Origin of the sequence: Burkholderia sp. Ax-1719 (genome assembly GCF_011753055.1) — a bacterium.
Classification (GTDB): Bacteria; Pseudomonadota; Gammaproteobacteria; order Burkholderiales; family Burkholderiaceae; genus Paraburkholderia.
The window spans coordinates 1-106,970 of record NZ_VWWJ01000020.1 but is presented as its reverse complement, the minus strand read 5'-3'; the positions used below and the strand labels follow the sequence as shown (position 1 = coordinate 106,970).

At 62.8% G+C, this 106,970-nt stretch carries 134 protein-coding genes and 3 tRNA genes (1 of these 137 running past the window's edge); 53 read left to right on the top strand and 84 right to left on the bottom strand.

Translation table 11 applies throughout. The features are described 5' to 3' along the window. From F3J17_RS27000 to F3J17_RS26980, 5 genes are all read left to right on the top strand, one after another. On the top strand, window positions 1-230 hold the final stretch of the coding sequence (locus tag F3J17_RS27000) for a peroxiredoxin (RefSeq protein WP_167066483.1). Its footprint begins 232 nt before the window's first position; 230 of the gene's 462 nt are visible here — the last part of the coding sequence; its start codon lies beyond the left edge, outside the window; its stop codon occupies window positions 228-230. 132 nt (window positions 231-362) lie between these two features. Beyond that, window positions 363-515 carry a hypothetical protein gene (locus F3J17_RS26995; protein ID WP_167066362.1) on the top strand — a complete coding sequence of 51 codons (153 nt, stop codon included), beginning with the start codon at window positions 363-365 and terminating at the stop codon, window positions 513-515. Window positions 516-632: 117 nt separating this feature from the next. Next, window positions 633-2,501 carry a PhoH family protein gene (locus F3J17_RS26990; RefSeq protein ID WP_167066359.1) on the top strand — a complete coding sequence of 623 codons (1,869 nt, stop codon included), beginning with the start codon at window positions 633-635 and terminating at the stop codon, window positions 2,499-2,501. A gap of 249 nt (window positions 2,502-2,750) precedes the next feature. Beyond that, on the top strand, window positions 2,751-3,809 hold the full coding sequence (locus F3J17_RS26985; RefSeq protein WP_167066356.1) for a C40 family peptidase: 1,059 nt from the start codon (window positions 2,751-2,753) through the stop codon (window positions 3,807-3,809). Between the two features lie 141 nt (window positions 3,810-3,950). Continuing rightward, on the top strand, window positions 3,951-4,769 hold the full coding sequence (locus F3J17_RS26980) for an SDR family oxidoreductase (RefSeq protein WP_167066353.1): 819 nt from the start codon (window positions 3,951-3,953) through the stop codon (window positions 4,767-4,769). Window positions 4,770-4,842: 73 nt separating this feature from the next. On the opposite strand, the gene F3J17_RS26975 is transcribed toward F3J17_RS26980, so the two are convergent. From F3J17_RS26975 to F3J17_RS26935, 9 genes are all read right to left on the bottom strand, one after another. Continuing rightward, entirely contained in the window at window positions 4,843-5,853 is a 1,011-nt protein-coding gene (locus F3J17_RS26975) for an inorganic phosphate transporter (protein WP_167066351.1), read from the bottom strand. Window positions 5,854-5,864: 11 nt separating this feature from the next. Next, the gene (locus tag F3J17_RS26970) at window positions 5,865-6,491 is read right to left on the bottom strand and encodes a DUF47 domain-containing protein (RefSeq protein ID WP_167066348.1); all 627 of its coding nucleotides are present in this window, start codon (window positions 6,489-6,491) and stop codon (window positions 5,865-5,867) included. Window positions 6,492-6,683: 192 nt separating this feature from the next. After that, a complete protein-coding gene (locus F3J17_RS26965) occupies window positions 6,684-8,066 on the bottom strand; it encodes a replicative DNA helicase (RefSeq protein ID WP_167066345.1) in 1,383 nt (460 codons plus the stop codon). Between the two features lie 152 nt (window positions 8,067-8,218). Next, entirely contained in the window at window positions 8,219-8,671 is a 453-nt protein-coding gene (gene rplI / locus F3J17_RS26960; RefSeq protein WP_167066342.1) for a 50S ribosomal protein L9, read from the bottom strand. A gap of 27 nt (window positions 8,672-8,698) precedes the next feature. Continuing rightward, window positions 8,699-8,974 carry a 30S ribosomal protein S18 gene (rpsR, locus tag F3J17_RS26955; protein WP_027818339.1) on the bottom strand — a complete coding sequence of 92 codons (276 nt, stop codon included), beginning with the start codon at window positions 8,972-8,974 and terminating at the stop codon, window positions 8,699-8,701. Between the two features lie 2 nt (window positions 8,975-8,976). Continuing rightward, complete coding sequence (gene priB / locus F3J17_RS26950; protein WP_027818338.1) at window positions 8,977-9,276, bottom strand: primosomal replication protein N; 300 nt, start codon at window positions 9,274-9,276, stop codon at window positions 8,977-8,979. A gap of 46 nt (window positions 9,277-9,322) precedes the next feature. After that, window positions 9,323-9,694, bottom strand: a complete 372-nt coding sequence (rpsF, locus tag F3J17_RS26945; protein ID WP_027818337.1) for a 30S ribosomal protein S6 — start codon at window positions 9,692-9,694, stop codon at window positions 9,323-9,325. Window positions 9,695-9,885: 191 nt separating this feature from the next. Continuing rightward, a complete protein-coding gene (locus F3J17_RS26940; protein WP_167066339.1) occupies window positions 9,886-10,773 on the bottom strand; it encodes an anti-sigma factor in 888 nt (295 codons plus the stop codon). Next, complete coding sequence (locus F3J17_RS26935) at window positions 10,763-11,572, bottom strand: RNA polymerase sigma factor (RefSeq protein ID WP_345891257.1); 810 nt, start codon at window positions 11,570-11,572, stop codon at window positions 10,763-10,765. Before F3J17_RS26935 ends, F3J17_RS26940 begins: the two co-directional genes overlap by 11 nt. 248 nt (window positions 11,573-11,820) lie before the next feature. Here F3J17_RS26935 and F3J17_RS26930 point away from each other — a divergent pair, with 248 nt between their 5' ends. Continuing rightward, the gene (locus F3J17_RS26930) at window positions 11,821-12,741 is read left to right on the top strand and encodes a metallophosphoesterase (protein ID WP_167066336.1); all 921 of its coding nucleotides are present in this window, start codon (window positions 11,821-11,823) and stop codon (window positions 12,739-12,741) included. A gap of 30 nt (window positions 12,742-12,771) precedes the next feature. Beyond that, entirely contained in the window at window positions 12,772-13,158 is a 387-nt protein-coding gene (locus tag F3J17_RS26925) for a cupredoxin domain-containing protein (protein WP_167066333.1), read from the top strand. 12 nt (window positions 13,159-13,170) lie between these two features. Here the strand turns inward: F3J17_RS26925 and F3J17_RS26920 are convergent, their stop codons facing one another. Further along, window positions 13,171-14,082: a substrate binding domain-containing protein gene (locus F3J17_RS26920; protein ID WP_167066331.1), complete on the bottom strand. Its 912-nt coding sequence runs from the start codon at window positions 14,080-14,082 to the stop codon at window positions 13,171-13,173. Between the two features lie 203 nt (window positions 14,083-14,285). Here F3J17_RS26920 and gcl point away from each other — a divergent pair, with 203 nt between their 5' ends. The 3 genes from gcl (at window position 14,286) to F3J17_RS26905 (ending at window position 17,894) form a co-directional block, all read left to right on the top strand. Then, window positions 14,286-16,061: a glyoxylate carboligase gene (gene gcl / locus F3J17_RS26915; RefSeq protein ID WP_167066328.1), complete on the top strand. Its 1,776-nt coding sequence runs from the start codon at window positions 14,286-14,288 to the stop codon at window positions 16,059-16,061. A gap of 93 nt (window positions 16,062-16,154) precedes the next feature. After that, window positions 16,155-16,952, top strand: coding sequence for a hydroxypyruvate isomerase (gene hyi, locus F3J17_RS26910; protein ID WP_167066325.1), 798 nt, complete (start codon window positions 16,155-16,157; stop codon window positions 16,950-16,952). 33 nt (window positions 16,953-16,985) lie between these two features. Beyond that, complete coding sequence (locus tag F3J17_RS26905) at window positions 16,986-17,894, top strand: 2-hydroxy-3-oxopropionate reductase (RefSeq protein WP_167066322.1); 909 nt, start codon at window positions 16,986-16,988, stop codon at window positions 17,892-17,894. A gap of 378 nt (window positions 17,895-18,272) precedes the next feature. Here the strand turns inward: F3J17_RS26905 and F3J17_RS26900 are convergent, their stop codons facing one another. Then, complete coding sequence (locus F3J17_RS26900; protein WP_240161172.1) at window positions 18,273-19,292, bottom strand: asparaginase; 1,020 nt, start codon at window positions 19,290-19,292, stop codon at window positions 18,273-18,275. On the opposite strand from F3J17_RS26900, the gene F3J17_RS26895 reads away from it, so the two are divergent. Beyond that, window positions 19,249-20,712: a DUF3300 domain-containing protein gene (locus F3J17_RS26895; RefSeq protein WP_167066316.1), complete on the top strand. Its 1,464-nt coding sequence runs from the start codon at window positions 19,249-19,251 to the stop codon at window positions 20,710-20,712. The two genes, F3J17_RS26900 and F3J17_RS26895, sit on opposite strands and share 44 nt — an antisense overlap. Window positions 20,713-20,791: 79 nt before the next feature. Here F3J17_RS26895 and F3J17_RS26890 read toward each other — a convergent pair whose 3' ends face one another. The 5 genes from F3J17_RS26890 to F3J17_RS26870 all read right to left on the bottom strand — a co-directional run bounded on the left by F3J17_RS26890 (window position 20,792) and on the right by F3J17_RS26870 (window position 25,886). Further along, complete coding sequence (locus F3J17_RS26890) at window positions 20,792-21,718, bottom strand: CysB family HTH-type transcriptional regulator (protein WP_167066313.1); 927 nt, start codon at window positions 21,716-21,718, stop codon at window positions 20,792-20,794. A 71-nt stretch (window positions 21,719-21,789) separates the two neighbouring features. Beyond that, window positions 21,790-22,848: a sulfate ABC transporter ATP-binding protein gene (locus F3J17_RS26885; RefSeq protein ID WP_167066310.1), complete on the bottom strand. Its 1,059-nt coding sequence runs from the start codon at window positions 22,846-22,848 to the stop codon at window positions 21,790-21,792. Window positions 22,849-22,850: 2 nt separating this feature from the next. Continuing rightward, on the bottom strand, window positions 22,851-23,810 hold the full coding sequence (gene cysW / locus F3J17_RS26880) for a sulfate ABC transporter permease subunit CysW (protein WP_167066307.1): 960 nt from the start codon (window positions 23,808-23,810) through the stop codon (window positions 22,851-22,853). Beyond that, entirely contained in the window at window positions 23,807-24,706 is a 900-nt protein-coding gene (gene cysT, locus F3J17_RS26875) for a sulfate ABC transporter permease subunit CysT (protein ID WP_167066304.1), read from the bottom strand. The genes cysW and cysT overlap by 4 nt, the downstream gene beginning before the upstream one ends. A 136-nt stretch (window positions 24,707-24,842) precedes the next feature. Continuing rightward, window positions 24,843-25,886 carry a sulfate ABC transporter substrate-binding protein gene (locus F3J17_RS26870; protein WP_167066301.1) on the bottom strand — a complete coding sequence of 348 codons (1,044 nt, stop codon included), beginning with the start codon at window positions 25,884-25,886 and terminating at the stop codon, window positions 24,843-24,845. A 312-nt stretch (window positions 25,887-26,198) separates the two neighbouring features. On the opposite strand from F3J17_RS26870, the gene lexA reads away from it, so the two are divergent. From lexA to F3J17_RS26855, 3 genes are all read left to right on the top strand, one after another. Then, a complete protein-coding gene (lexA, locus tag F3J17_RS26865; RefSeq protein WP_027818325.1) occupies window positions 26,199-26,849 on the top strand; it encodes a transcriptional repressor LexA in 651 nt (216 codons plus the stop codon). Between the two features lie 56 nt (window positions 26,850-26,905). Beyond that, a complete protein-coding gene (locus tag F3J17_RS26860; protein ID WP_167066298.1) occupies window positions 26,906-27,277 on the top strand; it encodes a hypothetical protein in 372 nt (123 codons plus the stop codon). A gap of 104 nt (window positions 27,278-27,381) precedes the next feature. After that, the gene (locus tag F3J17_RS26855; protein WP_167066296.1) at window positions 27,382-28,056 is read left to right on the top strand and encodes a DUF2939 domain-containing protein; all 675 of its coding nucleotides are present in this window, start codon (window positions 27,382-27,384) and stop codon (window positions 28,054-28,056) included. Between the two features lie 53 nt (window positions 28,057-28,109). Here F3J17_RS26855 and F3J17_RS26850 read toward each other — a convergent pair whose 3' ends face one another. After that, a complete protein-coding gene (locus F3J17_RS26850; RefSeq protein ID WP_167066294.1) occupies window positions 28,110-28,595 on the bottom strand; it encodes a universal stress protein in 486 nt (161 codons plus the stop codon). 350 nt (window positions 28,596-28,945) lie between these two features. On the opposite strand from F3J17_RS26850, the gene nodI reads away from it, so the two are divergent. Further along, a complete protein-coding gene (gene nodI, locus F3J17_RS26845) occupies window positions 28,946-29,854 on the top strand; it encodes a nodulation factor ABC transporter ATP-binding protein NodI (RefSeq protein WP_167066292.1) in 909 nt (302 codons plus the stop codon). Window positions 29,855-29,888: 34 nt separating this feature from the next. Beyond that, window positions 29,889-30,725, top strand: coding sequence for an ABC transporter permease (locus F3J17_RS26840; RefSeq protein WP_167066290.1), 837 nt, complete (start codon window positions 29,889-29,891; stop codon window positions 30,723-30,725). 16 nt (window positions 30,726-30,741) lie between these two features. Here the strand turns inward: F3J17_RS26840 and F3J17_RS26835 are convergent, their stop codons facing one another. The 4 genes from F3J17_RS26835 to F3J17_RS26820 all read right to left on the bottom strand — a co-directional run bounded on the left by F3J17_RS26835 (window position 30,742) and on the right by F3J17_RS26820 (window position 34,214). Then, window positions 30,742-31,164, bottom strand: coding sequence for a hypothetical protein (locus F3J17_RS26835; protein ID WP_167066288.1), 423 nt, complete (start codon window positions 31,162-31,164; stop codon window positions 30,742-30,744). Between the two features lie 179 nt (window positions 31,165-31,343). Further along, entirely contained in the window at window positions 31,344-32,450 is a 1,107-nt protein-coding gene (locus F3J17_RS26830; RefSeq protein WP_167066286.1) for a permease, read from the bottom strand. A gap of 234 nt (window positions 32,451-32,684) precedes the next feature. Further along, on the bottom strand, window positions 32,685-33,737 hold the full coding sequence (locus F3J17_RS26825) for an NADP(H)-dependent aldo-keto reductase (RefSeq protein WP_167066284.1): 1,053 nt from the start codon (window positions 33,735-33,737) through the stop codon (window positions 32,685-32,687). A 144-nt stretch (window positions 33,738-33,881) separates the two neighbouring features. After that, window positions 33,882-34,214, bottom strand: a complete 333-nt coding sequence (locus F3J17_RS26820; protein ID WP_167066282.1) for an RcnB family protein — start codon at window positions 34,212-34,214, stop codon at window positions 33,882-33,884. Between the two features lie 216 nt (window positions 34,215-34,430). On the opposite strand from F3J17_RS26820, the gene F3J17_RS26815 reads away from it, so the two are divergent. Continuing rightward, window positions 34,431-34,673, top strand: coding sequence for a hypothetical protein (locus F3J17_RS26815; protein ID WP_167066280.1), 243 nt, complete (start codon window positions 34,431-34,433; stop codon window positions 34,671-34,673). Window positions 34,674-34,817: 144 nt separating this feature from the next. Here the strand turns inward: F3J17_RS26815 and F3J17_RS26810 are convergent, their stop codons facing one another. The 43 genes from F3J17_RS26810 to F3J17_RS26600 form a co-directional block, all read right to left on the bottom strand. Beyond that, on the bottom strand, window positions 34,818-35,090 hold the full coding sequence (locus F3J17_RS26810) for a hypothetical protein (protein WP_167066278.1): 273 nt from the start codon (window positions 35,088-35,090) through the stop codon (window positions 34,818-34,820). A 647-nt stretch (window positions 35,091-35,737) separates the two neighbouring features. Next, the gene (locus F3J17_RS26805) at window positions 35,738-36,109 is read right to left on the bottom strand and encodes a hypothetical protein (protein WP_167066276.1); all 372 of its coding nucleotides are present in this window, start codon (window positions 36,107-36,109) and stop codon (window positions 35,738-35,740) included. A 531-nt stretch (window positions 36,110-36,640) separates the two neighbouring features. Further along, window positions 36,641-36,880 (bottom strand): hypothetical protein, encoded by a 240-nt coding sequence (locus F3J17_RS26800; protein ID WP_167066274.1) that lies wholly within the window; start codon window positions 36,878-36,880, stop codon window positions 36,641-36,643. Beyond that, window positions 36,877-37,086 (bottom strand): hypothetical protein, encoded by a 210-nt coding sequence (locus F3J17_RS26795; protein WP_167066272.1) that lies wholly within the window; start codon window positions 37,084-37,086, stop codon window positions 36,877-36,879. The genes F3J17_RS26800 and F3J17_RS26795 overlap by 4 nt, the downstream gene beginning before the upstream one ends. 2 nt (window positions 37,087-37,088) lie before the next feature. Then, on the bottom strand, window positions 37,089-37,388 hold the full coding sequence (locus F3J17_RS26790; protein ID WP_167066271.1) for a hypothetical protein: 300 nt from the start codon (window positions 37,386-37,388) through the stop codon (window positions 37,089-37,091). Next, complete coding sequence (locus tag F3J17_RS26785) at window positions 37,385-37,903, bottom strand: glucosaminidase domain-containing protein (RefSeq protein WP_345891256.1); 519 nt, start codon at window positions 37,901-37,903, stop codon at window positions 37,385-37,387. Before F3J17_RS26785 ends, F3J17_RS26790 begins: the two co-directional genes overlap by 4 nt. Before the next feature lie 154 nt (window positions 37,904-38,057). Further along, window positions 38,058-38,354 (bottom strand): hypothetical protein, encoded by a 297-nt coding sequence (locus F3J17_RS26780; RefSeq protein WP_240161171.1) that lies wholly within the window; start codon window positions 38,352-38,354, stop codon window positions 38,058-38,060. After that, window positions 38,321-38,533 (bottom strand): hypothetical protein, encoded by a 213-nt coding sequence (locus F3J17_RS26775; RefSeq protein WP_240161170.1) that lies wholly within the window; start codon window positions 38,531-38,533, stop codon window positions 38,321-38,323. The genes F3J17_RS26780 and F3J17_RS26775 overlap by 34 nt, the downstream gene beginning before the upstream one ends. Before the next feature lie 2 nt (window positions 38,534-38,535). After that, window positions 38,536-40,257, bottom strand: coding sequence for a hypothetical protein (locus F3J17_RS26770; protein WP_167066269.1), 1,722 nt, complete (start codon window positions 40,255-40,257; stop codon window positions 38,536-38,538). A 62-nt stretch (window positions 40,258-40,319) separates the two neighbouring features. Next, window positions 40,320-42,908, bottom strand: a complete 2,589-nt coding sequence (locus F3J17_RS26765) for a lytic transglycosylase domain-containing protein (RefSeq protein WP_167066266.1) — start codon at window positions 42,906-42,908, stop codon at window positions 40,320-40,322. After that, window positions 42,908-44,443, bottom strand: coding sequence for a hypothetical protein (locus F3J17_RS26760; protein ID WP_167066263.1), 1,536 nt, complete (start codon window positions 44,441-44,443; stop codon window positions 42,908-42,910). The genes F3J17_RS26765 and F3J17_RS26760 overlap by 1 nt, the downstream gene beginning before the upstream one ends. A 2-nt stretch (window positions 44,444-44,445) precedes the next feature. Beyond that, the gene (locus F3J17_RS26755; RefSeq protein ID WP_167066260.1) at window positions 44,446-45,141 is read right to left on the bottom strand and encodes a DNA transfer protein p32; all 696 of its coding nucleotides are present in this window, start codon (window positions 45,139-45,141) and stop codon (window positions 44,446-44,448) included. Further along, window positions 45,132-45,635: a hypothetical protein gene (locus F3J17_RS26750; RefSeq protein WP_167066257.1), complete on the bottom strand. Its 504-nt coding sequence runs from the start codon at window positions 45,633-45,635 to the stop codon at window positions 45,132-45,134. Before F3J17_RS26750 ends, F3J17_RS26755 begins: the two co-directional genes overlap by 10 nt. Before the next feature lie 29 nt (window positions 45,636-45,664). Beyond that, window positions 45,665-46,912, bottom strand: coding sequence for a hypothetical protein (locus F3J17_RS26745; protein ID WP_167066254.1), 1,248 nt, complete (start codon window positions 46,910-46,912; stop codon window positions 45,665-45,667). Beyond that, the gene (locus tag F3J17_RS26740) at window positions 46,909-48,354 is read right to left on the bottom strand and encodes a hypothetical protein (protein WP_167066251.1); all 1,446 of its coding nucleotides are present in this window, start codon (window positions 48,352-48,354) and stop codon (window positions 46,909-46,911) included. The genes F3J17_RS26745 and F3J17_RS26740 overlap by 4 nt, the downstream gene beginning before the upstream one ends. A gap of 41 nt (window positions 48,355-48,395) precedes the next feature. Next, window positions 48,396-49,346, bottom strand: coding sequence for a hypothetical protein (locus F3J17_RS26735; RefSeq protein ID WP_167066248.1), 951 nt, complete (start codon window positions 49,344-49,346; stop codon window positions 48,396-48,398). After that, window positions 49,346-49,543, bottom strand: coding sequence for a hypothetical protein (locus tag F3J17_RS26730; RefSeq protein ID WP_167066245.1), 198 nt, complete (start codon window positions 49,541-49,543; stop codon window positions 49,346-49,348). The genes F3J17_RS26735 and F3J17_RS26730 overlap by 1 nt, the downstream gene beginning before the upstream one ends. 47 nt (window positions 49,544-49,590) lie before the next feature. Next, window positions 49,591-49,983, bottom strand: a complete 393-nt coding sequence (locus tag F3J17_RS26725) for a hypothetical protein (RefSeq protein WP_167066243.1) — start codon at window positions 49,981-49,983, stop codon at window positions 49,591-49,593. Window positions 49,984-50,033: 50 nt separating this feature from the next. Continuing rightward, window positions 50,034-51,350 (bottom strand): P22 phage major capsid protein family protein, encoded by a 1,317-nt coding sequence (locus tag F3J17_RS26720; RefSeq protein WP_167066240.1) that lies wholly within the window; start codon window positions 51,348-51,350, stop codon window positions 50,034-50,036. Between the two features lie 58 nt (window positions 51,351-51,408). After that, entirely contained in the window at window positions 51,409-52,320 is a 912-nt protein-coding gene (locus F3J17_RS26715; RefSeq protein WP_167066237.1) for a hypothetical protein, read from the bottom strand. 83 nt (window positions 52,321-52,403) lie between these two features. Continuing rightward, window positions 52,404-54,470 (bottom strand): portal protein, encoded by a 2,067-nt coding sequence (locus tag F3J17_RS26710; protein WP_167066234.1) that lies wholly within the window; start codon window positions 54,468-54,470, stop codon window positions 52,404-52,406. Window positions 54,471-54,472: 2 nt separating this feature from the next. Further along, entirely contained in the window at window positions 54,473-55,708 is a 1,236-nt protein-coding gene (locus F3J17_RS26705; protein ID WP_167066231.1) for a PBSX family phage terminase large subunit, read from the bottom strand. Then, window positions 55,705-56,244 carry a helix-turn-helix domain-containing protein gene (locus tag F3J17_RS26700; protein WP_167066228.1) on the bottom strand — a complete coding sequence of 180 codons (540 nt, stop codon included), beginning with the start codon at window positions 56,242-56,244 and terminating at the stop codon, window positions 55,705-55,707. Before F3J17_RS26700 ends, F3J17_RS26705 begins: the two co-directional genes overlap by 4 nt. Then, window positions 56,244-56,702 (bottom strand): GIY-YIG nuclease family protein, encoded by a 459-nt coding sequence (locus F3J17_RS26695; RefSeq protein WP_167066225.1) that lies wholly within the window; start codon window positions 56,700-56,702, stop codon window positions 56,244-56,246. The genes F3J17_RS26700 and F3J17_RS26695 overlap by 1 nt, the downstream gene beginning before the upstream one ends. A gap of 1 nt (window position 56,703) precedes the next feature. Continuing rightward, complete coding sequence (locus F3J17_RS26690; RefSeq protein ID WP_167066223.1) at window positions 56,704-56,865, bottom strand: hypothetical protein; 162 nt, start codon at window positions 56,863-56,865, stop codon at window positions 56,704-56,706. Beyond that, window positions 56,862-57,170, bottom strand: coding sequence for a hypothetical protein (locus F3J17_RS26685; protein WP_167066221.1), 309 nt, complete (start codon window positions 57,168-57,170; stop codon window positions 56,862-56,864). The genes F3J17_RS26690 and F3J17_RS26685 overlap by 4 nt, the downstream gene beginning before the upstream one ends. Next, window positions 57,167-57,310, bottom strand: a complete 144-nt coding sequence (locus F3J17_RS26680) for a hypothetical protein (protein ID WP_165822783.1) — start codon at window positions 57,308-57,310, stop codon at window positions 57,167-57,169. The genes F3J17_RS26685 and F3J17_RS26680 overlap by 4 nt, the downstream gene beginning before the upstream one ends. 192 nt (window positions 57,311-57,502) lie before the next feature. Continuing rightward, on the bottom strand, window positions 57,503-57,919 hold the full coding sequence (locus tag F3J17_RS26675) for a hypothetical protein (RefSeq protein WP_167066218.1): 417 nt from the start codon (window positions 57,917-57,919) through the stop codon (window positions 57,503-57,505). Next, window positions 57,916-58,308: a hypothetical protein gene (locus F3J17_RS26670; RefSeq protein ID WP_167066216.1), complete on the bottom strand. Its 393-nt coding sequence runs from the start codon at window positions 58,306-58,308 to the stop codon at window positions 57,916-57,918. The genes F3J17_RS26675 and F3J17_RS26670 overlap by 4 nt, the downstream gene beginning before the upstream one ends. Beyond that, the gene (locus F3J17_RS26665) at window positions 58,305-58,553 is read right to left on the bottom strand and encodes a hypothetical protein (RefSeq protein ID WP_167066214.1); all 249 of its coding nucleotides are present in this window, start codon (window positions 58,551-58,553) and stop codon (window positions 58,305-58,307) included. The genes F3J17_RS26670 and F3J17_RS26665 overlap by 4 nt, the downstream gene beginning before the upstream one ends. An 11-nt stretch (window positions 58,554-58,564) precedes the next feature. Next, window positions 58,565-59,812, bottom strand: a complete 1,248-nt coding sequence (locus tag F3J17_RS26660; protein ID WP_167066211.1) for a hypothetical protein — start codon at window positions 59,810-59,812, stop codon at window positions 58,565-58,567. A gap of 35 nt (window positions 59,813-59,847) precedes the next feature. Continuing rightward, window positions 59,848-60,417: a hypothetical protein gene (locus F3J17_RS26655; protein WP_167066208.1), complete on the bottom strand. Its 570-nt coding sequence runs from the start codon at window positions 60,415-60,417 to the stop codon at window positions 59,848-59,850. A 31-nt stretch (window positions 60,418-60,448) separates the two neighbouring features. Beyond that, window positions 60,449-60,784, bottom strand: a complete 336-nt coding sequence (locus tag F3J17_RS26650; protein ID WP_167066205.1) for a hypothetical protein — start codon at window positions 60,782-60,784, stop codon at window positions 60,449-60,451. Continuing rightward, window positions 60,781-61,083 (bottom strand): hypothetical protein, encoded by a 303-nt coding sequence (locus F3J17_RS26645; protein WP_167066202.1) that lies wholly within the window; start codon window positions 61,081-61,083, stop codon window positions 60,781-60,783. The genes F3J17_RS26650 and F3J17_RS26645 overlap by 4 nt, the downstream gene beginning before the upstream one ends. A gap of 2 nt (window positions 61,084-61,085) precedes the next feature. Further along, window positions 61,086-61,577, bottom strand: a complete 492-nt coding sequence (locus F3J17_RS26640) for a DUF1064 domain-containing protein (RefSeq protein ID WP_240161169.1) — start codon at window positions 61,575-61,577, stop codon at window positions 61,086-61,088. After that, a complete protein-coding gene (locus F3J17_RS26635; protein WP_167066199.1) occupies window positions 61,574-61,825 on the bottom strand; it encodes a hypothetical protein in 252 nt (83 codons plus the stop codon). The genes F3J17_RS26640 and F3J17_RS26635 overlap by 4 nt, the downstream gene beginning before the upstream one ends. After that, a complete protein-coding gene (locus tag F3J17_RS26630; protein ID WP_167066196.1) occupies window positions 61,822-62,943 on the bottom strand; it encodes a helix-turn-helix domain-containing protein in 1,122 nt (373 codons plus the stop codon). The genes F3J17_RS26635 and F3J17_RS26630 overlap by 4 nt, the downstream gene beginning before the upstream one ends. Before the next feature lie 8 nt (window positions 62,944-62,951). After that, on the bottom strand, window positions 62,952-63,560 hold the full coding sequence (locus tag F3J17_RS26625; protein WP_167066193.1) for a hypothetical protein: 609 nt from the start codon (window positions 63,558-63,560) through the stop codon (window positions 62,952-62,954). Between the two features lie 6 nt (window positions 63,561-63,566). Then, on the bottom strand, window positions 63,567-63,746 hold the full coding sequence (locus tag F3J17_RS26620; RefSeq protein WP_167066190.1) for a hypothetical protein: 180 nt from the start codon (window positions 63,744-63,746) through the stop codon (window positions 63,567-63,569). Next, the gene (locus F3J17_RS26615) at window positions 63,734-64,006 is read right to left on the bottom strand and encodes a helix-turn-helix domain-containing protein (protein ID WP_167066187.1); all 273 of its coding nucleotides are present in this window, start codon (window positions 64,004-64,006) and stop codon (window positions 63,734-63,736) included. The genes F3J17_RS26620 and F3J17_RS26615 overlap by 13 nt, the downstream gene beginning before the upstream one ends. Then, a complete protein-coding gene (locus tag F3J17_RS26610; RefSeq protein WP_167066184.1) occupies window positions 64,003-64,482 on the bottom strand; it encodes a hypothetical protein in 480 nt (159 codons plus the stop codon). Before F3J17_RS26610 ends, F3J17_RS26615 begins: the two co-directional genes overlap by 4 nt. Beyond that, a complete protein-coding gene (locus tag F3J17_RS26605; RefSeq protein WP_167066182.1) occupies window positions 64,479-64,685 on the bottom strand; it encodes a hypothetical protein in 207 nt (68 codons plus the stop codon). Before F3J17_RS26605 ends, F3J17_RS26610 begins: the two co-directional genes overlap by 4 nt. Continuing rightward, window positions 64,685-64,903, bottom strand: coding sequence for a hypothetical protein (locus tag F3J17_RS26600; protein WP_167066179.1), 219 nt, complete (start codon window positions 64,901-64,903; stop codon window positions 64,685-64,687). Before F3J17_RS26600 ends, F3J17_RS26605 begins: the two co-directional genes overlap by 1 nt. On the opposite strand from F3J17_RS26600, the gene F3J17_RS26595 reads away from it, so the two are divergent. The 18 genes from F3J17_RS26595 to F3J17_RS26515 all read left to right on the top strand — a co-directional run bounded on the left by F3J17_RS26595 (window position 64,902) and on the right by F3J17_RS26515 (window position 73,538). Beyond that, entirely contained in the window at window positions 64,902-65,162 is a 261-nt protein-coding gene (locus F3J17_RS26595; protein ID WP_167066176.1) for a hypothetical protein, read from the top strand. The genes F3J17_RS26600 and F3J17_RS26595 overlap by 2 nt on opposite strands. Window positions 65,163-65,221: 59 nt before the next feature. Then, entirely contained in the window at window positions 65,222-65,890 is a 669-nt protein-coding gene (locus F3J17_RS26590; RefSeq protein WP_167066173.1) for an XRE family transcriptional regulator, read from the top strand. A gap of 391 nt (window positions 65,891-66,281) precedes the next feature. Further along, window positions 66,282-66,503: a hypothetical protein gene (locus F3J17_RS26585; RefSeq protein ID WP_167066170.1), complete on the top strand. Its 222-nt coding sequence runs from the start codon at window positions 66,282-66,284 to the stop codon at window positions 66,501-66,503. An 11-nt stretch (window positions 66,504-66,514) separates the two neighbouring features. Next, window positions 66,515-66,637, top strand: coding sequence for a hypothetical protein (locus tag F3J17_RS36495; RefSeq protein ID WP_275692927.1), 123 nt, complete (start codon window positions 66,515-66,517; stop codon window positions 66,635-66,637). Window positions 66,638-66,761: 124 nt separating this feature from the next. Further along, complete coding sequence (locus F3J17_RS26580; RefSeq protein WP_167066167.1) at window positions 66,762-66,971, top strand: hypothetical protein; 210 nt, start codon at window positions 66,762-66,764, stop codon at window positions 66,969-66,971. Window positions 66,972-66,996: 25 nt separating this feature from the next. Further along, complete coding sequence (locus tag F3J17_RS26575) at window positions 66,997-67,341, top strand: hypothetical protein (RefSeq protein WP_167066164.1); 345 nt, start codon at window positions 66,997-66,999, stop codon at window positions 67,339-67,341. 33 nt (window positions 67,342-67,374) lie between these two features. Next, window positions 67,375-68,229: a DUF2303 family protein gene (locus F3J17_RS26570; protein WP_167066161.1), complete on the top strand. Its 855-nt coding sequence runs from the start codon at window positions 67,375-67,377 to the stop codon at window positions 68,227-68,229. 77 nt (window positions 68,230-68,306) lie between these two features. Then, complete coding sequence (locus tag F3J17_RS26565; RefSeq protein ID WP_345891255.1) at window positions 68,307-69,125, top strand: hypothetical protein; 819 nt, start codon at window positions 68,307-68,309, stop codon at window positions 69,123-69,125. Between the two features lie 3 nt (window positions 69,126-69,128). Next, complete coding sequence (locus F3J17_RS26560; protein WP_167066158.1) at window positions 69,129-69,563, top strand: hypothetical protein; 435 nt, start codon at window positions 69,129-69,131, stop codon at window positions 69,561-69,563. A gap of 7 nt (window positions 69,564-69,570) precedes the next feature. Beyond that, on the top strand, window positions 69,571-69,753 hold the full coding sequence (locus F3J17_RS26555; protein ID WP_167066155.1) for a hypothetical protein: 183 nt from the start codon (window positions 69,571-69,573) through the stop codon (window positions 69,751-69,753). A 72-nt stretch (window positions 69,754-69,825) separates the two neighbouring features. Further along, on the top strand, window positions 69,826-70,290 hold the full coding sequence (locus F3J17_RS26550; protein WP_167066152.1) for an SAM-dependent methyltransferase: 465 nt from the start codon (window positions 69,826-69,828) through the stop codon (window positions 70,288-70,290). 20 nt (window positions 70,291-70,310) lie between these two features. Continuing rightward, on the top strand, window positions 70,311-70,520 hold the full coding sequence (locus F3J17_RS26545) for a hypothetical protein (RefSeq protein WP_167066148.1): 210 nt from the start codon (window positions 70,311-70,313) through the stop codon (window positions 70,518-70,520). A gap of 2 nt (window positions 70,521-70,522) precedes the next feature. Next, window positions 70,523-71,569, top strand: a complete 1,047-nt coding sequence (locus tag F3J17_RS26540; protein WP_167066145.1) for a hypothetical protein — start codon at window positions 70,523-70,525, stop codon at window positions 71,567-71,569. After that, window positions 71,566-71,808 (top strand): hypothetical protein, encoded by a 243-nt coding sequence (locus F3J17_RS26535; RefSeq protein WP_167066142.1) that lies wholly within the window; start codon window positions 71,566-71,568, stop codon window positions 71,806-71,808. The genes F3J17_RS26540 and F3J17_RS26535 overlap by 4 nt, the downstream gene beginning before the upstream one ends. Continuing rightward, window positions 71,805-72,590, top strand: a complete 786-nt coding sequence (locus F3J17_RS36070; protein ID WP_205194978.1) for a hypothetical protein — start codon at window positions 71,805-71,807, stop codon at window positions 72,588-72,590. The genes F3J17_RS26535 and F3J17_RS36070 overlap by 4 nt, the downstream gene beginning before the upstream one ends. Further along, window positions 72,587-72,898 carry a hypothetical protein gene (locus tag F3J17_RS26525; RefSeq protein ID WP_167066139.1) on the top strand — a complete coding sequence of 104 codons (312 nt, stop codon included), beginning with the start codon at window positions 72,587-72,589 and terminating at the stop codon, window positions 72,896-72,898. The genes F3J17_RS36070 and F3J17_RS26525 overlap by 4 nt, the downstream gene beginning before the upstream one ends. 2 nt (window positions 72,899-72,900) lie before the next feature. After that, entirely contained in the window at window positions 72,901-73,281 is a 381-nt protein-coding gene (locus F3J17_RS26520; RefSeq protein WP_167066136.1) for a hypothetical protein, read from the top strand. Next, the gene (locus F3J17_RS26515; RefSeq protein ID WP_167066133.1) at window positions 73,278-73,538 is read left to right on the top strand and encodes a pyocin activator PrtN family protein; all 261 of its coding nucleotides are present in this window, start codon (window positions 73,278-73,280) and stop codon (window positions 73,536-73,538) included. The genes F3J17_RS26520 and F3J17_RS26515 overlap by 4 nt, the downstream gene beginning before the upstream one ends. On the opposite strand, the gene F3J17_RS26510 is transcribed toward F3J17_RS26515, so the two are convergent. Continuing rightward, window positions 73,523-74,599, bottom strand: coding sequence for a site-specific integrase (locus F3J17_RS26510; protein ID WP_167066130.1), 1,077 nt, complete (start codon window positions 74,597-74,599; stop codon window positions 73,523-73,525). The two genes, F3J17_RS26515 and F3J17_RS26510, sit on opposite strands and share 16 nt — an antisense overlap. 119 nt (window positions 74,600-74,718) lie before the next feature. Between F3J17_RS26510 and dusA the strand changes: the two genes are divergently transcribed. The 4 genes from dusA (at window position 74,719) to F3J17_RS26490 (ending at window position 78,420) form a co-directional block, all read left to right on the top strand. After that, a complete protein-coding gene (gene dusA, locus F3J17_RS26505) occupies window positions 74,719-75,753 on the top strand; it encodes a tRNA dihydrouridine(20/20a) synthase DusA (RefSeq protein ID WP_275692926.1) in 1,035 nt (344 codons plus the stop codon). A gap of 108 nt (window positions 75,754-75,861) precedes the next feature. Then, window positions 75,862-75,937, top strand: a tRNA-His gene (locus tag F3J17_RS26500). A 125-nt stretch (window positions 75,938-76,062) separates the two neighbouring features. Then, window positions 76,063-77,424, top strand: coding sequence for a hypothetical protein (locus tag F3J17_RS26495; RefSeq protein ID WP_167066124.1), 1,362 nt, complete (start codon window positions 76,063-76,065; stop codon window positions 77,422-77,424). A 465-nt stretch (window positions 77,425-77,889) separates the two neighbouring features. Beyond that, window positions 77,890-78,420 carry a hypothetical protein gene (locus F3J17_RS26490; RefSeq protein WP_167066121.1) on the top strand — a complete coding sequence of 177 codons (531 nt, stop codon included), beginning with the start codon at window positions 77,890-77,892 and terminating at the stop codon, window positions 78,418-78,420. Window positions 78,421-78,466: 46 nt separating this feature from the next. On the opposite strand, the gene F3J17_RS26485 is transcribed toward F3J17_RS26490, so the two are convergent. Further along, the gene (locus F3J17_RS26485; RefSeq protein WP_205194977.1) at window positions 78,467-78,670 is read right to left on the bottom strand and encodes a hypothetical protein; all 204 of its coding nucleotides are present in this window, start codon (window positions 78,668-78,670) and stop codon (window positions 78,467-78,469) included. A 323-nt stretch (window positions 78,671-78,993) separates the two neighbouring features. On the opposite strand from F3J17_RS26485, the gene F3J17_RS26480 reads away from it, so the two are divergent. Further along, window positions 78,994-79,512 (top strand): glucosaminidase domain-containing protein, encoded by a 519-nt coding sequence (locus F3J17_RS26480; protein WP_167066118.1) that lies wholly within the window; start codon window positions 78,994-78,996, stop codon window positions 79,510-79,512. After that, window positions 79,512-79,892: a hypothetical protein gene (locus F3J17_RS26475; RefSeq protein ID WP_167066115.1), complete on the top strand. Its 381-nt coding sequence runs from the start codon at window positions 79,512-79,514 to the stop codon at window positions 79,890-79,892. Before F3J17_RS26480 ends, F3J17_RS26475 begins: the two co-directional genes overlap by 1 nt. A gap of 354 nt (window positions 79,893-80,246) precedes the next feature. Here the strand turns inward: F3J17_RS26475 and F3J17_RS26470 are convergent, their stop codons facing one another. Beyond that, on the bottom strand, window positions 80,247-80,924 hold the full coding sequence (locus F3J17_RS26470) for an SOS response-associated peptidase family protein (RefSeq protein WP_167066112.1): 678 nt from the start codon (window positions 80,922-80,924) through the stop codon (window positions 80,247-80,249). Window positions 80,925-81,363: 439 nt separating this feature from the next. Between F3J17_RS26470 and F3J17_RS26465 the strand changes: the two genes are divergently transcribed. Next, window positions 81,364-81,735: a DUF805 domain-containing protein gene (locus tag F3J17_RS26465; protein ID WP_167066108.1), complete on the top strand. Its 372-nt coding sequence runs from the start codon at window positions 81,364-81,366 to the stop codon at window positions 81,733-81,735. Window positions 81,736-81,769: 34 nt separating this feature from the next. Here the strand turns inward: F3J17_RS26465 and F3J17_RS26460 are convergent, their stop codons facing one another. The 5 genes from F3J17_RS26460 to ssuD form a co-directional block, all read right to left on the bottom strand. Then, entirely contained in the window at window positions 81,770-82,012 is a 243-nt protein-coding gene (locus F3J17_RS26460) for a DUF6566 family protein (RefSeq protein WP_167066105.1), read from the bottom strand. A gap of 109 nt (window positions 82,013-82,121) precedes the next feature. Further along, window positions 82,122-82,337 carry a TOBE domain-containing protein gene (locus tag F3J17_RS26455; RefSeq protein WP_027818311.1) on the bottom strand — a complete coding sequence of 72 codons (216 nt, stop codon included), beginning with the start codon at window positions 82,335-82,337 and terminating at the stop codon, window positions 82,122-82,124. Window positions 82,338-82,406: 69 nt separating this feature from the next. Then, the gene (locus F3J17_RS26450) at window positions 82,407-83,321 is read right to left on the bottom strand and encodes an ATP-binding cassette domain-containing protein (protein ID WP_167066102.1); all 915 of its coding nucleotides are present in this window, start codon (window positions 83,319-83,321) and stop codon (window positions 82,407-82,409) included. Then, window positions 83,318-84,175: an aliphatic sulfonate ABC transporter permease SsuC gene (ssuC, locus tag F3J17_RS26445; protein WP_167066099.1), complete on the bottom strand. Its 858-nt coding sequence runs from the start codon at window positions 84,173-84,175 to the stop codon at window positions 83,318-83,320. Before ssuC ends, F3J17_RS26450 begins: the two co-directional genes overlap by 4 nt. A gap of 90 nt (window positions 84,176-84,265) precedes the next feature. Then, complete coding sequence (ssuD, locus tag F3J17_RS26440; RefSeq protein WP_167066096.1) at window positions 84,266-85,423, bottom strand: FMNH2-dependent alkanesulfonate monooxygenase; 1,158 nt, start codon at window positions 85,421-85,423, stop codon at window positions 84,266-84,268. A 442-nt stretch (window positions 85,424-85,865) separates the two neighbouring features. Here ssuD and F3J17_RS26435 point away from each other — a divergent pair, with 442 nt between their 5' ends. After that, window positions 85,866-86,291, top strand: a complete 426-nt coding sequence (locus F3J17_RS26435; protein WP_167066094.1) for a hypothetical protein — start codon at window positions 85,866-85,868, stop codon at window positions 86,289-86,291. Window positions 86,292-86,396: 105 nt separating this feature from the next. Here F3J17_RS26435 and F3J17_RS26430 read toward each other — a convergent pair whose 3' ends face one another. The 3 genes from F3J17_RS26430 to F3J17_RS26420 form a co-directional block, all read right to left on the bottom strand. Then, window positions 86,397-87,554: an enoyl-CoA hydratase/isomerase family protein gene (locus tag F3J17_RS26430; protein ID WP_167066091.1), complete on the bottom strand. Its 1,158-nt coding sequence runs from the start codon at window positions 87,552-87,554 to the stop codon at window positions 86,397-86,399. Between the two features lie 96 nt (window positions 87,555-87,650). Next, complete coding sequence (locus tag F3J17_RS26425; protein WP_167066088.1) at window positions 87,651-88,292, bottom strand: TetR/AcrR family transcriptional regulator; 642 nt, start codon at window positions 88,290-88,292, stop codon at window positions 87,651-87,653. A 36-nt stretch (window positions 88,293-88,328) separates the two neighbouring features. Then, window positions 88,329-88,613 (bottom strand): DUF1488 domain-containing protein, encoded by a 285-nt coding sequence (locus tag F3J17_RS26420; protein ID WP_167066085.1) that lies wholly within the window; start codon window positions 88,611-88,613, stop codon window positions 88,329-88,331. 209 nt (window positions 88,614-88,822) lie between these two features. On the opposite strand from F3J17_RS26420, the gene F3J17_RS26415 reads away from it, so the two are divergent. Further along, complete coding sequence (locus F3J17_RS26415) at window positions 88,823-89,023, top strand: hypothetical protein (RefSeq protein ID WP_167066082.1); 201 nt, start codon at window positions 88,823-88,825, stop codon at window positions 89,021-89,023. Between the two features lie 44 nt (window positions 89,024-89,067). Here F3J17_RS26415 and F3J17_RS26410 read toward each other — a convergent pair whose 3' ends face one another. Together F3J17_RS26410 and F3J17_RS26405 are read right to left on the bottom strand one after the other, a co-directional pair. Beyond that, window positions 89,068-89,406 (bottom strand): multidrug efflux SMR transporter, encoded by a 339-nt coding sequence (locus tag F3J17_RS26410; protein WP_167066080.1) that lies wholly within the window; start codon window positions 89,404-89,406, stop codon window positions 89,068-89,070. A 4-nt stretch (window positions 89,407-89,410) separates the two neighbouring features. Continuing rightward, on the bottom strand, window positions 89,411-89,908 hold the full coding sequence (locus F3J17_RS26405; protein WP_167066077.1) for a heme-degrading domain-containing protein: 498 nt from the start codon (window positions 89,906-89,908) through the stop codon (window positions 89,411-89,413). Between the two features lie 200 nt (window positions 89,909-90,108). Between F3J17_RS26405 and F3J17_RS26400 the strand changes: the two genes are divergently transcribed. The 7 genes from F3J17_RS26400 (at window position 90,109) to F3J17_RS26370 (ending at window position 95,494) form a co-directional block, all read left to right on the top strand. Further along, window positions 90,109-90,185: transfer RNA gene (locus F3J17_RS26400), tRNA-Met, on the top strand. A 177-nt stretch (window positions 90,186-90,362) separates the two neighbouring features. Further along, a complete protein-coding gene (locus F3J17_RS26395) occupies window positions 90,363-90,908 on the top strand; it encodes an NUDIX hydrolase (protein ID WP_103705872.1) in 546 nt (181 codons plus the stop codon). Window positions 90,909-90,918: 10 nt separating this feature from the next. Continuing rightward, window positions 90,919-91,689 carry a leucyl/phenylalanyl-tRNA--protein transferase gene (aat, locus tag F3J17_RS26390; protein WP_167066074.1) on the top strand — a complete coding sequence of 257 codons (771 nt, stop codon included), beginning with the start codon at window positions 90,919-90,921 and terminating at the stop codon, window positions 91,687-91,689. Window positions 91,690-91,884: 195 nt separating this feature from the next. Beyond that, on the top strand, window positions 91,885-92,649 hold the full coding sequence (locus F3J17_RS26385; protein WP_167066071.1) for an arginyltransferase: 765 nt from the start codon (window positions 91,885-91,887) through the stop codon (window positions 92,647-92,649). A gap of 112 nt (window positions 92,650-92,761) precedes the next feature. After that, complete coding sequence (locus F3J17_RS26380) at window positions 92,762-93,796, top strand: quinone-dependent dihydroorotate dehydrogenase (RefSeq protein ID WP_167066068.1); 1,035 nt, start codon at window positions 92,762-92,764, stop codon at window positions 93,794-93,796. Between the two features lie 98 nt (window positions 93,797-93,894). Next, window positions 93,895-94,692, top strand: a complete 798-nt coding sequence (locus F3J17_RS26375) for a transporter substrate-binding domain-containing protein (RefSeq protein ID WP_167066065.1) — start codon at window positions 93,895-93,897, stop codon at window positions 94,690-94,692. A 142-nt stretch (window positions 94,693-94,834) separates the two neighbouring features. Beyond that, entirely contained in the window at window positions 94,835-95,494 is a 660-nt protein-coding gene (locus tag F3J17_RS26370) for an amino acid ABC transporter permease (RefSeq protein WP_167066062.1), read from the top strand. An 81-nt stretch (window positions 95,495-95,575) separates the two neighbouring features. Here F3J17_RS26370 and F3J17_RS26365 read toward each other — a convergent pair whose 3' ends face one another. From F3J17_RS26365 to F3J17_RS26355, 3 genes are all read right to left on the bottom strand, one after another. Next, window positions 95,576-96,562, bottom strand: a complete 987-nt coding sequence (locus F3J17_RS26365) for a Gfo/Idh/MocA family oxidoreductase (RefSeq protein WP_167066058.1) — start codon at window positions 96,560-96,562, stop codon at window positions 95,576-95,578. 202 nt (window positions 96,563-96,764) lie between these two features. Next, entirely contained in the window at window positions 96,765-97,496 is a 732-nt protein-coding gene (locus tag F3J17_RS26360; protein ID WP_167066055.1) for an FCD domain-containing protein, read from the bottom strand. 369 nt (window positions 97,497-97,865) lie between these two features. After that, window positions 97,866-99,437, bottom strand: coding sequence for a mannose-1-phosphate guanylyltransferase/mannose-6-phosphate isomerase (locus F3J17_RS26355; RefSeq protein WP_167066052.1), 1,572 nt, complete (start codon window positions 99,435-99,437; stop codon window positions 97,866-97,868). A gap of 904 nt (window positions 99,438-100,341) precedes the next feature. On the opposite strand from F3J17_RS26355, the gene F3J17_RS26350 reads away from it, so the two are divergent. Further along, window positions 100,342-101,076 (top strand): Crp/Fnr family transcriptional regulator, encoded by a 735-nt coding sequence (locus F3J17_RS26350; RefSeq protein WP_103705863.1) that lies wholly within the window; start codon window positions 100,342-100,344, stop codon window positions 101,074-101,076. Between the two features lie 293 nt (window positions 101,077-101,369). On the opposite strand, the gene rpiA is transcribed toward F3J17_RS26350, so the two are convergent. From rpiA to rnr, 4 genes are all read right to left on the bottom strand, one after another. Next, window positions 101,370-102,062 (bottom strand): ribose-5-phosphate isomerase RpiA, encoded by a 693-nt coding sequence (rpiA, locus tag F3J17_RS26345; RefSeq protein WP_167066049.1) that lies wholly within the window; start codon window positions 102,060-102,062, stop codon window positions 101,370-101,372. 117 nt (window positions 102,063-102,179) lie between these two features. Then, on the bottom strand, window positions 102,180-103,070 hold the full coding sequence (locus F3J17_RS26340) for an N-acetylmuramoyl-L-alanine amidase (protein ID WP_275692925.1): 891 nt from the start codon (window positions 103,068-103,070) through the stop codon (window positions 102,180-102,182). A 20-nt stretch (window positions 103,071-103,090) separates the two neighbouring features. Further along, window positions 103,091-103,831: a 23S rRNA (guanosine(2251)-2'-O)-methyltransferase RlmB gene (gene rlmB / locus F3J17_RS26335; RefSeq protein ID WP_167066046.1), complete on the bottom strand. Its 741-nt coding sequence runs from the start codon at window positions 103,829-103,831 to the stop codon at window positions 103,091-103,093. A gap of 149 nt (window positions 103,832-103,980) precedes the next feature. Then, window positions 103,981-106,464 (bottom strand): ribonuclease R, encoded by a 2,484-nt coding sequence (rnr, locus tag F3J17_RS26330; protein WP_167066043.1) that lies wholly within the window; start codon window positions 106,462-106,464, stop codon window positions 103,981-103,983. A gap of 398 nt (window positions 106,465-106,862) precedes the next feature. Between rnr and F3J17_RS26325 the strand changes: the two genes are divergently transcribed. Further along, window positions 106,863-106,949, top strand: a tRNA-Leu gene (locus F3J17_RS26325). The last annotated feature ends 21 nt before the right edge of the window (window positions 106,950-106,970 follow it).

The following is a 106,970-nucleotide window of genomic DNA, read 5'->3' as shown; positions in this document are numbered from 1 at the left end:
ACTTCAAGACCAAGCTCGAACTGCCGTTTACTTTGGTATCGGATGCCGATGAAGCGCTCTGCTCGCTCTTCAACGTCATCAAAATGAAGAAAATGTATGGCAAAGAAGTACGTGGAATTGAGCGCTCCACGTTCCTCATCGACGCCGACGGCGTGCTGCGCCAGGAGTGGCGCGGACTGAAAGTGCCGGGCCATGTCGACGAGGTTCTGGAGGCTGTACAAGCGCTGTGAGGCGCGTTATATTGGGCTGCAATGAGTGCCTGTCCACCCCATATTTTGTCGCGTTTTCCTGTCCCTGCGCGGTGTTTCGAACGGTCACTGGATGACCGCTCCCGCGCATTCGGGCAACGCGCCATCAGAGCAGTGAAGCCGCTTGCCTCGTCAGTCGGGGCGGCGGCTTTTTTGTTGGTTTTTTCGGATTTCACACTCACAACGTTGCGCCGGCCCGGCAAACCGGTGCGCGTCAACGTCAAGGAGCCGATCGAAGACCAGGCGAACCGGCATTTTCAGACCTGAGCGCGCACCCTGCGCGGTCGCGGCGGACAGCCTATCCGGCAGCCCGCACGTACCGCCCGAAAGCGCACCTTACTGGGTAACCCCGGACCACTCGACCCGAATTTTTCGAGGGACACCATGCCTTTGCCTACTCCCCCCAGCAAGCTCGGCAACCTGCTGCCGCCCGAGGAATACAAGACGCGTGCGCGCACGACGCGCAGCACGCGTAAAGCGGCGAGCGAAAACGACGCCGCCGATGTCGACTTCGGCGCGGAAAGCGTCGCCGAACCCATGACGCCCGCGGCCAACGCGTCGACCACGCTGCGCACCGTGCCGCTGCCTTCCGCCAGCGCGGAACTCGCCGCGCTCGAGCCCGTGGCGCCCGCACCCGCCGCACGAAAACGCAAGCAACAGACCGCGGCGCTCCTGCAGCCCGTGCAGGCGCGCGAAGCATCGCAAGCCGATGCGCCCGCCGCCGAAGCGCCGGCCACACCGGTTGCACGCAGCGGCAGCAAACCCGCCACCGCGAAAGCCACCGGCGGCGCGGCCGCACCGGCTGCACCGGCCACGCGCGGCAGCACGAAAAAACGCGTGCATCCGGAAGAAAGCGTCGAAGTGCAGAAGCTCTTCGTGCTCGACACCAACGTGCTGATGCACGATCCGACCTGCCTGTTCCGTTTCGAGGAACACGACGTCTATCTGCCGATGATGACGTTGGAAGAACTCGACAACCACAAGAAGGGCATGTCGGAAGTCGCGCGCAATGCGCGTCAGGTGAGCCGCACGCTCGATCAGCTGGTGGCGAACGCCGGCCCGATCTCGGAAGGCATTTCGCTCGCCCGTCTGGGCAGCCGCGAAGCGCTCGGCCGCCTGTACTTCCAGACCACGCTCACGCATATCGATCCGGTCGACGGTCTGCCCGAAGGCAAGGCCGACAACCAGATTCTCGGCGTGGTGCGCGCGTTGCAGCGCGACCGGCCCGATCGCCTCGTCGTGCTGGTGTCGAAAGACATCAACATGCGCATCAAGGCGCATGCGCTCGGCCTGCCCGCTGAAGACTACTTCAACGACCAGGTTCTCGAAGACAAGGACCTGCTGTACTCGGGCATCCGCGCGCTGTCGCAGGACTTCTGGGCCAAGCATGCCAAGGGCATGGAGTCCTGGCAGGACACCAAGACCGGCACCACGTATTACCGCGTGACCGGTCCGGAATGCCTGTCGATGCTGGTGAACGAGTTCGTCTATCTGGAACCGCAGAACGGCGAGCCGGCGTTCCACGCCATCGTGCGCGAACTCAATGGCAAGACGGCGCTGCTGCAGACGCTGCGCGACTACGGCCACCACAAGAACAATGTATGGGGCATCACGGCGCGCAACCGCGAGCAGAATTTCGCGCTGAACCTGCTGATGAACCCGGATTGCGACTTCGTCACGCTGCTCGGCCAGGCCGGCACGGGCAAGACGCTCGTGGCACTCGCGGCGGGTCTCGCGCAGGTGCTCGACGACAAGCGCTACAACGAGATCATCGTGACGCGCGCGACGGTGCCGGTTGGCGAGGACATCGGCTTCCTGCCGGGTACGGAAGAAGAAAAGATGCAGCCGTGGATGGGCGCCTTCGACGATAACCTCGAAGTGCTCCAGAAAACGGACGATGCCGCTGGCGAATGGGGCCGCGCCGCGACCCAGGAACTGATCCGCTCGCGCCTGAAGGTCAAGAGCATGAACTTCATGCGCGGCCGTACTTTCGTGGACAAGTACCTCATCATCGACGAGGCGCAGAACCTGACGCCGAAGCAGATGAAGACGCTCGTCACGCGTGCGGGTCCGGGCACGAAGATCGTGTGTCTGGGCAATATCGCGCAGATCGATACGCCGTATCTGACCGAAGGCAGCTCGGGTCTGACTTACGTGGTCGACCGCTTCAAGGGTTGGGCGCATAGCGGACACGTGACGCTGGCGCGCGGTGAGCGCTCGCGTCTGGCCGATTACGCGTCGGACATTCTGTAAGGCTCTACGCTCGATGCCGACGCTTTTCAGAGCGTCGGACAAGCACCAAAGGACCGTTTCCGGGCAACCGGATACGGTCCTTTTTTCATGGGCGAGCGCTTTTCAGACGTGCCATGACCGCAACGGTTGGCGCATGAAGTTCAAGTAAGTTGTGAAGAATTCTTGCCCAAGCCTGCTCTGGCGGGCTACCATCGGCAAATTAACGGTTTTCCCCTATGGCGCGCGCTCCGCGTTCGCCTGGTGTATTTCATGCGGCGACTCTGGCTTGCGTTACTGATCGTGGTCTTTCTTGCGGCGTGTTCGAGCGCCCCGCAGAAGGTATCGCGCAGCGGCTCGAGTGCCGGCTACGCCTGGCGCACCAAGCCGCCAGGCTTTCCCAATTTCGTCGATCACAGCGTCGGGCGCGAGGAAATCTCGATCCAGGCGATGGGTCTGGTCGGCATTCCGTATCGCTGGGGCGGCAATACGCCCGATAGCGGCTTCGATTGCAGCGGCCTCGTGAAATACGTGTTCGCGCGCGCGGCGTCGGAAGATCTGCCGCGCACCACGCTCGACATGAGCCAGCGCGGCGAGGAAATCGAACCCGACCAGATCGCAGCCGGCGACCTCGTGTTCTTCAACACCACTGGACGGCCCCACTCGCACGTGGGCATCTACGTCGGCAAGCTGCGCTTCGTGAACGCGCCTTCGACCGGCGGCACGGTGCGGCTCGACTATCTGACCAATCCGTACTGGGCGAAGCACTTCGACGGCATCCGTCGGCTTGCGCCCGCGAAGCGTGCGCCCGCGCCGTTCGATGCGCCGACTTACGAAGCTGCGGCCCCTGCGCCGCGCACGCCGGCGGTAGCTGCGGTTGCGCCAGCGGTTACACCGGCTATCGCGGCCGCCGCAGCCAATACCTACGCTACAACAGCAGCGCCCGCGCCAGTCGCCCAGAACCGTCTGACAGGTGCGCCGCAACCGGCCTATGCGAACAGCACAGCCGCAGCCGACGCCTTCGAACCGCCACCGCCAGCGATGAGCGCGGCGCAAAACCAGGCTCGGGACGCGGGTGCCGTTGCACCGGCTGCTTCGGCAGACGCGCCGCGCGACGCCATCGACGCCGCGGCCGACGCGTTCGAGCCGCCGCCGCCCGCCGTCAGCGCTGCGCAGCGGCAAGCCGCCCAGGCCGGCTCTACGCCTATCCAGTCGGGCCAGTCGATCCAGCCCGTGCAGATCATGCGCGCATCGACGGCGGGCGGTGGTGCGCCGGCTCCGACGCAATCCAGCGACGACCCCATCGCCCGTTTCGCCAACGGCTCGTTCTAGGCACCGCCGCAAGCCGCGGCGTAGCCTCCTCGCCCTGGCCGGATGGCCAATGACGGACCACGGCGGTTTCCCCCACCCGCCGGGTCTGCTATGGTTTTGGTACCGTTTTCACTTTTCAATCCCAGGCGCAGCGAGGCAGCGATGGATCTCGGACTCGGTAACAAGGTGGTGCTGGTGACGGGCGGCAGCAAGGGCATTGGCCTCGCCTGCGCCCGCGCGTTTGCCAAGGAAGGCGCGCGGGTCGCGATCGTCTCGCGCGACCCCGCCAATCTGGCGCGCGCACGCGAACAACTGGGCAGCGAAGGCCTGCACGTCCATCTCACCCGCGCGGATCTGCGCGAACCGCACAGCGCCGCAGACGTCGTCGAAGAAGTTTCCACGGCGGTCGGCCCCATCGACATTCTCATCAACAGTTCGGGCGCCGCGCGCCGCTACGATCCGGAAGCGCTCGACGCCGATGCCTTCAAGGCCACGATGGAGGCGAAGTACTTTCCCTACATCTACCCGCAGCAGGAAGTGCTACGCCGGATGGTAGAGCGCGCCAAGGCGGCAAAGGCCGCGGGCGAAAACAGCGAGCCGGGCACGATCGTCAATATCATTGGCATGGGCGGCAAGTATGCGAGCGATATTCACATCGCGGGCGGCGCGGCCAATGCGGCGCTCATGCTCGCCACGGTAGGACTCGCGCACTATCATGCGCGCTATGGCATCCGCATCAACGCGATCAATCCGGGCGCGACGCTCACGGAGCGCCTGCAGGAAGCCGTACAACTGGAAGCCGGACGCGAAGGCGTAAGCGCCGACGAAGCACTCGCGCGCGGCGAAGCGAAAGTGCCGCTTGGGCGCTATGCGAAACCCGAGGAAATCGCCGACGTCGTGCTGTTTCTGGCCAGCCGGCGCGCGAGTTACGTGACGGGCGCAATCGTGCCAATGGACGGTTGCTCGACACCGATCATCTGATTTCAGGGCCAGTCGCAGAAAAGAAAACGGCGCCCGAAGGCGCCGTTTATAGACCGATTTACTGTTGCCAGCGTTACATCAGCCGGTGACCGATCCACCAGCCCGCCGCAGCGAGCGTGGCCGAAGCCGGGATCGTCAGCACCCAGGCCCAGACGATATTGCCCGCGACGCCCCAGCGCACGGCGCTGAGCTTCTGCGTCGCGCCCACACCGACGATCGCGCCGGTGATGGTATGCGTCGTCGAAACCGGAATGCCCAGCCACGAAGCCGTGAAGAGCGTCAGCGCCCCACCCGCTTCGGCGCAGAAACCGCCCACGGGCTTGAGCTTGGTGATCTTCTGGCCCATGGTGCGCACGATGCGCCAGCCGCCAAACAGCGTACCGACACCCATCGACAGATAGCAGCCGCCGATCACCCAGATGGGCGGCGCATCCGAACCGATCGCCGAGTAACCCGTAGCGATCAGCAGCATCCAAATGATGCCGATGGTCTTCTGCGCGTCATTGCCGCCGTGACCCAGGCTGTAAAGACTGGCCGAAATCAGTTGCAAACGGCGGAAGCGCCGGTCCACCTTGCTGGGTGGCGTGCGGAAGTACAGCCACGACACCGTCAGCATGAAGAACGAGCCGAGGATGAAACCCAGCAGCGGCGAGATGAAGATGAACGCGACGGTCTTCATCAGGCCGTCGAAGTTCAGCGAGTGCCAGCCCGACTTGGCCAGCGCCGCGCCCACCAGGCCGCCAATCAGCGCGTGCGAGGAGCTTGACGGAATGCCGTAGTACCACGTCAGCACGTTCCAGCCGATCGCACCGATCAGCGCGCCGAACACCACGTAGTGATCGACGATATCGGGGTCGATGGTGCCCTTGCCCACCGTCTGCGCCACCTTGAGGTGGAACACGAAATAGGCGATCACGTTGAACATGGCCGCGAACGCCACCGCCTGCTGCGGCTTGAGGACGCCCGTGGACACGACCGTGGCGATGGAGTTCGCCGCGTCGTGAAAGCCGTTCATGAAGTCAAAAATGAGGGCGATGGCCACCAGCGTGGCAACCACCCAGAGGGCGAGTTGTATCGATTGCATCGTGGTCCCGCTCAGGCGTTCTCTAGCACGATGCCTTCGATGATGTTCGCGACATCCTCGCACTTGTCCGTGATCGCTTCGAGCAATTCGTAGATCGCCTTCAGCTTGATCAGGTTCTTGACGTCGTCTTCCTCGCGGAAGAGCTTGGAGATCGCGCCGCGCAGCAGGCGGTCGGCGTCCGATTCCAGACGGTCGATGTCCTCGCAGGCCTTGAGGATTTCGCGCGCCTGCTTCATGTCGGACAGCAGCGCAACCGCTGCCTGCACACGCTCTGCCGTGGCCGTGACCACGTGGGCGAGCTGGCTGGCTTCGGCCGTCACCGACTGCACGTCGTACAGCGAGATGGCAGTGGCCACGTCCTCCATGAGGTCGAGGCAATCGTCCATCGTGGTGATGAGCTTGTGGATCTCGTCACGATCGAGCGGCGTGATGAACGTCTTGTGCAGCAGGTCAATCGCTTCGTGCGTGAGCTTGTCGGCAGCCTTTTCGGCGGCCTGCACATTCTGTTTGTGGACTTCCGCGTCGGACAGATTGTCGATCACGAGCTCGAGCTCACGGCTTGCGGAAACGATGCACTTCGCGTGCGCGTTGAAGATTTCGAAGAACTTGCCCTCGGTGGGCATGAAGCGACCGAACATTGGAATCCCGGTAATTGGTCTCGAATTGCCGTCACAAAACGGCAAGATGGCCGTCATAAAACGGCAACATTGTAACGGTATGGGCTGGAGGCCGCACTGATCCAGGGACACCCGAGCGGCATTTGCGCCACTATGGCGCAAGCACCCGGGTCCTGGCTTGACTCCACGTCAATTTTCCGGCGTAGCGGGACGTCACTCGCCGTAGAAGTTCTGCGCTCCGGCAAAATTGTCGAACTTCGTGTATTGACCGTGGAACGTGAGGCGTACAGGCCCGATCGGTCCGTTACGCTGTTTGCCGATGATGATTTCGGCGGTGCCCTTGTCGGGGCTGTCGGGGTTGTAGACTTCGTCGCGGTAAATAAACAGGATGACGTCGGCATCCTGTTCGATAGCGCCCGATTCGCGCAGGTCCGACATCACCGGACGCTTGTTGGGACGCTGCTCAAGGCCACGATTGAGCTGCGAAAGCGCAATCACGGGCACGTCGAGTTCCTTCGCGAGACTCTTGAGCGAACGCGAAATTTCGGAAATTTCGGTTGCGCGGTTTTCACCGCTGCCCGAACCGCTCATCAGCTGCAGGTAGTCGATGATGATGAGACCGAGCTTGCCGCACTGGCGCGACAGACGCCGCGCGCGCGAGCGCAGTTCCATCGGATTCAGACCACCGGTTTCATCGATGAAGATCTGCGCCTCGCTCATTTTCTGCACGGCGTGCGTGAGCTTGGGCCAATCTTCGTCGGTCAGACGGCCGGTACGCATACGGTGCTGGTCCAGTCGGCCGACCGAACCCAGCATACGCATGATGAGCTGCGTGCCCGGCATTTCCATCGAAAACACCGCCACCGGCAAGCCATACTCCACCGCTACGTATTCGCCGACGTTCATTGAGAACGCCGTCTTACCCATCGACGGACGACCCGCCACGATGATGAGTTCGCCGCCGTGCATGCCCGACGTCATGCGGTCGAGGTCGATGAAGCCCGTGGGCGTGCCCGTCACGTCACTGGGGTTGGCCGTGTGATAGAGCGTGTCGATGCGCTCGACCACCTGGGTCAGCAGCGGCCCGATTTCGAGGAAGCCCTGGGTGCCGCGCGCGCCGTCTTCGGCGATCGAGAACACCTTCGCCTCGGCCTCGTCAAGCAGCTGACGCACTTCCTTGCCCTGCGGGTTGAAGGCGTCGGCGGAAATTTCGTCCGCCACCGAAACAAGGCGGCGCAACACCGCGCGGTCGCGCACGATTTCCGCATAGCGGCGGATATTCGCCGCGCTCGGCGTGTTCTGCGCGAGTGCGTTCAGGTAGGCGAGCCCGCCCACGTCCTCGGCCTTGCCCGACGTGCCCAGCGATTCGAACACCGTCACCACGTCGGCCGGACGCGAGGACGCGATCAGGCGACCGATATGTTCGTAGATGATGCGGTGATCGTAGCGGTAGAAGTCGCTTTGCGAGAGGAAGTCGGCAATCCGGTCCCAGGCGCCGTTATCCAGCAGCAGGCCGCCGAGTACCGATTGCTCGGCCTCGATCGAATGCGGCGGGACTTTTAGCGACTCGATTTGGGGATCTTTCGGAGCGTTCATGGTGGGCAATTATCGGGCAGCGGGCGAACGCTCACAAGCGTCAAAAACTGCAAAAGCGCGCAACAAAAAAGGCAGAAGCCCTGCGGCTCCTGCCTTTCTTGTTTTATGCGTCGTACACAGCGAGCAGCCCTTGCGGGCCGCCGGCAGCGTGCTTAGGCGTGTTCGCCCAGCACCGACACCGTGACGTCGACGAGCACGTCCGTGTGCAGAGCGACCTGCACCGGGTGATCGCCAACCATCTTCAGCGGGCCTTCCGGCAGACGCACTTGCATCTTTTCCACTGCGAAGCCAGCCTTCGTGAGGGCTTCAGCGATGTCTGCGTTCGTGACCGAACCGAACAGACGGCCGTCAACACCAGCCTTCTGGCCGATCTGGACGGTCAGGCCATTCAGCTTTTCGCCTTCGGCTTGAGCTGCTGCCAGCTTTTCAGCGGCGGCCTTTTCGAGTTCTGCGCGCTTGACTTCGAATTCAGCGATTGCGTCCTTCGTTGCACGGCGTGCCTTCTTGTTCGGGATCAGGAAGTTACGTGCGTAACCGTCCTTGACCTTCACGATGTCGCCGAGGTTACCCAGGTTGACGACTTTTTCCAGAAGAATGATCTGCATTCTATTGCTCCTTATCGCGTCGTCTTATTAGGCCTTGTGCTGGTCGGTGTACGGCATCAGCGCGAGGAAACGCGCGCGCTTGATAGCCGTGTCCAGCTGACGCTGATAGTGGGCCTTCGTACCCGTCAGACGAGCCGGCGTGATCTTGCCGTTTTCGCCGATGAAGTCCTTCAGCGTATCGATGTCCTTGTAGTCGATCTGTTCGACGTTTGCAGCCGTGAAGCGGCAGAACTTCTTACGCTTGAAGAGCGGGTTTTGTTGTTGACGACGCTTGTCGAATTTCTTACCAGTCGGGCGGGGCATGATTAGTCCTTTCCTGTGCCTTGCATTTCGGTGATGTGAAACACCAGGGTTCGCGCATTGCGGTGCTTTTTGGCCAGAAAGCCGGTAAAGAGCGCTTCCGCTCCCAACTCACAACTTTCAACCAGACCGCAGGCCTTGCCGGCCGCTACTGCGGGCATCGTCAGTTCGACGAAGCGGGGAATCCCGGCTTCGACGACCTCCGTGCGGTGCTGCAACGTAACGCTCGCAATCGGAACGCCGGCGGGGGTATACCGCACCGGTTCGCGTTCGACGACGCTTGCCGTGAGTTGCAACCTGTTCACGCAGTCAGCTCAAACAAGAGGGCTCGAATCCTGATGGCTTACAAACTTAAGCCTGCGCTTCGGTCGGCTGGGCAGCCGCCTTCTTGGCTTCTTCGCGCTGCACTTCCTTCATCATCGGCGACGGGCCGGTTTCGGCCTTCTTCATCTTGACGATGAGGTGACGCAGAACAGCGTCGTTGAACTTGAACGCGTGTTCCAGTTCGTCGAGCGTGGTCTGGTCGCATTCGATGTTCATGCAGACGTAGTGAGCCTTCGCGAGTTTCTCGATCATGTAGGCCAGTTGGCGACGGCCCCAGTCTTCGATACGGTGGATCTGGCCACCGTGCGACGTGATCGTGCTCTTGTAACGCTCGATCATTGCGGGCACTTGCTCGCTTTGATCGGGATGCACGATAAAGACGATTTCGTAATGACGCATATTCACTCCTTGTGGATTAAAGCCACCCGGGCGTCGGAACCGGTGCGGCAAGTGAGAAGCCGAAGAGTATAGCGCGATAAGGAGGCTCCCGCAACAGGATCGAGCGGTTCGCGCGTCGTTTCGGACGTGTTTTCAAGGACTTGGCGTGCAGGCGCGAGGGGAATTCGTGCCAGGGCGCGCGCCAGTGGGCGCTAGGGACGCGCCTCCACGCCAGGCGAGCCGTCCGCCAGACGGGCGTCGAGCGCCGCGCGCAGCCCCACGAGCGCATCCGGCCCCGCATCCGTGACCGCCCACCAGGTCATGCCGGCGGCCTGCCAGCGCAGGATCGAATAACCATCGCTCGCGCGTGGCGCACTACCCGCTTGCGCCGATCCTCCCGCCTGTCCTGCGGAGCCAGGCGGAAACACGTAGAGATCGATCACGTGCTTGCGGAAATGGTAGATCAGCACCGCCACACGCTCGCGCCCCACATAGTCGAGCCGTCCGCCAACGAGCGGAAACCCCTGCGCGGCAAAATCCTCGACAGGCGGCGCGTAGTCGATGCGGCCGTTGAACCACGGCTTCACCGTATGGCGATCGGTGGAAATCACGTCGATGTCGCGCCCCGAAATCTGCGCGCGGATGTGACTCGCGACCAGTTCGTCGATAAACGCGCCATCGGCAGCGGGCGCACGTAGATGCAGCGTCAGCGCGACGCCGAGCGCGCAGAGCAGCAGCACGCCGCTGCCCATCCACGCGAGTCCCGGCGCGCCCACGCCAGCGCCGCCAAAGACAGGCCGCAGCCAGTCGCGCCAGCCGCCGGCGCGAGCGGGCTTCTTGCGATCGGGCACAGAGACAACTTCCGGAGCAGTTTCAGCCGAACCAGATGGCAACGCCGCCACAATCCGCGCCGCCAGACCTTCCGGCGCACGATGATATGGCGCCTCACGAGTCAAGCGCGAAATCGCCTCGACCTGCGCAACCGCGCGACGGCACGGCACGCAGCCGGCCAGATGCTCACGCACGCGCCATTCATCGGCGGCGGACAGTTCTCGATCGACGCTGGCGTCGACCAGCGGGCGCGCTTCGTCACAGTTCATCGGGCGCCTCCGCGTTGTGTGGACCGCTGCGTGGGCCGCTGGGGCGATCCTGCGTACGGGCTTTGTTCACCTCGTGCGCTCCGCCGTCGACGGCCGGCTCCTCGCGGAACCGGCCGTCTGGCCCCCGGCCGGATGGTCTCCAGGCTTTACTGCTACTTCCCCCGACTGCTAAATCGCAATTCTGTTTGCTGCTGCCACCTGCACCATGCCCCTGCGCCGCCAGCATAGCCGCGAGGCGCTTGCGCGCGCGCGCCAGGCGCGACATCACCGTGCCCATCGGCACGTCGATTACGGTGGCGATCTCGCGGTACTCCAGTTCCTCCAGCTCGCGTAGCACCAGCACTTCGCGATACTCCACCGGCAGCCGTTGCAGCGCCTCGTGCACATGCCGCGAAGACTCCGCGCGGATCGCCAGCGTTTCCGGATCGACGCCGCTTTCGCCGGTATCCCAGCCTTCGGGCGCGAGGTCGTCGCGCAACTCGTCGAATTGCGCCACTTCCTGCGAGCCCGCACGCCGACGCCACTCGTCGTACCAGACGCGCCGCACGATCGCGAGCAGCCACGGACGCGCCTCGTCGCCGCGAAAGGTGTCGAAGAAGCGAAACGCCCGCAAAAACGCATCCTGCACGATGTCCTCGGCGTCGCCGGGATTGCGCGAAAGCCAGCGCGCGAGGTTGTAGGCCGCGTCCAGATGCGGCAGCGCCAGCGCCTGGAAACGGCGGCTGCGCGCCGCGATGTCCTGCGCGTCGCTGCTTTCCCGGCTGCCGTTCTCGTGCTGCCCGTTCGCGGTTTCGCCCACGTCGTCCCCTCGTGCCGCACGTCTGGATGCGGTCCTGACCAGCGTCGCGCGCTGTCTGCCGCCGCTCTGCCTCACCGCATGCATTACCCGGTTAGCGGCCAGTTTATTCCCGCTGGATGCCGGCGAAAACGAAAAATAAATCGGGAATGCCCGAGCACGAAAACCGGTACGACAAGCAGGCCCGATGGGCACACCAACGTCCCCAAACATCGGATCAATACCTGTTTGTTCACATCGAGGAGACCACCATGTCCAACGCAAGCGCACCGCTCAAGCGACGCGATTTTCTCAAGCTGGCCGCGCTCGGCGGCGGCGCGGTGTTCGCGTCGGCGCTGCCCGGCTGGGCGGCCGCGCAGTCGACCGCGCAGTCGACCGGCCACGCCGATTTTTTCTTCGTGCAACTCTCCGACGCCCACTGGGGTTTCGAAGGCCCCGCGATCAATCCCGATTCCAAAGGCACGCTGCCCAAAGCCGTCGCGGCCGTGAACGCCCTGCCCGCCGCGCCCGATTTCGTGATTTTCACGGGCGATCTCACGCACACCACCGATGACCCCGCGGTGCGCCGCGCGCGCATGCGCGAATTCCAGCAGATCGTCGGCAATCTGAAAGTGAAGCCGCTCTATCTGATGCCCGGCGAACACGACGCGAGTCTCGACAACGGCGAAGCGTATCGCGAGCTGTTCGGCCCCACGCACTACACCTTCGATCATCGCGGCGTGCACTTCATCACGCTCGATAACGTCTCCGATCCCGCGGGCCGTATCGGCGATGCGCAACTGGCCTGGCTCGCCGACGACCTGAGCCGCCAGCCCGAAGACGCGCGCATCGTCGTCTTCACGCACCGGCCGCTATTCGATCTCGCGCCGCAATGGGACTGGGCCACGCGCGACGGCGCGGCGGCGATTGCGCTGCTGCAAAAGCACGCCAACGTAACCGTGTTCTACGGCCATATCCATCAGGAGAACCACACGATGACGGGCGCGATCACGCATCACGCCGCGCGTTCGCTGATGTTCGCGCTGCCCGCGCCGATGTCGCAGCCGCAGAGAACGCCGGTGCCGTGGGACGCGTCGGCGCCGTACAAGGGCCTCGGCTGGCGCGACGTCGCCGTGGATGGCGCGCCGCAAGCCTACGCGCTCACCGAAATGCCGATCCGCAACGTGGGTTGATCGCCAAAGCAAACCGACCAGGAGACCGACATGCTGAAGCTTCACTTACTACGCGCACGCGAGCCGCGCCTCGCCCGACGTCGCTGGCTTGCGCTCGCGGCCGCGAGCGTCGCGCTGATGAGCCGTCTGGACGCTCAGGCCGCGCCGCGCGTCATCAAGGTTCACGCTCGCCGCTTCACGTTCACGCCCGATCACATCGCGCTCGCGCCGCATGAAAGCGTGGTGTTCGAAGTCACCGCGCAGGACACGATGATGGGCTTTTCGATCCCGCAGTTCGGCGTGCGCGCCGACGTGCCGCCCGGCGCAGTGGTGCGTGTGGCGGCTACAGCGGGCGATGCGGGCAACGTGCCGTTCCTCTGCGATATCTTCTGCGGCTCGGGGCATGAATCGATGAACGGCGTGATCGTCGTGGGCTGAAGCCTCAATGCTTCAAACCACGCCGCTCCAATAACCCGGCCGCGCGTAAACCTCTTTCAGATAGTCGATGAAATAGCGCACCTTGGCCGGCACATAGCGCTGCTGCGGATAGACGGCAAGAATGTCGTAATCGGGCAGCGCGTATTCGTCGAGCACGGTTTCCAGCTCGCCGCGCGCGAGTTGCGCGTCGATCTCCCAGGTCGATCGCCAGCCGAGTCCCAGGCTCTCCGTCACCCAGCGATGCAGCAATTCGCCATCGTTACAGTCGAGATTGCCGCCCACGCGCACCGTCGCAAGCTTGCCGTTGCGGCGGAAATACCAGCCACGGTTCTGCCCGCCTTGCAGGTTGAAGGCGAGGCAGTTGTGGCTGGGCAGGTCTTCGAGCGTTTTTGGCCGGCCGTGCTTGCGGAAGTACTCGGGCGTGCCGCACACCACGCGCCGGTTGGTCGCCAGCTTCACGGCCACGAAATTCGGATCGACCGACCCGCCGATGCGAATCGACAGGTCATAGCCCTCGCGTACCAGATCGACTACGCGGTCGGTCAGGTTGAAGGACACCTGTAGCTCGGGTTTATCAGCGAGAAAGTCGGGCGCGAGTGGCGCGACGTGCTTGCGCCCGAACGCCGCCGGCGCGGACACGATCAGATGCCCGTTCACCACGCGCCGCCCGGCGGACAGTTCGTTTTCCGCCTGCTCCCATTCCGCCAGCAGGCCGCGGCAGCGCTCCAGAAATGCGCCGCCCTCTTCGCTCACCACCAGCCGCCGCGTCGAGCGGTACATGAGCTTCACGCCCAGGCGCTTTTCCAGCGCGTCGATACGCCGCCCGAGTATCACGGGCGACACACCCTCCTCCAGCGCCGCCGCCGCGAGGCTGCCCGCCTCCGCCACGCGCACGAAAGTCTCGATCTGCTTGAAACGGTCCATGCCTTGTCTCCTCGCCGTATTGCTGCGGTTCCGGGAAAGCCCCGCCACACGGCCATTCCATACTTTTTGTTTCGAAATAAACGACCTGGACTGATCTTATCAAACCTTTCGTGCAGCCCTACAGTGGGTCTCAAGCGCTGTATCCCATGCGCGCTTTTTTCTAGCGCGCCATTCAGGTTTTTGCGACATTCAGGAGACATTCCATGGCCAAAATGAGAGCCGTCGACGCCGCCGTGCTGGTGCTCGAAAAAGAAGGCATCGATACCGCCTTCGGCGTGCCAGGCGCCGCCATCAATCCGTTCTACTCGGCGCTCAAGAAGGCCGGCAGCATCACCCACGTCCTTGCGCGCCACGTCGAAGGCGCCTCGCACATGGCCGAAGGCTATACGCGTGCGCAGCCGGGCAATATCGGCGTGTGTATCGGCACCTCGGGCCCCGCGGGCACCGACATGATCACGGGCCTCTACTCGGCTCAAGCGGATTCGATTCCTATCCTCGCGATCACGGGCCAGGCGCCGCGCGCGCGTCTGTACAAGGAAGACTTCCAGGCTGTCGATATCGAATCGATCGCCAAGCCCGTCACCAAGTGGGCCGTCACGGTGCGCGAACCGGCGCTGGTGCCGCGCGTGTTCCAGCAGGCCTTCCATCTGATGCGCTCGGGCCGTCCGGGCCCAGTGCTGGTCGACATGCCGATCGACGTGCAGCTCGCCGAAATCGAATTCGACATCGACACCTATGAGCCGCTGCCGGTCTACAAGCCGCGCGCGACGCGCAAGCAGATCGAAGCCGCACTCACGCTGCTCAACGCCAGCGACAAGCCGCTGATCGTCTCGGGTGGCGGCGTGCTCAACGCAGCCGCTGAAGATCTGCTGGTGCAGTTCGCCGAAACCGTGGGCGTGCCGGTGATCCCGACGCTGATGTCGTGGGGCGCCATCGCCGACGACCATCCGCTGATGGCCGGCATGGTCGGTCTGCAGACGTCGCACCGCTACGGCAACGCCACGATGCTGGCTTCGGACTTCGTGCTCGGCATCGGCAACCGTTGGGCCAACCGCCACACGGGCAGCGTCGAGGTCTACACGAAGGGCCGCAAGTTCGTGCACGTCGATATCGAACCGACGCAGATTGGCCGCGTGTTCGGCCCGGATCTGGGCATCGTGTCGGACGCCAAGGCCGCGCTCGAACTGTTCGTCGAAGTGGCGCAGGAATGGAAGGCCGCAGGCAAGCTCAAGGACCGCAGCGCATGGGTGGCGGACTGCCAGCAGCGCAAGGCCACGATGCACCGGAAGACGCACTTCGACAATGCGCCGATCAAGCCGCAGCGCGTCTACGAAGAAATGAACAAGGCGTTTGGCCGCGACACGTGCTACGTCAGCACGATCGGTCTGTCGCAGATCGCAGGCGCCCAGTTCCTGCACGTCTACAAGGCGCGCAACTGGATCAACTGCGGCCAGGCAGGCCCGCTCGGCTGGACGATTCCGGCAGCGCTCGGTGTGCGCGCAGCCGATCCGGCTCGCCCGATCGTGGCGCTCTCCGGCGACTACGACTTCCAGTTCATGATCGAAGAACTGGCGGTGGGCGCGCAGTTCAAGCTGCCCTACGTGCACGTGCTGGTGAACAACTCGTATCTGGGCCTGATCCGCCAGGCGCAGCGCCAGTTCGACATGGACTTCTGCGTGCAGCTCGCGTTCGAGAACATCAACGCGCCGGAATTGAACGGCTATGGCGTCGATCACAAGACCGTGGTCGAAGGCCTGGGCTGCAAGGCGCTGCGCGTGTTCAAGCCCGAAGAGATCGCTCCGGCGCTCAAGCAGGCTCAGGCGATGGCGCTCGAACACAGCGTGCCGGTGGTGGTGGAAGTGATCCTCGAACGCGTGACGAATATCTCGATGGGCACGGAAATCGACGCCATCAACGAGTTCGAAGAACTGGCCGAGAAGCCGGAACACGCACCGACGGCAATCAGCCTGCAGTCCTAAGCACCACCCATAGCTGAAAGCTCCGCTTTTCGCGCCCAGCCCTGACGCGCGAAAAGCGGTTCCCTCCCACTCAAGCCCCGCGAGAGACATCTCATGCCGAAATTCGCTGCGAATCTCACCATGCTGTTCAACGAAGTGCCGTTCCTCGACCGCTTTGCCGCGGCTGCCGAGGCGGGCTTCGAAGCCGTCGAATTCCTGTTCCCCTACCCGTTCAAGGCCGCTGAACTGGCCGAGCGTCTGGAAGCGAACAACCTCAAGCTCGTGCTGCACAACCTGCCCGCCGGCAACTGGGAAGGCGGCGAGCGCGGCATTGCCTGCCTGCCGGATCGCAAAGGCGAATTCCAGGAAGGCGTGGGCCGCGCGATCGAATACGCGAAGGCGCTGAAGGTGTCGCAACTGAACTGCCTCGTTGGCATTCCGACGGCGGGCGTGAGCCGCGAAACGGCGCTGTCGACCATCGTCGACAACCTGCGCTACGCAGCCGCCGAACTCAAGCGCGAAGGCATCCGCCTGCTGGTCGAGCCGTGCAATTCGTACGACATCCCCGGCTTCGCGCTGAACCGTTCGGCAGAAGGCCTCGACATCATCGAAAAGGTCGGCTCGGACAATCTGTTCCTGCAGTACGACATCTATCACATGCAGCGCATGGAAGGCGAACTGGCCGCGACCATCAAGAAACAGTTCGCGAAGATCGCGCACATCCAGCTGGCCGATAACCCCGGCCGCAACGAGCCGGGCACGGGCGAGATCAACTACCCGTTCCTGTTCGATCTGCTCGATTCGCTGGGCTACGCGGGTTACGTCGGCTGCGAATACAAGCCGAAGACGAATACCGTCGATGGTCTGGGCTGGCTGCGCGGCGCGCAGCAACGCGCGGCGGAACTCGCTTAACCCCTGAATTCGACTCATACGGAGACACACAAGATGGCAAAGATTGGTTTTATCGGCCTCGGCATCATGGGCGCGCACATGGCGCGCAATCTGCAAAAGGGCGGCCACTCGCTGGTCGTGAACGGCAAGTTCCCGGTGCCGGACGATCTGCGCGCGAGCACCACCGTGGTCGCCGATTCGACCGCTGTTGCGCAGGCCTCGGAAATCATCGTCCTGATGGTGCCGGATACGCCGGACGTGCAGAACGTGCTGTTCGCCGATGACGGCGTCGCCAAGGGCCTGTCGGCTGGCAAGCTGGTGATCGACATGAGCTCGATTTCGCCGCTGGAAACGCAGCAGTTCGCCAAACAAGTGAATGCGCTGGGTTGCGACTACCTCGACGCGCCGGTCTCGGGCGGCGAAGTCGGCGCACGCGAAGCGACGCTCTCGATCATGGTGGGCGGCCCGCAAAAGGCCTTTGATCTGGCCAAGCCGCTGTTCGATCTGATGGGCAAGAACATTTCGCTGGTCGGCGATAACGGCGCGGGTCAGACCACCAAGGTCGCGAACCAGATCATCGTCGCGCTGAACATCGAAGCCGTCGCCGAGGCGCTGCTGTTCGCGGCTCGCTCGGGCGCGGATCCGGAGCGCGTGCGTAAGGCGCTGATGGGCGGTTTCGCCTCGTCGCGCATTCTGGAAGTGCACGGCGAGCGCATGACCAAGCGCACGTTCAATCCGGGCTTCCGCATCGAGCTGCACCAGAAGGATCTGAACCTGGCGCTCGACGGCGCACGCAAGCTCGGCATCGCCCTGCCCCATACGGCCAGCGCCCAGCAACTGTTCAGCGTGTGCGCAGCCAACGGCGGCAAGGCATGGGACCACTCGGCGATGATCCGCGCGCTGGAAATCATGGCGAATTTCGAAATCGCCGAAGGCGCTGAATCGCAAGCAAAAGCGGCTTAAGTACGTAACGCGGTAGAAGTTAAAGCGATGCGCGCGTGGGCCCGCGCGCATCGCCTCTCTCAATTTTTTCACCAGGCCAAAAACCAGGCCACAACACAGAATTCAGGCTGGCGCGGCATCACGCACGCGACGGCCGCAGGTGGGGCGCTTCGTGGCGGCGGCAACCGCTGCGGGGCAAATCGGGGCCGCTCTGGGCTGAGAGCGGCCAGTGGGGTCCGAAAGCGGCACCCGGCGACGACGGGGAAGCCTTGGTCGGTCAGACGTCGTCACCGGGTGTCCGCGTACGGATTGCGACACCCTCATCCAATCGAAGACAGCAAAAAACAAGGGCCTTGCGGCGTCGTTCCGCAAGGCCCTTTGTGTTTGGGTGCGACTGGATCAGTACGTATCGAACACGCGCTGCAGTTCAGCCTTTTCGCTCGTGCCGGCCGCGAGCGCCAGCATCAGCAGCACGCGCGCCTTGAACGGGCTGAGCGTGCCCGCCGAGACGGAGCCAAGCGCATCGTCCTTCGCCGCGCCGTTGTGCATCACGTGACCCGAGCCCACGCGCGACGCGCGCACCACGGGGATGCCCTTCGCGATCGCGTCGGCCAGCGCCTGCTGCAGCGTTACGTGGATCGAGCCGTTGCCGGTGCCCGCTACCACGATGCCGCGCACGCCCGCGCTCACCAGCGCGTCGACGGCAATGCGCGAAACACCCGCGTAGCTCGTGACGATTTCCACCTGCGGCCACTGGATAGCCGCATCGAACGGCGCGTCGACCGTATGCGGGCGCAGCGCGCGCCGCTGGAACTCGACACGGCCATCCTGCACCCAACCCAGCGCGCCGATCTCAGGCGACTGGAACGCGTCGACCGCGTAGGTGCTGGTCTTGGCCACATCGCGCGCGCAGTGGATACGGTTGTTGAACGCCACCAGCACGCCCTGCCCGCCCGCCTGACCGCTTGCCGCTAGCGTCACCGCGTTGAGCAGATTCAGCGGACCGTCCGCCGACAGCGCCGACGCCGGGCGCATCGCCGCGGTCAGGATCACGGGCTTCGCGCTCTTGACCGTGAGGTGCAGCACATAGGCGGTCTCTTCGAGCGTATCGGTGCCGTGCGTGATGACGACGCCGTCGATATCGTCGCTGGCGAGCAGTTCGTTCACGCGCTGCGCGAGCGTGCTCCAGAGCGCGAACGACATGTCCTTGCTATCGACGCTGGCGACCTGTTCGGCGTGAATCTGCGCCACTGCGTCGAGGCCGGGCACGGCCGCCAGCAGTTGCGCCACGCCGATCACGCCAGCCTGGTAGCCGGCGGTATTGGCTGCGTCGGGCGCGGAGCCCGCGATGGTGCCGCCAGTGGCGAGCACGGCGATGCGCGGCAGCGCCGCGGCTTGGGGAGTAGCGGAAGTAGTCATGGCTGCGATTTTAAGCGATCCGGGCCTGCGCATGACCTGCAACAAAGGTGTCCCTATCACCGGCGTCTGCGAAATTTGCGATGCGGAGAAACTTGTGCCCCCCTCGCATCGCGTGATTGGAGAACAGGACATGCTGCACACATCGCCGTCAGCGGCCAAACGTATTGCCATCACCGTCGCAGTTGTCGTTGCCGCGGGTGTCGGTGGGTATGTCGTCCACGACAGGTTGCACGCCAGCGGCTCCGCGCAGGTCCCCGACGCTGCGGCTCACTCCGCCCCGCTCGCCCAGCCGCAGATGGACCAGTTGGCTGCGCCCGTGGCGCTCTATCCCGACGGTCTGCTCGTGCAGGCACTGGAAGCGAGCAAGCATCCCGACGACGTCATGGCCGCCGCCGCGTGGGCCAAGGCTCACCCCGACCTGTCAGGACAAGCCGCGATTACCGCGGTGAGTTCGATGCCGTGGGACGCGAGCGTGAAATCACTGACAGCGTTCCCGCAGGCGCTGCTGACGCTCGCCGCCGATCCGGTCTGGATGCGCAAGGTTGGGCAGGAGTTTGCCGCTCATCCGCGCAACGTCATGCAGTCCACGCAGCGCCTGCGGAAAATGGCGCGTAACGCGGGCGCATTGCGTGACAGCCAGCATGAAACGGTGATCGTGACCGGCGACGTCATCCGCATCGATCCGGTCAATCCCAAAGTCATCTATGTGCCGACCTACAACCCCGCCATCGTTTACGGGACCTGGCCGTATCGCGCCTATCCGCCGGTCTATGCACCGGTGGCGTTGGGATTTGCGTTCGGCGCGGGCGTGACGTTTGGCGTTGGCGTCGCGTTGCAGACGACACTCTGGTCAAGCGTGAACTGGAACACCGGCGCCATCGCGATCAACTACTCCGAGGTGAACATCGGATCGACGTCGACCGATATCAACGTCAATTACAACGAGACCACGATCAATCAGACCACTATCAATCAGACCAACGAGACCACTATCAGCCACGCCTCCGAAGAGGTCCACAGCAACGAAGTGAACTACAGCGAAACGACGCACACGACGGACATCGGCGCGGGCACGCCTGAAGAACTCGCACAGCCAACGCACGCGCCGGACCACCAGGACAGCGCCCATGAACACAGCGCGCCGGCTGCCGATGACGATGGCATCCCCGAGCATCAGGACGCGAACGAAACGGAAGTTCCCGCGCCTCAGGCGCATTCCTCGTCGCACCATCAACCCGAAGCGCACACACACCATGCGCCCGAGCCGCAGGACAACGCCGACGCCCCAGCCGAATACGAACATGAACATGCACCTGAACATGCACCCGAGCATGAACACGCAGTGGAACACGAAGTGACCCGCGAAGAATCAGGTGGCGATCAAGGCGGCGGAGGCGGCGGCGGTGACGAGCAGGAGTAGGCAGTAAGCCCGCGCGTCGCGCCGTCGACACGCGCGGGTCGGCTCAGGTGTGCAGCCGCTCAGGCGACTTCACACAACCTCACGCAACTTCGCGCAACTGGCTGGCGATCTGCTGTTCGCTGAGCTGCGGCGCGAACATTTCGATCAGGCGGTACGCATACTGGCGCAGGAACGCACCCTTGCGCAGACCCACGCGCGTCGTGCTCGCCTCGAACAGATGTTGCGTGTCCAGCGCCACGAGTTCGCTGTCGCGCTTCGGATCGTAGGCCATCGCGGCCACCACGCCGATCCCCATGCCCAGCTCGACATAGGTCTTGATCACGTCCGCGTCGATGGCGGTCAGCACGACGTCGGGCACCGTGCCCGCTTTCGCGAACGCCTGGTCGATATGCGAGCGGCCCGTGAAATCCTGGTCGTACGTGATGATCGGATACTCGGCGATCTCTTCGAGCGTCAGGTTTTCGCGGCCCACCAGCGGGTGCGTCTTCGGCACGACCACCGTGTGATGCCACGAATAGCACGGGAACGTGACGATATCCGGGAAACGGTCGAGCGCTTCAGTCGAAATACCGATGTCAGCCTCGCCGTTGATGATCATCTGCGCGATCTGCTGCGGGTTGCCCTGACGCAGCGCCAGGTGCACCTTCGGGAACACTTCGCGGAACTGGTGCACGACCTTCGGCAGCGCGTAGCGCGCCTGGGTGTGGGTGGTCGCCACGACGAGGTGACCGCTGTCCTGATCGGCGAACTGGCGCGCCACGCGGCGCAGATTCTCGGCGTCGAGCAGCATGCGCTCGATCAACTGGTGCACGGCCTTGCCCGGCTCCGTGAGACCGGTGAGGCGCTTGCCGCGGCGGATGAAAATATCAACGCCCAGCTCATCCTCCAGATCCTTGATCTGCTTCGAGACACCCGACTGCGACGTGTACAGCACGTTCGCCACTTCGGTCAGGTTCATGTTCTGCCGCACGGCTTCGCGCACGAAACGCAACTGCTGAAAATTCATGTTCTTCTCTCCGGGACTGCCGATCTAGTCGTTATTGTTTATTTCACTGCGTAAGCATCACTGCGATTGCGTTACTGCGCGGGAAACACGCGCAAGCCGCGCGGCACCGCCGTCACGCCATCGCCGACGTTGAGGTTCAGCGAGCGCCACGCCTCGCGGTCGAGCTGCGCTTCGAGCGCGCCGCCGGTGCGGCTTTCCAGCTCCACGCGCACCGAACCGCCCAGCGTCACCACACGGCGCACATCGACGACGATGCCGTCGCGATGACCGGCCGCGTCGCGATGCAGCACGATATCGTGCGGACGCACATAGGCGAGCGCCGGGCCTTCGAAGCCAGCCTCTACCGCAATCGCCTGCGCCGCGCCATCGGCGACGAAACCGCCCGCTGCCACCTTGCCGCGCAGACGATTCGCCGCGCCCAGGAACTCGTAGACGAACGACGTCTGGGGATGATCGTACACGTCCTGCGGGCTGCCGACCTGCTCCACATGACCATGATTCATCACGACGATACGATCGGCCACTTCCAGCGCCTCTTCCTGATCATGCGTGACGAAGATCGTCGAGATATGCAGATCGTCGTGCAGACGGCGCAGCCAGCCGCGCAACTCCTTGCGCACCTTGGCGTCGAGCGCGCCAAACGGCTCGTCGAGCAGCAGCACCTTGGGCTCCACCGCCAGCGCGCGGGCCAGCGCGATGCGCTGGCGCTGGCCGCCCGACAGCTCCGACGGATAGCGCTGCGCCAGCCAGTCGAGCTGCACGAGCTTGAGCAGCTCATGCACTTTCTCGCGGATCTGCGCTTCGGACGGACGCTCGCCGCGCGGCTTCACGCGCAGGCCGAACGCCACGTTTTCGAACACGGTCATGTGGCGGAACAGCGCGTAATGCTGGAACACGAAGCCCACCTGGCGCTCGCGCGCACCGGCCGCGCCCACGTCCTGGCCCTGCAGCACGACCTGGCCCGAATCGGCGTATTCGAGACCCGCGATCACGCGCAGCAGCGTGGTCTTGCCACAACCCGAAGGCCCGAGCAGCGCGACGAGTTCGCCCGGCGGAAAGTCGAGCGAGACGTTGTCGAGGGCGGTGAAGTCGCCAAAGCGCTTCTGCAAATTGCTGACGGTGATGCCCATGATTACAGCTCTCCAGGTTGAAGCGATTGTTTTGCTTGTCTCGTCTGATGCACGGCGTGCGCAGCCTGTGCTGCCGCTTGCGGGGCCGGACCGGCGAACGCCGGCACGTCGTCGTCGCGCAGGGCGGCGTTCATGTGGCGCTCCGCCAGCAGCTTGAGGCCAAGCGTCACGAGCGCCAGCAGCGCCAGCAGCGAAGCCACCGCAAACGCGGCCGCAAAGTTGTATTCGTTGTACAGAATCTCGACGTGCAGCGGCATGGTGTCGGTCTGGCCGCGGATGTGGCCCGAGACCACCGAGACCGCGCCAAACTCGCCCATCGCCCGCGCGTTACACAGAATCACGCCGTACAGCAGACCCCAGCGGATATTGGGCAGCGTCACGCGGCGGAACATCTGCCAGCCCGACGCACCCAGCACGTGCGCGGCTTCTTCCTCATCGTTGCCTTGCGCCTGCATCAGCGGAATCAGCTCGCGCGCCACGAACGGGAACGTCACGAAGATCGTCGCCAGCACGATGCCGGGCACCGCGAAGATGATCTGCACGTTATGGTCTTCGAGCCACGGGCCGAGCCAGCCCTGCGCGCCGAACATCAGCACGTAAATGAGACCGGAGATCACCGGCGAAACCGAGAACGGCAGATCGATCAGCGTGGTCAGCAGCGCCTTGCCGCGGAAGTCGAATTTGGCGATCGCCCACGACGCAGCCAGACCGAAGGCGCAGTTCAGCGGCACGGCGATCGCCGCCGTGATCAGCGTGAGCTTGATGGCGGCGAGCGCATCGGGATCGGCGAGCGATTCGAAGTAGAAGCCGATGCCCTTCGAGAGCGCCTGCCAGAACACGGCCACCAGCGGCACCACCAGGAACAGCGAGAGAAATACCAGCGCGATGCCGGTCAGCAGCCAGCGCACCCACGGCGCTTCGGTGACGGGATCGGGACGCGTTTTACGGACGGTCTTGCTCATTGCGCGGCTCCCGTGGTTGCTGTAGCCGCCGTGGCATTCACCGGTGCGGCGCTCGACGCGCCACGGCTGGTGCGTCGCTGCAGATACCACTGCAAGGTGTTGATAAAGAGCAGCATCAGGAACGACACGCACAGCATCACCACCGCCAGCGCCGTGGCGCCCGCGTAGTCGTACTGCTCGAGCTTGGTGATGATGAGGAGCGAGGTGATTTCCGACTTCATCGGCACGTTGCCGGCGATAAAGATGACTGAGCCGTACTCGCCCAGCGCGCGCGCGAATGCCAGCGCGAAACCCGTGAGCAGCGCGGGCAGCGCGGCGGGCAGCACCACGCGGCGAAACGTCAGCCAGCGCGACGCGCCCAGGCACGCGGCGGCCTCTTCCTGCTCGCGCTCGAACTCTTCGAGCACCGGCTGCACCGTGCGCACCACGAACGGCAAGCCAATGAAGGTGAGCGCCACCAGCACGCCCAGCGGCGTAAACGCAATCTTCAGCCCGAGCGGCTGAAGAAACTGGCCAATCCAGCCATTGCCCGCGTAGACCGCCGCCAGCGAAATGCCCGCCACGGAAGTGGGCAGCGCGAACGGCAGATCGACCAGCGCGTCGATCACGCGCTTGAATGGGAACGTGTAGCGCACCAGCACCCACGCGAGCAGAAAGCCGAACACGGCGTTGATCAACGCCCCGCCCAGCGCCGAGAAAAACGTCAGGCGGTACGACGCGATCACGCGCGGCGACCACACGGCGCGCACGAACTGCGCCCAGTCGAGCGTGGCGGTCTTGAGGAAGGTCGCCGCAAGCGGGATCAGCACCACGAGGCTCAGATACGCCACCGTGATGCCGAGCGTCACGCCGAACCCGGGCAAGGCGCCTGGCTTCTGTAATCGGAACGTCGTCATGCTCTATCTCTTCACATGGGTTGCGCAGGCGGATCGAGGGCGGATGTCCAGGGTCTCACTGCGCCGAAAGGCGCGCCTCGTGGGGCGCGCCTTGTTTTATGCTGCTTTCAAACTTGTGCGCCTTGTTGCGGCGGCCTTATTGCGGCTGGTAGATCGAGTCGAACACGCCGCCATCGGCAAAGTGCGTCTTCTGGGCGTTGGTCCAGCCGCCGAAGGTGTCGTCCACCGTGTACAGCTTGAGCTTCGGGAACTTCGACGTGAGCGCCGCCGGCACCTTGTCCGAACGCGGACGGTAGAAGTTCTTCGCGGCGATCTCCTGGCCTTCCTCGCTATAGAGGAACTGCAGATACGCTTCGGCGACCTTGCGCGTGCCCTTCTTCTCGACCACCTTGTCGACCACCGCAACCGGCGGCTCGGCCAGAATGCTCACCGACGGCACCACGATCTCGAACTTCTCCGGACCAAACTCCTTGAGCGACAGGAAGGCTTCGTTTTCCCAGGCGATCAGCACATCGCCGATGCCGCGCTGCACGAAGCTGGTGGTCGCGCCACGCGCGCCCGAATCCAGCACGCCGGCGTTCTTGTAGAGCTTCGTCACGAACTCCTTGGCCTTCTGGTCGTTGCCGCCCGGCTGGTGTTCGGCGTAGGCCCAGGCCGCGAGGTAGTTCCAGCGCGCGCCGCCCGAGGTCTTCGGATTGGGCGTCACGATCGACACGCCCGGCTTGGTCAGATCGTCCCAGTCCTTGATGTGCTTCGGGTTGCCCTTGCGCACGAGGAACACGATGGTCGAGGTGTACGGCGAGGCGTTGTCGGGCAGGCGCTTTTGCCAGTCCTTCGCGACGATGCCCTTGTTGGCCAGTGCGTCGATGTCCCAGGCGAGCGCCAGCGTCACCACGTCGGCCTGCAGGCCGTCGAGCACCGAGCGCGCCTGCGCGCCCGAGCCGCCGTGCGACTGCTTGATGGTGAGCGTTTCGCCCGTCTTCGCCTTCCACTGCTTGATGAAGGCGTCGTTGACATCCTGGTACAACTCACGCGTCGGATCGTAGGAGACGTTGAGCAGGGAGGTATCCGCATGCGCGGCCGGCGCCATCGCGGCCATGCCCAGCAGCGGCGCCGCGCCGATGACCAGTTTTGCCGCCAGAGTCTTGAACCATGCGCGCCCCGTAGTGCCTTGTTTCATCCCGCTTTCTCCGTTCGTCGTGCGTTTTGATGTGCGTTTGATGTGCGTCTCGTCGCGCCTTTGCTGTCTTGCTGCGATCGATGAAGGCCAGTCTAGCGATTGGCTTACATTATTAAAAATGATGTTTTCTCATTTTTTAATACGCAAAAGTGGTAAAGGCGGACAAACCGGCTGCTGGAGCATTTTTTCGTCCGTCAGACCATCGCAAAACGCCGTTGTGGCGGCACCCACACGTCAAACTTCAAGTAACACTTGAAAAGCGGCGAGTACTGTATAAAAATACAGCTACCTGTTCAAACATACAGTGTCGCTATGACCAAACTCACCGCACGACAGCAGCAGGTTTTCGATCTGGTCCGCCGCGCGATCGAGCGCACGGGTTTTCCGCCCACGCGCGCAGAGATCGCCGCTGAACTGGGCTTCAGCTCGGCCAACTCCGCGGAAGAACACCTGCGCGCCCTGGCGCGCAAGGGCGTGATCGAACTGGCCGCGGGCGCCTCGCGTGGCATCCGCCTGATGCCGGGCCCGGATGACCTGCCGCATCAGTTCACGTTGCCGCACGCCAGCATCATGCAGCTCTCGCTGCCGCTCGTTGGCCGCGTCGCCGCGGGCAGCCCGATCCTCGCGCAAGAGCATATTTCGCAGAACTACGCATGCGACCCGGCGCTCTTCTCGAGCCGCCCGGACTACCTCCTGAAGGTGCGCGGCCTGTCCATGCGCGACGCCGGCATCCTGGACGGCGACCTGCTCGCCGTGCAGAAGAAGGCCGAAGCGAAAGACGGGCAGATCATCGTCGCGCGTCTGGGCGACGACGTCACGGTGAAGCGCCTGAAGCGCCAGCCCAACGGGATCGAACTGATCGCCGAGAACCCCGACTACGACAACATCTTCGTCGCGGCCGGCAGCGCGGAATTCGCGCTCGAAGGCATTGCCGTCGGCCTGATCCGTCCCACCGAATTCTGATAATTCCGACCGCGCCTTGTCAGCGCCTGGTCCGCGCATCTTCTGGAGAGTTAGCCATGGAACGCCTTGCCCGCCTGTTGCCCTTCCGTCAATTCGGTCGTCTGCGCCATCTGCGCGGAATCGCGTCGTGCGCGGTGCGCGAAGCGCGCGCCTCGGCGGCGGCGCTCAATGGTTCGCTCTTCGAAGACAGCATCGACCTGGTGCATACGCAGGAACTGCCGCCGCTGCCGTCGGCGCAGCCCGCATTCGCACGCGTCTCGCTCAACAGCACGCTCAATACGGAGCAGCCGGACCGCCGCGCGCCGGTGCGGGTCTACCACGGCCCGTCGCGCCTCATCATGGTCGGCACCATGGACGCGGTGTGCCGCGCCATCGACCGCTGCATCGCCGAGCAAACCGGCGACATGCCGGTCGCGCTGGCGAAGTAATAGCGTCGACGTAACAAGGTATTTCGCGGGGAAATTTTCCGGCGCGCGGGCGGTCAACATGCTGATTGAACTTTTGCCCCGCTCGCGCGGGGCCGCCCTGCCCGATGACTGATACGACTACGTCCTCACGCCCCTCGTCGAACTGGAAGAAACCCGTCGCTATCGCGGTGGCGGCCATCGTCGTGGTGACGGCGCTCGGCTACGGCTACGCCTCGCCGTACCTCGCGCTCAATCGCCTCAAACAGGCCGCAGACGCACGCGACGCCGTGACGCTGAGCGAATACGTCGATTACCCGGCGCTGCGGGTCAGCCTCAAACAGCAGGTTGGCGAGATGCTGCAACGGCGCATCCAGGCGCAGCACAGCAGCAACCCGCTGTTGATGCTTGGCGCGGTGATTGGCGCGGCGCTGATCGGGCCGCTCGTGGATGCGTACGCCACACCCGAAGGCGTGGCCGCCCTGCTCAACGGCATGCCGCCCACCGGCAAACCCGGCGAGCGTCCCGCTGCGCCACCGCCCCCGGCTACGCAAGCGTCATCCGCGCCGGCAGAAACGCCGCCGCCCGCTCCCGCCAGCGCCGATACCGCTGCGCCGCCACCGCGTGCGCAGGCATCGGCCGGCTATCGCAGTCTCAACGAATTCGCCGTCACATGGCAACGCAGCGCGGACAGCGAGCGCTATGCCGCCATCCTGCAACGGCATGGGCTGTTTTCGTGGAAGCTGGCCGCGGTGGAATTGAACCCAACGGATACCAGCGACGGCGCGAACGCGTCGCACTGACGCCATCACCGATCACGCGCCCAGCCATTGCGGCCGGGCGCGCTCGAACACGGTCAGGCTTGCGCCGCAGCCGCAGCAGCCGCCTGCTGCTTTTCTTCAGCGGCCGAAGAGCACGCCACCAGAATGCTGCACGACACGCGGTCGAGCAGCGGCGTATTGCCCGCGCCCATCCACCAGCGCGACAACCCCGTGCGGCAGCGATGCCCCACCACCACCAGATCCACGTGCAGTTCGGTGGCCAGATTGGCGATCTCGTCGATCGGATGGCCGAACGCAAAATGGCCCTGCGCGCGCACGCCGCGCTCGGTGAGCCAGTCCACGCCTTCCTGCAGGATCTCGCGCGCGGTTTCCTCGAAGCGCCCGCACGCCACGTCGGTCAGCAGACCGGCGCTCTGCGCAATGGTCGAGCGCATGTCCACCACCGACAGCAGATGCGTTTCCGCCTGCAGATCCAAAGCCAGATCGGCGCCGCAACGCAGCGCCTTGCGGCCCTCGCGCGAGCCGTCGTAACACAGCAGAATCTTTTTGTAGCTCGCCATGATCTATTCTCCCCGCCCGCTCGAAACGCAGGTCGTACTGGCATGATGGTGCGCCGCAATTACGCACGCAAGGGATGGAAAACGCCAGGTTCTCGGCTGGTGCGCGCCAGCGCGCATTGCACCGTTTTGGCGCCTCGAAAGCCCCACGGCACGGGGCTCGCAGCGATTCGGGATGGTTGTCGCGACAGCCATTGACCGTGCATTGTCATGACGCGTGGCGCGCCGGCGCGTTCCACCCGCTGTCAGACGATGCTCTAGAATAGTCCGCCACAGCCTGTGCGCCGCGCACACGGCCAGACTGCGGCGAGACTACGACAACCCGCGACGATAAAACCGGAAAACGGTACGACATGCCCGCCATCGAATTCGAGCAGGTGATCAAACATTACGGAGACAGGACGGTCGTGAACGGCTTGTCGTTCGACGTCGTCCCTGGCGAGTGCTTCGGGCTGCTGGGCCCTAACGGCGCGGGCAAAACCACCACGCTGCGCATGCTGCTCGGCATCGTTTCGCCCGATGCCGGCCGGATCAGCCTGTGCGGCGAGCCCGTGCCGGCCCGTGCGCGCCACGCAAGAGCACGCGTGGGCGTGGTGCCGCAGTTCGACAATCTCGACCCCGACTTCACGGTGCGCGAAAACCTGCTGGTGTTCGGCCGCTATTTCGGACTCTCCGCGAGCGAAACCAGGGCCCTCGTCGCGCCGCTGCTCGAATTCGCGCGGCTCGAAAGCAAGGCCGACGCGCGCGTGGGCGAACTCTCCGGCGGCATGCGGCGGCGTCTCACGCTCGCCCGCGCGCTCGTCAACGATCCCGACGTGCTGGTGATGGACGAGCCCACCACCGGGCTCGATCCGCAGGCGCGCCATCTGATCTGGGAGCGGCTGCGCTCGCTGCTCGCGCGCGGCAAAACGATTCTGCTCACCACGCACTTCATGGAAGAAGCCGAGCGCCTGTGCAACCGCGTCTGCGTGATCGAGGAAGGCCGCAAGATCGCCGAGGGCGCGCCGAAGGCGCTGATCGAATCGGAGATCGGCTGCGATGTGATCGAGGTGTACGGCCCGGACCCGTCGTCGCTGCGCGATTCGCTTGCGCCGTTTGCCAAGCGCACGGAGATCAGCGGCGAAACGCTGTTCTGCTACGTCGACGATCCCGCGCCCGTGCATGCGCAACTGCGCCATCGCTCGGATCTGCGCTATCTGCATCGGCCCGCGAATCTCGAAGACGTTTTCCTGCGGCTCACCGGCCGCGAAATGCAGGACTAAGCGCACGCATCCAGATAAAAAAGCCGATCCGCTCATGCAAACCCGTACTCAACCGCCGCCGCCCGCACGCTCGATCGACACGCCGCTGCGCGAACCGCGCGCCGCACTGCCGTCGAACGCCACGCACTGGATCGCCGTGTGGCGGCGCAACTATCTGGTGTGGCGCAAGCTCGCCATCGCGTCGATGTTCGGCAATCTCGCCGATCCGATGATCTATCTGTTCGGACTGGGTTTTGGCCTCGGGCTGATGGTCGGTCACGTGCAGGGCGTGTCGTACATCGCGTTTCTCGCGGCGGGGACGGTGTCGTCCTCGGTGATGATGTCGGCGAGCTTCGAGTCGATGTACTCGGGTTTTTCGCGCATGCACGTGCAGCGCACGTGGGAGGCGATCATGCACACGCCGCTGTCGCTCGGCGACGTGGTGCTGGGTGAGGTGATGTGGGCCGCCAGCAAGTCGATGCTATCGGGTGTGGCCATCATGATCGTGGCGGGCGGGCTCGGCTACGCGAGCTTTCCGTCAATGCTGCTGGCGCTGCCGGTGATTGCGCTCGCGGGACTCGCCTTCGCGAGCTGCGCGATGATCGTCACCGCGCTCGCGCCGTCCTACGACTTCTTTATGTTCTATCAGACGCTCGTGCTCACGCCGATGCTGCTGCTTTCGGGCGTGTTCTTCCCGATCACGCAACTGCCGGGCGCCGCGCAGCACATCACGCTGATGCTGCCGCTCGCGCACGCGGTCGACCTGATCCGGCCAGCCATGCTCGGGCGTCCGGTCGAGCACGCCGCGCTGCATCTGGGCGTGCTCGTGTTCTACGTCATCGTGCCGTTCGGGATCGCGTCGATCCTGTTCCGGCGCCGCATGATGCGCTAGGCGTCACGCCAACCCATCAGTCTTCGTCGTCGCCCCAGGGAATGTCGACGTCCGAGATAAAGGCGACCGTGGCGAACGGGCCGCCTTCCTGACGCCCGATCTTGCCGTCCGAGCGATGCCATTCCACGCGGAAGACCGTCGCCTGGGTCTGCGCGTGCAGGCGCACGGTGCGGATCTCTTCCGGGTCCGCCTCTTCGACGGGTTCGTCGAGCGAAATCAGCAGTTGCTGCGGCCAGAGGCCGTCCGCCGGATCGTAAATGCGGTCGCCGTCGGGGATCGAGACGTGCGCCTGAACGCCGATGGTCGCCGACGCCTCGACGATCATCTTGCCGAGCGCGCGCAGCACTGCCGTGGCGCGAGCCGAGTTGGCCTGGCGGATGGCGAGGTCGCCGCGCGTCAGCGCCTGTTCAAGTTTCGGATTGGTTTTTTGCTTTGCCATGCCGGTTCCTGGGCCGAAGCCCTCATCGATGTGGCGGACCTTGCGGCCAGCCACGGTCTATACGTGATCCTTATCGATTCAGCGTCGCATCGCGGTCATTCGAGAACCGCCCTCGCCCCTACGAAAACGGCTCACGCGCAATGCGGCTGAATCGTCACTTATCGTCACATTTCGTCACTTCATGTCGCGCCCAGGCCTAGCGCAACCGCCGCCAGCCCGGACACGACGCCGAACACCACCACCCCACACGCCACCAGCGTCAGCACGCGCGGACGGAACGAGCCCGCCAGCATCGCAAGCGACGGCACGCTCACGGGCGGCAGCGTCATCAGCAGCGCCCCGGCCGGGCCGACGCCCATGCCGAGCGCGAGCATCGCCTGAATGATCGGCACTTCGCCCGCCGTCGGAATCACGAACAGCATGCCCGCCACCGCGAAGGCGACGATCCAGCCGATGCTGCTGGTGACATCCGGCCCGATGTGCGGAAAGAGCCACGCGCGCGCCGCGCCAAGCAACAGCACGAGCACGATGTATTCGGGCACGAGCCGCACGGCCATGCGCGCAAAAATGCGTGCCCAGCGCACGAAGACGTTGCCGCCCTCGGCCTGCTGGCGCGCGAGCAGCGCGAGACTGTCATCGGCGGCGCGCGCCTCCTGCGGCGTCACCAGACGGTTGGCCAGCCAGCCGAGGCCGAACACCAGCAGCACGCCCAGCACAAGGCGCAACGCGCTCCACTGCCAGCCCAGCACGAAACCCATGAACACGAGCGTGGCCGGATTGAGCACCGAATTGCCGAGCCAGAACGCGATCGCGCCACCAGCCGAGGCATTGCGCGCGCGCAGCCCCGCGACGACGGGTGCAGCGCAGCAGGTGCACATCATGCCGGGCACTGAGAGCAGCCCACCGGCTGCCACGCTGCCGAAGCCGCGCTGCCCCAGCACGCGCGCGACCCACTGCACCGGCAACAGCGCCTGCAAGCCCGAGCCGAGCAGCAAGCCCAGCACCATCGCCTGCCAGATCGCCTTGCCGTAGGCCAGCGCATAATCGAGCGCCGCATTCAGCGACGGCGCGGGCGCACTGGCCGCGCCGCCCATCAGGATCGACTTGCCGATCGAATGCGTCGATTCTGCGGTGAACGCCCGGTGGTAGTACGGGAACCACTTGACGTAGAACAGGCCCGCTACCGCCAGCAGGACGAAGATGGCCCAACCGTAGCCAGGCGGCGCCGGTATCGCCTGGGGTGGCTGAGGCGATCGCGGCGATTGCGCATTCGGGGCGCTCGTCATTGTGGGGAACTCCGCAAAGGGCTGTTGGAATACTCGAATCCAGGCGAGCCGCGTGTGGTCTGCACGCGGTTCGCGGGTGTTGCCAGGATCGTAGTGCATGCCTTGCGAATCGCCAACGATTTTGGCGAGGCGATGTGGGCGACGCGCCATTGCGCACGCCGTATCGCTATCCATCACCGCCAGTCACGGCAAACCTGTCACCCGGCAGTGAGGCCGCCGGGCGACAGGCGCCACTTACGGCGCGGGGTTCGGCTGCAGTTCGTGCAGCGCGTCGATGCGCGCGAGCACGTCGGCCGGGAGCTTCACGTCGACGCTGGCGATGTTTTCCTTGAGCTGCGCAAGGCTGGTCGCCCCGATCAGATTGCTGGTGACGAACGGCCGGCTGTTCACGAAGGCCAGCGCGAACTGCGCGGGCGTGTAGCCCAGTTCCTTCGCGAGCGCCACGTAGCGCGACGTCGCCGCCACGGCCTGCGGCTTGCTGTAACGCTGGAAGCGCTCGAACAGCGTGATGCGCGCGCCATCCGGGCGCGCCCCGCCCTCGTACTTGCCCGAGAGCCAGCCAAACGCCATCGGCGAATAGGCGAGCAGGCCAATGCCTTCGCGATGCGAATACTCGGACAAACCGGCCTCGAACGTGCGGTTCACCAGGCTGTACGGATTCTGGATGCTGACGATGCGCGGCAGGCCGAGTTTTTCGGCGGCGCGCAGGAATTGCGCCACGCCCCAGGGCGTTTCGTTCGACACGCCGATATGGCGCACCTTGCCCGCCTTCACGAAATCCGCCAGCACCGAGAGCGTTTCCTCGATCGGCACGGTGTAGGCGTCGTCCACCCACGGGTAAGCCGGGCGGCCAAACGTCATGGTGCTGCGATCGGGCCAGTGCAACTGGTAGAGATCGACGTAATCGGTCTGCAGGCGCTTGAGACTGCCGTCGAGCGCTTCGGTCAGATTCTTGCGGTCGAACTGGTTGCCTTCGCCGCGAATATGGCGCGGATTGTGCGGCTGGCGCGCCGGCCCGGCGATCTTGGTGGCGAGCACGATGCGCTCGCGCGCGGCGCGGTGCTGCGCGAGCCACGTGCCGATGAAGCGCTCGGTCTGGCCTTGCGTTTCGGGACGCGGCGGCACGGGATACATTTCCGCGGCGTCGATCAGCGTCACGCCCTGATCGAGCGCATAGTCGATCTGCTCATGGGCGTCGCGCTCGGTATTCTGTTCGCCCCACGTCATCGTGCCGAGGCCGATCAGACTTACCTTGACATCCGTGTCGCCGAGTGTGCGGTATTCCATCGAAGCGTTTTCCATCATTGGTTGGGGAGAACGCCAAACCTATCACGCTGGCCGATTTTTTTCAGGGAACGAAAAGGCCGGGCAAGGCCTGTGCCGCCCGGCCTGACGCCCTGCGCCAGCGTTGCGAGCAGGACATCGAACGCCTTACGGCCCGATGCGCTCGACGGTCCAGTTCGAATTGCGCACGAGATAGTACTGACCGCTCACGCCCACCCAGTGATGGCCGCGCGGCGGCGGACTGAGATGGTACTGACGCCAGTCGTCGATCACATACTGACGATCGCGATACTCGGCGCCGACGCGGTCGCCCTTGCGCCACTGCGGCGGCGGCATATCGGGCGGCGGGCGATCCGGGGGCGGGCCGCCGTGATATTCGTTCGGCCCCGGACGGGGCGGCGGCTGCTGCGCGAACGCGGCGGCCGGCGCGAGGATGGCCGGAAGCGCCAGCGCAGCGAGAAGCACGAAGCGTTTCTTCATTGTTCACCTCCTGTTGAGCCAGCGACCGCCTGGCGTGAACGGCGCGCGCCGCCTCGTCCGCGGCGCACCCCCTTTGCAGTCGATGGTAGTACAGCGGCCGCGACCCACGGCGCGAACGCGTCCGCGCAGCGGGCGGCGGCTCAGGCGCAGGACGTGCCAGAATGATCCGGTCATCAGTCAAGCAACCCTGAAACCCTGCATCGCGGAGGAAACGGCATGGAAAACCGGCGCAGCTACGAATACATGGGCTTCGACATGACCGCCGGCGTGGACGGCAGTCACGAAACGGGTTTCACGATCACCACCCAGACAATCCACAGTCTGACCGACGCCACCCACGCCGATGTGCCCATCGACGGCATCGCCGGGGATCGCTTTCCGACTCAGGACAACGCCTTCGACGCCGCGTTCGACCGCATCCGCGAGGCCATCGACCAGCGCGTGCGTGACGCGTCCTGAGCGACCTCTCTCCTCTTTGAAAGCGCCAGACGAGGCGCAGAAATGCAAAAACGCCGGGGTCATCAAGACTCCCGGCGTTTGAGCCGCCCGCTGAACGGGCGGCGCTTCGGACAGCGAGACCAGGCGATCAGCCTGGTGGCGCGCTTAGTTGCCGAAGTAGACTTGCTGCGCGCGCGGCGTTTGCGTGTGGGCGCCCGATTGGGTCGCTGCACCTGCCACGCCACCGTACGACGAATCGACGCCTTGCTGCTGGGCGCGCTCGGCTGCCACGGTCTGCTCGCTCTGGCCTTGTTGCGAAGCCGGTGCGCCGACGTTCGGGCGGTAGAACGGTGCCGGGCCATAGCCGCTGGCGAATGCCGGAGCGGCGATGGAAGCGGAAGCTGCGACGAGCAGTGCTGCGATCAGTTTGGTCTTCATGGTGGACTCCAATATCCGGTTCAACTTGCGGTAGGGAAAGGCGCCGCGCCTGGGAGGTCAGAGCCCACGAGCTGCGTCAGTGAGACTCAGTGTATACACCTACTATCGGAAAATAATCTCGATAATCCGAATTGTTTATTCCGACTTTGGAAACAATCCGGAGTCGCACTCCTGGCTTGGCTGAGCGACGAACAGACCCTAATGAGCGGCACCAAAAAATTTTTCGCAACGCAACATTGGCGAGGCGAATTACATAACGTCGAAAGGGTCTTTCAGCCTGGAAGATCCGCTGGAAACGCTTCCGATACCCGATGCGCATGAGTTTGCAAACATCGGATCAATATCGGATCAATCAGGCAAAACGGCTTGGCGCAGTGCAAAAACGCGAACGGCGATTGCTGCAAAATGCGTTAAAATACAAGGTTGTTCCACGCCTTCCGCGCGTTGATTGCGCACGTAATCGCCATGTCTTCAAACCGTATCGCCAGCCCTCGCCGCGTCTCTGTGGCGCCCATGATGGATGGGAGCAACAGCAAAGCTGCGAAGGCCGTGGGATAAGGCTGAGGCGGGAATGCTACAAAGCCGTGTAGCACCGATGTAGGACCGACTGGCGATGGCGACAGGGCTGTCACCACGAAAATTGCTATTCAGCGATGCGCATCGAGAGCAGCAATCAGCTGCCGTGCGAACTCCACTTCACGTCGCAATGCGCCTGGCGCACTGTCTGGCGCCACGAGCGCCATTGCCTCTTCAACGCGGCACAGCACATCGTCAGCTCGATCCAGCGCTCCCCACAGCGTCTCGATCTGCTTCCGCAGCGAATGCTCGACCGTCAGGTCGCGCGCCCTCAGCTCTTCGAGAATCGCTTTCGCATAGTCCGCACGCGGGTCGTGCTGCAGTCGAAAGATCATCTCAGAACTGAGTGTCACGCCGCCAGCAGATGCGGCTTGCTCAAGCTGGGCATGGAGCGCCCGCGGCAGGCGCAGCGACGTGCTCTTGATGTCTTTGGTCTTTGGCATGCGCGCGATTCTATTCGCGACACCAAATAGGTTCCACATCACTCAAATTTGGCAGCAAATTGCAGCCAATTTGCAACGCTGATTGCTACATGGAACCCGTCGACCACACAGATAATGTTCGGCTCACCGCGTCGGTGGGACGTAATTAACCTGAGAGACACCGGAATGAATGGGAAGTGCCGTGCGTGCGCTGGGAGTACCCATGCGCAGGAAGGATCTGAGAGAGACCCGCAAGAGGTCGCCAGCCGAGTAATCAGCGACGCCTTCGATAGCGTCCTGCACAAGGGCGCGCAGTTGGGCGCCCTGCTCGCGCTGATCACACATACGGCTGCAGATGAGGAGATATTGCCGGCGCATCGCGCGTCAGCATGTCAGTTGGCGTGGGATTTGAACCAGCAGATGCTGGATGCCGCCGCGCGGGCGCTTGCGAAGACATGCAGCCCGGGAATCTGAGCGGGCCGCCAGCCCCTAACTGCGGCCTCGGCAAGTAAAGCGCCGCACATAGCTTTGGGCGCCCGGCGATCGAGCGCCCTACTCCCCGTCCGGTATCACTGCATCGTCGCCAATCGTCGACGTCAATGCGTTGTCGCAGTGGCCTGGATTGATCCAGTCGAGGAACCTACAGAGCACGCATCCCCATTCGCGGCCCGCATCGCGCGCCTTGGCCGCGCGCTCGCTGATCGTCTCGTTCGGGCTGCCGCCGCAAACCGTGTTCACGGCCTGGTCGAGCAGCAGCGCGAAATTCAGGAAGTAGCGTCCGACCTTCGTCATTTGGGAGTGCCCCCGCAGTTTTTCTGGCGCGCGGCCTCGTAGGCGATTACCTCGCGTTTCGTTTCGGGCGTGTCCGCGCTCGACGCGGTCATGGGCGAGAGCCACGAACAGGACGTGTCGATGATACGCGGCGCGGCCGGCGCGGGGCAGTCGTGCGCGCAGCCAGCGAGCGCCGCGATGAGGGTGAGCAGAATCAGGATGCGCATGGTCAATCATTCCGGAGCGCGCCGAGCTTCTGGAGCTCCGCGTCGAGGTTGGCATCGGGGATGGCCGCTGCCTGCTGGCTGGCCTGCTCTGCATTCGCTACCGCCTGCTGGCCTGCAATGGCCGCCGTGGCGTTGCTGGTGGCAACCGAGGCCTGTGCCTGCGCGACGGTCGCGGCGGCCTTGGCGGTGGCTGTCTTGGCCTGCTGGTGACGGAACAGACCGAACAGCACGCCAGCGCCGCCAATAAGCCAGGGGATGATGGCCGCGAGGTGCGCGGCGAGGAAGGTTGCGATGATTGTCATGCTTGCGGCTCCGGATGGTCGAGCGCGCCCAACCCGCGCGTGCTCATGATGGCGATCAGCTTGTCGGCGTAGAGCGGATCGGTTGCGTAGCCAGCCTTCGCGATGGCGCGCGCGAAGCCCGGGCCGTCCTTAAACGCGAACGCCGGCTTGTAGCGCGGATTGCCGGTGAGGAACGCGGCGTGATCGTCGATGCTGCCCTGCCAGTTGCTGTAGGCGCGAAAGCGCGCGGTGATCTCGATCGACTTGCCGTCGACCACCTCGTGCGTGACCTGCGCCGTCACCGCGCCCTGCCACGACGAATCGGCCTTGATGCCGAATAGGTTCATGCCCGGCGCGCGCTTGCCCCAGCTCGACTCCAGCGCGGCCTGCGCGACGGTCACGCTAGCCGGAACGCCGCAGCGGCGCGCGCATGCCTGCGCGGCTGGCGAGATAGCAGCGATGAAAGCCGCTGGCGTGCTGAAGTCCGTCACCAGCGCAGGAGCGGCGCTGACCGGTGCGACTTCCGGTTTTTCCACCGGGACCGAGGGCGCTACAGGAACCGGAACCACAGGAGCGACGACAGGCGCCGGCGCGGCGGTTGCAGGCTTCGGCGCAGCGCCCGGAACACTACTTGGCGAAAGCGACGGCGCTGGCGCACGGCGGAAAAGCGCAAGGATCGCGGCGAAGAGGTCACTGAGCGTTCGCATCCGCACCTCCCTTCGCGCTGATCTCCAGAACGCGCGCGATCATGGTGATGGCCACGCCGATCACCGGCACGATCGTCGCGGGGGCCTTCGGGAAGAAGGTCATCACCCATGGCGCGATGCTTGGCCAGTTGTCGGCCAGGATGCCGAAGAGATGTGGCACAGCCACAAGCACCGCTGCGCCGGCCGCCATCAATCGCATCTCGCTCCACTTCCAGGCCTCTTTCCAATCGTCTACGAGTTTGATTTTCACGATGTCTTTTTTCCGAAAAACTTCGACCATCCCCAGATCAATTGCGAAACGATGTAAGCCATCGTGAGCATCGATACCCACCACGCCGCATCGTGATTTACCAGCCGAAGCCAGAGCGTGGCCATCACGCCGGGCGACGCCTTGACCCCACCCCATACGATTTCCCCGATTTTTTCCATTCTTTCCCTCGTTTTGAGTTGATTGTTCATGGTCAGTCGCACAGCCCAAACCACGACCACGACACAGGCAAGGTGCCGGTGTAATAGACCGCTTCGCCCGGGCCCAACAAGAACATCGGCGTGACGGCGGTGATGGCGTTATCCGTTCCCTGACCGTCGATGATGTGTTGTCCTGATGGATTCCCCGAACTCGTTTCCTGGTACACGACAACCGTGTAGGAGTTGGAATTAGTTACCTTCCCGCCAGAGCCAGTGGAAGTCGGAACGGCTGGCGTCGTCGTAGTCCATCCGGGATTGATGTACCCGAAGCGCATCACGCGCACGCCAAGACCCGACGCGGGCAGAACGTTCGGCGCATAGCCGAGCACTCCCGTGGCCGAAGGAACGCCACCATCCGAATCCGCGAGGTCGTAGATATCGATGGTGTTCCCGTAAGGGCGACCATTCGTGGTGTTCGAGGTGATACCGCAGCCCGCCGCGAGACACTGAAACTTGTTCATGCTCGGGAAAATCTGGTTGCCAGATGGCCCCGATCCGACAAGCAGCAGACCCACGGAAGTGGAGAGAGTCGACTGACGGCTGATATCGACAGTTCCGAAAATATTGAAGTCGCAGTAGCCGAGCTGGATGCCGATAGCGCCAGTGCCACTGATGGGGATATCGACGACCTCGAAGGTGTTCTGCAGAATGCTCGTGATCGCAGTAGGGCCGTCGATCAACATCCCCGTCGCGCCGCTCTCGATCGTGTCGGTGGTGTAGGTGCCGAATCGGTTGTTACGGCAGCCACCGATGGTGTCAGGATTCGTTTGTGCCGTGAGCGTCAGATAGATCGCAGAGCAGCCCTTGATGGTCAGGCTGTCGAAGCGGCCACCACTCAAATGGTTGACGATCAAACCCTTGGCCGCCAAGCCATTACCATCGATAGTCCAGCCACCCAGCAGGCCACCACCGTTCATCGCACCAAGGAACTGCGCCACCGTCGCCCCTGATGCGCCAGCCCATTTCAGCGTTGTGCCTTGATCGATCGTCGCGAATGGGCTCAGACCACCCACGCCAATCAGATATACGTGGTTAATCGTGCTCGCAGATGAGGTGGTGCCATTGCCGATATTGACCGGCTGGCTCACCTTCATTACCTGGCAGTCCGAGCAATCAAGATAGCCCCCCTTGATGCCAACCCATGCAATTGCATTCAGCAGCGCCGTGGTGTCGTCAGTGGAGCCATCCGCCTTGACGCCGAACTGTCGAGCCTTGACGAACGTGAGTGGCTGCAAATACCAGCGGCCGCCGTCATTCGCGACGATGATCGTGCCGCCATTATCGGAACTGGTGGTGTCGTTCGTGTTTAACCAGTAGATGCCGCCGCCACCGTCGCCAGACGCGTAATAGCCCGTCGCGATAGCGGTCGCTATGCCAAACTTCGAGAGGGCGCGCAGGCTAGCGATGCTCGAAACGACGAGATTGAGCGATGCGCCGCCCGCGCCGCCAATTTGATCCTGCGTCCAGATCGTGTTACCAAAGGCATCCGTGAGCACGAACTTATAGGCCTGCCCATAGGTAAGCCAGACCGATGCTTCGCCGCGCGCATTCAGGACAACGGGATTCGGGTTGGCCGTAACGCCAGTTGAATCCGTATAGGTGGCCTGAGGCGTCGTCGTACCAGCCTCATAGGTATAAAGCTGGCCGCCAGCCAGCGGGTTGTTGTTGTTGTCGAAGAACCGCTGCATCGGTAACGGTGCAAGCTGAACGTTCATTTCGGAACCTCAAATAAAAAACCCGCCTCAAGGGCGGGTTCAATGTGAACGTGGTAGGCGGTCTATCGGTTGCCCAACTGCGAGTTGCGGCGCATCTCTTCCGTGATCGCGCGGTATTGCGCTTCGGAACGCTTCCCTTGCGCAAGATCAGAAATCTTGCTGCCGACGCGCTCGCCAGCGGCGGCGCCAAACCATCCAGCGCCCGGGATTGGAATGTGTGAACCGATGGCCGCGCCCGTAGACGCGCCAGCATTCGGCGCGAACCTCTCGACAAAACCTGGTTTCGTCAGGCGCGAGAGCTGATTGCCCGCACCTTCATAAGGATGGACGCCAGGCATGATCTGACCGGCGTAATTCAGCGTGTGGAACGCCTGAACCTCTTCAGGCGAGAAGTTGCTGATGATCTTCTGCCCGACCGTCGAATTGAGCACCTTGTTGACGGCATTCTGGTTCCATACACCTGCCTTCGTCGTGCCCGCCTCCAGCACTGCGCGCGCCGCCGCACCATCCATCTCATTGCGCGCCTGCCCAGCTGCCTGCATGACCTCGTCGGGAACCGGTGGCATACCATCAGGCGCGCCGTGAATCTGCCCGCGCGACAGATCGTCGAGAACATTGCGCAGATGCTGCCAGCGGTCGGTAGGCATGCTGTTCAGCTTGTCCGGGATGTTCTCCAACGCGGTACCGACCTTGACGCCATTGGCGTCGTAATCGCCGAGGATCGTGCCAATACCCGCGGTGCCCAGAATCGTCTTTTCAGCCTGGTGGATCTGGTCGCCGCGCTTATATAGATCGTTGCCTTCGCCCGAGGCCATATCGCGATCGAGCGCAGCATTGAGCTCGGCAACCGTCTGCTGGTTGCTTTCGTTCCACATGCCGTTGAGCGCCTTGCGAATCGTGTCCAGCGACGCGACGCTATTCGGCTGGTACATTTGGCCGCTCACAGGATCTTCGAGGCCGCCGTCGCGCGCCAGATCCATGAACTGATTTGCAGCGCGCACGACGTTCTGGTTGCCGCGCCCGGTGACGCGGGCGGCGAACTGCGGATCGTTGAGCAGACGCGTGATATTGGCGGTACCGATCGGGTTATCGCCTTCCGTCTGACGCGCCTGCTCATAGACGCTGTTTTTTGCGTCTCGGAAGTACGACACCAGGCTGTCTTCAGGGCCATAGATCGCGTCGTTGATCGCGCGACCGCGCTGCTCGTCATTCAGTAGCGTGGAAGATGCGCCGGTCGCGTCAACGCGCTGCTGGCCATAGTCCGCCAGCGCCTGCTGCTCGTTTGCGATCTGCGATTTCATCGCCTGCGTCGCAGGTGTCTGGACCGGCGATTTGGCCGCGCCATACTCGTCGCGCAGCGCGTTTTCGTTCCCGGTGATGACGCCAGTTCGCACACTGCCGGCGTCCGGCATGACCTGGTTGACGATGCCTGCTCGGACAGCCTGTTCTGCGGGCGTTGCATCTTCGGCCATGCGGGAAAGCTTGACCTGAGGGAATGGCCCGCGCGTTGCATCTTCGCCGCTCAAAACCGGATAAGGGTTCAGGTTCGTCGAGGCTGCGCCCCCGCCAACGACTGTGCGGGGCTGCATCGCAGGGCCACTCGGCGCAGCAGGAGGGGCTGCGCGCACGCTCGCATCATCCGCTGCCGTAGCAAGCGCGGCATCGCGCGCGATCGGCGCAGCACCCTTGATCGCGCCAGGCGCGAGCATGGCGAGCGAACTCAACATGTTGCCCGCATCTTGCGGCGACACCGCGCCGCCTGTGGCGCTCGATACGGCTTGCGCGCCCTTACCCATGACATTGCCCGCCAGCTGTGACAGCTTCTGTGAGGCCTCGCCTTGATAGCCGGCGGTGTTCGTGATGCCCAGCGCGTTGCCGATCAGATGCTGTGAGCCGCCGAAGTCGTTCTGCGATGCCTGCTCCGCCTGCTGCGGAGTTTGCTGGAGCGCGCGGCGCGCGGCATAGTCGACAGCCTGGACGGCCTGCCCGGGCACAGCGAGAACCGAATCAGCGAGACCGGCCGCCGCGTGGCCAAGGCCACCGAGGAAGCTGCTCTCCGGCTGAGCCTGCGGCTGCGGCGCTCCCTGAGGTTGCGTGCTTGCCTTCGGTGCCTGCGCGGGCGCGCTGACCGCAGATTGCAGCGTGTCCATCAGGTCGGACGTCGGGCCCGAATATCCGCTAGCCTGCTGGCCGGAGTATGACTGACCGGGCGTCGTCGGCGCCGGAGCGCCCTGAAAGCCCGGCACGCCATTCTTGACGTGGTCGATGTACGTCGTCGGGTCGGCATGCACGAAGCCGCCATAGGCCTTCAGCGCGGCATCGTAGCTGCCGCCGTTCTGAGAGCGAAGCTTCTGGATATACCAGTCGGCGGCGGCACGAGATTGCTGAGGGTCAAACGGATCGAATTTAACGCCCTGCTGACGGAGGCTAGCGAGCGTCGAAGGCGTGAACTGGTTCGGGCCCATGGCGCCCGTCGTGGGGTTCACGAGGTTCTTGCCGCCGCTGCTCTCCTGATTCGAAAGGTTGTCCAGCATCTGCGGCGGCGTGCCATAGCTCTTCGTGGGATCGAACGCGCCAAGCCCCGCGGACTGCGCGGGCTGCTGAATCTTCGCGCCCGTTGCCTGCGACAGCGTAGCGAGGAGATCGTCCATTACTGGATTCCGCCCGTGTTCGTGAGTTGCTGGAGATTCGCGGCCTTACCCATCAGCGCCTTGAATTGCGCCGAGTTCTTGCCGCCCAGACCGCTGACGATCGAATTTACGGTCGCCGTATCGCCAGCCTTGGCGGCGTTGTACATCTCGTAGATGCGCGGATCGAAGTTCGCACCCCAAGCTTCGTCGAACTGTCGCTTCGCGAAAACGCCAGCCGAAGGATTGGCCGCAATGGCTCGCTCAAGGCCAGGCGAATAAGATTCCGAACCAGAGGTAAGCGCATCGTTCAGACGCGTGATGTTCTTGATCGCTTGCGGCGTGTAGGCGGTCGATCCATTTGCCGCCACTTGCGCCTGCAGCCCGGCATTAGTCTGCGGCCCCATGGACTGCGCAGCCTGCAATGCCGAGCGCTCAAGGGCTTTACCGACCATGTCATATGCAGTCGCAGAATCCGTGGCATCACCAGCTCGGAAACCAAGCGCACTGGCGATATTTCGGAAAGACTGGCCGGCTGGCCCAGTTGCGCCGACGTTATCGATGTTGCTCATCACCAGACGATTATTCTCGTGTTGGACGCCTGCGCCGGCGGCGGCATTGCGCGCACTCTCACGCTCAGCAGAAAGCTGAGCTTTTGCCTCCGTATCTCCGGGCATCGGCACATAAACGCCTTGGGTGGGTGCATTTGTCACGCCAGTGATATTGCCATTGGCATCTTTGCTGGTAACCGTCGGGCCACCGGTGAGAGGATTGGTACCAGCCGTTTGGCGTTCGCTCGGAGAAATCTGATTATTGATTCCAGGGCCAGTAATGGTGCCAGGCTGCTGACCGAAATCGCCCGTGTTCGCCACAGGCATCGTCTGAGCGCCATTGTTCACGAACGAGGTCGCGCCTTGGCGCGCCGCGGCCTGAGTCGGTGCCGGCGTGGCCGCTCGCGAGACTTGACCGAGAAAATTGAACATACCTTGCGGGTTACCCTGCAAATTTCTCAGGCCCTGCATCACCATGCCCATCGTCGCCTGTCCGCCATCCGATGCAAGTTGGCCACGCAGCGTGTTCAGTGCATTGCCGATTTCTTGTGGCGTACCAGTCAGACCATTCGGGCCAAGAAACGACCCCACTGTCGATGCGATTCGTGAGCGGTCAACATCGCTAGTCGCGGCCACGTTCGAGCGCCACGTATTGACCAAATTCACATGGTTAATCAGGTCGTCGCCGAATTTCGCGCCAGTCAGCGGCATATTGTTCTGCATCCACGATTGCGCTCTAGTCGGGTCGAGAAGCCCGGTCGAAGGATCATGGATTTGATGCTGCGGATCGTTATTCAGGAGGTTCGCATAGCTGCGCCACTCGTTGTTTTCCTGAGTGGACGTCTCGGCCTGGTTGCTCAGGTTCTGGGTCTCAGCCTGGAACATCTGCCCCTGCTGCTGGATGTTCTTCATCTGCGCGAGCGACGACAGCGCCTGCGTCGCCTGATTCATCGACGCAAACGGGCTAGATTGCTGCACCTGCAGCGGAATGCTCGGATCAATCGGCATATTTAGCTCCCTGCCGGCGTCCAACCCGGAACGCCGTAATCTGCGGTTGAACCACTTCCAGCGAGGTTATTGAGCATGTAGTAGCCCAGGCCGTTATTCACGGCACCCGTGACGGCATTGGCGGTACCCACGGTGCCCGCAGCCTGCGCGTTGCCCGCCGCCGTGATGGTGTTCGCGACATTCGCGCCGGTCGCCGTGGCCGCCTGACCGACACCAGCCGCGGCGCTCTCGCCGAGATTCGCGAGGTTGGAGAGACGGCTATAGATGTTCGAGTTCTGCGTCTGGTAATCGTTGAAGGCGTTCTGGAACGCAGTGCCCGCCATGTTCTGGTTGTAGTTGATCAACCCCTTCATCGCGGCACCCGAAAGCGCGCCATCGGTCGCGGCGGCACTGTTCTGGATGGCCTGATCACCCTGCTGAAGCTGGAAGTTATACGCTGGCGACATGTACTGCTGCCAGTTCGTATTGTTGATAGGTGCGTTGAGCGTCGGCAGTTGGCCATTCAGCGTATTGAGCGCAGTGTTACCCTCGCTCATATACGGCTGAAGGTTTTGCTGCGTCGTGTTGAACATCGCCATCTGCGCGCCGGTGGCATTGTTCGCCGCACTGGCCTGCGTATCGGCAGCACTATTGGACGCGACTGCCCCAATACCCGCAGCCGCAACTGAGCCGCCTGCGATTGCCGCAGCTACGCACATAACTCACCTCCCGGAAGGTCTTTGATTTTAAGTTCCATCACGACGTCGTCAGCGATATAACCGAGTCGAAGGAGGATTTCGTACAACTTGCCCTCCTTCGTGACCGGCCAACCAATGATGCTGACGCCGCGCGCGCGAAGCGTTTCCGCAATCTGCGATATGAAGCGCAGCATGGATCTACGAGAATCCGGCTGCACATAGAACGTATCGACGTTCCCGCACAACTCGGTTTTCAGGTGCAGGCTTTTGTATAGGATCAGCAACGCATAGCCGCACAACACATCGCCCTCGTCGCGCAGCGTCATCGCGATCAGCGAATCGTGCTCAGCCAGATAGATGTACTGGTCGATATCGGGATCAATCTGTAGGCCGCGCTGCCCGTGATAAGCGCACGTGTCCTTCTTGATCTCCGAGCACTCGTCCCAGCTTTGCTGCCCCACAGGGATAATCTCGGCCGCGAGTTCGCGCGTCAAAGGTTCAATGGCAATCTTCATTGGACAATCTCTCGAATTATTCATGCAGCTCAAGGAACAATCTCGACCGTGTAAGCTTCCAGAGCTACGGTATCGCCCGTATTCGTAAGCAGTCCGGTAAATACAAGGGTCTGTGCCTGCGTCATATCGATCGCCGACGTGACGAGCGCATTCGCATTCGAAGCGAAGCCGCCATCGAACGTGGAAACGAAACCTACCTGGCTGTTAGATGCCCCGCGGTTGCGAATCATCGTGAACTGCTGGAGGACGGCTGCGGTGCCGTTAGCTGTGTTCTGAAACAAGGCGCCGCCGGTGCCGCCCAGATATATCCGCTGTGTCTTCGTATTCGAATCGTTCGTAAAGCTCCAGAGCGACGTGATGCGGATTCCACCGTTCGGCCCGACCGCATTCGCGGGAATGGTCACGGTCGCGAGCGTGGTCTCCGTCAACGTCCCGGTCACGCTCTGGCGAACTGCCGATTGCGCGAGCACATAGGGAGCCAGGATGTTTTGGCAAGCCGCCAGCGGGCTCGACACATCGGACAGGTTGTTAGCCGGCTGGAGAAAAGCTCCGACGTTTTGCACAGCCGCTGTACCGAGCCCCAGATTGGCTCGCGCCGCGCTGGCACTGGCGAGATCGCTGAGGTTATTGCCGGCCTGCAGAAAATAGGTGACGTTCTGGACCGCTGCCGTGCCGAGCCCTAGATTGCCGCGCGCGGCGCTCGCACTGACCAGGTCAGAGAGGTTGTTCGCGGTCTGCGCGAAAGCCGTCACGGGCTGCGTGGCTGCTGAACCTAATCCCAGATTCGTACGTGCTGAGGCGGCGCTTGCCACATCGCTCAAATTGTTCGCGGCGCGCAGGAACGTGGACGCGGCGATGAATGTGTATGTGCCCGCGCCGGTGCGCTCAAGCAGGCCAGTCGAGGAAAATCCAGTGATGTTGTCGAGCGCGGCGCCTGATGGTGCTGAACTAGCGGTGCCGCCATTAGCGACGCTCACAGGGGAGATCAGCGACATCGTGATCAGGCCAGCTGCGATAGCCAGCGTCAGCCCATTGCCTGGCTCAAGCACATTGGCATTGGGCAGCGTCGACGACGCCGACGACAGCACATATGACATCTTCTGCAGCGCCTCGATTTCGGCCTGCAGCGTGGCCGAATCGATCGGCGTACCATCGCCGCCGGTGCGATTGAACATCGCGATCAGAAGCAGCCAGAAATCGCGCGTCGCGCGGCCCGTCGAGTCGACGATTGGCACCGCCTGGTTCGGAAGCGCGGCGCTGGTGTAAACGTCGCTCATGCGGTGATCAGGCTCGCACCGACAACGTCACGAGGCACCGGATCGGAGAATTTCACGTCATAGACGCGATCGCGCGCCGTGCCCATCCTGCGCCATATGCACCGATTTTTCGTCTGGCCAACGAGACCCACCGGACGCCAGTGCTCATTTCCCCACGTTTGGCCGCCGTCGTCAGACCATTTCATGACTGCCTGCGGATTGCTCCCCTGCCCGGTTTGCAGCCCGACGCCAGGCGTGAACTCGATCTGCATCTGCGAATGGAACACACGCTCGCGGTCGCTTTGATCCCACACATGCGGCGTGCGGCGCCAGGCGACGAGCGGCGCGCCATTGTCCGAATAGATCTGGCGCGAAAGCATGTAGAGATTGCCGTTCGCATAGTCGCCTACGATCGTCATGCCCGCGAAATTCATGCAGCAGTTTGATCGGTGACGATGGAAAAACCCGGCGACTGGGTCATAGCTCGCACGCTCATGCCACAAGTTCGTGGTGACATCCCACGTCCAGGTTACATCTGCGGTGGGAAACGTGAGCACATAAAACTCATGCTGATCCTGCTGATACGTGTAGCCAATAGCATCGCTAATCGTGCTGTAGCTCGCGATAGCGTGATTGACCGCGATCGTCGAAACGTCGACGATCTGATAACCCACTGTGCGCTTTACAGTATTCTGGCCGCGCTCGTTGCGGCCAAGCCAGATCAAGCTATCGACACCGTGGGCGGCATCGGTGATCCGCGCGATGCTCTGCTTCGCAGCACATCCCTGTTGCGGCGTGACGCCTTGAAGTCGGGAGAACGGGAAGGTGGCATTTCCCGCATCGATCCATACCTCTGACGTGCGCTCCCCGATCAGCCAAAGCTCACGGATATTTTCGTGCAGCGTCACGAGCTGGTCGGTGCTGGAATCCTTGAGCGCAAAATATGTCGCATCGATCGCGCTCGTGCCGTTCCAGTAAAGCGGCGACGTATAGAACGTCTGCGTGCCTGGCTTGTTGAATACGAGCCAGCCATCAATAAACGCGATGCGATCCGCACCGAGCCACGCTTCGTCGCTGATGATCGAAACGGATTGCGCGCCGAGATTGACAACATACCCATTAGGACCATCCGAGATCACCGCGATGCCGCCTGCACCGTTATCGCGGATTGCGACAGGCCCCGTTGATGTGAGCAGGCCACCGATCGGCTTGCTATACAGGATCGCTGGCGCGAGTCCAGACGGCGACAGCAGCGCCGTGACCCAGTAGACGCCATTGCCCGATACGACGATCGCGGAGACGCCCCCGGGCAGCACCCACATGCCACGAATTGGGCCGTTCCCGACGCTCAACAGGCTGAGCAGCCCAGGCGTGCCGAGCAACGCCTTGGGCGTTTTCGAATCGCCGTTCTGCGATAACTCGACGTACCAGTTGACGCACTTTTCTGCGTCTTGCAGCAACATGGGCGCTTCATACGCCTGGCCGACAAACGGGAATTGCGGCATTACTGGAAGCCCCCGTGGAGAATCCAGCCCGCATCCGCTTTCGCGCGACCGGCAATAGCGCGGTCATACGTCGCCGTGCTCTGCGCCTGCATGTTCAGTGCCTTCACGGCCGCCTTCGCCTGCGCGTACTGCTGCATAACGAGCTGCGATGGCTGCTTGCCATATTCCGGTGCCAGCTCAAGCGCAAGCGCGAGCTTCAGGAAGCGCACATAGCCCTGCGGCAGGCTAACCTCAGTGTTGAGCGTCAGCAGGTCGGAAAAGAGGTTATCGGTCCAAAGATGAAGCTCACCGGCCTGTGATGGCGTGGGGAACATGTACAGCGTTGCGAGCGGGAACGCCGCGTCGTAGTAAATGACCTTCGGCCACGGGCCAGGCTGGTTTTTCAGACCGATCGCAGACCACTGATCAACCGAAATGATTTCGAGCGGATAGTCGACCTGCGAAATGCCACTCGTCGTCAGGCGCGTGAACCCATTCACAATGCGCAGCGGGCGCTGCACAGCGAAATTGCCGGGCGTCGTGAACTTGATCGGCGAGAGCACCGCAAAAGTGGCTGAGGCGGCCACGGACATCGTGACCGTCGCAGATCCTGCGTTGAAACCCGCTACGGTGGCGCCAGTGGGAATGCCTGCACCGGTCAGCGTGCCGCCGATCTGGATGTTCGACGGCATGGCCGTCATACCCGAGATCGTCACGCCGCCCTGCACCGTCGTACCGAGGAAAGTGCCGCCCACCGGATTTCCGATGGTGTAAATGTTCTGGCCGGAGACCAGCTCAAGGATGTTTTCGACGCGCTGATAGCACGCAAGGTGCTCGTTCGACAGACTATCCAGCAGGTCATTCAGCACCCACAGCGCGTCGTTCGCATCCTGATTATCCAGCACCTCGCCGGCTGCATAGGCGTTGATGCGCTTGAGCGCACCCTGGATGATGTCGAGAGCGGTGGCCATCAAGCGTTACCGGCGCTCTTCGCTTCGGGTTCCGCGATCAGCGAACCCAGATCTTCGGTGAAGCCCTTCGCCCCGCGCTGCTCGCCAGCAGACTTGACGATAACGGTCTGCACGACGCCGGAATGCAGCGCTTCCTTCAGCGCGTGCTCGCTCTCGATCGGCGCGCTGGCCTTGTATAGCATTTTCGGGAATTCCATTTCGCAACCTCAATGAAAACGGGGCGCCGAAGCGCCCCTGGTTGGATTTAGTACGAGTTCATGTAGCCCGAGCCAGCCGGGATCGACTCGTTCGGCTGCGGACGCGTGACGCGCACGGTGTAATTCCCGGCGTTCGGCGTAATCGCCGAGGCCGTCACGTTCACGAACACGATCGGAAGCTGATCGGTGACCGTGCACACGGCGGGTTCGGCAACGAGGCCAGCCTGAAATGACCCGGGCGCATTGACCACTTCGCAGACATCGCCTGCGATGAGGCCGAGGCCGGAGTTGCTGAAGGTCTGCTTCGCCGACGTGGTGGCGGCGACAGAAGCAGGCGTGATGCTGATCGTCTGCAGGATTGCGACCTTCTGGATGTTCCCTGTCGGTTCCTGCGGTACCGGGTTGCTCGTAATGGCCGGGCCCGGATTCGTGCTGGACATGTCCTTCTCCTAGAAAGAGAAAAGCCCCGCCTGAGCGGGGCAATTCGGGATTAGCCGGCGATACGGCAGGCCAGTTCGCGGTACAGCGACGCCCACCCGTAGAGCACGTCGAGACGCGTCGGGATGGCATCGTTGTTGATCGTGTACTGGCGCACCACGCGGATCGAGAGACCCGTTTCCTTGTCCGCAGCGCGGCCGGCGAAATGCACGCCGTCGGGCAGCTCAAGGTCGGCGGATGCGATGGTGAATGCATCGCGGTGGAAACCCAGCGACTGCGGCGAGACCGTGTTCGCAGCGCCGAAGACCGTGATCGCGGCGTTGTTCGCCGGCGCGGCCGTCACGTTCTGGAACTGGCCGGCGCTAATGATCGCGGGCGCGATGGTCAGCTGCAGGATGCCCGAGCCGTCCGACGTGTACGAGCCGCCGACGACCTGGCCGTAGCTGTTCACGATCGGGGTGAAGGTGCCATTCGACGGCGTGCCGACAGCCGGGCGCACAACGAATTGGCGCAGCGTCGGCGTACCCCACGCCGAACGGTTCTGCGGGTTCACCGCATATACGCCCGCGATCTGGATGACGTCGCCCACGTTCAGCACGTTGGTCGAGGCGGTCCAGCCCGTCGTATAGAGCGTGCCGTTGTCCTGCCAGCCGCTCGTGATCAGCGCCGAGCTCGCGCCGGAGGTCGAGAAAACCGGCGTGCCGCCCTGCGCGCCCACGGTATAGGCCACGACGTTCTGGTCCTGATACCAGTCGAAGCCCGCAGTCTCGCGACCGATGAGCCCCTTCTTGTACTGCTCGCCGATCTGTGCCTGCGGGTTGAACAGGTTCGAGAAGCCGCCCACCGACGCGGCCATCGTGAACGGATCGAGCACGATGTTGCGCTCCCCGTCGCGCGGCACGCCTTCGGAGTCAAGAATCGCGCCGGCATTCAGGAACGTCGCCAGGCTGTTCGGCTTGGTGCCCGGCGTGCCGACGGCGTTGGCCGTATTCTGGTACGCGAACGTCGTGCCGTCGAAGTCGATCTTGTTGGCGATCGCCGCGACGGCCGGCTTGATGAGACGACGCTTGAAATCGTCCATCGAAAGCAGCAGATCCGCCGTCGAGAACTGCGTGTCGACGTGGAACTGCGTGGTCAGCGTGACCGGCACGCTGCCTTCGACGAAGTCTTCGACGTTCAGCGCCGGGCCGACGGTGCCCTTGAAGCGCGCCGGGCGGCGAACGTTGACCGTGTAACCGATCTTCGCGCCCGGGATGGCGAATTTGTCGTCGTACTCGCGATTGACCTTGTCGGTGAAGGTCAGCTCGTTTTCCAGCACCATCAGCGCTTCGTTCGTGATGTCGCTGATGGTAAGCAAGGTGTTGCTCATTTCAGACTCCAGAAATGCAAAAACCCGCCTGAGCGGGTTTCACGGATTGAATTGAGCGTCAGCGTCGCTTCGATGCCTGCTGGGCCTGTCGGTGGGCCTTGTATTCCTGATACGTCATCTGGCTGGTCGGTTTCTCGACCGGCGTCGACGCATCCTTCAGCGGCTCGATCGGCGCGGGCGCCTTCGATACTTCGGGTTCTTTCTTCTTCGCAGCAGGCTCGGTATTCGCGGCAGCGGGCTTTTTCTCGGCGGCCAGACGGTCCTCAAGCTTGCCCAGCGTGCGCAGCGCGGCGGTCGGAGTCATCCCCTTCAGCAACGCGGCCTCGTCAGGGTTCTGCGATAGGTAATACGCCAGACGGGGGCCGATATCGCTCTCGACGATCGCCACATAGAGGTGATCCGGCAAGTTGATTTCCGATTTACCGACGACCTCGTCGAAATCCGGAATCTCGGCTTTCGCAATCGCGAGACGCTTCGCATAGTTGTCGCTCAGCTGCTGCTGGGCGGCATCGGCGCGCGCCTGCTGTTCTGCCTGTTGCTGCTCCGCAAGCTTCTGGTCGACTTTCCAGTCGGTAAGCGCTTCCTGGTAGTCCTCATCGGATACAAACTGGGCGCGCTGCGGCTTCGGATCAAGTTCCTTGGGCGCAGGCTGGGCCGCTGCAGCGGACATGCCGGCCCGGATCTCAGCGAGTTCCGACTCCAGCTGCGCGACGCGGGCATTAGCCGCATCGGTTTCGCCACGGGCAGCACTGACTTCGCCACGCAACGCATTGCGCTCGTGACGGGTTTCAACAAGTTCCTTGACGATCGAAACCTTCTTCGGCTGTTGCGACGACTCACCGGTCGCGGCTGCTGCTTCAGCTTCCTTCGACTCGACCGCGGTTTCGGTCTTCGCCTCGGTCGCCGGTTGCGCGCCAGTGATGTGCTGCATCAGGTTTTCGGAGGTGACAACAGTGCGTGTTTCGGACATGGATAACTCCACGAGGCCCAGATATGAAAACGCCCGCGCGGCTTCTGGGTAGCCGGGCGGGCGAATGAAACAGTGATGCGGTTTTAGTGCGTGGCGTCGTTCTTCGCAGCAACTTCCACCGCGGCGATCTCGCGACGATCATTCATGTGCGCCAGAAGAATGGCGACATGGCCTTTGATCTCTTCGAGTTCGAGCGCCGTCTGATCGCGGCTCTCGATGTCGTGACGCTTCGTGCTGTCCTGCATCGACGTGCGCTGGGCATCGCCCTGCTGACGCATCTGCTCAACCGACAGCTTGTATTTGAGGTCCGTCTGCAGCTGCTGCACGAGCGCGCCGGACTGTTTGAGCTGAGCCTGAAGCTGCGCGATCACCGCCTTTACTTCGTCAGGGATGTTTTCGGGCAGATTCTGCTCAGCCTGCGCAATCGGATTGGCCGCAGCGAGGCGGTCGGCAATCAGATCGGCACCCGGCCAATCGAACTGGCGCAGGATCACGTCGTCGGCGATCATCGACACCTTCTGGCCGAGCGGCGTGCCGAGCAGTTGCAGCATGTGGTCGGCAGCTTCCTCGCGCTTCGTCTGATACCCCGGGCCCGTGTCGATAACCACGTCGTATTCGCCCACCGTCACATCGTTCAGCACTTCCTGGATCGCGCCCGTAAGCGGGTCCATCTGCTTCTGGTTGATGGTGACGCTATCGGGGACGCCGTCCTCGCCGATGATGCGAATCGTGCGCTCGACGTCGTAGTAGTGCGGGATCAGGTCAAGAAGGATATGACCGGTGTGGCGGATCGAGCGGCACAGGTTGTCGTAGAAGTGGAAATTCGACTTGTCCGACTGCGCCTGGCGTCGTTGCACCATCACGCCCGAGGTTTCCTGCCCTTCTGCGCCGAGTGCCGGATCGAACATGCCGGCCACGGCCTTCATGTCCTCGCTCGCGCCCATCGCAGCATTCACCTGCGCCGAGGGCAGCTGCTGCGGCTGCTGGCGAATCGGCGGCGGGACCTGATGCCCGTCAAGCGACTGCGGCTTGTACGAAAGGTACGCAAACGATCGATTATTCGCAGAATTCCATACGTTCTCCTGCCCTTCGATCTGGCCTTCAGCAACCAGCCATGGCGCCTTCGGCGCAAGCGCAACCAGTTCAGCCTCGGCGGTGCGCCAAAAGTTATACATGCGCTGAGGGTCCTGCAGCATACGGATCATGCCGTAGCGCACAACCTTGCCATCCAGCTCGTATTCGGCACCGTAGACAGGAACGACAGGAATCCACTTGCCAGGCCATTCGCGTTCTTCGAGCACTTCGAGCGCGGTCAGCTTGTACCACTTCACTGCACGGCGCACTGTGTCGCGCTCTTTCACGACGTGCAGGCCATTCGCGGCGGCATCGTCCAGGTGTTGCTGCTTCACCTCGCTGCGATAGCGCTTGTCGCCGTTCGAAAACAGCAGCAGCGTGTCCGGCACGTGCTCAACCTTCCAGTATTCGGCGACGCGGATCTCGTCCTTCGTCGCCCACTGGTGCAGTTCATCACCGGCGCCGACCGCGCGCAGATCAACCATCTTCGCCTTCGGCCACTTGCGCTCGAACTTCTCGCGGCTCATCAGATCGGTGATGACGCACCAGTTCGCGTCCGATCCGTCGGGCTGGCTGCTGGCCGGATCGAAATAGACCGTGAACGGGTTGCGCACGCGATCGATATACAACTCCTGGTCGAAGCTGTCGGGCGCCGTGTAGCGCGCGGCGATACGCCAGTAGCCCCAGCCGATACGCACCTGGAAATCCGACGCGGTGTCGTAGGCGACATCGGCATTGCTGTTGGTCTGGATATGGCGCATCAGGCCAGCGATAACGTCGGCCTTCTGTTTGTCCGCGCCGCCGGCCACGGCGTGAACCTGAATGCGCGGGCGCTGTTCGCGCATGTTGTTGACGGTCTGACGTACAAAGCTGTCGGTCTTGTTGACGACCAGACACGGTCGGTGTTCGAGCTCGCGCGACGTCTGGATCATCTCGGGCCACTGCTCGCCAGCACCGAATTTCAGATCCTTGATGCCCTCGGCGCGGTTCTGCGTCTCGGCCTCTATCGCCGTTTTCAGGCACTCCTGGGCCTCCCGCACAACTGCCGGGGTGCTACCGCCTCGTGATTTCGCCATGGTCAGCCCATCCAGCTACCAGGAAAGGCAGGCATCGCGGGCTGCACCTTCTGGGCGGCCACGACGCGCTTGACGGTGCGGCGCGCGCCCTCGCACGCATAGCGAAGCGCATCGATCACGTGATTGTCCTTGTCTTCCAGAATGGGGAGAACCTGATCCGTGAGCGGATCGGTCTTGTAGCGGTAGAGCGAAAGCTCGTCGATCGTGTGCTTGCAGCGCGGGTGCACGATGATCTCGAAGCTCTTCAGGAACTCAACGCCTTCCTCCAGACTCTTCGCGCCCTTCACTGCCGGGCTAATCTTCGGGAAGCCGTTGTTGCGCATGTGGCTGATCGTCTCGGGCCGCGCCGAATCAGCAGTGATGGGCCACTTCTCAGCGTCAGGCACGGCCATGAACAGCTCGGGCAGGTTCACGATCTCGCAGCCGACCTGATAGGCCTCATAGTCGACGTAGAGCGCGTTGCCCTCGATCGAGCAGCGCACCAGCACACTCGGATCGATAGAGAAGCCCCAGTCAGCACCAAGGCGGAAGATCGTGCCCGCCGGGCGCTCGAACTCTTCGACGCGCCAGTTGCGGAACACGCGCGCCTCGCTGTTCTGCTGGTACTGGCCCAGCCAGATATGCGTGTACTTGTCCGGATCGCGGCTGCGGTCGTATTCCATCTCCAGACGCAAAACGTCCGGAAACCACGGGTTGTCGCTGTAATTCGCCTCGACGACCGTCGCGTTCGGCGGCGGGTTGCCACCTCGCAGAAGCACGTCGACAGGGTCGGTGCTGTAGCGCGGGTTCCACGAGAACCACAGTTCGCTGTTCGGCTTACGGATCGTCGGGCGCAGCATGTCGAGCGACTTCTGGCTGAGCGTCTGCGCCTCCTCCACCCATGCGATATCGAAGCCTTCCAGCGACTTGATCGATTCCGCCGTGTGGTTCTGCATGCCCTGGAAAATCACCAGGCCGCCCAGCGAACTCTTGATCTTGGCGTCCTGCACATCGAAGTAGAAGCCCGCATTCAGGCTCTCGATCTTCGACTCCAGCAGCTTCTTCACCGACTGGTCGAGCGACTTCTGGTTCTCACGCACGCAGACGATGTCGGTTTTCTCCATCACCGAGCGCTCGATCAGCGCCTCGCCGAAGAAATGCGACTTGCCGCTGCCCCGGCCGCCGTGCACGCCCTTATAGCGGGCAGGCTCCAGCATCGGGAGAAACACCCGCGGCGTCTCGATCGTGAGTTCCGTCATGCCTTGGCATCCACGATGCGACGCGTGATCGAACTGATCTTGCCGCGATCACCCGCATTCAAGCGCTCAATCTGGTCCTTGTTAGCGCGCAGCAGGTCGCGTGCGATCTCGCTCGACTCGTTCGCCATCTTCGTCAACGCAGAGATGCCCGCGAGCGCCATGACGCTCTGCTTGCTCATCGGGTCGATGTCATCGATCTTCGCCACCTCGGCATGCGCGATGCCGGCGAGCCGATGAGATGTGGCAGCGCCAAAGCGCGCAGCGCCCGCGAGATGCTCGCTGATCGCCTTCAAATCATCGGCAAGTGAACGCGCGGCCAACTGTTCAGAAACGTTCAGAAAAGAAAGCGCGCGCTCCGTCTCAACTATTTGATTTGCAACGCTTTCTACGCGTTTTGTACGTTCAGAAAATCGCGTGGATATCGATGCTTTACTAACTCCAAACTCACGCGACAGCGACGCAGCAGATTCACCCTTCAAAAGCCGCTTGCCAATCGATTCCCATTGCGCATCGGTCAGTTTCGAAGGGCGGCCCATCATTGGCTCCCGACCAGGCTTCGCGAAGCAATCGCGGCCAATTCTTCAGGCCACAAATCGAACCACTCTCCGCGAATACGCCGCTGAGAAAACTTCGAATGCAGCAATCGCTCTTCCGAATACATATCCGCAACGTAGTACGAACAGACAATCTGCACGTCAAATGGCAAAGAGCACTGATGTGCAAGCAAGCGTTTCTTCAAATCCGTGGTCAGACCGATCTTGTAAAACAGTCGATCGCCAGAATCGGAAAACGAAATCACATACACAAACCCGGAAGGATCTTTCTGCGAAGGAAGCGTGGACGCGCCCATCCGCCCACATTCCTTCCTGCGTCGAAGGGAGGATTCGTTGACGCCGAATTCGGTGGCAAGCGAGTTGAGCGATTCGCCGTCGACGAGGTGACGGCGCTCGATCTGTGCCCACTGCTCAGGGGTGAGAGCGGACTTGCGGCCCATTTCAGACGGCTCCGTACCAGCCGCTGATCGAATAGGTAAAACCTCGATCGCCGAAACGGACAAAGAGCGGCACGCGGTAGCTCAGCGCGAGAACCTTGCGAGCCATATGGCGTGCATCGCGAACGGCAGGAAGCGCCGCTTCGCGAAATGCCTTCGTGGTCACTGGCATTCCAACACCCCGCAGACGTCGGCTTCCTGCATGATCAGATAGCGCTTGCCGTCTTCGTGATGCTCGCGGTGCTGAAATTCACCGAAGACGATGCGCTGTCCCGCCTCGACGACGAGCGGAATGCGCGCGCCGCTGCGCGAACGCTTGCCCGGGCCCACGGCCACGATGGTGCCGGTGTTGCCGAGGTGGTGCGCGCTTTCGATATCAGTTTTCACCTTGACGACCAAGCCAGCGCTCGTCACGTCATCACGCAGCTCATCGGGTAGCACCACGATGCGATCTTCGGTCGGCTGGATCATTTGCGCGCTTCCTTTCGCTTCGCCTCTCGCTGCACGTTCAGTGCGATGGCGACGGCCTGCTTTTGGGGCTTGCCAGCAGCCAGCTCGGTCTTGATGTTTTTGGCGACATTCTTGCCAGCCATCGACTTCAGCAGCGGCATGCAAGCTCCAGAAAAGAAAAAGCCCCAGCGCGCCGGGGGACGGGCTGGGGCGGAATCGATGCCGGGAGAGAGAGGCACCGAGAGGAGACACGGAAATAAAAAAGCCCCGCGCGGCTCTCACCGTGCGGGGCTTTTCTCTGGGCGCAACTTGCCCAAACTGGTTTCAGACGTTACAGGACTTCTTCGGACCTGTCAAGACTTATAAAAATTCAGCATCGACGATGAAGACTTGGGCCAAAACATGGAGAACAGCTCGCGATCATCGTCGTCCATCGATTGAATCAACTTATCACCAGAATCGTTCCGGAGCATCTCCGCCGACAACTCTCGACGGATTGTCGCAGCACGCTCACAGGCTTCGTTCTGACGAACAATAGAAGCGGTCACGGAATTTTGATGAGGAGTACCTTTTTTTATATTTCCCAATGCATAAGGACCACTATCACCAAACCGCTGCATTTGAAGACAGCATGGCCCAGTTCCACGACGCTCGATATCTTCACCCCACCATTGAATCCATTGCTCAAATGTCAAATCCCAACCAATACCTCGACGCTTCGCATTGTGGCGCTGCACGTTAAATGCAATGCGGTGTTTCGCCTCGCTCATACCAACCCCTTTGCCATCGATCGTTCAATCAACCCAGCACCTATCATGAGGGGGAGCAAAATCAGCTTGGCGCGCGCGTAATCTTCGTCAAAAGCATCGACGCGCACGCTCGACCATACCGATGCACCCGACGAAAAATTACGCATCGCCGTATTCACAGCGACGCGTGCGCGCAGATCGAGCTTCTGAATCATCGGCTCGATCACCTTGCCCACGGACTTCTTGCGCGACCACTCTACCTGCGCATCGAGCTCCTCGTAATCCATCCATTGGCGGCTACTGCGAAAGTGCGCGCACGTGCTGTCGAATGCCTGGTAGTCGGTGCCCGGGTTGTAGCCCTGGCTCCATTCGTACCAGTCAAGCAGCAGTTCGTCGATGCGATCCATCATGCTCCCTGTGATTTTCTAATTTTCTCAATCTCTTCTTCGAGCGCGTATTCGGTCACCAATACGAGTTTGGTCTGATGAGCCAAATCGGATGCGCCGATATCACGCACGAAGTTCTCTCCGCTGTTAAGCCACTCAGTTAGCTCATCCGAATCCCTACGCCATGACCACCCATTTCCAAAACCTTTTGCGACCATGACGTATTCGCAAGTTTCAGTATCCAGAATATAGAGCCTGTTATTCGCCATGGTCGCTAGCCTTAGATTGCGCGTTCGATCGCTTCCAGCTCGGCGTGGATCTTCGCTACGGTGCTAGCTTCGAAGCCGAGCAGCAGGGTCTTAATCGCGTGCACATGACCGCGAATGGTGCTACTCGGGACGACGGAAACGCTGGCTTCCAGCGTGTCGTCGCCTTGCGAGGCAGGCAGTGCAGACGATGCCGAGGCGTTTTCGGAGAGCGCGGCCGCAGCCGACGCATCGACGTTTGGGGATTCACCAGTAGGTGCGGCCGTATTGATAGACGCTGAGATCTGGTTCTGCGAGGCATCCGGGCTGGCCATCGCATTCTCTTGTGTCGAAGCCGCCGCAGCCGGGGCACCGTTCACGTTTCCCTCACCACCACCCGCGCCCGCGTCCGTAGCCGACGAAGACAGCGGCGCTTGCTGCTGCAACTGCTGCGAGTCGGCCGCGCCATTTGCCGCGCTTTTGGTCACTGCCTGGTCGTGCTGGGTAAGCGAAATAGCAGAGGTCGCAGAGTTCACCAACGGCGTCTTGGTGGCCGCATTCGCGGCAAGCACGTTTCCCTGCTCACCTGCGGAGCCAGCAGTGTTCTCGACCGTCGCAGTTGAATTCGGATTCGCAGATACAGGCGATGGCGCCGATGCATTCAATCCATCGGACGCCGCGCTCACGTTTCCCGCTTCACCGCCAATGGTCAATTCGCTCGCACCGGACGACTCCGTCTTGGTCGACCCAGATGCGCTCAGTGTGCTGCCCAGTTGCGATGAACTCGCCAAGTCCATCAAAGAGGCGCTTACCTGCGCAGCATCCGCAGATGTCGATGCCGCCGAGAAATCGGCCGCTGAAGTAATAGCCGAAGCCGTAGCACCGGGTGCAACGTTTCCCACTTCATCTTGCGCACCGCCAGCATCGGTTGACGACCCAGCCGTGTCGCTCTGCCCAATCGCAGCTTGGGACTCGGTTGCAACGTTTCCCGCATCACCAGTGGCGACGACAGCGGCACCCGATTCGGCAGATGCCGTATCCAGAGAGGTTCCACTGACGCTCGGGATGTTTCCCGGCTCACCTGCGCCGCCCGAGGTCGATGCACCGCCAGCAGAGGTAGCCATCGACGGAACGGCGCTCGATGCACCACCAGCAGCGTTTCCCGTCGCCGCTTCAGTGCTGCTGGGCGCGCCATCGAGGCCAAGCGCGTGCTCGATCTTGCATTCGAACTCGCGCAATTCGCCGAGGATGCTCGTCGGCTGGTTCTGTTGCTCTTCGCTCATGCTTTAACTCCGTTTGTCTGATTTAGACGGTGGGATTAGGCGACAGGGTTGTGGCCGAGAGGACGCGGCGCACCGGCTGCGGGGTCAGGGCGGTGACCAGAAGAGAACGCGGCAATGCGTGCGCCAAGCACGTCGGAATAGGTTTCCATCGCATCGGATTGCACCTGCAATCGAAACTTCTCCTCTTCTTGCAGGCCTGCATAGATCGGCGTGCCGAAAAACGCAACGAGCTTCACCAAACGATCATCAAGCTGCGCCTTCTCATCGATCACGCGCTGCTCATGCGCGGGTCGCGCAGGCGTAGCATCGGCCAGCGCCTTTTCGACGGCTTCCGTCTTGGCGGCTTGCCCTTTCTGATACGGCATCCACTCGGCGTAGTAGCCGTTTTCGAGAAGCGCTTCCGGCACGTCACCATGCACGAGCGGCACGCTACAACGCGCAGCGGAGCCACCGTTGGAGTCGAATACCGCGAGGTTGATGCAATCGTCCGAATGGACGTACGCGACGATTGCCGCGAGCTTTTGCGTGGATCCATCGAAACGAAGGGCATCATCGTGCTTCGACGGGGTGAATAGGACGACTCGACCACTGGTGGGCTTGATCATGATGGCTCCCAAAAACCCTCGGTTAGTACAACTATTCGTTGCATTCAAACAAAAGCTCAAGATCACCACTGGCCATAAACGCCGCCAGCGACTTCTTGTTCTTGCTCACGAGCGCCTTGCAGCGCAGGTATTCAGGCGTCACCCACGCGGTGCGGGGCGCTTCGACAGCACGGCGGCGATCGGTGGGCACAAAAACCTCTACTTCGACTTGTATGGGCGAAAGCGATCCGTCCGCCAGCACGACGCGTCGCAGCGCGCGAACGCGCGAATTGAGTTCGGCATCGCCCGGTATGTAAGTCAGTCGGCGATATCGGCCAGCTTCAACAGCCACAAGGCTCGGGATCTCGCAGGTGAGGACGAGGTTCATCGCGCACTCCCGTAAAGGCGCTCGATAGTGGCGTTCAGCAGGTCCAACTCGCCCATCTTCAGGATCGACAGATAGCGGCGGTCTCCGTGCACACCATTGCGGCCGCGATGACAGTCGTCGGCGCAAAGCGGGATCGTGCAAAAGTGGCCACCGCGCTGCGCGCCGCCCGCGCCGACGCGCGCATGGTGAACCTCGGTGCGGCTTTCCTGCGACCGCCCCAGCAGCGTGCAGCAGATGCAGGCCATTCCGGCAACGCGACCCATGTGCGCGCTCTCGCGCTTGTTTGCGCGCGTGCCCATAGTCACACCTCCCGGATCTCGAATTCGCCGCCCTTCGCCTTGCGCACCAGGCGGAAAGCGAACGGATACTGCGCGGCGGCGGCTTTCAGCTTCACGTTGGCGTCCTCCTCCATGAAGCCCTTGAACTCGTGCAGTTCGAGCGCGCCGCTGGCAACGATCACCGCGAAGTCCGGCGTGTAGAACGTGTTGTCGGCCAGACGCAGTTTCATGCCCTCGAAGCGGAACCAGAGCACCTTGCCGACGCTCTTGAGCGCTTCGAGGTGTTGCGCGTAGGCCGCTTCGGACTTGTTCATCTTTCCGCCGCCCATGCGTCCCAGCTGGCGATGCACGGCGCGCGCGTCGCCAACCATCGAGGCCAGTTCCGGTGCGAGCGGCGGAAGCGTGGGCGATTCGAGATGCGCGGCGGCGCTCGCGATCTCGCCGCGAATGCGAGCGGTGCCGAGGCGACCGCCGACGATGGCGCTTTCAGCGAAGCGCAGCGTGTTCTTGCTCATACCGCCAGCCTGGCGCGCAGCAGCGCATAGTTCTTCGGCCCCATCACAAATTTGTTGGCCCCAAGCTGGTAGATCAAGTTCTCAGTGCCGAAGAACTGATGCATCCAGTCGTTGAGCTCGGCGACGAACTCCGGAGGCATAAGCGCGGCGAACTTAGGCGACGTCTGCATGCGAGGAACATTGTCGAGCGCCGGATTGACGGCGATGTCGAGACCGCCGATAGGGCCGCGTAGTGGGTTGTCGATCATGATGCGTAGAAGTCCACGGGAAGGAGTTCGTCGCCGATGAACGCAACGACCTCAGGGAAGCGGCTATGGCCGCGCTCGCGATGCAGCACGTAGTCGATCCACGGACCACGGCCAGACGCCTTTGCAACGCGGATCAGGTAATCCGCAGTCGGCTCATGCGGCCCGCGGCGCTCTACGCGCACGCTACGGCCCTGCGTGCCGATTCCCGAGTCGCTGAGCCACCACTGCGCCACCGGGCCGTTGGCGACCGGTGCAGCAGCGTCAGCGATGCCCGCCAGCACGTCGCAGACGAAGCGGTCGAGGAATTTGGCGTAGACCGGGCGGTCGTCGCCTGCCGACTTGCGGCGCACCAAGGCGCGGTCCACGGCGTCAGCCAGCTGTGCCGGCGTCACGCCTTTGCCCACCCACGTCAGCAGATGCACGCGGTCGGCTTGCGGATCGATCGCGCAGCTCGACGGGAACATGGCCAGCACCGCCAGCAATTTCGCTTCCGGCGTCAACGCATCGGCGGCGTCCGCTTTTTCGTCGCTGCTTATTTTTTGAGCAGCAGCAGCAGCGGTTTTTTCGTCGGCCTCGCGCGTTGCTGCTGCTGCAGTGTTAACTGCAGGGTTTACTGCAGTATTAGACTGAACGTGGTTCAGTGCCTCCACTGAACGTCCTTCAGTGCCTTCTGGAATGACGTTCAGTGCCTTTTGCGCAGGTGCTGAACGTGGTTCAGTGCCTTCTTGGGTTGAGTTATCCACAGGCTGCTGAACGTCCTTCAGCGCCTTTTTCTTGCTGCCCTTTTTCGAAGGCACTGAACCAGATTCAGTGCCTAAATCGTCATGCTCGACAATATCGAATCCAACCGGGACACGCGGGTAGTACTGGTTGCGCGCCCACTTCTGGCCGCCATAACCGTGCTTACGCACGACGAGCCAGCCAGCCGAAGCAGCTTCGTGCAGGTGCGTGATTACCGCGCGCTCAGACAGCCCCGTCTCGACCGCCAGAAGGGCCGTAGACGGGTATGCGGGCTCGCCAGCGTCATTGACGTGGCACGAGAGCGTGAGCAGCACGTGGCGCGTCGTAGCGCGCAGTGACGAGTTGATGATGGCGTGGCGCCACGTCCAGGGCTTCATGCGTAGCCTCAGAGATTGCGCACGAGCGCCGCGAACTCGCGGACCTTGGCGTAGCGCGCCTCGACCGCCTCAATGCGCTCCTCGTAGCCCAGCGCGAGCGCGTCGAGGTCGTCAGCCGTCGCCATCAGGCTCACGGCCATCGTGCGCAGCTGCGTGGCGAGATCGCCCAGACGCTCGATTCCAGCGACCGGCGCAGGCGCGGACTGCTCGGGAACGGGCGTATCGGCTTCAGGCTGGCTAGGTGCGTCGTCGGGAGTGCCCCCGGGCAGCGACAGCGTGTCGCGCGGCGTGACGCGCTGGAAAAGGCCGCGCTCGACCTCTTTAACCAGCCCGCAGTCAGTCAGCCCGTTCAGGATGCCTTCAGCCGTCTTCACGTCGACGCGCGCGCTGCTCGTGCGCGTCAACTCGCCGATGATCTTGTGGACAGTCCACTTGTCGGCGAGCGGCACGCAGTCGAACACCTTGCGCGCCACGGCGCTCTGGCTGTCCAGGGTCAATTTGAACTTTCGTGGTGTCATCTCTCTCTCGTTGGCAATACGGAATCCCTCATACAGGCCCGCCACGTACACCTTGCGGTGTCCGGTCCCCCGGCGGCCCGATTCGTCGATTTCAGCCATGACCCGCTAATGGCCGCACGGCAGTACGCCGCGCGCGTCTTTCTCCGCGCCGCACGACAGGCACTTCGTCGGCGCCGGCGCGGCGGGTTGTTCGGACTCGACAGCCAGTGGCTTCGCGACCGTGCCGAAGATCACGTCGCCGAGCGTGGTGCACGCACCGAAGAACATCGCTTCTAAGCCGAACATGCTGCCTCCCCAAGGTTCACGCGAAGAACAACGGTCTTGCCCGGGCCGGGCAGTCGCGTCAGAAGACTGGTCTGCTCAAGTTCCTTGAGGTAGGTGCGCACGGCGCTATCGCTAATGCCGCAGCGGTACGCAATCTCGCGGATCGTCAGCGATGCCTCGCCCGACTTCAGCCCTGCCTCGCGCGCGACGTAACACAGCACTATCTTTTTTAAGCCGGGCATGTCGAGCGGCCAGACGAAGTTTTCGTGGTAGAGGCTCATGCGCCGCTGCCCTCCGGAATGCCGAGGTAGTCGCGCCAGTACACGAAGCCATCAGGCGTGTAGAAGCCCCACTTCTTCGTGTAGCGGCCCATGATGAACAGAGACCAGGCGGATTTGCCCGCGGGGATTTCGAGGCGATGGCGGTGATGCGCGCGGCGAATGACGATGGCGCCGGGACCGCGCCAGACGCGCCGCCAGCAGCAGAAGTCGAGCGACGCATGCTGGTCCTGCTTCGTTGGCATCACTTCCCAGTAGCCGCCGCGCAGCACAATCGAGATCGATGGCCACGGATGGTCATGGAAGTGACGGTCATCGTCCGAGCGCAGGATGTGATGCACGCGTGCGGCAATGCGCTGGTGATGCTCTTCGCCCGGGCCAGCAGCATCACGGAATAGCCAGAAGCGCTCCATGTAGCCGGGCAAGTGGAAATACGGCGTGCGCTTCGCACGCTCGATGATGCGATCGACAATGCTCACGCGCTCTCCTTCGTTGTCCCGGTTTGGCCCTGATTGCCCTGCTCAAAACCAATCACTTCGGGATGCAAAACACCTCGATAGCTCCGCAGCACGTGGTATCCAACGTAACGATCGGTAGGAATTCCCTGCATTGCGGCTCTCGCTTCGAGACTTTCTGCCTCTTCTTTGGGCAGATCGACCTGCAGCTGCTTGCGCGCGCTCATCAGTAGGCCGTCCCCATTTGGGCCGATCCGACACTGACACCCGCCAGCTGCCCGGGCAAAGTACCGACAACGCCCAGCAGAAATAAACGGGCGATTCGCTGCATAGCAGCCGAATCCGATTCGATGCCGTGCAGCGCCTTGAAGGTCTGCATCGCGTCGTATTCCTCATCCGCGAGGCGTGTCTTCACCTCGTTACGACATGGAGCTCGTTTGGACATGATTTTTCTCTCCCTTAGTTACTGCTCATCACGCAGCGCGAGGCTGCGTGCGCGCGATGGTGAATCCGCGGGGAAGCTTCTTCCCGAGTCGGATCGCCGCCCCCACTACGAGATCGGTTTCACGCTGAGCCAGCATTTCGGGCCATTGCGAAATACGGGCGCGACTAAGCCCGACTGCACGCCCGAGTTCAGCGCCACTGCCGCCGAATATGTCAATCGCTTGCTGCTTGGTCAGAAGCATTTATTTCCCGCTGTATAGCGAACTAGACAAAGTCTATGTCAAGCTACCTAAACGCACAAGAGGTTAGTCTGCTGAACATGAAAACTTTGGCAGATCGCCTGCGGGCGGCCCTGGAAGAAGCAGGGATGAATCAATCAGCGCTGGCCCGTGCGGTCGGCGTTTCACGGGGGGCGGTATCGCTCTGGCTGACTAGCCAGACGGGCAATTTGGCCGGTGACAATTTGGTGAAAGTGGCCGCTGTGCTACGCGTTTCGCCGGTCTGGCTTGCAACCGGGCGCGGGAAGATGAAGCCTGGCACCGGGCGCGAAATGTCGATCGCTGACCACCCGGACTACCCGGTAATCCAGAAAGTGAAAATTCAGATCCTGACGGACGGCGAAGGCTATGAGGTGGAGGCGCTCGACGAGGGCGACGGGCCGATCGTATTCGCACGCGCCTGGTATGCTCGACACGGCTATAAGCCGGAAACGCTGGTTGCCACGCGCATCAACGGCGCCAGTATGGAGCCGGGGCTATACGACGGTGACTGGGTCGTTGCGAACACCGAAGACGTCTCACCCCGCGACGGAGAGGCCTTTCTAGTCGGCCTTGAAGGAGACGCGACGGTCAAACGGCTGTTCAGGGTCGAAGGCCAGTGGATTGCCGCATCGGATAACCCCGACAAGAGAATTCATCGAGATCGGCCGCTCGGGGAGAGTTCATTCATCATCGGCAAGATCGTTCACAAACAAAGCGAACGCATATGAAAAATCTCAGCATCCTTTGGTGGATAGGCGTGGTAATGATCATGCTTATCGCCTGGAAAAACGCTCAAGAGGTCCGCACCACCGTCGAACGTTGGTCATGTGCCTATAAGTTGGGAGGTGAATGCGTATCCCAAGATGCATACTTCAAGGCCGTCGCCTACGATCAGGCCCAAGAAGCGCTCGCTGACCTAGAACTTTTCTGCAGTTACTCCATGAATCGGAGTAGTCCGCGCTGCTCATTCTTCTTTCAGCACTAGTCCATACCCTCTATTTCCCTCCCATCCCGCATGCGCGGGATTTTTTTCGCTTTGCGTGTATAGTGTACTTGACACTAATCGCGACCACGGTGTTTAATGTGCTCAACAAACGTAGCACGACACCGAGGCGACCGATGAACCTGACCTTTCCGCGCTCTGTTCCGCAGACCGAGCCGCGCCACACCGCCGAATCGCGCTGCCGCGACGAGGTCGCGCACTTCGCGCAGCGTATGACCGACGCCCAGCTCGAACAGTACGCGCGACGCACCACGAAGCGTCCCCTGCTCTGCTTCGCGTTTCTCGCCGCGACGCCGTTCATCGCCGAAGGCGTCTGCCGCCTCCTCGGTGCCTGGTAACGAGGTCGGCGATGCAACTTCTGAAAATCTGGGCGCTCATGATCCTCGCAATCGTGGCCTTCGCTGCTCTGGTCGGCGCTTTCTGCGAAGCCAGCGAGGAACTGCAGCGCTGCACCATCGCCCGCTGCGTCTGATCCTGCAAAAGCTCACCCATGATCACCGCCGCAACCTTCGTTCTCCTCATCGGTTCGGTCATCGCCGCCATCCTGGCCGGCGCCGGGCTCGGGCTGGTGTTCGAGCGCTACTGGAGCAAGTGACATGAAGCCGCTGCCGCACGTCTCGCCCGAGCAGATCGCGCGTGAATTCCGAGAAATGCGCTGCAAAGGTTCGCCGATGGATGCGCTGACGCCCGGGCCCGTGCGCCGCGTGCTCGAAGCCGCCGCGCGCCATCGCGCCAAGAAAGAAGAACACCAGCCCCGTGCCGTAGTGCACGACGGCCGCCGCCGCGCCAGCGGCGATTTCGACTAACCCACACCCAGAAAGGGGAACCCTGATGTCTATTCGACCCATCACCGACACGCTTCGCCACATCGGCGGCGGCACGTTCATGGATCAGGCCAGCGAAGAACTCGCGGCGCTCGTGTCCGCCGTCGACGCCAGCGGCAAGGGCGGCACGCTCACGCTGACGATCGCTGTCAAGAAGGCGACGCGCGGCGGCGCGATGCACATCGCGGGCAAGGTCGCCGTCAAGAAGCCGGGCGATGAGCCGATGGAAGCAATGCTGTTCGCAACCCCCGAAGGCAACCTCATCGCGGAAGACCCGCGCCAGCAGAAGCTCGACCTGAAGCAAGTGTCCGGAGCATCGGACGCGCCGCCGTCGAACCTCAAGACGGCTTAACCCTCCTCCATCCCAACAGGACTCGAAGATCATATGGAAAAGCTGCAACCCAATCTCGCCGAAACGCTCGCCAAGGAACTGAAGACGCCGATCGAGATCGCGTCGAATCTGCCGGCGGCACTGCGCCGTGTCGCGCTGCCGCCGGGCTGGTCGCTCGAAGAGCGCGACGAAGAGCACAGGCTGACAGCGCCGCGGCGCAAGCACGCGCTCGTGCGCCTGAAGGACGTGGACAGCTTCATCGACTACGTGAAGCGCCACGGTTCGCTGACCGATTGCACGATCTGGTGCCAGGCCGACTATCTGGAAGGCAAGGTCTCGTTCACCGGCATCATCAACGACAACGGGTCGGATCCGGGTGCGTCGGCGTGGCGCGATCACCGCGCGCTCTTTTCGCCGGAATTCAGCACCGAATGGCGCCGCTGGACCGGTCGCGATAAGCAGGCATTTTCGCAGGCCGAGTTCGCGGCGTTCCTCGAAGAAAACCTGAAAGACATCGCCAGCGTGCACGAAAGCGGCATGCCGACGGGCGCCGAAATGCTGCAGATGGCGTTGCAGTTCGAGGCGAACCAGGACATGCGCTTCAAGAGCGCGGTGCGCCTGCAAAACGGCGGCGTCAGCATGCAATTCGTCCAAGACGATGACGACCAGACGCTCGCCAAAATGCAGATGTTCGAGCGTTTTGCGATCGGTATTCCGGTCTTCTGGAACGGCGATGCATACCAGGTCGACGCGCGTCTGCGCTACCGCGTGCGCGACGGCAAGCTCAGTTTCTGGTTCGAACTGATCCGTACCGACAAGATCCTCGAATCGGCTTCCGCGACGGTCATCCAGACGATCCGCGAAAAGACCGGCAACCCGTTCTTCTTCGGCGACGCCTTCGCCGGGTAAGCCCATCCGCCAGCAACTGCGACCCGCGCTCCGCGGGACAACCGAACACCGGCTGCGCCCCCGTGCGGCCGAGTGCTGTGGCGCAGGGAGGCTCCTGCGCTGCGGCGTGTGTCTGGCCGGCGCCCGTATGGGCCGGTCTTTTTTCGAGAGGAACCATGAGCGATAAAGAAACCACCATCCAGGCGTTTAAAGGCTTCGATCCGGATTTGACGTGTCGCGGCTTCCAATACGCCGAAGGCGAGTCCTATACACATCCCGGCGATGTCGAGGCATGCGCAGGCGGCTTCCATGCCTGCGAGTACCCGCTCGACGTGCTGCGTTACTACTCGCCGAATACGAGCCGTTTCTTTGTGGTCGAGCAGTCGGGCAAGCTGAGCCGCCACGATGAAGACTCAAAGGTGGCGAGCGAAAAAATCAAGATCGGCGTCGAACTGAATCTGGCCGGCCTTATCAAGGCGGCAGTCGAATACACGTTCTCGCGCGCAAAGCCGGTAGATCCCGCCTCCCCGGCGTTCTCCGACAAGGAAAACGGGTTGGCGACGGCGAGCGGTTCACGCGGCGCGGCGACGGCGAGCGGTTCACGCGGCGCGGCGACGGCGAGCGGTTCACGCGGCGCGGCGACGGCGAGCGGTGACAGCGGCGCGGCGACGGCGAGCGGTTACAGCGGCGCGGCGACGGCGAGCGGACGTCATTCATGCGCAGCCGCTACTGGCTTTGATGGCCGCGCCAAAGGCGTCGAAGGTACTGCACTCTTTCTCGTCTACCGCGATGCCGCGGCGGACGGCGAACTGTATGGCCGCATCGTGCACGCCCGCGCGTTCATCGTGGGCAAAGAGGACATCTACCCCGATACCTGGTATTCGCTCAACGAAAACGGCGACCCGGTACAGGTTTAAGCCATGCCCATCAAGCCCGAGAACCGCGCGCGCTATCCAGATAACTGGAAGCAGATCCGCGAACAGATCCTTGAGCGCGCCGGTAACTGCTGCGAGCAATGCAAGGTGCGCAATCACTCCATCGTGCAGCGCGGCTGGCTGAACGACAGGGACACCTATCGCGACGTTGAGGACGGCACCGTGCGCGACGCGGAAACAGGCGCGTGGCTCGGCTGGGTTCGTGAATCGGACTATTGCGGCGACGCCGTAAAGATCGTACTCACGATTGCGCACCTTGACCACGAACCCGAGAACTGCGATCCGGCAAACCTTCGCGCGCTGTGCCAGCTGCATCACCTTCGCTACGACGCCAAACACCACGCAGCGAATGCGCGCGAGACGCGCCGTGCGCGCAAGGCGATTGGCGATCTGTTCGACGAACCCCAACCGATTGAGTGAGACGAGCATGGACGATGCAATCCAGTACTGCCGAAGCCTTCGGGAAATATGGGGCGATGACATCGAAGAGATCGAAGCCCACATGGAAAGTCAAGGCTTTACGGATCACGAGACGGCCTGCGCGATCGAGCGCGTCTGCCCCGAGATCCAGTGCTTCGATTTCGAACTCGTCATCGTCGGTCCCGCCTGACTCCCCACCCGTAACCGGCATAGAGATATGAGCTAAGCAAAACCGATCCTCGACCCGTGCTGCGGAACCCGCATGTTCTGGTTCGACCCGCAAAACCCGGCCGTCCTGTTCGGCGACGTGCGCGCCGAAACGGTTTCCGTTACGGACCGGTCGCACGGAAAAGAGGACGGCGAGCGCGTGCTGAGCGTGTCGCCCGATCTGACGATGGACTTCCGCGCGATGGATTTCGCCGACGGCACTTTCAAGCTGGTCGTGTTCGACCCGCCGCACCTCGTGCGCGCCGGCCCGCGTAGCTGGCTCGCCGCCAAGTACGGAAAGCTGTCGAGCGACTGGCGCGAAGACCTGCGCAGCGGCTTCGCAGAGTGCTTCCGCGTGCTCGCCGATGAGGGCGTGCTGATTTTCAAATGGAACGAGACGCAGATTAAGGTCGCCGAAATCCTCGCGCTGACGGATCAGCAGCCGCTGTTTGGCCACAAGTCCGGCAAGCGCGCCGATACGCACTGGATCTGCTTCATGAAACGTGCGGCCACCGCCTAACACGAGACACGAGGATAACGATGGACACGAAAAGCTTGAATGTCAAAGGTGTGCCAGCGAGCGCCGTGTTTGCGGTTGTCTCTAACGCCGGAACGATCTTTCAGCGCGTCGAGGCGTACACCCAGACGTTGCCGAGCGCCAGAGAAGAGCAGCGCTCCATGGACGATCCGGCCGACATCATGAAGGTGGTTCGCACGCTGGAAGGCACCTATCTCACGACGGAGTTTTAACGATGGACACGAAACAACTGACCGAGCGCGCAGCGGAGATGGCCGCCAACCTCGAACAATGGGCCAAATTGCGGCACGAATGCGCGGCTGGCGTCGAGGAAGCGGGCGACGATTACGAGGCCGACGCGCCCTCTGATCTTGCCGCTGGACTCTACGACGACGCCGAGCAAATGAGCACGTCAGCAAAGATGATCCGCGACCTTATCGCCGCTCTCCCTTCCGATGCGGCGGGAGCTCAGAAGGTTGTTGCGTGGGTAGTAGAAGAGACGGAGAAACCCACGCGCGAACAGTATCCGCGCACGCTGGACTGGTACGCAGGAGAAATCGCTGAATTGCCCGTCGGAACGAAGCTCTACGCCGCAGCTGTCGCCCCTTCTGCGGCAGCGCCGCAAGCTGCGTTGATGGACGAGCAGCAATCTGACGACAGCAACAATACCCAAGCCTATTGCGACGGGTGGAACTCGTACAGAGACGGCGGGATTAACAACTACGCTCCCGAGACGATCGAATTCGCAGAATTTGAGCAAGGATGGCGCGACTCCAAGGATGCCGAGCCAGAAGATTGTGGATGGCTCGACATTCCATCAGCTAGCGAGAAGCCAAGGGCGCCATTCTCGAATTGTTCGTTCAGTCAATGTGATTTACCGGGCCAATGCGCGGGCGAAGGCGCATGCCATCACCCGGCGGGCAAGGTAGCACCGCAAATGGGGCCGCTGACGGATGTCGAGATCACTGCGTGCGCCCTGATGATCAAGGGAATCTGCATGACGATTCCGCGAGCAGATTGGTCGACCAAGATCGAGGAGCGCATCCGGTTCATGCTGAAGTCGGCCACGACGCCCGCTGAGCGCGTGAGCGACGCAGCGCGCCTCGACTGGCTCGACGCCACCAACGCGCGCTTCAAGATGGGTTGGCGAGTTGGCCGTGCGCCGGCGGGGAATGTGTCAGTCAGCACTGTGATCCAACTCGACGGCGATCCGACGCCGATCCGAGCTGCCATCGACGAGGCCCGTAAAGTCGATATCGAGCGTGCTGGAGATGCTGAATGAAACTAGACGAACTCATCCAGCGCGTGGGCGTCGACAACGTCGGCGTCCAGGTACTCGCCGAATCCCTCATCGGCGCAAAGCAGCGACGCGGCTATGTCGAGGTTTCGTTCGGCACCGACTGCGTTTCAATGCACGACATCGCAACGCACGAATGGAAAAACGTCGTGTTCGTTATCAGCGTCAAGCGCGAAGCGTTTGAGGCAGCACGCGACGCCAGTCGTGCAGGAGGTGAAGCATGACCCTCGCATTCCTAACCCGCATCCAGACGCTTCTCATGACTGGCCAGCCTGCCGCGTATGCTGGAAGCGATCTGGCGAAAGAAGACTGGAAGATGCTCGGCCGTGCCGTCGAGATCATGGATCGACGCGCGAATCACTGCGAATGCGCTGCCTGCAAGAACGGCGTTACGCATGCCAGTGACTGCGCCGTGCACAATGCGCCTGCACTGCCTATTGGCCCATGCGATTGCGGAGCGCAGCCCGATGCGTCGTTTCGCAAACGTGTCGAGCGCCTTCTGACCGAACTGCATGCCGAAGATCGCCTCAGCGAAGGCCAGTGCGCAAAGGTTCTGGATATTGACCGTATCTCATGGCGCAAGATCGCGGATGCTGCCACGCAGCCCGTTAGCACCCTGATCGTCAAGCAGATCACCGCCGCCTATGCGCGCGGCGCGGCCACACCATTGAGCGTGAGTTCCACGGCCGTCGACGAAATTATGGAGCAAGCGCAGGTATTCGCTTCCGCCTGGTCGCTCGTCGGTGGGCGCTTCGATTTCGGAAATGGCCTCCAGAACGCCCAGCAGGAAAAGGCGAATCTGCGCGCACTCATCGCGAAGCATGCAGCGGCAGACGTCCCGCCAGCCGTGGCCTCCGATGAACAGATCATCGAGCGCTGCAAAGCCGTTGACATCCTGTGGTTGCCGCCCGAACCTGCTGACAACTTCCCCGGTGCGTTCGACCTTGCCGAAATGTCGGAAATGCGCGCGCTGCTCGGCGTGGCACAACCGGAGCAGCAGGCATGAACCTCACCGATCTCGAAGTGTTCGCCGTTCGTGCCGCCAGCCTGGCCGCCGACCTATCCGATTTTCTCTATCCAGAGTTGCGCCAGCTGAGCGATCGCATCTCCGAAAATGGACACGAGTTCGTAATCGGCGCGAGCCTTGGCTTCGACCGTGCCAGCATTCTTCACGCGGCGCGCGTTTGCCTGCACTGCGGCATCATGCGGCACGCTGACGGCCAGAACAAAGCGTGTCGCGGCACGGTGCACATTGCCCTGCGTGATGGTAACCAGAGAACCATAGACGGTGACCTCACCGCCAAAGGGAAATGATCGTGGCAAAGCACGTGTCCGAAGCCACTATTGCGCGAGCCGCTCGGCTTATGCAGGCCGGCGGCGATTTTTCCAGCTTCGACGTGGAGGCAGCGCTCAGTCTCTCGCGAACCACTGCATCCCATGTGATGACGGTGCTGCACCGACGCAAAGAAATATTCGTTACGCGCTTCGACGCCATTCCGGGAAATAGCCGCAGGCGCGCCATCTACCGATACGGCCCAGGCGAAGACGCGGAGTATTCGAGCGCCGTGCGAAGGAAGCGAAATTATCTGGCCGAGGAGCGTGCCTGGATCTCGGCTTCAAAGGCAAGCGGCAGCATTTTGTTTCGACACCCGCACGACGTTGCACTGTTTGGGGAATACCAGGGAGCGGCAGCATGAACACGACCTTTCTATTGCTTGCGCAGTACGGCGCGACGGCGATCATTCCGCTTGAAACCGTCTGCCGCGACTATTTCGCACCACTGACGCCGCCAACCCTCCTGCGCAAGATTTCAGGCGGAGAGATCCGCCTGCCGCTCGTACGCATGGAGTCGTCCCAGAAAGGCGCGAAGGGCGTACACGTCGAAGACCTGGCTCGATACATCGACGAGCGCCGCGCGGCTGCTGTCAAGGAATGCGCTCAGCTTTGCTCCTGACGAGGGGCAATAATGTCGAGCCACTTCCATCCGGCCCACCTGTCGCCCGACTGGCGAAGGTGGGTGTAGCGCTTCAGAGAGTTCCAAGTGCGGTGCCCTGTCACCGCCGCGACGTGCGGAATGTTGCCGCCCATCTCGAATAGCCGGCTCGTGCCTTCATGGCGCAGATCGTGGAAGTGAAGATCTTCGATCCCAAGAAAGCTACATGCGCGCGTGAAGCTGGCCGAAATCGAGCGATGGTTGAATGGGAAGATCGGCCCCTTTCCTTTCGGAATGGAGTCGACGACGCGCGCCGCCTCTGGCGGTAAATCGCACCAGGTGTCATTTCCGACTTTCTGCCCTGGATGCTTCATGTCGCGCACGAGCACTCGATCGCGCTCGTAATCGCTCCATTCAATGGTTGTAATTTCTTCTTGACGACGCGTGGAGAACATCGCGAACACGATGATTTTTTGCATCGGGATCTCGGCGCGCTCGCGCTGATCCATCTCCTCGTAGTGCCGCAGAATTCGGTCCAGTTCATCCGGCGTGGGGCGGCGATCACGCTGCTTCGACTTCCCTACCTGCCCCAACTGCTTCAAAACGACGCGGGCATCTGAAAATTCCTTATCGTCGATGGGGTATCCCCACGCCGGCCGAGCGACCGTCACGACGGGGCTCAGATGCGACATGTAGTTCTCGACGGTCTGCGGCTGGACCTTCAGGCCTTGAGCAAACGAAACGTATGACTGGCTCTTCAACTGGCTGCAGCGAAGTTGCCCGATCGGCGCAGCCTTGATTGCGCCGAGTACCTGTTTTTTCGTGCGCCCGAGATCGCGCTTCGATTCGCGAATATAGCGATCGATCACATCCGCCAGCACCGGGTCTTCTTGCTTCACCGATTCCCGGGCGCCCGGTTCCGCCAGCTCGCGCTCGCGGCGGTCTAGCCACGCCTGCGCTGCCGGCCGACGGTCGAATGTCCTGGCTTCCGTGAACACCACTACGCCCCGCTCCTTCAGGCGGATCTGGGCGGTGTAGCCTATACTTCCATCCGCGCGCGCGCGGGGCGTAATAGTCCCCATTTCTCTCCCGGTGCTACATGATTTTTTTCGGTGCTACATCGTAGCACTTTGGGAGAAAAACCAGCAAAAATGGCTGATTTGCAGCGCGAATCACGCAACGCAAAAGCGCCCGTAAGTCTATGAATACCCAGCAAAACCTAATGAAATCAACGCCCCGCCGCGTGTCGGTTGCCCCGATGATGGACTGGACAGATCGCCACTGTCGCTCGCTGCACCGCTTCATCTCCCGGCACACATGGCTGTATACAGAGATGGTGACGACGGGCGCGCTGCTCCACGGCGATGTGCCGCGCCATCTCGCTTTCACGCCTGAAGAAGCGCCCGTCGCCCTGCAACTGGGCGGCAGCGAACCCGACGACCTCGCGCGCTGCGCGAAGCTCGGCGAGCAATGGGGTTACGACGAAATCAACCTGAATTGCGGCTGCCCGTCAGAGCGCGTGCAGCGCGGCGCGTTCGGCGCATGCCTGATGAACGAGCCGAAGCTGGTGGCCGATTGCGTCAAGGCGATGCGCGACGTGACGTCGGTGCCGGTGACGGTCAAGCACCGCATCGGCGTGGATGCGGTGGAGGACTACGCCTTTGTGCGCGATTTCGTCGGCACGATTGCCGATGCAGGCTGCGAGGTTTTTATCGTGCACGCCCGCAATGCGATCCTGAAGGGCCTCAGCCCGAAAGAAAACCGCGAGATCCCGCCGCTCAAATACGACTACGCGTACCAGCTCAAGCGCGACTTCCCGCAGCTCGAAATCATCATCAATGGCGGCATCAAGACGCTCGACGAAGTCGAGACGCATCTTGAGCACGTCGATGGCGTGATGCTGGGACGCGAGGCCTATCACAACCCCTACGTGCTGGCCGATGTCGATGCGCGTTTCTATGGCGCGAGCGGCCCGGCTCTTACGCGCGACGAAGTCGAAGCGAAACTGATCGAGTATTGCGCGAGCGAAATTGCGCGCGGCACCTTCCTCGGCTCGATCACGCGTCACGCGCTGGGACTCTATCGCGGCGAAGCTGGTGCGCGCGGCTGGCGTCGTGTGCTGTCGGACAGCCGCGAGCTGGCAAAAGCCGATCTCGCCATCTTCGAAACGGCGCGTTCGCACCTTCGCGCGCCGCTCGAACTATCGGCCAACGCCCCCGCCGAACTTTCTTCATAATTTTTTGAATAAAGGGCTAGGCAAGACTGATAAGGCGTGTATATAATCTCTCTTCTTGATTGACGCCGCCTACAAAGCAGCGAAAAACAAGAAAACAGTTGGACAGTGGTGGCTGTAGCTCAGTTGGTAGAGTCCAGGATTGTGATTCCTGTTGTCGCGGGTTCGAGTCCCGTCAGCCACCCCAAAAAATTCTTAATATTCAAGATGTTGCCGACTTGAGATCGTTCCGCGATGTGAAATTCGGAATGAATTTCAAGAAATCGGAATCCTCCCTCTAGAGATCGGCTAAGGCTCTCTGCGGGGACGAGCATGCCAACCATCAATAATGAGCAGGCTCGTTTTCGTCAGAAGATGATCGAGCGTGCCGAGCGCCGCTTCCAATCCCGAATTCAAAAACTCCGTCGTCAAGCGATGAAGCGCCGCAATCTTCAAAAAGGCGCGGGTGGGATTAAGTCTTCCAAAATTATCGAAATGCTCGCCGCTAAGGCTGTCCACACATTGGGCAGCACGAACGGCGAAATTCGCGTAACGATTCCGCGCCAACTCTCGATCATTGACAGCCCAGAACTGGCAATAGATCTTCTGACCGCATTCGCTCACGGCGTGAGCAATGGAAACGTACAGAAGATCGTTTTCGATCACCGAGCGCTTGAAGACGTCGATCTCGCGGCCAATTCCCTCCTCGACATCGTTGCGACGGAACGAAACGCGGAATTCAAATGGCGACACGCGAAGCGAAAGCTTCGTGTGGCCGGCTACTATCCGAAGAACCAAGCACTCAAGCGGCTGATCAAAGCAACCGGCATCATCAAGCACATGGAAATAGCGCATGAGGCGCTAACTCACGACGAGACGCGTGACATTCGTGTGTTTGAGGCACGCAACCGCAGCTACAGTAATCCCGGCGATGGCTCGAAGGCGGACTTCAAAGATCGGCAACAGGCCAATTTCGTTGACCATATTCAAAAATGTCTTCGCGATCATGGCTGGGAGTTGAGCGAACTCGGCACCTACTTCCTTGGCACCTATCTCGGCGAGATTCTGGCGAACGCAGAAGACCACGCTGCGTATCTGGATTGGACGGTGCAAGGCTATCTTGACAACACACTTGATGTCCCCATGTGTGAGATAGCGATCTTTAACTTTGGTCGAAGCATTGCAGAATCGCTGCAGACCGTTGACAAGAACGGGTACACTTGGAAGCAGGTAGCGCCGTACATTGAAAAGCATGCGAAACGCAATCTTTTCGGGACGGCCTGGCGGGAAGAGGATTTGCTCACCGTTGTGGCACTACAGAGCCATGTAAGCAGGTTGAACACGTCTGAGGAAACTACACGCGGTCAAGGAACCGTTGAGTTTATCGAGTTCTTCCAACGTATCAACGATCTCTGTAATGGCTCAACTGGTGGGGCCAAGATGGCTATCGTGTCCGGCGGCACCTATATCTTGTTTGATGGCACTTATCGAATGGTCGCTCCCGACCCTGATGCGGGCAAGATCATAGCGTTCAATGCCACGAACGATTTGTATGAGAAGCCAGACTCAAGGTTTGTGAAGAGTCTCGGAGACTACCGCTTCCCCGGGACTATCATTAGTATTAAGTTTCCACTTTCCTTAGCCGATAGCACATTGGTCGAGGAGGTTACAAATGGCATCGAACATGACGATTGACTTCCGTGATATAGAGGGACCGATCTACTCAGGGCGCCCAAGGGGCGAGTCGTTGCGTCGTAAGTATGAGCTCGATTCGGTTGATCGTTCCGGCGACGTAGTTTCTGTAAACGTCCCGGCTACGACGTACTCAGTTACGAGTTCGTTCTTTCTTGGGCTTTTTGGCCCGAGCGTACTCGCCGCAGGCAGCCGTGATGCTTTTTTTAGCAAGTTCCGTTTCTCTGCGAACCCAGTGTTGATGGACGCGTTCTTTGACTACGCAAGCCGCGCACTTCAGACAAAGACACTCTTCACTCGATAACGAGCAAGTCCATATTGCCAAAACACCTACGCTATAACGCAACGCCAGCGAACGCCAACGTAGCCTCTGTGCAAACGGCAGCCGCGTATCCGTCCTCTGGAGTGCCCGTCGCTGTTAGTTCGATACCGACGATCGAGGTCCGCCCAGCAGGCGGATCTTTTTTTGTGAAATCGGATAATCCTAGCGTATGGTCGCAGCCGAGCACGTGGATTGCATTCGCTGCAGTCCTAATTTCGCTGGCGAGTTTGGGTGTAACGGTTTGGGATAAATTCCTCGGCCTGCGGAAAGATGCACGTAGCCGGGAGCAGTCCATCCAAGACGAATTCTGGCTTCGTAAGGTTCTCTTCCCGACGTCTATTGAACCGGCTATGACTTTCGCAACGGAGGTCATGGGGGAATTGCCCGCCGCTACAACGACGAGTGCCGAACGTTTGACATATTTCGGATCGTTCCAAGAAAAGCATCGGGCGCAGATGCGTAAGCTGATGCTTGTGGCGCCGATTTGGCCGAATGTATTTTCGATGCTGGAAGAGGCGTTCGAACTTATTGAAGACGCAGTTGCGGGATACTGCAATCTTCCGGACTCCCCTCAGGGGCACGCGCTCGAGCGAACAACTACAACCGATGCGCTGAGCTCAGCACTCAGTCAAATCTACGTCGGCATTCGCGACCATCAAAAGTCGATCGGCAAATAGTATTCAGCTGCGGGTATCGCGAGTACAAACATGCGCCTTACCTCGGTCACTCTGAGCCCTGCTCGGTGCGAACCTGTGCGGCGCGAGGCGGAGCTGGGAACGGCTCAGCGTGCATTCGCGAGGCGGGGAAAAGATTGAGGAAACTGCGCGCTTCGTCCATCGACCGGCTGGCGAGCCAACTTTGATACTCCGCCGGTGGCACGATCACCACCGACCGCTTCTCGTCGCCTGGCTTGTAGAAGCGCTTCATCAGCGGATGCTCGCCATTGACGGTCAGCCTCGTGAACGAGAGCGCGTTGCCCTCTTCTTCAGTTCACTCACGCCACAGGTCCGCGATCACGAACGGCGAACGCCAGCAACTCGGCCTTGGTTTCCTCGCCCATTACAATTTCCTCCGCGTGAACTGCGGTCCTGAGGGGACAAGCGCCCATCATAGCAACGGGAGAATCCAGGGCCAGCGGCGTTATTCAGGTTTGTTCGTTCCAAGGACGCGTGTTGACCTCCCCAAGCTGGTAGGTACATGATCAACGTCGGTATGCAATCCTTTCACGCCCGCCCCTTGAGAGAGCGCCGATGCCTCAACCCTCCACCCAACGTACCCGACATCACCGCGCCACGACATCCGGGCATGTGCCTCCGCACGTGCAGGCGTTCATAGACGCACATCTGGAGGCCGCGAAGTCTATCCAGACCAGGTATCACGTCCCGGTGGGCGTTGTTCTCGCGCAGTCGGCGCTCGAAACTCGCTGGGGCCAAGCCGTAGTTGGCAACGCTTACTTCGGCGTCAAGGGACGCGCACCGTCCGGAGCGAGCACGACGTTCACCACTCACGAAGTGGTCAACGGGCAGGCTATCCAGATCGACGACGCCTTCCGCGCGTATGGCAGCTATGAAGACGCAGCCGCGGACTACGCAAACATGCTTCGGACCAATCCGCTGTACCGTTCATGCTTTCTGTACACCAACAGCGCAAAGTTTGCGGCCGCACTGGCGCGCAGCGGCTACGCAACCGATCCAGCATACTTCGCGAAGCTGAACTCGATCATCCGTACATACAAGCTAGAGCAGTACGACGAAGGGCGGTCGCATTAATGGATACTCGAACGATTCTGCGCCGATCAATCGCCACCGCGACACTATTCGCGAGCTTGCACGCAATCGCTGGTGCCCCCGCCGTGGTGAGCGGCAATGACGCGGCCTTGCGAGCTGCCGACGTCACGCGTGACTATGGACTGTCGACGGACAAGACGGAGTGCCTGCTTTTCGATACAGCGGACAAAGGTAGCTACTTCCTCGTTCGCGTGCGCGAGAATCACACGGAAGCATGCGGCGGCGCGGCAGGCGTTTCTCCCGCGCTGTTCTTCATGAAGATCCGCAAACACGATGGCCACATCGTCACTACGGCGTACGATAGCGAACATTACCGCCCTCTCAAGCCACTCGGCCAAAACCCTGGCCGCGCGAAGGACTAGGTCAGAATTCTTTCCCGCTCGGCCCTCCATGCGACTGCATCGAACGTTACACTCACCGCAGTTAATCGTCCTCCGGGGCTAGGGGCGATTTGTGGCTGCTCAGCGAATTGGATTGTGATTCCTGTTGTCGTGGGTTCGAGTCCCATCAGCCACCCCAAAAGATTCAAGCAAAAAGCCCAGCCCTTGTGACTGGGCTTTTTGCTTTGCGGGTCTGCTTCACACACTTGCTCGCGAGCACCCTGAAGCAACGAGTGGATGAAGGGGCGTCGGCAGGGAAGCCTGACTTGCCTCTAGCTTTCTGATTACCTGGCAATCCAAATCAATTGCCCATGACCGGAACACTACATTCTCACTCTACTCCCCTGTTCCGCTTGCGCCGCTCTTCGGCACCGCCGGCTGCACTATCGCCTCCATCTCCTCTGCAGGCAGCAACCTCAAAAAAGATCGGGCTTCATCCGTCGACCGGCTGGCGAGCCAGTTCTCATATTCCGATGGCGGCACAATCACCACTGAGCGCTTTTCGTCGCCTGGTTTGTGAAAGCGATTCATCAGCGCATGCGAGTCGGCGTTCACGGTCAGCATGGTGAACGAGAAAACGCGAACCGCGATATCTTCCTGCGCCCCCGCCTCCTCCCACTCCCGCCACAACCCCGCAATCGCCAACGGCTCGCCGCTCGCCATCGCGATTCGCCAGCGCACCGCCTTCCCCGTTTCGTAGCACGGCTCATAAAACGCCTCGCAGGGCACGAGACAAAGTTGTTGCCGCTTCCATGCCCCGCTGAACGAGCGCTTTTCGCCGAGTGTCTCCGCGCGCGCATTCATCGTGTCGAACACACGCACACCGGGCGGAATATGTTTGCGCGGCACCATGCCGAAGGTCGCGAGATCCGCACGCGGCGCGCCGTCGACGCGTCGAATGATCGGCGCCGCATAGTCCTTGTAGATTTCGTCGCGCCACGGGCTGTCCGGCGGCTCGACGCCGAAATGCCGGAAAAGACGATCACGACGCGCGGCGGCGTAGTTCGTGCACATGGCGGCTCCTGTCAGGATCGCCTCATCTTAGCCGCGCCGTCCCCTTCCCGCACAAAACCGGGAGGCCGCTGCCTTCAACACACCATCGAAGCCAGGAAAGATATCGAAATATCGCTCCGTATACTTCGCTGAGGCAATTTGATACCGTTTGAGCTGATCGAAGGCACGGCGCCTGCTCTCCAACATCGGCGGGCTCCGGCTTCCCCTGCGCCGCGCTCTGCCCAGAGCGCGGCATTTTTTTATCCGCGATGCAATCGCGCGTCCTGCCGGCCTGTTATTCAATTCAAAACGGATAAACCGATAATCGACACGACTCAATGTCAATTGATCGTTAAAATCAGCGCTTTCGCACTTTCATCCGACTTCCGTGCGTGCGTAGAATCACTTTCCACACGGCAAAAGCCCAACGATTCAATCGACAATGGAAAGATCGATACCCATGGAAAAATGGCTAGAAAGGCGCTTCAGGCTCGCCGGCCGCGCCACGCGGCGCGAATTCGCAGTGACGATGTTATTGTTCTGCGTACTGTTTTTATTTCTCGATTCGATTGGCCAGTCGGATGGTTTTGGCGATTCTCTGGCTGCGGTAATTATCAGCGTTGTGATTATCAGTGTGGTTTTCTGGATTCCGATTGCCGTGATGGTGCGTCGCCTTCACGATATCGGTTTAAGCGGCTGGTGGTGGTGGCTCATGGTGTGCATGCCGTTTGCCCAGATCGGCATATTGCTGCTGTTCTTCGTCGGTCCAGACAGATTCAGCCAGACGCGTCTTTACGCCAATCCACGCAGAAGCAGCATAAGGCCGGCCTGAACCCGGCCACGCCGCGCGGCGGCGCAGCATGCCGTCAAGGCGTCGCACCTCGGTCGATCCACGCTCGGGCCGCCTCGAAGCCTGCTTCGGCGGCGGCATGCTCGGTCGACCAGAGCCGGTCGATGTGAACCAGTTCCCAGTCCTTGAGCACGACGCCCGCGCGCGTCACGCGAAAGTGCGCCTTCACGCCCGTGAGCACCTGCTCGACCGCGACTTCGATGTCGTAGTCCTTATAGCGCTCTTCGTAGTCGCCCATGTCGAGGCCTTTCGGCTCCATGATCGTCCCTCCGCGGTGGCTTGCCGACCCATCGTAGCACTTTGGCGTCGGCCGCCAGCCCGGGACGCCCGATGGGCGCATGCAACACGTTGACGAGCGCGCGCTCCGCTCAAAGGCGCGCGATCGATACCTCGGTCGACTTCACCAGCGCGACGACTTCCGAGCCAACCTTCAGGTCGAGTTCGTCGACCGAGCGCGTGGTGATCACCGAGGTCACCACGCCGAACGGCGTTTCAACATCGACTTCCGAAACGACCGAGCCGCGGATGATTTCTTTGATCTTGCCGCGAAACTGGTTACGCACGTTGATGGCGGTAATGCTCATTGATTCGGCTCCAAATTTTGATAAACGGAAGTGACGAAAAGTTGATGTATCGGAAAATTAAACCAGCGATCAAAGCGCCCAGCGCACGTCGGTAGGACGCAGGCTATAGGTCGAATCCTGGGCGTGCTGCAGGTGAGCGCCCAGCGGCGTCTCGCTGCCCAGCACGCGTTGCAGCACGCTTTCTTCGAGCGCGGCGAAACGCGCATCGGCGCGGGCGCGCGGGCGTTCGAGCGGCACGTTCTGGTCGAGCGCGATACGCCCCTGCTCCACCAGCAGGATGCGATCGCCAAGCGCCACGGCTTCGTGGACGTCATGCGTAACCAGCAAGGCGGTGAAGCGATGCTCGCGCCACAGGCGTTCGATCAGCGCGTGCATTTCGATGCGCGTCAGCGCGTCGAGCGCGCCCAGCGGTTCGTCGAGCAGCAGCAGGCTCGGGCGATGCACGAGCGCCCGTGCCAGCGCCACGCGCTGACGCTGGCCACCCGAAAGACGCGCGGGCCATTCGTCGGCGCGCGCCAGCAGACCGACTTCGTCGAGCACGGCGCGCGCGTCGTCGCGAGCGCCACGGCCGAGGCCCAGCATCACGTTCTGCAGCACGGTCTTCCACGGCAGCAGCCGCGCGTCCTGAAACATGATGCGGGTATCGAGCGCCGCACCCGCTTCGCCGCGTCGCTCCAGTTCGCCCGCATCGGGCGATTCGAGCCCGGCCACGAGACGCAGCAGCGTGGATTTACCGCAACCGCTTCGCCCGACGATCGCCACGAAGCTGCCGCGCTCGATCGAGAGGTTGAAATCGTCGAGCACCACGCGCTCGCCGTACTGCTTGCCGACACCGCGCAACTCCACTGCGGGATCGTGCGCGCGGGCATCGCCGCGCAGGCTCGTGTTTCGATCGATCGTGTCGGTACGCGAATGGTCGGCTTCGCCGTCGCGCTGACGGCCCGCGATGCGGCCAAAACCCGCGGCCAATGTGCTTGCGTTCATGCGTCACTTCCTCGTTGATACGCGGGGTGCCAGCGCAGCGCCACGCGCTCCAGCCACTTGGCGAGCACGTCGGCGAGTTTGCCGAGCGCGGCGTAGAGCAGGATGCCGACCACCACCACATCGGTCTGCAGGAATTCGCGGGCGTTCATCGTCATATAGCCGATGCCCGACTGCGCCGAGATCGTCTCCGCGACGATCAGCGTCACCCACATCAGGCCGAGCGCGAAACGCACGCCGACGAGAATCGAAGGCAGCGCGCCCGGCAGGATCACTTCGCGATAGAGCGCGAAGCCTTTGAGCCCATAGCTGCGCGCCATTTCGACGAGATTGGCGTCCACCGAACGGATGCCGTGGAAGGTATTCACGTACACCGGGAAGAACACGCCCAGCGCGACGAGAAACACCTTCGCTTCTTCCTCGATGCCGAACCAGAGGATCACGAGCGGAATCATCGCGAGCGCCGGGATGTTGCGGATCATCTGGATGGTCGAATCGAGCGCGGTTTCGACGGGCCTGAAAAGCCCGGTCGCCAGCCCCAACGCCAGCCCGATGCCGCCGCCGATCGCAAAGCCCGAGATCGCGCGCCACGTACTCACGCGCACGTCCTGCCACATCTCGCCCGACTCGATCAGCGACCATGCGGCCTTCACGACCGCGAGCGGTTCGGGCAGCACGCGCGTGGACAGCGCGCCGGTGCGTGCCGCCAGTTCCCACGCGGCGAGAATCGCGAGCGGCACGAGCCACGGCGCGAGGCGCCTGAACGCCGCACGCAGCAACCCGGCGAAGGGCCGTGTGGCGCGCGGCGCGCGAGCCGCGCTCACGGGAGCAGCAGCGGTCACAGCGGATTGAGTCATCGATTCGTCCTCCTCTTGCAAACTTGCAGCGCGCGGGCGGCGCTCATTCAGGCTCACTTCGCCTCACGTCGCACCGCACGCCCTGGCCTTTCAGCTTTGGCTGGCCTTCGGCAGATAGTGATTGCCGACCACTTCGCCAAACGGTCCGGACAGCGGACCACCCGCCGTCTTCGCCTGGCGGCCCGGCAGCAGCGGGAACACCAGCTCGGCGAAACGATAGGATTCCTCAAGGTGCGGATAACCCGAGAGAATGAACGTCTCGATACCCAGCGACGCGTATTCCTTCATCAGCGCCGCGACCTGCTCCGGATTGCCCACCAGCGCCGTGCCCGCGCCGCCGCGCACGAGGCCCACGCCCGCCCACAGGTTCGGATAGACCTCCAGTTCCTTGCGCGAGCCGCGCTTGCCGCCGTGCAGGGCCGCCATGCGGCGCTGCCCTTCCGAGTCCATCTTGCCGAACGCGGCCTGAGCGCGCGCAATGGTGTCGTCGTCGAGGCGGCTGATGAGGCGGTCGGCAGCTTCCCACGCTTCTTCTTCCGTTTCACGCACGATCACGTGCAAACGGATGCCGAAGCGGATCTTGCGGCCACGCTGTTCGGCGCGCGCACGGATATCGGCGATCTTCTTCGCCACCGCCTCGGGCGGCTCGCCCCACGTCAGATACGTATCGATATGCTCGCCCGCGATGTCGTGTGCAGCCGGCGACGAACCGCCAAACCACAGCGGCGGATGCGGATGCTGGACCGGCGGATACAGCGCCTTGCCACCCTTCGACTGCAGATGCTTGCCGTCGAAATCGATCGCCTCGTTGGTGTGCGAGGCTTCAAGCAGCTTGCGCCAGATATGCAGGAATTCGTCGGTGATTTCGTAGCGCGTGTCGTGATCGACAAACACACCATCGCCTTCGAGTTCGGCGGCATCGCCGCCCGTCACCACGTTGATGAGCAGACGCCCGTTCGAGAGGCGATCGAAGGTCGCGGCCATACGCGCGGCCAGGCCCGGCGAAGACAGGCCCGGACGGATCGCGACGAGGAACTTCAGGCGCTTCGTTGCGGCGATCAGGCTCGACGCCACGACCCAGGCGTCTTCGCACGAACGGCCCGTCGGCAGCAGGACGCCTTCGTAACCGAGCGTATCGGCCGCCACCGCCACCTGCTGGAAGTACGCGAGATCAGCGGCGCGCGCGCCTTCGGAGGTGCCCAGGTAGCGGCTGTCGCCGTGGGTCGGGATGAACCAGAACACATTCATGCGTGACTCCTGCTTTTTGTTCGAGACGTAATAACGAAAGATTCGGGATAAATAAGCGAATGAAGCGAATGGCGCGGCGCGATCCCGAGAAACCGAAAGGCAGGCGAAAACAGGACGCGTTGATCCGCGCCCGCCTGGAGAACCAGAGCGGCCGGTGCAAACGTTCACTGATCGTTGACTGACGCGGAGGGCGACGGGCCATGACGGCGGCGCCGTCTTCATGGGGCTCCAGTCTAGGGATCGCCCTAAGCCTTTTGAACGATTTTTTTTAGCTTAGGTTTTCCACTTTCGTGCTTTACGCGACGCTTTAGCATACGGGGGTGCATGAGGCGACCTGCGCGCCGATATAATGGCGCACATACCGACAAAGCATCCGGCCGCCGCTCGATCCCTGTTCTTAAGGGCGCATGCGTGCCGCGCCGCGCCACTCTCGCCCGTTCTCATGCAAAAAATTATTCTGCCGTTCGTATCCGGCTTTCTGGCCTCGCTATTCTTTCGCGAGGCGACGCTTGCGCTGCTGCACGCTGCGCAGGTGATCGACGCCGCCGGCTTCTCCACCGAGCCGTTCGCACCGCTCGGCCTGCCCGAATTTCTCGTCAACGCGATCTGGAGCGCCGTGTGGGCCATCCTGATGACGTGGCTGCTGCGCGTGTCGCCCTCGCGGCCCGCGCCGTGGGTGCAGGCGTTCGTGTTCGGCGGCGTGGTGCTCACCGCCGCGATGGTGTTCGTGATCGATCCGCTGCGCGGCATCTGGCCGAGCGGCAACATGCTGCCGCGCCTGGCCATGGGTTTCGCCTCGAATGCCGTCTGGGGCTGGGGCGCGCTGGTCTTTATGCGCGCCTTCATGAGCGAAACCGACGAAGACTGATGGACTCGTGATGTATCCAGCGCGGCGCGGCGTTTTCATCGTGCGCCGCGCGCCTCCTCCTCCTGCTGTTCCCGCTCCTGTTCCTGTTCCCTTCCCCCTGATTCTTCAGCCTGACAGCGCCCGCATGGGATGCTCCGTGATGCTCCACGGGCTGTTGAACATCGCTTCCAGCCCGGCAGGCGGCACGTCCTCGATGCGTGCAAAGCGCCAGCGCGGATGATTGTCCTTGTCGATGATGCGTGCGCGGATGCCTTCCACCACGTCGCCGTGCGCAAAGCTCGAACGCGTCAGATCGAGATCGCGGCGCAGAACGTCCGCCATCGCCCCTTCCGCGCGCGAGACCACTTCCAGCGATACCGCCATCGATAGAGGCGAGCGTTCGTGCAAAATGCCCACGACCTGCTCGGCCCATTCGCCTTCCGCGCCCTTCGCTTCGCGCTGCGCGGTTTCGAGCGACGCAAGAATCGCCGCCACCGTCGGCCGCGAAAAATGCCGGTCGATCCATGTGCGCGCGACCGCCAGCGCACAACCGGCCACCTCCGCCGATTCGCGCGATAGCGCCTCGGCTTGCGCCGTGCGGCGAATGCGCTTGACGATGTCGATGCCCGACATGAACGGCTCGGTCTGTAACGCGTCGAGCAGCGCGGGCCGTGCATTGCCGTCGATATAGACGTCGGCGAGGCCTGCATAAAGCGCACTCGCGGCGTCAAGGGTCTCGCCCGTCACGGCCAGATAGCGGCCAATCGCGCCGGGCGTACGGGCGAGAAACCAGCCCATGCCGACGTCGGGAAACAGACCGATGCGCGTTTCGGGCATCGCCATACGCGTCGTGCCGTCGACGACGCGCAGTCCGCCCGTGCGGTGCGCGCCCTGCGAGATCCCCATGCCGCCGCCCATCACCACGCCGTTCATCAGCGCGATATAAGGTTTCGGATAACTGAATATCGCATGATTGAGGCGATATTCCTCGATGAAGAACGTATCGATCGCATCCAGGTCTCCAGCGCGGTACGACTCGTAGAGAAAGCGGATATCGCCGCCTGCGCAGAAGGCGCGCGGATGCCGTGTATGCACGAGCACGGCGAGCACTTCCGGATCGTCGCGCCAGGCGTCGAGCGCGGCCTGTATCGCGCGGACCATCGAAGTCGAGAGCGCGTTGAGCGCCTGCGGCCGTGCGAGCTCGATAAAGCCGATGCGGTTCGTCACATGCGTGAGCACGTGTTGCCCGGCGTCGGCGGTGGACGGGTCGGTTTGCTGGGACATGGCGGTCGAGCGGCGAAATGAAAGCGCGTTGAAAACGCAGTAAAACGCATGAAAGACGGACGGGCACAACGGACAGGCATTAGCCTCGCGAGGCTATCACGTCGCGTCAGGCTGGGTTTTCTGCGTAGCGTCTGCGTCAGCGCCGGTCCCGATCCAGCCGTCCAGCGCGGCGTCGATTGCGAGCAGGCGCGACGACTCCGGCGCAAAGGCGGGACCGGCCAGCGAGAATGCGACCACGCCATGGAGCAGCGCCCACAACGCACGTGCGAGCGGTGCGGGTTCGGCGAACACGGGCGCAAACGCATCAGCGAATAACTGTGTGATCGCGGCGGCTTCATCGTCGGGCCGCGCTTCAAGCGCAGGGCCCTCTGCCCGCTCCGGCGCTCCCTGTGCACGCTCAGGCAGAAACATCAGCCGATACGTTTCGGGATGCGCACAGCCAAACGCCACATACGCGTGCGCAAGCGCATGAAGGCGCGCGCGCGTGTCGTCGATTTCGGCGCAAGGCTGGAGGCGCGCCAGCAGTTGAATGAAACCTTCGCGGCCCAGCGCCCGCGCGATCGCATCGCGGCCTTCGAAGTGGAGATAGAGCGAAGCAGGCGAATAACCGATGGCATCGGCGATCTTGCGCATCGAAAGCCCGTCGATGCCCTCGCGCGTCACGATGCGACGCGCGGCGTCGAGAATCCGCGCGCGCAAGGCCGAAACGCGCGCTTCTTTCGGTTCGACGGTGCTCATGGCGGCACCATGGCGACGGGAGCCATCGCCACCGGATCAGGACAACAGATGACCAGGCGGAAAATGGCCGCTCTTGAGCAGCACGGGGGTGCCGTTGCTCAGTTCGAGATGGGCGCGCGCAACCGCCTCGATGCGTCGACGGCCCGCGTCGAACGCCTGCATCCAGGCCTCGCGCCCCTCGGGCTGCGCGCCGAAATGGTCTTCGAGCGCTTCGACGGAAATCGCGCACGGCACGCGCGCGCCGTCAACCAGCGCAGGAAAAACCACGGTGAGATTGGAGTCGTGCCAGGACGGCGCTTCGGAAGGAAAACGGATATCCATGTCCAGCCCCGTGGGGAATTCAGCAGAAGAAAAGTCGCGCCGACCGATGACAACGGCAGCCGCCGGAGACCGCGAGCGCGCTCCATGTTACGCGCAGCGCGGCGCGCCAGGCGGCAAGTTGTGCATTCTGCATCGACGTGCGGGCGGAATCTGCGAAACTCGTCTGCGCAGCCAGGCTGACCCCTCCTTCACTTCGGATGGACGCGCACATGACCGGACGCTATTTCGACACCGATCAGGAAATCCCCGAATCGCAGGCCGCGAACCGCTGGTTCCGCTACGCCGGGGAAAACGACATCGACATCTCGCGCGCGATCAGCCTGTGGGAAGACGCGGCCACGCCCGAAGGCGAAAGCAGCCGCGAGAAGGTCGCGGGTTGCGGCGTGCGCATCGTGCCGCCGGAGCGTTGAACGGCGCGTACCTTGCGTACGCGCCCCGCGCGCTGAGTTTGCACTCAGTGCGCCTGCATCTTCGAGAACAGATTGAGCACGAGCACGCCCGCCACGATCAGACCCAGACCGAGCATGGCGGGCAGATCGGGCACCTGTTTATAGAGCGCCATGGCGACGAGCGTGATCAGCACGATGCCCACGCCCGACCAAACCGCATAGACGATGCCGACCGGCAGCGTCTTGAGCGTGAGCGAGAGGCAATAGAACGAGATGCCGTAACCGACGATGACGATCGCCGACGGCACGAGGCGCGAAAAACCGTTCGAGGCGCGCAAAGCCGAGGTGGCGATGACTTCGGCGACGATGGCGATCGCGAGAATGAACCAGGGAGAGGTGCGCATCGCGTCAGGCCCTGGCAAGCGCGAGCTGGCTGTAATCGGCGCCCAGTTGTGCGCACAGCGCCTCGACGACGAGTTCGTGATCGAGACGTTGCGGCAGCCCCGACACCGTCACCGATCCAATCACGCCCACGCCCTGAACCGCGAGCGGAAACGCCCCGCCGTGCGTCGCGTAGTCCGTGGCCGGCAAACCATGCTTGTCCGCGAGCGTGGTGCCCGTCTGCTGCAGGCGCAGGCCAATTGCATAAGAGCTGCGGCGGAAATGCTCGACCACGCGCGACTTGCGCTGCACCCAGGCGAGGTTGTCGGGCGTGGCGCCCGGCAGCGCGCACGAGAACAGCGGCAGCCCGAACGTGCGCACGTCGATGGCGACCGCGTGGGAGCGCGCGACAGCCAGTTCGCGCAGGAAAGCGCCGAGTTGCCAGGCGTGCCCGGCATCGAAACGGGGAAACACAAGCGCGTGCTCTTGCGCGGCGATCGTTTGCAGGTCGTGGGCGATGTCCATAGGTCCGTCGATATTGGGGATACGGGGCAGTCAGAAGAGACTCGGCCCCGATTCTAGCCTGGCGATATCGACGTTCAGGGCTCGCGTTGCAACGCTTCTGCAATGCGCCAGCGAGCCTTCTGCAAGCGCCCAGAAAAGAAAATGTCATAGAACGCTTGCGCTATCCCAGGATGTACCCTATAATTCTTTTCTCTGACGGACGCGGGGTGGAGCAGTCTGGCAGCTCGTCGGGCTCATAACCCGAAGGTCGTAGGTTCAAATCCTACCCCCGCAACCAAAGCTGTTCTGTCGGAAGCAATCAAGGGTTACAACGCATCGGCGTGTAACCCTTTTTTGTTTTCTGCGCCAATGCGGCACCTTCATGCCGCTGCACTTATGCGAGCGCTCCGGGTCAAGATCCCGTCATGACGCGCCGCGGTGATACACTCGCATCACCCATCCCCCTATCGTGCCCATGAAATTCTGCTCGACTTGCGGTCAGGCGGTCAGCCTGCTCGTGCCGCCCGGTGACAACCGCGAACGCTATGTCTGCGCGCACTGCGGCACCATCCACTATCAGAATCCGCGCAACGTGGTCGGCACCGTCCCGGTCTGGGAAGACAAGGTGCTGCTGTGTCGCCGCGCGATCGAGCCGCGCTACGGCTACTGGACGCTGCCCGCAGGCTTCATGGAGATGGGCGAAACGACCTCCGAAGCCGCCGCGCGTGAAACGCTGGAAGAAGCCGGCGCACGCGTCGAAGTGCAGAGCCTGTTCTCCCTGCTCAACGTGCCGCGCGTGCATCAGGTCCATCTGTTCTATCTCGCGCGCCTGCTCGACATCGACGTCGAAGCCGGTGAAGAGAGCCTCGAAGTGCGCCTGTTCGAGGAGCACGAAATTCCGTGGGACGAGATCGCCTTCCCCACGGTCGGCCAGACCCTGCGCTTTTTCTTCGCCGATCGCCAGTCGGGCAGCTACGGCCTGCACACCGGCGACGTCCTGCGCCCGCTGCGCGACGGCTGACACTGCGGCGATGGTGCCCTGGCTTACGCCCGACGAGCCGTTCCCGCCGGTCGAGCGCGCCCTGGGCGCCTCGAGCGGCGCGCCTGGGCTGCTCGCCGCCAGCGCCGATCTACTCCCCTCGCGTCTGATCGACGCCTATCGGCACGGTATTTTTCCGTGGTACTCGGACGGCCAGCCGGTACTCTGGTGGAGCCCCGACCCGCGCATGATCCTGCGCCCGGACGAGTTCAAGGTCTCGCCCTCACTCAAGAAAACGCTCAAGCGCGTGCTGCGCGATCCCGCCTGGGAAATCCGCGTCGACGACGATTTCGCTGCGGTAATGCGCGCCTGCGCCAACGCGCCGCGGCGCGGCCAGCGCGGCACCTGGATTACCGCCGACGTGATCGACGCCTATTCGAGCCTGCACCGCATCGGCGACGCGCACAGCATCGAGGCCTGGTACGAGGGACAGCGCGTGGGCGGGCTGTACGGCGTTTCACTCGGCACGATGTTCTTCGGCGAATCAATGTTCGCTTCGATCACGGATGCCTCGAAAATCGCGCTGTCAGCGCTGGTTGCGCACCTGCGCCGCAACGGCGTCGCGCTGATCGACTGCCAGCAGAACACCGCGCATCTGGCTTCGCTGGGCGGCCGCGAGATCGCGCGCAAGCCGTTTATCGCGCATGTGCGGGCCAATGTGAGCGCGCATGCGATTGGCTGGCGCTTCGACAAAACCGTGCTGGCCGACTGGCTCGGCCACGGTCAGGGCCACGCCGACAACCCTGCCGTGCCGACCGCCTGAAGCACCGCTTGCAACGCGTCGCCAGGCACGCCGACATCCCCGCGACGACCGCCAGACGTGCGCCAGGCCGCGTAATTCGATAGATGCAAGCCTGGCGTCGATGTTAGTATGCAGTCAGAACACGTCGCTTTTGCCGCCAGTTCTGGCGGCGCCCCGAGACACGCGACGTTCCGATCTGCTTCGAGAGCTGCCAACGTGACTCATCCAAACGAGCTGCCGCTTTCACCGCTTTCCGCGCTGCAATTCTATGCAACGGCGCCCTACCCCTGCAGTTATCTGGAGGGGCGCATCGCGCGCTCGCAGGTGGCCACCCCCAGTCATCTCATCAATTCCGACGTCTATACCGATCTCGTGAAAGCGGGCTTTCGTCGCTCGGGCGTGTTCACTTACCGCCCGTACTGCGACGGCTGCCGCGCCTGTGTGCCGGTGCGCGTCCCGGTTGACCATTACACGCCCAACCGCACCCAGCGGCGCACCTGGAAGCATCACGGCGAACTCGTTGCGACGGTCGCGCCGCTGCACTACGACGAAGCGCACTATGCGCTCTATATGCGCTACCAGTCGGCGCGCCACGCGGGCGGCGGCATGGACCGCGACAGCCGCGACCAGTACGAACAATTCCTGCTGCAAAGCCGGATCAACTCGCGTCTGGTGGAGTTTCGCGAGCCCGACCCGCAACATCCCGATGCGCCGGGCATCCTGCGCATGGTCAGCATGATCGACATCCTCGGCGACGGGCTGTCCTCGGTTTATACGTTCTTCGAGCCCGACACGCCGCACGCCAGCTACGGCACCTACAACATCCTCTGGCAGATCGAACAGGCGCGCAGCCTGCAACTGCCCTATGTGTATCTGGGCTACTGGATCCGCGAAAGCCCGAAAATGGCCTACAAGGCGCGTTTTCAACCGCTGGAAGGCTTGTTCGATGGTGTCTGGCGCGCGCTCGATCCAATCGGATGATCCGCCTCGGTCGGCACCCCGGATTTCGCCGATTCCAGCCCGCCCGCCAGCCGTCGCGCCTTTGTCGCTAAAATAGCGGGTTCTCATTTTCCGGCGCCCGCGCCCCCCTCCCGTGTTCAGCACCCTTTATCCGTTCGTCCGCGACCAGCTTTTCCGCATGGACGCCGAAGACGCCCACCATCTTTCCCTGCGCATGATCGGCGCTGCGGGCCGCACCGGCATGGCCGGGCTGCTCGCCTCGCGCGTGCCGGATTCGCCGCGCACCGTCATGGGCCTGACGTTCCGCAATCCGGTGGGCCTCGCCGCGGGCCTCGACAAGGAAGGCGCCGCCATCGACGGATTCGCCGCGCTGGGCTTCGGCTTTATCGAGGTGGGCACAGTCACGCCGCGCCCGCAGCCGGGCAATCCGCGTCCGCGCATTTTCCGTCTGCCGCAGGCGGGCGGCATCATCAACCGGATGGGCTTCAATAACCACGGCGTCGAGCAGTTCGTGAAGAACGTGCAGGCCGCGCGTTATCGCGGCATCCTCGGTCTGAACATCGGCAAGAACGCCGATACGCCGATCGAGCGCGCCGCCGACGACTACCTCTTCTGCCTCGAACGCGTCTATCCGTTCGCCAGCTACGTGACGATCAACATTTCGTCGCCGAACACCAAGAATCTGCGCCAGCTGCAAGGCGGCGGCGAACTCGACGCCCTGCTCGCGGCGCTCAAGGACAAGCAGCAGCGTCTGGCCGATATGCACGGCAAGCTGGTGCCGCTCGCGCTCAAGATCGCTCCGGACCTCGACGACGAACAGGTCAAGGAGATCGCCGACACGCTGCTGCGCCACAAGATCGAAGGCGTGATCGCCACCAACACCACGCTCTCGCGCGCCGCCGTGGAAGGTCTGCCGAACGCGAGCGAAACCGGCGGTCTGTCGGGCCGTCCGGTGTTCGACGCTTCGAACGAAGTGATCCGCAAGCTGCGCGCCGAACTGGGCGAGCAGGTGCCGATCATCGGCGTGGGCGGAATTTTCTCGGGCGAAGACGCGCGCGCGAAGATCGCCGCGGGTGCGGCGCTCGTGCAGGTCTACACCGGCTTCATCTATCGCGGCCCGGCGCTCGTCGCCGAGTGCGCGCGCGCGCTGGCCTCGGGCCGCGCCTGAGGCTATAGTTTCGGGCTATGTGCGGCGCATCGCGCTTGATCAGCTCGATCAGCTTGAACGGCTGCGCCGCAATACAGCAGTAAAACAAGAGGACAACAATGAAATTCGCTTTGCTCAAGAAGCTCATCGCAGTCGCCCTGGTGGGCACGTCGTTCGTGGCGGCCAGCGCCCACGCTGACGATCTGCTCGACCAGGTCAAGGCGCGCGGCACGCTGCGCATCGGTCTGGAAGGCACGTTCCCGCCGTTCAACTCGAAGGCGCCCAATGGCGATCTGGTCGGCTTCGACGTCGATATCGCCAGGGCCGTGGCCGCGAAGCTCGGCGTGAAGCCCGAGTTCGTCACGACCGAATGGAGCGGCATCATCGCCGGTCTGCAGGCGGGCAAGTTCGACGTGATCGCCAACCAGGTGGGCATCACCGACCAGCGTAAGGCCGTGCTCGACTTCTCGCCGGCCTACACGTATTCGGCAGCGCAGCTCATCGAGCGTAAGGACGACACGCGCCAGTTCAAGTCGCTCGACGACCTCAAGGGCAAGAAGCTCGGCGTTGCGCTTGGCACCAACTACATGGACATGGCGAAGTCGGTTCCCGGCATCGACGTGAAGACCTACCCGGGCGCGCCCGAGTATCTGCGCGATCTGGCCGCCGGCCGTCTGGACGCGGCGCTCAACGACCGGCTGATGCTCGCCTATCTGATGAAGAACTCGCAGCTGCCGCTGCGCGCGGGCGCGATTGTCGGCGACGGCAATCCGTCGGGCATCCCGTTCAAGAAGGGTAATCCGAAGTTCGCCAAGGCCATCGACGATGCGATGACGCAGCTCGAAGCCGACGGCACCTTCACGAAGATCTCCGACAAGTGGTTCGGCATCGACGTGACCAAGCCGGTCACGAAGTAAGGCATGTCGCGCGCGGCGCTCGCGCTGCGCGAATCAGCATGACATGACAGGCGCGGGGCGCGCATCCGGCAAGATGGCAGGATGAGCGCCCCGCGGTTTTTCCAGGCCAAGGCTGCGCAAGCCCATCATTTCCGCGTTCCCCATGCCCATTTACACGCTCATCATCCAGTCGCTGCCGGTGCTCGCGCAGGGCGCGGTGCTCACGGTCAAGTTCGCCGTGCTTTCGATGATCTTCGGGCTCATCGGCGGCGCCGTGCTCGCCCTCATGGGCATCAGCTCGAACCGCGTGCCCGTGTTCATCGCGCGCGTGTACGTGAGCCTCATGCGCGGCACGCCGCTGCTGGTGCAGATCTTCGTGATCTATTACGGCCTGCCGAGCATCGGCATTTCGCTCGACCCCACGCCCGCGGGCGTGATCGCGCTATCGGCCAACGTGGCGGCTTATCTATCGGAAAGCATGCGCGGGGCGATTCTCGGCATTCATCGCGGCCAGTGGCTCGCGGCCTATAGCCTGGGCCTGTCGCGACGCCAGACGCTGCGCTACGTGATCGCGCCGCAGGCGCTGCGAATCGCCGTGCCAAGCCTCTCGAACAGCCTCATCAGCCTCATCAAGGACACCTCGCTGGTGTCGGTCATCACGGTGACGGAACTGCTGCGCAGCGCGCAGGAAATCATCGCCTCGACCTACCAGCCGCTGCCGCTCTATCTGGCGGCGGCCGCGATCTACTGGGTGCTGTGCCAGGTGCTTGAATGGATCCAGCACTGGTACGAGAAGCGCCTTGCGCTGCCCTCGCGCCACTGAGCTGCACCTGAGCTACAAGTGAGCTGCACCTGAAGAACGGCGGTCATGGCGACCGCCGTTTTCATTTCACCGCGCCCTTCCTCACTCGCAGTCGAAACGCAGTCCAAGCGCCTCGCGCGCGGCATCGGCCATGGCGATCATGCGGCGCGACGTCTCGTGCGGCATCACCGGACTTTCCAGCGCACCCGCGCGCAGCAGCTCGCAGAAATGCGCGGTTTCGTAGTTGAGGCCACCGCCTTCGAACGGTTCGTCAAGCTCGACCGTTCGGCCATCGACATAACGGATGGTCGCGCGCACCGGGTTCCACCAGTTCGCGTGGATCGTCACATTGCCCAGCGGCCCGGCCAGCAGCGCATCGCCGAAGCCATGCAGATCCAGCCCGCAAAACAGCTGCGCGATGCCGTGCTCGTGCTGGCAGTTGAGGCTTGCAAACGTATCCACGCCCGTCGCGCCCAGCCGCCCGAAGGTCTGCACCTCGCGCGGTGCGCCCAGCCAGTCCACCGCCAGAAACATCTCGTACACGCCGATATCGAGTAGCGCCCCGCCCGCGTGCGCGAACGAAAACGATGGATGATCGGCCGGCACATTGGCCACCGAACAGCCCGCGCGTACGAGACCGATCGGACCGATGGGATCGGCTTCGAGATGGGCGCGCAAGGCGCGATAGAGCGGATAGAACGGCGGCTTCATCGCCTCCATGAAGAGGCGCTTCGCGTCGCGCGCGGCTTGCAGCACGCCGTCGAGTTGCGCGGCGTTGACGGTCGCGGGCTTCTCGCACAGCACCGGCAAGCCCGCCTGCAAGGCGGCCGTCGCATAGTGCGCGTGGCTGTCCTGCATCGTCGCGATATAGACGGCGTCGATGCCGCTCGCGAGCAGTGCCTCGAAGCTCGCACATGCGCGTGCGCCGAACTCGGCCGCCAGCGCCTGGGCTGGCTCGGGGCGGCGCGACCAGACGGCGCTCACGCGCGCGCCTTCGACATGTTCCACGCCCTGCGCAAAACGCCGCGCGATGCGGCCCGCGCCCACGATGCCCCAACGAATCGTGCCGGTTTCAGCGATATCGCCCATGTCTCTCGTCTCTCTTTTTGCGGATGGCGGACCCCGCCGCGCAACGCGCGGCAAGGCAAAGAGACGCACGATACTGGCTCGCGCGCGCGAAGGCAAACGCGCGCACGCGCAAACGCACGCCGCGCGCTCCCGGTCAAGGGCACGCGCGGCGGGTGTTCGACAAACCGGCGAAAGATGCGAGCAACGTAGGCAGATGTGCGCGTCAAGCGGCGCGATTCGACTCCGCCGCCTCCGGCGCGAACGCCCGGTTCAGTTCGTCGGCGGTGTAGGCGATCATCGCCGCGGCGGCCGCCTGCGCATCGCCCGGCGAGCGGCGCTCGATGGCCTCGACCACGCGCCCGTGTGCGGCGACCACATTGCTCCAGCCGTCGGGACGCTGGCTCAGGATCGGATTGACGATGGTGAGCGCCCCGCGCACGATCGCCGCCATCTGCTGATAGAACTGATTGCCGCTCGCCGCGAGAATACGCGTGTGCAGCAATGAGTCGGCGGCCTGGCAACCCGAGTCGCCCGGGCTCGCCTGATGAAGCGCATCGAAAGCATCGCGAATCCCGGCGATATCCGCCGCGGTCGCCCGTTCGGCCGCCAGTGCGCACGCCGCCGGTTCGATCAGCGTGCGAAATTCGATCACGTCGCGCAAAAAGGTTTTGTCCGGCTTCGCGCGAAAACGCCAGCTCACGACGTCTTCGTCGATCATGCGCCAGTCGCGCATCGGCCTGATGCGCGTGCCGATCTTGGGCCGCACGTCCAGCATATGGCGCGCAAGCAGCATGGACAGCGCTTCGCGCATGACCGTGCGGCTCACGTCGAACTCCTTCGACAACACGTCCTGCGGCGGCAGGATCGCGCCATAACGCTCTTCGACGATGCCCGAAATCAGGCCATCCATGACCTTGCTCACGAGTGAGCGTTCCTTGTTGTTCCCCAGTTCCATGACCCCTCCCCCCGATGGCGTTAATCGCCCTGTTTGCCGGTTACTGCGTGGGCCCTCGTGCTTCGTCGAACTCATGCGTACGTTGCCATGCTAATTGCATAAAACGTAAGCCAGGATATCTCCTGACGCAAATTTCGCGTGACAAATGCCCAGCCTGTACAAGTTCTTCGTGATTCGGCCCTTCGGTTTCCCGAATTTCGTCTTATGAAGTTATTCGTTGTCTTTTCGTAAGCAGTCTGTATGAAGCAAAGACTGACTTAGCGATGCTTACGGTTGCCTTGTTATTGCTTTATCGTTATTTGCTGCATCTTTTTTGTGTGCATATGCAGTCATGTGCCTATGCGAAGGCGCGCGCGCCGACCGGTCCAGTCAGCGCTGCGCAGCCGTACGTCCGTATTGGTCTTCGAAGCGCACGATGTCGTCCTCGCCCAGATAGCCGCCCGACTGCACTTCGATGATTTCGAGCGGCGTCTTGCCCGGGTTTTCGAGCCGGTGCTTCACGCCCAGCGGGATATAAGTCGATTCGTTTTCAGAGATCAGGAAAACCTCGTCGCCGCGCGTGACGCGCGCGGTGCCGCGTACGACCACCCAGTGCTCGGCGCGGTGATGATGCATCTGCAGCGACAGCACGCCGCCTGGCTTCACGACGATGCGCTTGACCTGGAAGCGCTCGCCGCGGTCCACCGAGTCGTAGCATCCCCAAGGCCGTTCGACGCGGCGATGGTGCTGGACCTCTTCGCCGCGCTGCGCCTTGAGCTTGCCGACGATCGCTCGCACGTCCTGCACGCGATCCTTGGCCGCGACCAGCACCGCGTCCGCCGTCTCCACCACCACCACGCTATGCACGCCCACGCAGGCGACCAGCCGCCCGTCCGAATGCGCGAAGCTGTCGGTCGAGTCTTCGAACAGCACGCGGCCGCGCGCAACATTGCCGCTCGCGTCCTTGTCCGACACCTGCCAGACGGCATCCCAGGCGCCCACATCCGACCAGCCCGCCACCAGCGGCACGACCACGCCGGCCAGACGCGCATCGGCGCCAATCGATTCCATCACCGCGTAGTCGATCGAGTCCGACGGGCAGCCTTCGAAGGTCGCCGCGTCGAGGTGAACCGCGCCGTCCGCATCGACGCGCGCAAGCTCGAACGCCTGGGCGCAGAGCGTCGCAATCGCGGGCCGGGCGCGCGCGATCGCGGCCAGCCATACCGAAGCGCGCACCACGAAAATGCCGCTGTTCCACCAGTAATCGCCTGAAGCCACATAGGCCGCCGCGACTTCGGCGCTGGGCTTTTCCACGAAGCGCTCGATCGTGCGCGCGCCGCTCGCGCCGAGCGTGGCGCCCGCATAGATGTAGCCGTAGCCGGTTTCCGCGCGCTGCGGCGGCACGCCGAGCGTCACGATGGCGCCACGCGCCGCGTAGCTCACGGCGTCTTCGAGCGCAGCGGCGAACGCCGTGCGATCCGCGATCAGATGATCGGCGGGCATGGCGATGAGAATCGGATCGCAGTCGACCGGCGCTGCCTGATCGGTCGATGCGTTGACATGCGCGGCCTGTGCGGCAAGCGCCGCCACCGTGAGGGCCGGCGCGGTATTGCGCGCGTGCGGTTCGAACACGACGTGTGCACGCTTGCCGCTGCGGCCGAGCCGGTCGGCGGTCATATGGCGCAGTTCCTCGCTGCTGACGACGAGCGGCGCGGCCTTGCGGATGGGCGCGTCGGCGGGAGCGCCTGCGCGGGCGTAAAGACCGTCGAGACGGCGCACGGTCGCTTCGAGCAGCGACTCGCCGTCGAGCAGGTCGATCAGCTGTTTCGGACAGTGCTCACGCGAAAGCGGCCACAGACGCGTGCCCGATCCGCCGGCGAGCACGACTGGCTGCACGACGAGCGCAACTTCGGGTTCATTGGCTACGGCAATCAGGCCGGCCGGTGTGACGAGCTGGTTCATGCGCAAAGCTCCCCGTTGGAATCTGGTATTGGGTTGGCGCGGGCGAGGAGCGGCGCTTAACCGGATCTCGCTGGTTCATGCACACGCGCTCCCTCGTTGTCGGACTCCATTGAAGCAAAGGCCGCCCGTCCAATCTGTACGCATACCCACACTGACCGAGCGCTGGCGCACGGCGGCCGCGTGGCGCCCCTGAGCACACTGGCGACGAAGCAGGACAGACAGACCGGCCGGACAGTCGAACCAACGGCGCGCAACACCGGACAAGGATCGTTGTGAGGACAACCGCCGCTCGATCGCCGCCCGCGAGTGCGGGCGCGCTCGCGCAGGCAAACAGGGCGGACTCCGTGCGCCAGGACACACAACGTAACGTGACGCGCCGTAACGCGGTCATGTTTCACGGGAGAACGTTTCTGGCCAGATCAGCCGCAGCGCAACAGCAATGAATCAGATTCGAACGCTATGCGGTACGCACAGGCCCCACCACAGGGGGTCGCCATGCAGCATGTTTCAACCTGGAGTCATTTTCGACATACGGCTTTCTCCCACCACTTATCCCATATAAATCAATGATTTAGCGCATTACAAATTGCTCAGTCCATTGGCTGCCCCCGCGCGCGCGTCGTACAGATTTGAAACAAAAACGCGGACTTGCCTGGGCGCGCTCCGACCGTAACGTCCGCGAAACCGCGTAGTGGCGTGCTTTGCGACCTTCTGGCACACACCCTGCTTAGTGAGGAGCGCCACACAAGGCGTCACGCAAACAAATATCGCGAACGCACTCGGGACTATGGGGCCGGCACGACGAACGAATAGCCGCTACGGGAAGCGGCAAACAACAACCGATTCGGCGACCGGAATGACAAGACGGAAGGCAGCGCAAGCGCCTTCACACGAGGACCAAATCATGTTGACCCTTCAATCGGATCTGCACGGCAACCATTTGCTCGGCGCACTGCCGTCGCATGAATGGCAAGCACTCGCACCGCATCTCGAACTCGTCCATCTGCGCACCGAACAACTCCTCTGCGATTCCGGCCAGCGCATCCATCACGTCTACTTTCCGACCACGGCCATCATCTCGATGCTCTCGACGATGGAAGACGGCAGTTCCGTGGAAATCGCCGCTGTGGGCCGCGAAGGCATGACGGGCGTGCCCGTCCTGACGGGCGGTGAAACCATGCCGAACCGCGTGCAGGTGCAGTGCGCGGGCTTCGCCTATCGCATGAGCGCACAAAGCCTGAAACAACAGTTCGCGCGCTCGGACTTCCTGCGCCGCCTGATGCTGCTTTACATGCACGCGCTGCTCACGCAGGTCGCGCAAACCGCCGCCTGCAATCGCCATCACTCGCTGAGCAAGCAGCTGTGCCGCTGGCTGCTGATCGAGGTGGATCGCGTGGCCTCGAACGACCTCACGGTCACGCAGCAGCTCATCGCCGATATGCTCGGCGTGCGCCGCGAAGGCATCACGGAAGCAGCCGGCAAGCTGCACGATGAAGGTTTGATCCACCACAGCCGCGGCCGCATCCGCGTGCTCGACCGCGAAGGCCTCGAAGCCCGCGCCTGCGAGTGCTACGGCCTCGTGCGACGCGAGTTCGACCGCCTGCTGCCGCGCCTGCGTCAGGCCGAAACGGTGGAATAAGACGCGGAAGCCCGGCCGGGGCTGCTGTGCAGTGGTCCTCGGCCCCGTTTCTCGTGTGTGTGTGTTTTATTTTGCAAAGCGTTCCGGCAGCGGCGCGCTTTGCCTTTTCTTCGCTTTTTCTGGCGGTTCTGGGGGTTTGATCTCGCGCGCATGGCATGCCTGATGATCAGGAATCCATATCAATCGGCGCGCACTTTCACCCACAGGATGCAAGCAAACGGCAGCGTCACGCACTGCACGCCGCCGTTGCTGCTGCTTCAATCAAACCGTCAAACCTTCAAGCTACCAGACCATCAGGCCTTGTAGTCGACGCGCTCGACGCCCGACTCGCCGCCCAGCAGGCAGAAGTCTGCGCCACGTGCGGCGAACAGACCCACGGTCACCACGCCCGGCCATGCATTGACGTGCGCTTCGAGCGTGCGCGGATCGCTGATGCGCAGGCCCTTCACGTCGAGAATCTCGTTGCCGTTGTCGGTGATGAAGGGCGAGCCGTCCTTCTGCACGCGCAGCACCGGCACGCCGCCGAGCGCCGTCACGCGGCGGCCGATGGCCGTACGCGCCATCGGCACGACTTCGATCGGCAGCGGGAACTGGCCGAGCACGTCCACGCGCTTGCTCGCATCGGCGATACAGACGAACACTTCCGACACCGACGCCACGATTTTCTCGCGCGTGAGCGCGCCGCCGCCGCCCTTGATCATCGCGCCCGATGCGTCGATTTCGTCAGCGCCGTCTACGTAGACGGGCAGCGATTCGATTTCATTGAGGTCGAAAATCTTGAAGCCGTGCGATTCGAGCCGCGCCGTGGTGGCGATCGAGCTGGACACCGCGCCGCGATAGCGGCTCTTGCTGGCAGCCAGTGCGTCGATGAAACAGTTCGCGGTCGAGCCGGTGCCGACGCCGATGATGGCGCCTTCCGGCACGTTCGCGTTGACATAGTCGGCGGCGGCCTGGCCGACCAGTTTCTTGAGTTCGTCTTGAGTCATGATGGGTACTGCCCGAGGAGAGGAAACGCGGAAAACGCATAGTTTACCGGAGTTACGGGCCGCCCTCGCCGGTAAACCCCGCGCCTGCCGCATTCAGACAACACGGCAGGCATACCCTCAAGGCGCCGTTTCGCTCGCGCCGGGCGGCACGGGCGCGCTGTGATCGACGTATTTGTCGAGCAGCGCCTGGGCGATCGCATCGGTTTGAGCGTCCGGCGTGCCGGAATAGTCGCGCGGACGGAAATGCATCTGGAACGCGGCGAACACGCGGCGCGTGCGGTCGTCGAGCACACCGTCGGTGGCGACGTCGTAGCCATAGCGCGCGAGTTTCAGTTGCAGACCGCGCACGTCGGCGGGCGCATCGGGCGCGCGGCCCGCGAGATCGGCCTTGACGGTGGCGTCGTCGGGCCAGGCGCCCACGCCCGCGTCGTAGAGCTGCTTCCACGGGAAGGCCGCGCCCGGATCGATCTTGCGTTGCGGCGCGATGTCGCTATGCCCCACCACGCGCGTGGGCGGAATGCCGTAGCGCGTGACGATGTCCTTCGATAGCGCGATGATCGCCGCCACCTGATCGGGCGGCCAGGGCGCCCACGTGCGGCCTTGCGGCGTATCGTGCGGCCCCGAGTTGACGTTTTCGATGCCGATCGACGCCGCATTCAGCTCAGTCGTGCCTTGCCATTCGCTCACGCCCGCATGCCACGCGCGCTGCGATTCGGGCACCAGTTGCAGCACGACGGGCTTGCCGTCGCGCAGCGGCGGATGCTCGGGCACGAGGTAATGGGCGCTGACGTTCTGGCCCGTGAGCGCGTCGAGCGAGGCCGGCTCGTCGCCTTCCGTGTAATGCAGCACGAGGAAACGGATGCGCGAATCGGCGCTGCGCGCGTGGAATTGCGAATCGGCAATGTAGCCGCCGCGATCGGCCATCGTGGCGGGCGCGCAGGCCACGAGCGCGAGCGCGCCGGCAACCGAAACCAGCGCCGCACGTCCTGCGCGAGGCATCGTCTTCATCGTGCTTCGATCGACGACGATTAACGCGCGGCGCGCTGGCGCACCGCTTCGAACAGGCACACGCCCGACGCCACCGACACGTTCAGGCTCTCGACCGTACCGGCCATCGGAATCTGCATGATTTCGTCGCAGGTTTCGCGCGTGAGACGGCGCATGCCCTCGCCTTCGGCGCCCATCACCAGCGCGACCGGACCGTCGAGCTTGGTCTGGTACAGGCCGGTAGGCGCATCGCCCGCCGTGCCGACCACCCACACGCCCGCTTCCTTCAACTCGCGCAGCGCGCGCGCCAGGTTGGTGACGGTGATGTACGGCACCGTGTCGGCTGCGCCGCTCGCCACCTTTGCGGCGGTCGCGTTCAGACCGACGGCGCGGTCGCGCGGTGCGATCACGGCGTGCGCGCCAGCGGCATCGGCCACCCGCAGGCAGGCGCCGAGGTTATGCGGATCGGTCACGCCGTCCAGCACCAGCAGCAGGGGCGAGCCTTGAATGCCGTCGAGCAGTTCAGCCAGATTCTGCGCCAGCGCCAGATCGTGCACGCGCGCCACCACGCCCTGATGGCGCTCGGTGTGCGCGAGACCCCACAGGCGCGTCTCGTCGGCGGCGATGGCACGCACGCCGGCTTCCTTCGCGGCGTGCAGGAACTCCTGCATGCGGCGATCGCGCCGCGACGGATCGTAATAAATATCTTCGACCGTGGACGCGTCGTGCCGCATACGTGCGGTCACCGCATGAAAACCGTAAAGAACCTTGAGACGTGACATGACTGGAACTACCCCTGATAAACGGTTCGCGGCGCATCGAAGGCGCCGCGAACGAGTGATATTGCGCCGGTGCGCCGGATGATTCCGCGCACCGGGTCACGACGGGCGAACGCTGGATGAGCAGCGAACCGCGCGCCGTGGATACAGCTTTAGCGCTTCTTGCGCACCGGCGACTTCTTGGCCGTGGGCTTGGACGGCGCACGCTTCTTTGCCGTCTTGGCCGCACCGCGCGCCGCGCGCGCTTCCTTCACCGCGACGCTTTGCTGCGGCGCGGCCTTCTTGCGCCGCACATCGTCGGCGGCGAGCGGCATCGGACGAACGCGCGCCCCGCCGCTTTCCGCCGCGCCGCGCTCCTGCTGGCCCTGCTGGCCTTGCGCGCCGCGATTCGCAGCAGGCTTGACCGGCGTATCGCGCACCAGACGGAAATCGATCTTGCGAGCGTCGAGATCGACACGGCTCACCTGCACACGCACGCGATCCGACAAACGATAACGAATGCCGGTGCGCTCGCCGCGCAGTTCGTTCTTGATGTCGTCGTACTGGAAGTAATCGGAACCGAGTTCCGTCACGTGCACCAGACCTTCGATAAAGAGCGAATCGAGCTGCACGAAGATGCCGAACGAGGTCACGCCGCTGACCATGCCGCCGTATTCCTCGCCGAGCTTGTCGCGCATGAAATAGCACTTGAGCCAGGCTTCGACGTCGCGCGAGGCTTCGTCGGCGCGGCGCTCGTTGGCCGAGCAATGCAGACCCAATTCTTCCCAGATCGCCGTGTTGGCGCCGCGAGCACGCTTGCCGCGCTTCTCTTCGTCCTCGGCCTGCATGGCGCGGGCACGCGGCGAGAGCGCCGTGTTGAGGTCGACGCCTTCGGGCGCAGCCGGCTGATACTTCTTGCCTTGCAGGATCGCGTAGATCGCGCGGTGCGTGAGCAGGTCGGGATAGCGGCGGATCGGGCTCGTGAAGTGGGCATACGCCTCATACGCGAGACCGAAGTGACCGATATTGTCCGGGCTGTAGACGGCCTGCTGCATCGAGCGCAACAGCATGGTCTGCAGCATCTGCGCATCCGGACGGTCGCGGATGTGCGCCATCAGCGCCGCGTAGTCGCTTGCGTGCGGCGTGTCGCCACCGCCCAGCGAAAGACCCATGCCGCGCAGGAAGGTACGCAGGTTTTCGAGCTTTTCCGCGCTCGGGCCCGCGTGCACGCGGTACAGGCCCGGGTGCTTGTTGCGCTTCATGAAGTCCGCGGCGCAGACGTTGGCCGAGAGCATGCACTCTTCGATCAGCTTGTGCGCATCGTTGCGCTGGCGCGGCACGATCTGCTCGATCTTGCCCTGCGCGTTGCAGACGATATACGTTTCGGTCGTATCGAAGTCGATCGCGCCACGCTTCTGGCGCGCCGCGAACAGCGCCTTGTAGACGCCGTAGAGATTCTGCAGCTGCGGCAGCAGCGCCGCGCGGCGCGTGGCCTCCGGACCCTTGGTGTTCTTCAGGACCGCCGCGACTTCGGTGTACGTCAGACGCGCCGCCGAGTGCATCACACCCGGATAGAACTGGTACGCCTTGATCTCGCCGCGCGCGGTGATGACCATGTCGCAGACCAGCACGCAGCGATCCACGTGCGGATTGAGCGAACACAGACCGTTCGAGAGCTTCTCCGGCAGCATGGGAATCACGCGGCGCGGGAAGTACACCGAGGTGCTGCGCTCGATCGCGTCCACGTCCAGGCCACTGCCCGGCAACACGTAATGCGAGACGTCGGCGATCGCGACCAGCAGACGGTAGCCCTCGCCCTTGCCGACCTGCATCGGCTCGCAATAGACGGCGTCGTCGAAGTCGCGCGCATCTTCGCCGTCAATGGTGACGAGCGGCACATCGCGCAGATCGACGCGGTAACGGATATCGGTCGGGCGCACGGCGTCGGGCAGCTTCGCGGCATCGGCGAGCGCTTCCTTGCTGAACTCGTGCGGCACGCCGTACTTGCGCACGGCGATCTCGATTTCCATGCCGGGATCGTCGATATCGCCGAGCACTTCCACCACGCGGCCAAGCGGCTGCGAATGACGGCTCGGGAAATCGGTGAGCTCGACCACCACGACCTGGCCAGGTTTGGCCTTCTTCGGGTTCTGCGTGACGAGGATGTCGTGGCCGATGCGCTTGTCTTCGGGCGCGACGATCAGCGCGCCGTTCTCGTTGAGCAGACGGCCGATCACGCGGCGGTTCGCGCGGTCCGTGACCTCGACAATATGCCCTTCCGGGCGACCACGGCGGTCATAGCCGACGATGCGCGCGAGCACGCGGTCGTTGTGCATGACCTTCTGCATCTCGCCTTGCGGCAGGAACAGATCGTCCTGGCCGTCGTCGCGGATCAGGAAGCCATAGCCGTCGCGATGGCCCTGAACGCGGCCCGCGACAAAGTTGGAAGGATGCGCGAGTTGATAGTGGCCGCGCTGATCGAGCCTGATCTGCCCGTCGCGCTCCATCGCGGCGAGCCGCCTGAAGAACCCTTCGCGCTCCTGGCGCTTGATCGCGAGCGCCTCGGCGATATCGTTCGCGGTGCAGGGCGATTCGCTGGTCCGCAGCACGCCGAGGATTTCTTCGCGGCTGGGAATCGGGTACGGATATTTGCTCAAGGGCTTGTCGATTTTGGTTCTCGTTGCGTGGACGTCGGATATCGCGCGGATCGTGGCTACAACAAAACGCGCCGCGCCCCGGTCTTCGTATGCTGCAACATGCGGCTGATGCAGTTGGCGCGCACCTCACTCTGTGCGGCGCGCTACGTATACTGCTGCGAGGCATTCTAACACCCGCGCCGCACCCGACAATCCAGCGCGCAGGCCGGTGAGCGCGCGTTGACGATGTGCGGTTCGCGGCGTGCGTGCGAAGTCACCTCTTACAGAGCGATGGAACAGCAACCGAACATCGTCGCAAAAGAATTTTGCAATCATGTGTTGACAAGCTCTACAGATGCGCTAGAATCTCGTTCTCTGCTGCACGACACAGCGCAGCAGCAAGTAGTAAGCGACACCTTGCCCAGGTGGCGGAATTGGTAGACGCACCAGGTTCAGGTCCTGGCGGTGGCAACACTGTGGAGGTTCGAGTCCTCTCTTGGGCACCAAGATTCATGAAAAAAGCCAGC

Excerpts from the sequence above, each read along its gene's own strand:
- F3J17_RS26800 (WP_167066274.1), bottom strand. The coding sequence starts at position 36,880 with ATGACGAAGGTCGGACGCTACTTCCTGAATTTCGCGCTGCTGCTCGAC.
- cysT (WP_167066304.1), bottom strand. The coding sequence starts at position 24,706 with ATGACGACGTTCCGATTACAGAAGCCAGGCGCCTTGCCCGGGTTCGGC.
- F3J17_RS26795 (WP_167066272.1), bottom strand. The coding sequence starts at position 37,086 with ATGCGCATCCTGATTCTGCTCACCCTCATCGCGGCGCTCGCTGGCTGC.
- F3J17_RS26555 (WP_167066155.1), top strand. The coding sequence starts at position 69,571 with ATGGACGATGCAATCCAGTACTGCCGAAGCCTTCGGGAAATATGGGGC.
- cysW (WP_167066307.1), bottom strand. The coding sequence starts at position 23,810 with ATGAGCAAGACCGTCCGTAAAACGCGTCCCGATCCCGTCACCGAAGCG.
- F3J17_RS26805 (WP_167066276.1), bottom strand. The coding sequence starts at position 36,109 with ATGCCAAAGACCAAAGACATCAAGAGCACGTCGCTGCGCCTGCCGCGG.
- F3J17_RS26890 (WP_167066313.1), bottom strand. The coding sequence starts at position 21,718 with ATGAATTTTCAGCAGTTGCGTTTCGTGCGCGAAGCCGTGCGGCAGAAC.
- F3J17_RS26985 (WP_167066356.1), top strand. The coding sequence starts at position 2,751 with ATGCGGCGACTCTGGCTTGCGTTACTGATCGTGGTCTTTCTTGCGGCG.
- F3J17_RS26620 (WP_167066190.1), bottom strand. The coding sequence starts at position 63,746 with ATGTTCGGCTTAGAAGCGATGTTCTTCGGTGCGTGCACCACGCTCGGC.
- F3J17_RS26720 (WP_167066240.1), bottom strand. The coding sequence starts at position 51,350 with ATGAGCAACACCTTGCTTACCATCAGCGACATCACGAACGAAGCGCTG.
- F3J17_RS26825 (WP_167066284.1), bottom strand. The coding sequence starts at position 33,737 with ATGGAATACCGCACACTCGGCGACACGGATGTCAAGGTAAGTCTGATC.
- F3J17_RS26465 (WP_167066108.1), top strand. The coding sequence starts at position 81,364 with ATGGAAAAATGGCTAGAAAGGCGCTTCAGGCTCGCCGGCCGCGCCACG.
- F3J17_RS26600 (WP_167066179.1), bottom strand. The coding sequence starts at position 64,903 with ATGTCCAAACGAGCTCCATGTCGTAACGAGGTGAAGACACGCCTCGCG.
- F3J17_RS26430 (WP_167066091.1), bottom strand. The coding sequence starts at position 87,554 with ATGTCCCAGCAAACCGACCCGTCCACCGCCGACGCCGGGCAACACGTG.
- F3J17_RS26595 (WP_167066176.1), top strand. The coding sequence starts at position 64,902 with ATGATTTTTCTCTCCCTTAGTTACTGCTCATCACGCAGCGCGAGGCTG.
- F3J17_RS26905 (WP_167066322.1), top strand. The coding sequence starts at position 16,986 with ATGGCAAAGATTGGTTTTATCGGCCTCGGCATCATGGGCGCGCACATG.
- F3J17_RS26745 (WP_167066254.1), bottom strand. The coding sequence starts at position 46,912 with ATGAGCGACGTTTACACCAGCGCCGCGCTTCCGAACCAGGCGGTGCCA.
- F3J17_RS26670 (WP_167066216.1), bottom strand. The coding sequence starts at position 58,308 with ATGATGGATCGCATCGACGAACTGCTGCTTGACTGGTACGAATGGAGC.
- F3J17_RS26340 (WP_275692925.1), bottom strand. The coding sequence starts at position 103,070 with ATGAAGACGATGCCTCGCGCAGGACGTGCGGCGCTGGTTTCGGTTGCC.
- F3J17_RS26760 (WP_167066263.1), bottom strand. The coding sequence starts at position 44,443 with ATGCCGATTGATCCGAGCATTCCGCTGCAGGTGCAGCAATCTAGCCCG.
- ssuD (WP_167066096.1), bottom strand. The coding sequence starts at position 85,423 with ATGAATGTGTTCTGGTTCATCCCGACCCACGGCGACAGCCGCTACCTG.
- F3J17_RS26810 (WP_167066278.1), bottom strand. The coding sequence starts at position 35,090 with ATGAAGACCAAACTGATCGCAGCACTGCTCGTCGCAGCTTCCGCTTCC.
- F3J17_RS26930 (WP_167066336.1), top strand. The coding sequence starts at position 11,821 with ATGTCCAACGCAAGCGCACCGCTCAAGCGACGCGATTTTCTCAAGCTG.
- F3J17_RS26925 (WP_167066333.1), top strand. The coding sequence starts at position 12,772 with ATGCTGAAGCTTCACTTACTACGCGCACGCGAGCCGCGCCTCGCCCGA.
- F3J17_RS26850 (WP_167066294.1), bottom strand. The coding sequence starts at position 28,595 with ATGGCGAGCTACAAAAAGATTCTGCTGTGTTACGACGGCTCGCGCGAG.
- F3J17_RS26395 (WP_103705872.1), top strand. The coding sequence starts at position 90,363 with ATGAAATTCTGCTCGACTTGCGGTCAGGCGGTCAGCCTGCTCGTGCCG.
- rplI (WP_167066342.1), bottom strand. The coding sequence starts at position 8,671 with ATGCAGATCATTCTTCTGGAAAAAGTCGTCAACCTGGGTAACCTCGGC.
- F3J17_RS26525 (WP_167066139.1), top strand. The coding sequence starts at position 72,587 with ATGAACCTCACCGATCTCGAAGTGTTCGCCGTTCGTGCCGCCAGCCTG.
- F3J17_RS26740 (WP_167066251.1), bottom strand. The coding sequence starts at position 48,354 with ATGTTGCTGCAAGACGCAGAAAAGTGCGTCAACTGGTACGTCGAGTTA.
- F3J17_RS26625 (WP_167066193.1), bottom strand. The coding sequence starts at position 63,560 with ATGGCTGAAATCGACGAATCGGGCCGCCGGGGGACCGGACACCGCAAG.
- F3J17_RS26560 (WP_167066158.1), top strand. The coding sequence starts at position 69,129 with ATGCCCATCAAGCCCGAGAACCGCGCGCGCTATCCAGATAACTGGAAG.
- nodI (WP_167066292.1), top strand. The coding sequence starts at position 28,946 with ATGCCCGCCATCGAATTCGAGCAGGTGATCAAACATTACGGAGACAGG.
- F3J17_RS26455 (WP_027818311.1), bottom strand. The coding sequence starts at position 82,337 with ATGAGCATTACCGCCATCAACGTGCGTAACCAGTTTCGCGGCAAGATC.
- F3J17_RS26360 (WP_167066055.1), bottom strand. The coding sequence starts at position 97,496 with ATGGAACTGGGGAACAACAAGGAACGCTCACTCGTGAGCAAGGTCATG.
- dusA (WP_275692926.1), top strand. The coding sequence starts at position 74,719 with ATGAATACCCAGCAAAACCTAATGAAATCAACGCCCCGCCGCGTGTCG.
- F3J17_RS26640 (WP_240161169.1), bottom strand. The coding sequence starts at position 61,577 with ATGAGCAAGAACACGCTGCGCTTCGCTGAAAGCGCCATCGTCGGCGGT.
- F3J17_RS26370 (WP_167066062.1), top strand. The coding sequence starts at position 94,835 with ATGCCCATTTACACGCTCATCATCCAGTCGCTGCCGGTGCTCGCGCAG.
- F3J17_RS26775 (WP_240161170.1), bottom strand. The coding sequence starts at position 38,533 with ATGAACAATCAACTCAAAACGAGGGAAAGAATGGAAAAAATCGGGGAA.
- F3J17_RS26575 (WP_167066164.1), top strand. The coding sequence starts at position 66,997 with ATGTCTATTCGACCCATCACCGACACGCTTCGCCACATCGGCGGCGGC.
- F3J17_RS36070 (WP_205194978.1), top strand. The coding sequence starts at position 71,805 with ATGACCCTCGCATTCCTAACCCGCATCCAGACGCTTCTCATGACTGGC.
- F3J17_RS26710 (WP_167066234.1), bottom strand. The coding sequence starts at position 54,470 with ATGGCGAAATCACGAGGCGGTAGCACCCCGGCAGTTGTGCGGGAGGCC.
- F3J17_RS26990 (WP_167066359.1), top strand. The coding sequence starts at position 633 with ATGCCTTTGCCTACTCCCCCCAGCAAGCTCGGCAACCTGCTGCCGCCC.
- F3J17_RS26515 (WP_167066133.1), top strand. The coding sequence starts at position 73,278 with ATGAACACGACCTTTCTATTGCTTGCGCAGTACGGCGCGACGGCGATC.
- F3J17_RS26725 (WP_167066243.1), bottom strand. The coding sequence starts at position 49,983 with ATGTCCAGCACGAATCCGGGCCCGGCCATTACGAGCAACCCGGTACCG.
- F3J17_RS26480 (WP_167066118.1), top strand. The coding sequence starts at position 78,994 with ATGCCTCAACCCTCCACCCAACGTACCCGACATCACCGCGCCACGACA.
- F3J17_RS26735 (WP_167066248.1), bottom strand. The coding sequence starts at position 49,346 with ATGGCCACCGCTCTCGACATCATCCAGGGTGCGCTCAAGCGCATCAAC.
- F3J17_RS26820 (WP_167066282.1), bottom strand. The coding sequence starts at position 34,214 with ATGAAGAAACGCTTCGTGCTTCTCGCTGCGCTGGCGCTTCCGGCCATC.
- F3J17_RS26570 (WP_167066161.1), top strand. The coding sequence starts at position 67,375 with ATGGAAAAGCTGCAACCCAATCTCGCCGAAACGCTCGCCAAGGAACTG.
- F3J17_RS26355 (WP_167066052.1), bottom strand. The coding sequence starts at position 99,437 with ATGAACCAGCTCGTCACACCGGCCGGCCTGATTGCCGTAGCCAATGAA.
- F3J17_RS26590 (WP_167066173.1), top strand. The coding sequence starts at position 65,222 with ATGAAAACTTTGGCAGATCGCCTGCGGGCGGCCCTGGAAGAAGCAGGG.
- hyi (WP_167066325.1), top strand. The coding sequence starts at position 16,155 with ATGCCGAAATTCGCTGCGAATCTCACCATGCTGTTCAACGAAGTGCCG.
- F3J17_RS26450 (WP_167066102.1), bottom strand. The coding sequence starts at position 83,321 with ATGAACGCAAGCACATTGGCCGCGGGTTTTGGCCGCATCGCGGGCCGT.
- F3J17_RS26660 (WP_167066211.1), bottom strand. The coding sequence starts at position 59,812 with ATGAGCGAAGAGCAACAGAACCAGCCGACGAGCATCCTCGGCGAATTG.
- F3J17_RS26485 (WP_205194977.1), bottom strand. The coding sequence starts at position 78,670 with ATGAAGCGCTTCTACAAGCCAGGCGACGAGAAGCGGTCGGTGGTGATC.
- F3J17_RS26835 (WP_167066288.1), bottom strand. The coding sequence starts at position 31,164 with ATGGCAAAGCAAAAAACCAATCCGAAACTTGAACAGGCGCTGACGCGC.
- F3J17_RS26635 (WP_167066199.1), bottom strand. The coding sequence starts at position 61,825 with ATGATCGACAACCCACTACGCGGCCCTATCGGCGGTCTCGACATCGCC.
- F3J17_RS26580 (WP_167066167.1), top strand. The coding sequence starts at position 66,762 with ATGAAGCCGCTGCCGCACGTCTCGCCCGAGCAGATCGCGCGTGAATTC.
- F3J17_RS26365 (WP_167066058.1), bottom strand. The coding sequence starts at position 96,562 with ATGGGCGATATCGCTGAAACCGGCACGATTCGTTGGGGCATCGTGGGC.
- F3J17_RS26700 (WP_167066228.1), bottom strand. The coding sequence starts at position 56,244 with ATGGGCCGCCCTTCGAAACTGACCGATGCGCAATGGGAATCGATTGGC.
- F3J17_RS26350 (WP_103705863.1), top strand. The coding sequence starts at position 100,342 with ATGTTGACCCTTCAATCGGATCTGCACGGCAACCATTTGCTCGGCGCA.
- aat (WP_167066074.1), top strand. The coding sequence starts at position 90,919 with ATGGTGCCCTGGCTTACGCCCGACGAGCCGTTCCCGCCGGTCGAGCGC.
- rpiA (WP_167066049.1), bottom strand. The coding sequence starts at position 102,062 with ATGACTCAAGACGAACTCAAGAAACTGGTCGGCCAGGCCGCCGCCGAC.
- F3J17_RS26420 (WP_167066085.1), bottom strand. The coding sequence starts at position 88,613 with ATGGATATCCGTTTTCCTTCCGAAGCGCCGTCCTGGCACGACTCCAAT.
- F3J17_RS26830 (WP_167066286.1), bottom strand. The coding sequence starts at position 32,450 with ATGACGAGCGCCCCGAATGCGCAATCGCCGCGATCGCCTCAGCCACCC.
- lexA (WP_027818325.1), top strand. The coding sequence starts at position 26,199 with ATGACCAAACTCACCGCACGACAGCAGCAGGTTTTCGATCTGGTCCGC.
- F3J17_RS26870 (WP_167066301.1), bottom strand. The coding sequence starts at position 25,886 with ATGAAACAAGGCACTACGGGGCGCGCATGGTTCAAGACTCTGGCGGCA.
- F3J17_RS26780 (WP_240161171.1), bottom strand. The coding sequence starts at position 38,354 with ATGGTCGAAGTTTTTCGGAAAAAAGACATCGTGAAAATCAAACTCGTA.
- rpsR (WP_027818339.1), bottom strand. The coding sequence starts at position 8,974 with ATGCCCCGCCCGACTGGTAAGAAATTCGACAAGCGTCGTCAACAACAA.
- F3J17_RS26770 (WP_167066269.1), bottom strand. The coding sequence starts at position 40,257 with ATGAACGTTCAGCTTGCACCGTTACCGATGCAGCGGTTCTTCGACAAC.
- F3J17_RS26815 (WP_167066280.1), top strand. The coding sequence starts at position 34,431 with ATGGAAAACCGGCGCAGCTACGAATACATGGGCTTCGACATGACCGCC.
- F3J17_RS26980 (WP_167066353.1), top strand. The coding sequence starts at position 3,951 with ATGGATCTCGGACTCGGTAACAAGGTGGTGCTGGTGACGGGCGGCAGC.
- F3J17_RS36495 (WP_275692927.1), top strand. The coding sequence starts at position 66,515 with ATGCAACTTCTGAAAATCTGGGCGCTCATGATCCTCGCAATCGTGGCC.
- F3J17_RS26645 (WP_167066202.1), bottom strand. The coding sequence starts at position 61,083 with ATGGGCACGCGCGCAAACAAGCGCGAGAGCGCGCACATGGGTCGCGTT.
- F3J17_RS26605 (WP_167066182.1), bottom strand. The coding sequence starts at position 64,685 with ATGAGCGCGCGCAAGCAGCTGCAGGTCGATCTGCCCAAAGAAGAGGCA.
- F3J17_RS26750 (WP_167066257.1), bottom strand. The coding sequence starts at position 45,635 with ATGAAGATTGCCATTGAACCTTTGACGCGCGAACTCGCGGCCGAGATT.
- rlmB (WP_167066046.1), bottom strand. The coding sequence starts at position 103,831 with ATGTCACGTCTCAAGGTTCTTTACGGTTTTCATGCGGTGACCGCACGT.
- F3J17_RS26715 (WP_167066237.1), bottom strand. The coding sequence starts at position 52,320 with ATGTCCGAAACACGCACTGTTGTCACCTCCGAAAACCTGATGCAGCAC.
- ssuC (WP_167066099.1), bottom strand. The coding sequence starts at position 84,175 with ATGACTCAATCCGCTGTGACCGCTGCTGCTCCCGTGAGCGCGGCTCGC.
- F3J17_RS26885 (WP_167066310.1), bottom strand. The coding sequence starts at position 22,848 with ATGGGCATCACCGTCAGCAATTTGCAGAAGCGCTTTGGCGACTTCACC.
- F3J17_RS26650 (WP_167066205.1), bottom strand. The coding sequence starts at position 60,784 with ATGAACCTCGTCCTCACCTGCGAGATCCCGAGCCTTGTGGCTGTTGAA.
- F3J17_RS26695 (WP_167066225.1), bottom strand. The coding sequence starts at position 56,702 with ATGGGCCGCAAGTCCGCTCTCACCCCTGAGCAGTGGGCACAGATCGAG.
- F3J17_RS26855 (WP_167066296.1), top strand. The coding sequence starts at position 27,382 with ATGACTGATACGACTACGTCCTCACGCCCCTCGTCGAACTGGAAGAAA.
- F3J17_RS26970 (WP_167066348.1), bottom strand. The coding sequence starts at position 6,491 with ATGTTCGGTCGCTTCATGCCCACCGAGGGCAAGTTCTTCGAAATCTTC.
- F3J17_RS26895 (WP_167066316.1), top strand. The coding sequence starts at position 19,249 with ATGCGCGGCAGCGCCGCGGCTTGGGGAGTAGCGGAAGTAGTCATGGCT.
- F3J17_RS26965 (WP_167066345.1), bottom strand. The coding sequence starts at position 8,066 with ATGAACGCTCCGAAAGATCCCCAAATCGAGTCGCTAAAAGTCCCGCCG.
- F3J17_RS26460 (WP_167066105.1), bottom strand. The coding sequence starts at position 82,012 with ATGGAGCCGAAAGGCCTCGACATGGGCGACTACGAAGAGCGCTATAAG.
- F3J17_RS26940 (WP_167066339.1), bottom strand. The coding sequence starts at position 10,773 with ATGAACTGTGACGAAGCGCGCCCGCTGGTCGACGCCAGCGTCGATCGA.
- F3J17_RS26470 (WP_167066112.1), bottom strand. The coding sequence starts at position 80,924 with ATGTGCACGAACTACGCCGCCGCGCGTCGTGATCGTCTTTTCCGGCAT.
- F3J17_RS26680 (WP_165822783.1), bottom strand. The coding sequence starts at position 57,310 with ATGCCGCTGCTGAAGTCGATGGCTGGCAAGAATGTCGCCAAAAACATC.
- F3J17_RS26425 (WP_167066088.1), bottom strand. The coding sequence starts at position 88,292 with ATGAGCACCGTCGAACCGAAAGAAGCGCGCGTTTCGGCCTTGCGCGCG.
- F3J17_RS26585 (WP_167066170.1), top strand. The coding sequence starts at position 66,282 with ATGAACCTGACCTTTCCGCGCTCTGTTCCGCAGACCGAGCCGCGCCAC.
- F3J17_RS26675 (WP_167066218.1), bottom strand. The coding sequence starts at position 57,919 with ATGAGCGAGGCGAAACACCGCATTGCATTTAACGTGCAGCGCCACAAT.
- F3J17_RS26510 (WP_167066130.1), bottom strand. The coding sequence starts at position 74,599 with ATGGGGACTATTACGCCCCGCGCGCGCGCGGATGGAAGTATAGGCTAC.
- F3J17_RS26415 (WP_167066082.1), top strand. The coding sequence starts at position 88,823 with ATGACCGGACGCTATTTCGACACCGATCAGGAAATCCCCGAATCGCAG.
- gcl (WP_167066328.1), top strand. The coding sequence starts at position 14,286 with ATGGCCAAAATGAGAGCCGTCGACGCCGCCGTGCTGGTGCTCGAAAAA.
- F3J17_RS26655 (WP_167066208.1), bottom strand. The coding sequence starts at position 60,417 with ATGATCAAGCCCACCAGTGGTCGAGTCGTCCTATTCACCCCGTCGAAG.
- F3J17_RS26685 (WP_167066221.1), bottom strand. The coding sequence starts at position 57,170 with ATGATCCAGCCGACCGAAGATCGCATCGTGGTGCTACCCGATGAGCTG.
- F3J17_RS26405 (WP_167066077.1), bottom strand. The coding sequence starts at position 89,908 with ATGGACATCGCCCACGACCTGCAAACGATCGCCGCGCAAGAGCACGCG.
- F3J17_RS26730 (WP_167066245.1), bottom strand. The coding sequence starts at position 49,543 with ATGGAATTCCCGAAAATGCTATACAAGGCCAGCGCGCCGATCGAGAGC.
- F3J17_RS26540 (WP_167066145.1), top strand. The coding sequence starts at position 70,523 with ATGGACACGAAACAACTGACCGAGCGCGCAGCGGAGATGGCCGCCAAC.
- F3J17_RS26495 (WP_167066124.1), top strand. The coding sequence starts at position 76,063 with ATGCCAACCATCAATAATGAGCAGGCTCGTTTTCGTCAGAAGATGATC.
- F3J17_RS26920 (WP_167066331.1), bottom strand. The coding sequence starts at position 14,082 with ATGGACCGTTTCAAGCAGATCGAGACTTTCGTGCGCGTGGCGGAGGCG.
- F3J17_RS26900 (WP_240161172.1), bottom strand. The coding sequence starts at position 19,292 with ATGACTACTTCCGCTACTCCCCAAGCCGCGGCGCTGCCGCGCATCGCC.
- F3J17_RS26535 (WP_167066142.1), top strand. The coding sequence starts at position 71,566 with ATGAAACTAGACGAACTCATCCAGCGCGTGGGCGTCGACAACGTCGGC.
- F3J17_RS26630 (WP_167066196.1), bottom strand. The coding sequence starts at position 62,943 with ATGAAGCCCTGGACGTGGCGCCACGCCATCATCAACTCGTCACTGCGC.
- F3J17_RS26375 (WP_167066065.1), top strand. The coding sequence starts at position 93,895 with ATGAAATTCGCTTTGCTCAAGAAGCTCATCGCAGTCGCCCTGGTGGGC.
- F3J17_RS26705 (WP_167066231.1), bottom strand. The coding sequence starts at position 55,708 with ATGACGGAACTCACGATCGAGACGCCGCGGGTGTTTCTCCCGATGCTG.
- F3J17_RS26550 (WP_167066152.1), top strand. The coding sequence starts at position 69,826 with ATGTTCTGGTTCGACCCGCAAAACCCGGCCGTCCTGTTCGGCGACGTG.
- F3J17_RS26860 (WP_167066298.1), top strand. The coding sequence starts at position 26,906 with ATGGAACGCCTTGCCCGCCTGTTGCCCTTCCGTCAATTCGGTCGTCTG.
- F3J17_RS26975 (WP_167066351.1), bottom strand. The coding sequence starts at position 5,853 with ATGCAATCGATACAACTCGCCCTCTGGGTGGTTGCCACGCTGGTGGCC.
- F3J17_RS26410 (WP_167066080.1), bottom strand. The coding sequence starts at position 89,406 with ATGCGCACCTCTCCCTGGTTCATTCTCGCGATCGCCATCGTCGCCGAA.
- rpsF (WP_027818337.1), bottom strand. The coding sequence starts at position 9,694 with ATGCGTCATTACGAAATCGTCTTTATCGTGCATCCCGATCAAAGCGAG.
- F3J17_RS26615 (WP_167066187.1), bottom strand. The coding sequence starts at position 64,006 with ATGAGCCTCTACCACGAAAACTTCGTCTGGCCGCTCGACATGCCCGGC.
- F3J17_RS26435 (WP_167066094.1), top strand. The coding sequence starts at position 85,866 with ATGCAAAAAATTATTCTGCCGTTCGTATCCGGCTTTCTGGCCTCGCTA.
- F3J17_RS26840 (WP_167066290.1), top strand. The coding sequence starts at position 29,889 with ATGCAAACCCGTACTCAACCGCCGCCGCCCGCACGCTCGATCGACACG.
- F3J17_RS26545 (WP_167066148.1), top strand. The coding sequence starts at position 70,311 with ATGGACACGAAAAGCTTGAATGTCAAAGGTGTGCCAGCGAGCGCCGTG.
- F3J17_RS26765 (WP_167066266.1), bottom strand. The coding sequence starts at position 42,908 with ATGGACGATCTCCTCGCTACGCTGTCGCAGGCAACGGGCGCGAAGATT.
- F3J17_RS26790 (WP_167066271.1), bottom strand. The coding sequence starts at position 37,388 with ATGACAATCATCGCAACCTTCCTCGCCGCGCACCTCGCGGCCATCATC.
- F3J17_RS26475 (WP_167066115.1), top strand. The coding sequence starts at position 79,512 with ATGGATACTCGAACGATTCTGCGCCGATCAATCGCCACCGCGACACTA.
- F3J17_RS26755 (WP_167066260.1), bottom strand. The coding sequence starts at position 45,141 with ATGTGCGTAGCTGCGGCAATCGCAGGCGGCTCAGTTGCGGCTGCGGGT.
- F3J17_RS26665 (WP_167066214.1), bottom strand. The coding sequence starts at position 58,553 with ATGGCGAATAACAGGCTCTATATTCTGGATACTGAAACTTGCGAATAC.